Source organism: Bradyrhizobium sp. IC3195, assembly GCF_020193585.1.
In the GTDB taxonomy this organism is placed as follows: domain Bacteria; phylum Pseudomonadota; class Alphaproteobacteria; order Rhizobiales; family Xanthobacteraceae; genus Bradyrhizobium; species Bradyrhizobium yuanmingense.
The window spans coordinates 57672-173014 of record NZ_JADYVG010000010.1 but is presented as its reverse complement, the minus strand read 5'-3'; the positions used below and the strand labels follow the sequence as shown (position 1 = coordinate 173014).

Annotated in this window: 97 protein-coding genes, 2 tRNA genes and 1 pseudogene (1 of these 100 only partly in view); 39 read left to right on the top strand and 61 right to left on the bottom strand. The window is 64.8% G+C overall.

Annotated elements, in window-relative coordinates:
* Positions 1-427: 427 nt before the first annotated feature.
* A complete protein-coding gene (locus tag I6F09_RS20760) occupies positions 428-1354 on the top strand; it encodes a septal ring lytic transglycosylase RlpA family protein (RefSeq protein ID WP_225188910.1) in 927 nt (308 codons plus the stop codon).
* Here I6F09_RS20760 and I6F09_RS20755 read toward each other — a convergent pair.
* Positions 1348-2304 (bottom strand): alpha/beta hydrolase, encoded by a 957-nt coding sequence (locus I6F09_RS20755; protein ID WP_225188909.1) that lies wholly within the window; start codon positions 2302-2304, stop codon positions 1348-1350. The genes I6F09_RS20760 and I6F09_RS20755 overlap by 7 nt on opposite strands.
* A gap of 154 nt (positions 2305-2458) precedes the next feature.
* Here I6F09_RS20755 and I6F09_RS20750 point away from each other — a divergent pair, with 154 nt between their 5' ends.
* The 9 genes from I6F09_RS20750 to I6F09_RS20710 all read left to right on the top strand — a co-directional run bounded on the left by I6F09_RS20750 (position 2459) and on the right by I6F09_RS20710 (position 12191).
* Positions 2459-3721, top strand: a complete 1263-nt coding sequence (locus I6F09_RS20750; protein ID WP_225188908.1) for a D-alanyl-D-alanine carboxypeptidase family protein — start codon at positions 2459-2461, stop codon at positions 3719-3721.
* Between the two features lie 2 nt (positions 3722-3723).
* On the top strand, positions 3724-4410 hold the full coding sequence (gene tmk, locus I6F09_RS20745) for a dTMP kinase (protein ID WP_225188907.1): 687 nt from the start codon (positions 3724-3726) through the stop codon (positions 4408-4410).
* Positions 4407-5453, top strand: a complete 1047-nt coding sequence (locus tag I6F09_RS20740) for a DNA polymerase III subunit delta' (RefSeq protein ID WP_035999222.1) — start codon at positions 4407-4409, stop codon at positions 5451-5453. Before tmk ends, I6F09_RS20740 begins: the two co-directional genes overlap by 4 nt.
* 108 nt (positions 5454-5561) lie before the next feature.
* Positions 5562-7505, top strand: coding sequence for a methionine--tRNA ligase (gene metG / locus I6F09_RS20735; RefSeq protein WP_225188906.1), 1944 nt, complete (start codon positions 5562-5564; stop codon positions 7503-7505).
* A gap of 13 nt (positions 7506-7518) precedes the next feature.
* Positions 7519-8295 (top strand): TatD family hydrolase, encoded by a 777-nt coding sequence (locus I6F09_RS20730; RefSeq protein ID WP_225188905.1) that lies wholly within the window; start codon positions 7519-7521, stop codon positions 8293-8295.
* A gap of 13 nt (positions 8296-8308) precedes the next feature.
* On the top strand, positions 8309-9106 hold the full coding sequence (locus tag I6F09_RS20725) for an MBL fold metallo-hydrolase (protein WP_035999229.1): 798 nt from the start codon (positions 8309-8311) through the stop codon (positions 9104-9106).
* 158 nt (positions 9107-9264) lie between these two features.
* Entirely contained in the window at positions 9265-9858 is a 594-nt protein-coding gene (locus I6F09_RS20720; RefSeq protein WP_036031428.1) for a TRAP transporter small permease, read from the top strand.
* Positions 9859-9860: 2 nt separating this feature from the next.
* Positions 9861-11174, top strand: coding sequence for a TRAP transporter large permease subunit (locus I6F09_RS20715; RefSeq protein ID WP_035999234.1), 1314 nt, complete (start codon positions 9861-9863; stop codon positions 11172-11174).
* A gap of 39 nt (positions 11175-11213) precedes the next feature.
* A complete protein-coding gene (locus tag I6F09_RS20710) occupies positions 11214-12191 on the top strand; it encodes a TRAP transporter substrate-binding protein (protein ID WP_057029200.1) in 978 nt (325 codons plus the stop codon).
* A 54-nt stretch (positions 12192-12245) separates the two neighbouring features.
* Here the strand turns inward: I6F09_RS20710 and I6F09_RS20705 are convergent, their stop codons facing one another.
* The 3 genes from I6F09_RS20705 to I6F09_RS20695 are packed head-to-tail and all read right to left on the bottom strand — an operon-like array spanning position 12246 to position 16868.
* Complete coding sequence (locus I6F09_RS20705) at positions 12246-13895, bottom strand: acyl-CoA synthetase (RefSeq protein WP_225140887.1); 1650 nt, start codon at positions 13893-13895, stop codon at positions 12246-12248.
* 21 nt (positions 13896-13916) lie between these two features.
* The gene (locus I6F09_RS20700) at positions 13917-15806 is read right to left on the bottom strand and encodes a TRAP transporter large permease subunit (protein ID WP_225171110.1); all 1890 of its coding nucleotides are present in this window, start codon (positions 15804-15806) and stop codon (positions 13917-13919) included.
* Positions 15807-15836: 30 nt separating this feature from the next.
* Complete coding sequence (locus I6F09_RS20695; RefSeq protein ID WP_225125382.1) at positions 15837-16868, bottom strand: TRAP transporter substrate-binding protein; 1032 nt, start codon at positions 16866-16868, stop codon at positions 15837-15839.
* A gap of 510 nt (positions 16869-17378) precedes the next feature.
* Here I6F09_RS20695 and I6F09_RS20690 point away from each other — a divergent pair.
* Positions 17379-17624: pseudogene (locus I6F09_RS20690) on the top strand (acyl-CoA dehydrogenase family protein); the annotation flags it as partial.
* 257 nt (positions 17625-17881) lie between these two features.
* Entirely contained in the window at positions 17882-21958 is a 4077-nt protein-coding gene (locus I6F09_RS20685) for a Dyp-type peroxidase domain-containing protein (RefSeq protein WP_225188904.1), read from the top strand.
* 27 nt (positions 21959-21985) lie between these two features.
* Here I6F09_RS20685 and I6F09_RS20680 read toward each other — a convergent pair whose 3' ends face one another.
* The 4 genes from I6F09_RS20680 to I6F09_RS20665 all read right to left on the bottom strand — a co-directional run bounded on the left by I6F09_RS20680 (position 21986) and on the right by I6F09_RS20665 (position 28672).
* Positions 21986-25075, bottom strand: a complete 3090-nt coding sequence (locus I6F09_RS20680; protein WP_225188948.1) for an adenylate/guanylate cyclase domain-containing protein — start codon at positions 25073-25075, stop codon at positions 21986-21988.
* A gap of 302 nt (positions 25076-25377) precedes the next feature.
* The gene (locus I6F09_RS20675; RefSeq protein ID WP_225188903.1) at positions 25378-26205 is read right to left on the bottom strand and encodes a hypothetical protein; all 828 of its coding nucleotides are present in this window, start codon (positions 26203-26205) and stop codon (positions 25378-25380) included.
* 87 nt (positions 26206-26292) lie between these two features.
* Positions 26293-27585, bottom strand: a complete 1293-nt coding sequence (fsrB, locus tag I6F09_RS20670; protein ID WP_225188902.1) for a siderophore utilization protein FsrB — start codon at positions 27583-27585, stop codon at positions 26293-26295.
* A 211-nt stretch (positions 27586-27796) separates the two neighbouring features.
* The gene (locus tag I6F09_RS20665) at positions 27797-28672 is read right to left on the bottom strand and encodes a helix-turn-helix domain-containing protein (RefSeq protein WP_225188901.1); all 876 of its coding nucleotides are present in this window, start codon (positions 28670-28672) and stop codon (positions 27797-27799) included.
* Between the two features lie 255 nt (positions 28673-28927).
* Between I6F09_RS20665 and I6F09_RS20660 the strand changes: the two genes are divergently transcribed.
* From I6F09_RS20660 to I6F09_RS20640, 5 genes are all read left to right on the top strand, one after another.
* On the top strand, positions 28928-30142 hold the full coding sequence (locus I6F09_RS20660; protein WP_225137276.1) for an amino acid ABC transporter substrate-binding protein: 1215 nt from the start codon (positions 28928-28930) through the stop codon (positions 30140-30142).
* 64 nt (positions 30143-30206) lie between these two features.
* Complete coding sequence (locus I6F09_RS20655) at positions 30207-31082, top strand: branched-chain amino acid ABC transporter permease (RefSeq protein ID WP_225125393.1); 876 nt, start codon at positions 30207-30209, stop codon at positions 31080-31082.
* On the top strand, positions 31079-32749 hold the full coding sequence (locus I6F09_RS20650) for a branched-chain amino acid ABC transporter ATP-binding protein/permease (protein WP_225188900.1): 1671 nt from the start codon (positions 31079-31081) through the stop codon (positions 32747-32749). The genes I6F09_RS20655 and I6F09_RS20650 overlap by 4 nt, the downstream gene beginning before the upstream one ends.
* Positions 32742-33473, top strand: coding sequence for an ABC transporter ATP-binding protein (locus tag I6F09_RS20645; protein WP_036028046.1), 732 nt, complete (start codon positions 32742-32744; stop codon positions 33471-33473). The genes I6F09_RS20650 and I6F09_RS20645 overlap by 8 nt, the downstream gene beginning before the upstream one ends.
* 35 nt (positions 33474-33508) lie before the next feature.
* On the top strand, positions 33509-34960 hold the full coding sequence (locus tag I6F09_RS20640) for an aldehyde dehydrogenase (RefSeq protein ID WP_225188899.1): 1452 nt from the start codon (positions 33509-33511) through the stop codon (positions 34958-34960).
* Between the two features lie 51 nt (positions 34961-35011).
* On the opposite strand, the gene I6F09_RS20635 is transcribed toward I6F09_RS20640, so the two are convergent.
* The 3 genes from I6F09_RS20635 to I6F09_RS20625 form a co-directional block, all read right to left on the bottom strand.
* Complete coding sequence (locus tag I6F09_RS20635; RefSeq protein ID WP_225188898.1) at positions 35012-37252, bottom strand: TonB-dependent siderophore receptor; 2241 nt, start codon at positions 37250-37252, stop codon at positions 35012-35014.
* Positions 37253-37579: 327 nt separating this feature from the next.
* Complete coding sequence (locus tag I6F09_RS20630; RefSeq protein ID WP_225188897.1) at positions 37580-39568, bottom strand: primary-amine oxidase; 1989 nt, start codon at positions 39566-39568, stop codon at positions 37580-37582.
* A gap of 15 nt (positions 39569-39583) precedes the next feature.
* Positions 39584-40774 carry a serine hydrolase gene (locus tag I6F09_RS20625; RefSeq protein ID WP_036028042.1) on the bottom strand — a complete coding sequence of 397 codons (1191 nt, stop codon included), beginning with the start codon at positions 40772-40774 and terminating at the stop codon, positions 39584-39586.
* 183 nt (positions 40775-40957) lie between these two features.
* Between I6F09_RS20625 and I6F09_RS20620 the strand changes: the two genes are divergently transcribed.
* Positions 40958-41947, top strand: a complete 990-nt coding sequence (locus tag I6F09_RS20620; RefSeq protein WP_225188896.1) for a helix-turn-helix domain-containing protein — start codon at positions 40958-40960, stop codon at positions 41945-41947.
* Between the two features lie 6 nt (positions 41948-41953).
* Here I6F09_RS20620 and I6F09_RS20615 read toward each other — a convergent pair whose 3' ends face one another.
* The 3 genes from I6F09_RS20615 to I6F09_RS20605 all read right to left on the bottom strand — a co-directional run bounded on the left by I6F09_RS20615 (position 41954) and on the right by I6F09_RS20605 (position 44780).
* Positions 41954-42619 (bottom strand): methionine ABC transporter permease, encoded by a 666-nt coding sequence (locus tag I6F09_RS20615; RefSeq protein WP_057029183.1) that lies wholly within the window; start codon positions 42617-42619, stop codon positions 41954-41956.
* On the bottom strand, positions 42609-43748 hold the full coding sequence (locus tag I6F09_RS20610; protein ID WP_225188895.1) for a methionine ABC transporter ATP-binding protein: 1140 nt from the start codon (positions 43746-43748) through the stop codon (positions 42609-42611). The genes I6F09_RS20615 and I6F09_RS20610 overlap by 11 nt, the downstream gene beginning before the upstream one ends.
* A 225-nt stretch (positions 43749-43973) precedes the next feature.
* The gene (locus I6F09_RS20605) at positions 43974-44780 is read right to left on the bottom strand and encodes an enoyl-CoA hydratase/isomerase family protein (RefSeq protein WP_225188894.1); all 807 of its coding nucleotides are present in this window, start codon (positions 44778-44780) and stop codon (positions 43974-43976) included.
* Between the two features lie 118 nt (positions 44781-44898).
* Here I6F09_RS20605 and nthA point away from each other — a divergent pair, with 118 nt between their 5' ends.
* From nthA to I6F09_RS20590, 3 genes are read left to right on the top strand one after another with little or no spacing between them, the layout of a single operon-like run.
* On the top strand, positions 44899-45531 hold the full coding sequence (gene nthA, locus I6F09_RS20600) for a nitrile hydratase subunit alpha (RefSeq protein WP_035999337.1): 633 nt from the start codon (positions 44899-44901) through the stop codon (positions 45529-45531).
* A complete protein-coding gene (gene nthB / locus I6F09_RS20595) occupies positions 45528-46187 on the top strand; it encodes a nitrile hydratase subunit beta (protein ID WP_057029182.1) in 660 nt (219 codons plus the stop codon). Before nthA ends, nthB begins: the two co-directional genes overlap by 4 nt.
* On the top strand, positions 46187-46564 hold the full coding sequence (locus I6F09_RS20590) for a nitrile hydratase accessory protein (protein ID WP_036028031.1): 378 nt from the start codon (positions 46187-46189) through the stop codon (positions 46562-46564). The genes nthB and I6F09_RS20590 overlap by 1 nt, the downstream gene beginning before the upstream one ends.
* Before the next feature lie 110 nt (positions 46565-46674).
* Here I6F09_RS20590 and queC read toward each other — a convergent pair whose 3' ends face one another.
* On the bottom strand, positions 46675-47388 hold the full coding sequence (gene queC / locus I6F09_RS20585; protein WP_036028030.1) for a 7-cyano-7-deazaguanine synthase QueC: 714 nt from the start codon (positions 47386-47388) through the stop codon (positions 46675-46677).
* Positions 47389-47515: 127 nt separating this feature from the next.
* Here queC and mazG point away from each other — a divergent pair, with 127 nt between their 5' ends.
* Positions 47516-48361 carry a nucleoside triphosphate pyrophosphohydrolase gene (mazG, locus tag I6F09_RS20580; protein WP_225188893.1) on the top strand — a complete coding sequence of 282 codons (846 nt, stop codon included), beginning with the start codon at positions 47516-47518 and terminating at the stop codon, positions 48359-48361.
* 18 nt (positions 48362-48379) lie between these two features.
* On the opposite strand, the gene hflX is transcribed toward mazG, so the two are convergent.
* The 4 genes from hflX to I6F09_RS20560 all read right to left on the bottom strand — a co-directional run bounded on the left by hflX (position 48380) and on the right by I6F09_RS20560 (position 54068).
* Positions 48380-49762, bottom strand: coding sequence for a GTPase HflX (gene hflX, locus I6F09_RS20575; RefSeq protein ID WP_225188892.1), 1383 nt, complete (start codon positions 49760-49762; stop codon positions 48380-48382).
* Between the two features lie 11 nt (positions 49763-49773).
* Entirely contained in the window at positions 49774-50022 is a 249-nt protein-coding gene (gene hfq, locus I6F09_RS20570) for an RNA chaperone Hfq (protein WP_007591126.1), read from the bottom strand.
* A 249-nt stretch (positions 50023-50271) separates the two neighbouring features.
* Complete coding sequence (locus I6F09_RS20565) at positions 50272-51642, bottom strand: sigma-54 dependent transcriptional regulator (protein WP_036039494.1); 1371 nt, start codon at positions 51640-51642, stop codon at positions 50272-50274.
* Between the two features lie 17 nt (positions 51643-51659).
* Positions 51660-54068 (bottom strand): PAS domain-containing sensor histidine kinase, encoded by a 2409-nt coding sequence (locus tag I6F09_RS20560; protein WP_225188891.1) that lies wholly within the window; start codon positions 54066-54068, stop codon positions 51660-51662.
* Positions 54069-54241: 173 nt separating this feature from the next.
* Here I6F09_RS20560 and I6F09_RS20555 point away from each other — a divergent pair, with 173 nt between their 5' ends.
* The gene (locus I6F09_RS20555) at positions 54242-54388 is read left to right on the top strand and encodes a hypothetical protein (RefSeq protein ID WP_167361662.1); all 147 of its coding nucleotides are present in this window, start codon (positions 54242-54244) and stop codon (positions 54386-54388) included.
* A 189-nt stretch (positions 54389-54577) separates the two neighbouring features.
* On the opposite strand, the gene ntrC is transcribed toward I6F09_RS20555, so the two are convergent.
* From ntrC to dusB, 3 genes are read right to left on the bottom strand one after another with little or no spacing between them, the layout of a single operon-like run.
* Positions 54578-56020 (bottom strand): nitrogen regulation protein NR(I), encoded by a 1443-nt coding sequence (gene ntrC / locus I6F09_RS20550; protein WP_035999368.1) that lies wholly within the window; start codon positions 56018-56020, stop codon positions 54578-54580.
* Between the two features lie 9 nt (positions 56021-56029).
* Positions 56030-57205 (bottom strand): nitrogen regulation protein NR(II), encoded by a 1176-nt coding sequence (locus I6F09_RS20545; RefSeq protein ID WP_035999469.1) that lies wholly within the window; start codon positions 57203-57205, stop codon positions 56030-56032.
* Positions 57202-58203 carry a tRNA dihydrouridine synthase DusB gene (gene dusB / locus I6F09_RS20540; RefSeq protein ID WP_085968735.1) on the bottom strand — a complete coding sequence of 334 codons (1002 nt, stop codon included), beginning with the start codon at positions 58201-58203 and terminating at the stop codon, positions 57202-57204. The genes I6F09_RS20545 and dusB overlap by 4 nt, the downstream gene beginning before the upstream one ends.
* A gap of 277 nt (positions 58204-58480) precedes the next feature.
* Here dusB and I6F09_RS20535 point away from each other — a divergent pair, with 277 nt between their 5' ends.
* Positions 58481-59662: a bifunctional 2-C-methyl-D-erythritol 4-phosphate cytidylyltransferase/2-C-methyl-D-erythritol 2,4-cyclodiphosphate synthase gene (locus I6F09_RS20535; protein ID WP_035999374.1), complete on the top strand. Its 1182-nt coding sequence runs from the start codon at positions 58481-58483 to the stop codon at positions 59660-59662.
* Between the two features lie 3 nt (positions 59663-59665).
* Positions 59666-60274: a CinA family protein gene (locus I6F09_RS20530; RefSeq protein WP_035999375.1), complete on the top strand. Its 609-nt coding sequence runs from the start codon at positions 59666-59668 to the stop codon at positions 60272-60274.
* A gap of 6 nt (positions 60275-60280) precedes the next feature.
* Here I6F09_RS20530 and I6F09_RS20525 read toward each other — a convergent pair whose 3' ends face one another.
* From I6F09_RS20525 to lipA, 3 genes are all read right to left on the bottom strand, one after another.
* Positions 60281-61063, bottom strand: a complete 783-nt coding sequence (locus tag I6F09_RS20525; RefSeq protein WP_225112864.1) for a mechanosensitive ion channel domain-containing protein — start codon at positions 61061-61063, stop codon at positions 60281-60283.
* Positions 61064-61219: 156 nt separating this feature from the next.
* The gene (locus tag I6F09_RS20520; protein ID WP_027542754.1) at positions 61220-61690 is read right to left on the bottom strand and encodes a type II toxin-antitoxin system RatA family toxin; all 471 of its coding nucleotides are present in this window, start codon (positions 61688-61690) and stop codon (positions 61220-61222) included.
* 6 nt (positions 61691-61696) lie between these two features.
* Positions 61697-62653, bottom strand: coding sequence for a lipoyl synthase (lipA, locus tag I6F09_RS20515; protein ID WP_109143787.1), 957 nt, complete (start codon positions 62651-62653; stop codon positions 61697-61699).
* 130 nt (positions 62654-62783) lie between these two features.
* On the opposite strand from lipA, the gene I6F09_RS20510 reads away from it, so the two are divergent.
* Entirely contained in the window at positions 62784-63386 is a 603-nt protein-coding gene (locus I6F09_RS20510; RefSeq protein ID WP_036028025.1) for a DNA-3-methyladenine glycosylase, read from the top strand.
* Positions 63387-63478: 92 nt separating this feature from the next.
* Here I6F09_RS20510 and I6F09_RS20505 read toward each other — a convergent pair whose 3' ends face one another.
* The 5 genes from I6F09_RS20505 to I6F09_RS20485 form a co-directional block, all read right to left on the bottom strand.
* The gene (locus I6F09_RS20505; RefSeq protein WP_225188890.1) at positions 63479-66355 is read right to left on the bottom strand and encodes a valine--tRNA ligase; all 2877 of its coding nucleotides are present in this window, start codon (positions 66353-66355) and stop codon (positions 63479-63481) included.
* A 151-nt stretch (positions 66356-66506) separates the two neighbouring features.
* Positions 66507-67271 carry a DUF2497 domain-containing protein gene (locus I6F09_RS20500; protein WP_057029343.1) on the bottom strand — a complete coding sequence of 255 codons (765 nt, stop codon included), beginning with the start codon at positions 67269-67271 and terminating at the stop codon, positions 66507-66509.
* Positions 67272-67573: 302 nt separating this feature from the next.
* Positions 67574-68959 (bottom strand): TolC family outer membrane protein, encoded by a 1386-nt coding sequence (locus I6F09_RS20495; RefSeq protein ID WP_035999388.1) that lies wholly within the window; start codon positions 68957-68959, stop codon positions 67574-67576.
* Between the two features lie 204 nt (positions 68960-69163).
* Complete coding sequence (locus tag I6F09_RS20490) at positions 69164-69826, bottom strand: protein-L-isoaspartate O-methyltransferase (protein ID WP_036028010.1); 663 nt, start codon at positions 69824-69826, stop codon at positions 69164-69166.
* Positions 69827-69967: 141 nt separating this feature from the next.
* Positions 69968-70150 carry a hypothetical protein gene (locus tag I6F09_RS20485; protein WP_225141940.1) on the bottom strand — a complete coding sequence of 61 codons (183 nt, stop codon included), beginning with the start codon at positions 70148-70150 and terminating at the stop codon, positions 69968-69970.
* Between the two features lie 456 nt (positions 70151-70606).
* On the opposite strand from I6F09_RS20485, the gene I6F09_RS20480 reads away from it, so the two are divergent.
* From I6F09_RS20480 to I6F09_RS20470, 3 genes are read left to right on the top strand one after another with little or no spacing between them, the layout of a single operon-like run.
* Positions 70607-71254 carry a CoA transferase subunit A gene (locus I6F09_RS20480; protein WP_035999395.1) on the top strand — a complete coding sequence of 216 codons (648 nt, stop codon included), beginning with the start codon at positions 70607-70609 and terminating at the stop codon, positions 71252-71254.
* A 4-nt stretch (positions 71255-71258) separates the two neighbouring features.
* The gene (locus I6F09_RS20475; protein WP_035999398.1) at positions 71259-71909 is read left to right on the top strand and encodes a 3-oxoacid CoA-transferase subunit B; all 651 of its coding nucleotides are present in this window, start codon (positions 71259-71261) and stop codon (positions 71907-71909) included.
* A gap of 11 nt (positions 71910-71920) precedes the next feature.
* Positions 71921-72379: a MaoC family dehydratase gene (locus tag I6F09_RS20470; protein WP_036039469.1), complete on the top strand. Its 459-nt coding sequence runs from the start codon at positions 71921-71923 to the stop codon at positions 72377-72379.
* A gap of 195 nt (positions 72380-72574) precedes the next feature.
* Here I6F09_RS20470 and I6F09_RS20465 read toward each other — a convergent pair whose 3' ends face one another.
* Both I6F09_RS20465 and I6F09_RS20460 read right to left on the bottom strand, forming a co-directional pair.
* Complete coding sequence (locus tag I6F09_RS20465; protein WP_109143791.1) at positions 72575-73459, bottom strand: alpha/beta hydrolase; 885 nt, start codon at positions 73457-73459, stop codon at positions 72575-72577.
* A 9-nt stretch (positions 73460-73468) separates the two neighbouring features.
* Complete coding sequence (locus I6F09_RS20460; RefSeq protein WP_225188889.1) at positions 73469-75976, bottom strand: alpha/beta hydrolase; 2508 nt, start codon at positions 75974-75976, stop codon at positions 73469-73471.
* 132 nt (positions 75977-76108) lie between these two features.
* Here I6F09_RS20460 and I6F09_RS20455 point away from each other — a divergent pair, with 132 nt between their 5' ends.
* Positions 76109-77035, top strand: a complete 927-nt coding sequence (locus I6F09_RS20455; protein ID WP_225112858.1) for an alpha/beta hydrolase — start codon at positions 76109-76111, stop codon at positions 77033-77035.
* Positions 77032-77631: a hypothetical protein gene (locus I6F09_RS20450; protein ID WP_225140824.1), complete on the top strand. Its 600-nt coding sequence runs from the start codon at positions 77032-77034 to the stop codon at positions 77629-77631. Before I6F09_RS20455 ends, I6F09_RS20450 begins: the two co-directional genes overlap by 4 nt.
* An 18-nt stretch (positions 77632-77649) precedes the next feature.
* Here I6F09_RS20450 and fabI read toward each other — a convergent pair whose 3' ends face one another.
* From fabI to I6F09_RS20430, 4 genes are read right to left on the bottom strand one after another with little or no spacing between them, the layout of a single operon-like run.
* Positions 77650-78438: an enoyl-ACP reductase FabI gene (fabI, locus tag I6F09_RS20445; protein ID WP_025035483.1), complete on the bottom strand. Its 789-nt coding sequence runs from the start codon at positions 78436-78438 to the stop codon at positions 77650-77652.
* Positions 78435-79649 carry an acetate/propionate family kinase gene (locus I6F09_RS20440; RefSeq protein WP_225188888.1) on the bottom strand — a complete coding sequence of 405 codons (1215 nt, stop codon included), beginning with the start codon at positions 79647-79649 and terminating at the stop codon, positions 78435-78437. The genes fabI and I6F09_RS20440 overlap by 4 nt, the downstream gene beginning before the upstream one ends.
* A gap of 5 nt (positions 79650-79654) precedes the next feature.
* Positions 79655-80617, bottom strand: coding sequence for a phosphate acetyltransferase (locus tag I6F09_RS20435; RefSeq protein WP_036028001.1), 963 nt, complete (start codon positions 80615-80617; stop codon positions 79655-79657).
* Positions 80618-80646: 29 nt separating this feature from the next.
* The gene (locus I6F09_RS20430) at positions 80647-82875 is read right to left on the bottom strand and encodes a DUF3141 domain-containing protein (protein WP_225188887.1); all 2229 of its coding nucleotides are present in this window, start codon (positions 82873-82875) and stop codon (positions 80647-80649) included.
* A gap of 153 nt (positions 82876-83028) precedes the next feature.
* Here I6F09_RS20430 and I6F09_RS20425 point away from each other — a divergent pair, with 153 nt between their 5' ends.
* A complete protein-coding gene (locus tag I6F09_RS20425) occupies positions 83029-83547 on the top strand; it encodes a GNAT family N-acetyltransferase (RefSeq protein ID WP_225188886.1) in 519 nt (172 codons plus the stop codon).
* A gap of 21 nt (positions 83548-83568) precedes the next feature.
* Here I6F09_RS20425 and I6F09_RS20420 read toward each other — a convergent pair whose 3' ends face one another.
* The 7 genes from I6F09_RS20420 to I6F09_RS20390 all read right to left on the bottom strand — a co-directional run bounded on the left by I6F09_RS20420 (position 83569) and on the right by I6F09_RS20390 (position 91025).
* Complete coding sequence (locus I6F09_RS20420) at positions 83569-84003, bottom strand: hypothetical protein (protein WP_306469113.1); 435 nt, start codon at positions 84001-84003, stop codon at positions 83569-83571.
* 7 nt (positions 84004-84010) lie between these two features.
* On the bottom strand, positions 84011-84928 hold the full coding sequence (locus I6F09_RS20415; RefSeq protein WP_225112851.1) for a DUF2950 domain-containing protein: 918 nt from the start codon (positions 84926-84928) through the stop codon (positions 84011-84013).
* Positions 84925-86622: a DUF3300 domain-containing protein gene (locus I6F09_RS20410; RefSeq protein WP_225188885.1), complete on the bottom strand. Its 1698-nt coding sequence runs from the start codon at positions 86620-86622 to the stop codon at positions 84925-84927. Before I6F09_RS20410 ends, I6F09_RS20415 begins: the two co-directional genes overlap by 4 nt.
* Positions 86623-86734: 112 nt before the next feature.
* A complete protein-coding gene (locus tag I6F09_RS20405) occupies positions 86735-87226 on the bottom strand; it encodes an ABC transporter substrate binding protein (RefSeq protein WP_225188884.1) in 492 nt (163 codons plus the stop codon).
* 34 nt (positions 87227-87260) lie between these two features.
* Entirely contained in the window at positions 87261-89153 is a 1893-nt protein-coding gene (locus tag I6F09_RS20400) for a HAMP domain-containing sensor histidine kinase (protein WP_225188883.1), read from the bottom strand.
* A gap of 218 nt (positions 89154-89371) precedes the next feature.
* Positions 89372-90607, bottom strand: coding sequence for an HlyD family secretion protein (locus tag I6F09_RS20395; RefSeq protein ID WP_036027994.1), 1236 nt, complete (start codon positions 90605-90607; stop codon positions 89372-89374).
* On the bottom strand, positions 90600-91025 hold the full coding sequence (locus tag I6F09_RS20390; protein ID WP_035999432.1) for a hypothetical protein: 426 nt from the start codon (positions 91023-91025) through the stop codon (positions 90600-90602). Before I6F09_RS20390 ends, I6F09_RS20395 begins: the two co-directional genes overlap by 8 nt.
* 164 nt (positions 91026-91189) lie before the next feature.
* Between I6F09_RS20390 and I6F09_RS20385 the strand changes: the two genes are divergently transcribed.
* Positions 91190-91642, top strand: a complete 453-nt coding sequence (locus I6F09_RS20385; RefSeq protein WP_035999435.1) for a hypothetical protein — start codon at positions 91190-91192, stop codon at positions 91640-91642.
* A gap of 17 nt (positions 91643-91659) precedes the next feature.
* Positions 91660-92460, top strand: a complete 801-nt coding sequence (gene ppk2 / locus I6F09_RS20380; protein WP_109143802.1) for a polyphosphate kinase 2 — start codon at positions 91660-91662, stop codon at positions 92458-92460.
* A gap of 163 nt (positions 92461-92623) precedes the next feature.
* On the opposite strand, the gene I6F09_RS20375 is transcribed toward ppk2, so the two are convergent.
* The 4 genes from I6F09_RS20375 to I6F09_RS20360 form a co-directional block, all read right to left on the bottom strand.
* A complete protein-coding gene (locus tag I6F09_RS20375; RefSeq protein ID WP_035999439.1) occupies positions 92624-93064 on the bottom strand; it encodes a hypothetical protein in 441 nt (146 codons plus the stop codon).
* Positions 93065-93079: 15 nt separating this feature from the next.
* A complete protein-coding gene (locus I6F09_RS20370; protein WP_035999441.1) occupies positions 93080-94780 on the bottom strand; it encodes a transporter in 1701 nt (566 codons plus the stop codon).
* 17 nt (positions 94781-94797) lie between these two features.
* On the bottom strand, positions 94798-97551 hold the full coding sequence (locus I6F09_RS20365; protein WP_225188882.1) for a decarboxylase: 2754 nt from the start codon (positions 97549-97551) through the stop codon (positions 94798-94800).
* A 173-nt stretch (positions 97552-97724) separates the two neighbouring features.
* Positions 97725-98405, bottom strand: coding sequence for a YoaK family protein (locus I6F09_RS20360; RefSeq protein ID WP_225188947.1), 681 nt, complete (start codon positions 98403-98405; stop codon positions 97725-97727).
* Between the two features lie 132 nt (positions 98406-98537).
* Between I6F09_RS20360 and I6F09_RS20355 the strand changes: the two genes are divergently transcribed.
* From I6F09_RS20355 to I6F09_RS20345, 3 genes are read left to right on the top strand one after another with little or no spacing between them, the layout of a single operon-like run.
* Positions 98538-100226: a transporter gene (locus I6F09_RS20355; protein ID WP_225188881.1), complete on the top strand. Its 1689-nt coding sequence runs from the start codon at positions 98538-98540 to the stop codon at positions 100224-100226.
* A gap of 11 nt (positions 100227-100237) precedes the next feature.
* Positions 100238-101122 carry a dienelactone hydrolase family protein gene (locus I6F09_RS20350; protein ID WP_225156083.1) on the top strand — a complete coding sequence of 295 codons (885 nt, stop codon included), beginning with the start codon at positions 100238-100240 and terminating at the stop codon, positions 101120-101122.
* A gap of 23 nt (positions 101123-101145) precedes the next feature.
* Positions 101146-101730, top strand: a complete 585-nt coding sequence (locus I6F09_RS20345; protein ID WP_035999448.1) for an invasion associated locus B family protein — start codon at positions 101146-101148, stop codon at positions 101728-101730.
* 14 nt (positions 101731-101744) lie between these two features.
* Here the strand turns inward: I6F09_RS20345 and I6F09_RS20340 are convergent, their stop codons facing one another.
* Both I6F09_RS20340 and I6F09_RS20335 read right to left on the bottom strand, forming a co-directional pair.
* Positions 101745-102113 carry a response regulator gene (locus tag I6F09_RS20340; RefSeq protein WP_225188880.1) on the bottom strand — a complete coding sequence of 123 codons (369 nt, stop codon included), beginning with the start codon at positions 102111-102113 and terminating at the stop codon, positions 101745-101747.
* Positions 102114-102284: 171 nt separating this feature from the next.
* Positions 102285-102908, bottom strand: coding sequence for a response regulator (locus I6F09_RS20335; protein ID WP_036039437.1), 624 nt, complete (start codon positions 102906-102908; stop codon positions 102285-102287).
* Between the two features lie 304 nt (positions 102909-103212).
* On the opposite strand from I6F09_RS20335, the gene I6F09_RS20330 reads away from it, so the two are divergent.
* On the top strand, positions 103213-103896 hold the full coding sequence (locus I6F09_RS20330; RefSeq protein ID WP_225147942.1) for a helix-turn-helix domain-containing protein: 684 nt from the start codon (positions 103213-103215) through the stop codon (positions 103894-103896).
* 49 nt (positions 103897-103945) lie between these two features.
* On the opposite strand, the gene I6F09_RS20325 is transcribed toward I6F09_RS20330, so the two are convergent.
* The 8 genes from I6F09_RS20325 to I6F09_RS20290 form a co-directional block, all read right to left on the bottom strand.
* Positions 103946-104401, bottom strand: a complete 456-nt coding sequence (locus tag I6F09_RS20325; protein ID WP_035999460.1) for a potassium channel family protein — start codon at positions 104399-104401, stop codon at positions 103946-103948.
* A gap of 26 nt (positions 104402-104427) precedes the next feature.
* On the bottom strand, positions 104428-105504 hold the full coding sequence (locus I6F09_RS20320; RefSeq protein ID WP_225188879.1) for an AI-2E family transporter: 1077 nt from the start codon (positions 105502-105504) through the stop codon (positions 104428-104430).
* Between the two features lie 714 nt (positions 105505-106218).
* A tRNA-Asn gene (locus I6F09_RS20315) sits at positions 106219-106293 on the bottom strand.
* 137 nt (positions 106294-106430) lie between these two features.
* On the bottom strand, positions 106431-106799 hold the full coding sequence (locus I6F09_RS20310; protein WP_036027987.1) for a hypothetical protein: 369 nt from the start codon (positions 106797-106799) through the stop codon (positions 106431-106433).
* 207 nt (positions 106800-107006) lie between these two features.
* Positions 107007-108701, bottom strand: coding sequence for a flotillin domain-containing protein (locus I6F09_RS20305; protein WP_225147940.1), 1695 nt, complete (start codon positions 108699-108701; stop codon positions 107007-107009).
* A gap of 23 nt (positions 108702-108724) precedes the next feature.
* Entirely contained in the window at positions 108725-109384 is a 660-nt protein-coding gene (locus tag I6F09_RS20300; protein ID WP_225188878.1) for an OB-fold-containig protein, read from the bottom strand.
* A gap of 10 nt (positions 109385-109394) precedes the next feature.
* Positions 109395-110558, bottom strand: coding sequence for a PspA/IM30 family protein (locus tag I6F09_RS20295; RefSeq protein ID WP_225188877.1), 1164 nt, complete (start codon positions 110556-110558; stop codon positions 109395-109397).
* 436 nt (positions 110559-110994) lie between these two features.
* A complete protein-coding gene (locus I6F09_RS20290) occupies positions 110995-111255 on the bottom strand; it encodes a hypothetical protein (protein WP_025036239.1) in 261 nt (86 codons plus the stop codon).
* 265 nt (positions 111256-111520) lie between these two features.
* Here I6F09_RS20290 and I6F09_RS20285 point away from each other — a divergent pair, with 265 nt between their 5' ends.
* Positions 111521-111730 (top strand): hypothetical protein, encoded by a 210-nt coding sequence (locus tag I6F09_RS20285; RefSeq protein WP_225125451.1) that lies wholly within the window; start codon positions 111521-111523, stop codon positions 111728-111730.
* 79 nt (positions 111731-111809) lie between these two features.
* Here the strand turns inward: I6F09_RS20285 and I6F09_RS20280 are convergent, their stop codons facing one another.
* From I6F09_RS20280 to I6F09_RS20265, 4 genes are all read right to left on the bottom strand, one after another.
* Positions 111810-111953, bottom strand: a complete 144-nt coding sequence (locus I6F09_RS20280) for a hypothetical protein (protein ID WP_225125453.1) — start codon at positions 111951-111953, stop codon at positions 111810-111812.
* Between the two features lie 174 nt (positions 111954-112127).
* Positions 112128-112201 (bottom strand) — tRNA-Cys (locus tag I6F09_RS20275).
* An 84-nt stretch (positions 112202-112285) separates the two neighbouring features.
* A complete protein-coding gene (locus tag I6F09_RS20270) occupies positions 112286-113026 on the bottom strand; it encodes a tRNA-uridine aminocarboxypropyltransferase (protein WP_035999526.1) in 741 nt (246 codons plus the stop codon).
* A gap of 36 nt (positions 113027-113062) precedes the next feature.
* Positions 113063-115343, bottom strand: the 3' portion of a protein-coding gene (locus I6F09_RS20265) for an efflux RND transporter permease subunit (RefSeq protein ID WP_225188876.1). The gene runs 821 nt beyond the window's last position; only the last 2281 of its 3102 coding nucleotides appear in the window; its start codon lies beyond the right edge, outside the window — the gene reads right to left on this strand; its stop codon occupies positions 113063-113065.

The following is a 115343-nucleotide window of genomic DNA, read 5'->3' as shown; positions in this document are numbered from 1 at the left end:
CCCTCGAACGCATGGGCCAGGAAGATCCCCGCGCTTACCAGACCCATCAGTGCCGAAACCGTCTCGATCATCGTTAAATTCCAAATCCCGCCCTCGCATCCGAGAGAACGCGGGCGGCCTTGCACAGTCAAAAGAATTTCGGTGAGCGGCGCGACAATGGGGGTGGAGTGAGGATTTGGCGCAACAGACTGTCCGGCACTGGCACAGTGCGGGGGCCATCGCCCCGTAGAACAACGGAAAAATGCGAACCTCTCGTTTACCATCCCGGCGTGATCGCCATGGGCTCCCCATTTCCGCCGCGTTCGGGTTGCGTTATCGTTACCGCTTCCGAGACGGTGGTGGGCCGCCTCGGATGAGATGACCGGACAGCGCTCCCCGTAGCCAAAGCGGGTTGGGTACGCCTCCGGCGAAGTGGTATTTGGGGCGCATGGGGATCCATCGGTCAGATTCGGTTTTGCGAGCCGCGCGCGGTGTTGCGGCGGTCGCGACCTGCCTTGCGCTCGCCAACTGCGCTTCCTCGAACAAGTTCGCCAGCCGCGTCGACCCGAAATACGGCGTGTCCTCGAGCCCGCGGGTGGTGGCCTTCGGCGATCCGGTCCCGAAGGGTGGCGGCACCTACCGCGTCGGCAAGCCCTATGTCGTGGCGGGCCGGACTTACGTGCCGGAGGAGGACGCCAACTACCGAGCTGAGGGCATGGCCTCCTGGTACGGCGACAGTTTCCACGGCCGCCTGACCGCCAATGGCGAAGTGTTCGATATGACCTCGCTGACCGCGGCGCATCCGACCCTGCCGATGCCGTCTTATGCGCGGGTGACCAACGTCTCGAACGGCAAGTCGCTGATCGTCCGCGTCAATGACCGCGGGCCCTATCACGGCAACCGCCTCATCGATGTCTCGAACAAGGCCGCCGAACTCCTTGAATTCAAAGGGAACGGCGTTGCCAAGGTCCGGGTCGAATATGTCGGCCGCGCGCCGCTCGAAGGCTCCGACGACCGTCAGCTTCTGGCGACCCTGCGGACCGGCGTTCCGGCGCCGTCGCCCTCGATGGTCCGGGTCGCCTCGGCCAAGCCGTTTGTGCCGGAGCTGCCGTCCTCGGCCCGCGGTGCCATTCGCGGCGAGGTCCCGATGCCGGAGGGGCGGCCGTACAATCTCGGCAGCACCTCGGCCGATATGGCTTCGCTCAATGCCACCTCGGAAATGTCAGCCTCGGGCCGCAGCCGGGGCCGGGCGCTCCAGAACGCCCGCGCGGTGTCCTATGACGAGGACGGCCGCTACGCCGCCGACAGCGCGGCCGCCTCGACCGACGGCGCCGCCGAGGCCCGCAGCATCCTGAGCGGCCGCGGCCTCTACTGAGCTGCGCTCTCCGTCAAGAACGTGACGAGCGCCGCATTCACCTCTTCGGGCCGCTCCTGCTGCACCCAATGGCCGGCGCCCTCGATGATCAGCTTGCGCTTCAGATTGGGCAGCACGCGCTCGAGCTCGTTGACGCGCTTGGCCCCGATCAGGCCGGTGATGACGGCGTCCTTCGAGCCTGCGATGAAGAGGGAAGGCTGGTGAATCTGCGCGTCCTGCCAGGGCGCGGTCAGCTCCCAATTGCGGTCGATGTTGCGATACCAGTTCAGCCCGCCGCGGAAGCCGGACTTGCGGAAGGCCTCGGTGAAATAGGCCAGGTCTGCCTCGCTGAGCCAGCCAGGCAGCGGCTCGTCGGCGCCCGCGTGGCCGAGAAAGCCCTTGCCCTCCTGCACGAACATGGCCGCGGTGGGATCGGCGAGGCCCCGCCCGCCGAGGACGATGCGCATGGTGCGTGCGACGTCACGCTCGAGCTCGGCCTCGGCGACGCCGGGCGTCTGGAAATACTGCCAGTAGAAATTGGTGACGCCGCCCTGGCGCAGCAGGTCGAGCGGCTTGCCGCGGCCCCGGAACGGCGGCGGCACGCTCAGGCCCGCGACCGCCGTGAAGATGTCCGGCCGGAACAGCGCCGCGTGCCAGGCGACCGGTGCACCCCAATCATGGCCGACCACCATCGCCTTGGTCTCGCCGAGGGCCTGGACCAGGCCGACCACGTCGCCGACAGTGTCGAAGATCGAGTAGGCGTTCATATCGAGTGGTGCCGCGCTCTGGCCATAGCCGCGCATGTCGGGGGCGACGACGTGAAACCCGGCTTCGGCGAGCGGCAGGATCTGGTGGCGCCAGGAATAGGACAGCTCCGGCCAGCCATGGCACAGCACGACCAGCGGTCCCTGTCCGGCTTCGCGGACGAACAGCTCGACCCCGTTGGACTTGATCATGCGGGTTGAGGGCATTCGCTTTTCCGCCTTGTTTCAGGGGTTTGGTCGAAAAACATGAGGCGTCACGATAGGGGCGCAGCGAGAATCGTGCAATCTCGGCGACAAGCGTCCAACCGCGTGTTGTTCGCATCTGTTCCACCTGTTAGAACGCCTCTCTCAGGGCTTCGCCATGGCACTTCGTCTTCCTTTGCTTCGTCGCAACCGGCTCACCGCCGGAACGCTGGCACGCGGGCTGATCGCGACGGTTTTGGCAGCGGCCATCGGCTGGGGCGGGGCGCTCCTTGCGGCCAACCAGAGCGTCCAGGGCGGCAAGAAAGCGGAAGATGCCGGCTTCGACGGCGATGCCCCGACCGCGATCCTGATCGAAGCCTCCTCGGGCAGCGTGCTGTTCGAGAAGAACGCCGACGAGCTGCGCGCGCCCTCGAGCATGATGAAGCTGATGACCGCGGAGGTCGTCTTCAATGCCATCAAGAAGGGCGACATCAAGCTGAACGACGAGTATCGGATCAGCGAGAATGCCTGGCGCAGAGGCGGGGCCCCCTCGGGCGGCTCGACCATGTTCGCCGCCATCAACAGCAAGGTCTCTGTCGACGATCTCCTGCGCGGCGCGATCATCCAGAGCGGCAACGACGCCTGCATCGCGCTGGCCGAAGCCATGGCGGGCAATGAGCGGATCTTTGCCGCGGACTTCATGACCAAGCGCGCCCGCGAGCTTAGCATGACCAGGTCGACCTTCGCCAATTCCAGCGGTCTGCCCGATCCCGGCAACAAGATGACGGTGCGCGAGCTCGGCATGCTTGCCCGGCACATCATCCTGGACTTCCCCGAATTCTACAAACTGTTCGGCGAGAAGGAGTTCACCTGGAACAAGATCCGCCAGCAAAACCGCAACCCGCTGCTCAATTCGATGGAAGGCGCTGACGGCCTGAAGACCGGCTACACCAAGGAAGGCGGCTACGGCATGGTCGGCTCCGCCGTGCAGAACGGCACGCGGCTGATCGTCGTCGTCAACGGACTTGACGATCCCGAGGACCGCGCCACGGAAGCCAAGAAGATGCTGGAATGGGGTTTTCGCAATTTCGAGACCCGCACCCTGATCGCAGCCGAGCAGCCGGTCGGCTACGCCAAGGTGTTCGGCGGCGAGAGCCGGTCGGTCAAGCTCATCGCCAAGACCCCTGTGAAGGTGATGGTGCACAAGAACGGCAGCGACAAGCTGATCGCGCGCATCGTCTATAGTGGCCCGGTGCGCGCGCCGATCGAGGCCGGCCAGCGGGTCGGCGTGGTCAGGGTCTGGCGCAGCGGCAACATCGCGGTCGAGACGCCGGTCTACGCCGCGGAGGCGATCGGCACCGGCTCGACCATGCGCCGCGCGATCGACGGCGCCAGCGAGCTCGTGATCGGCATGTTCCGCGCAGGCGCCGAGAAGCTCTGATCATGAGTGAGAGCGCTGCACAGCGGCCGTCCGGACGGGGACGCTTCATCACCTTTGAAGGCGGCGAGGGCACGGGCAAGTCGACCCAGATCAAGAAGCTCGCCGACCGCCTCAAGGCGGCAAAGCTGCGCATCCGCGTGACGCGGGAGCCGGGCGGCTCGCCGGGCGCTGAAATCATGCGTCATCTGGTGCTGTCGGGCATGGGCAAGCTGCTCGGCCCCGAGGCCGAGACGCTGCTGTTTGCCGCCGCGCGCGATGACCATGTCCGCACCGTGATCCAGCCGGCGCTGAGCCAGGGCGTGTGGGTGCTGTGCGACCGCTTCGCGGACTCGACACGGGCGTATCAGGGCAGCCTCGGCCAGGTGCCCGATGGCCTGATCAACGCGATGCAAAGGGTGACGATCGGCGACCTCAAGCCGGACCTCACCATCATCCTCGATTTGCCGGTCGAGATCGGCCTGCAACGCGCCGCCGCGCGCCGCGGTAGCGGCACGCCTGACCGGTTCGAGGCCGAGAATCTCAGCTTCCACCAGGGCCTTCGCGAAGCCTATCGCAAGATCGCGGCGGAGGATCCCGCGCGCTGCGTGCTGATCGACGCCAATTCCGATCCGGACACGGTCGCCGCGCGCGTCTGGACGGCGCTGCGCGAGCGCCTGCTGCCAACGCCTGCGTCAGTGGTGTCGGTATGAGCCCGCGTCAGGCCGAGCGCGAAACCGCCATACCGCATCCGCGCGAGACGTCGCAGCTGTTCGGCCATCGCGAGGCGGAGGCCGCGCTGCTTGATGCCTATCGCAGCGGACGCATTCCGCATGCCTGGCTGATCGGCGGGCCACAGGGGATCGGCAAGGCGACGCTGGCCTATCGCATGGCGCGCTTCGTGCTCGCCCATGCGCAGCCGCTGGCGCCGGCCGTGCAGCGCGCCGAAAGCCTTGCGATCGATCACGACGACGCCGTGGCGCGGCAGGTGGCGGCCGGCTCGCATGGCGGCCTGCTGACGCTCGAGCGCACCGCCAACGAGCGCGGCGTGATGCGCACCGTGATCACCGTGGACGAGACGCGCGAGACGATCGGTTTTTTCGGCTCGACCGCCGCGGCCGAAGGCTGGCGCGTCTGCATCGTCGACACCGTCGACGAGCTCAATCCGAACGCGGCCAACGCGCTTCTGAAGATCTTGGAGGAGCCGCCGCAGCAATCGCTGTTCCTGCTGGTGAGCCACGCGCCCGCGCGGGTGCTCGCCACGATCCAGTCGCGCTGCCGCAAGCTGCGCCTGCGGCCGCTCACCACGAACGATGTGATCGGCGCCGCAGCTTCGGCGGCTGAGCTCGATCCGAACGATGCCGCGCTGCGCGAGGCGGCCGAGGCCTCCGAGGGCAGCGTCGCACGGACGCTGACGTTGCTCGGTGGCGAGGCCCTGAAGCTTCAGCAGCGCACGGCGGCGCTGCTCGCGCGCCTGCCGCAGGTCGATCCGCGCGAATTGCACACGCTCGGCGATTCGCTCGGCACCAGCGACCGCGTGGCGCTTGCGGCCTTCATCGACGGCATCGACCGCTGGATTGCGGAGCGCCTGCATGCGGATGAGGCCAATGCCAACCAGAACCTGCCGCGCCTTGCGCGGCTAGCTGAGGTATGGGAAAAGATCGTCCGCGCCGCGCGCGACACCGAAACCTACAATCTGGAGCGAAAGCCCTTGGTTTTCTCGGTGTTCGGCTGGCTGGCGGACGCAACGCGCTAAAGCATGATCCGGAAAAGTGCGCAGCGGTTTTCCGAAAGATCATGCGCAAAACAATAACGGAACGCCGAGCCGTTTCCAAAATTCGAGAAGCCGGTAAAGGAATTCGTGGTGGCAACGCGAGCTAAGAAATCCGTCAAACGCAAGAGCGGCAAGAAGGCTGCGAAGAAGGCCGTCAAGAAAGCCGCGAAAAAGGCCAAGGCGCGCGCGGCCAAAGCTGCCAAGAAGGTCAAGAAGACCAAGAAGGCTGCCGTCAGGAAGAGCGTGAAGAAGGGCGCCGCAAAGAAGGCCGCGAAGAAGCAGGTCGTCGCCAAGAAGGCGGTGAAGAAGGCTGCCAAAAAGCCGGCCAAGGCTCCGGCGAAGAAGGTCGCGAAAAAGGCGGCTGCGCCTGCCGTGACCGCCGCACCGACTCCCGTCGCGCCTGTGAAGCCAACGGCGCCGAAGTCCAAGGCCCCGCGCGCGCCGAAGCCCGTCGCTTCTCCGCACGCTGCCGCGCCTGCGGTGGCCGCCGCGCGCGACAACGTGTTCTACATCACGACTGCGATCGCCTATCCCAACGGCAGCCCGCATATCGGTCATGCCTATGAGGCGATCGCGACCGACGCGCTGGCGCGCTTTGCGCGGCTCGACGGCAAGGATGTGTTCTTTTTGACCGGCACCGACGAGCACGGCCAGAAGATGATTCAGACGGCGGCGAGCGAAGGCATGTCCACCGCCGCGCTCGCGATGCGCAATGCCGGCCGCTTCAGAGAGATGGACGAGCGCCTGGACGTGTCGTTCGACCGCTTCATCCGCACCACCGAGGAGCAGCATCACCGCTCCAGCCAGGAGATCTGGCGCCGCATGGAAGCGAACGGCGACATCTACGCTGACACCTATTCGGGCTGGTACTCGGTCCGTGACGAGGCCTATTACGCCGAGGACGAGACGCGTGTGAACGACGATGGCGTGCGCTTGGGGCCGCAGGGCACGCCGGTGGAATGGGTGGAGGAGAAGAGCTATTTCTTCCGCTTGTCGGAGTACCAGGACAAGCTGCTCAAGCTCTATGCGGATCAGCCCGATTTCGTCGGGCCGGACTCGCGCAAGAACGAGGTGGTGAGCTTCGTCAAGGGCGGCCTGCGCGATCTCTCGATCTCGCGCACCACGTTCGATTGGGGCGTGAAGGTGCCCGGCGACGAAGAGCACGTGATGTATGTCTGGGTCGATGCGTTGACCAACTACATCACCGGCGTCGGTTTCCCCGATGAGAGCGACAAGAACTGGCGCTATTGGCCGGCCGACGTGCACGTCATCGGCAAGGACATCATCCGCTTCCATGCGGTGTATTGGCCGGCCTTCCTTTTGTCGGCGGGCATCCCGCTGCCGAAACGGGTCTATGCCCACGGCTTCCTGTTCAACAGGGGCGAGAAGATGTCGAAGTCGGTCGGCAACACTGTCGATCCCTTCAACCTCGCCGACCAGTACGGCGTCGACCAGTTGCGCTACTTCTTCTTGCGCGAGGTGCCGTTCGGCCAGGACGGCAACTACAATCACGAGGCGATTGTCGCGCGCATCAACGCCGATCTCGCCAACGATCTCGGCAATCTCGCGCAGCGCTCGCTGTCGATGATCGCAAAACAGCTCGGCGGCGTGCTGCCCGAGCCCGGCGAGTTCAGCGACAACGACAAGGCGATCCTGGCGATGGCCGACGGCATGATCGCTGCCTCGCGTGAAGCCATGGCGACGCAGCAGATTCATCAATGGCTCAACGCCGTCTGGGCCGTGGTCGCGGAGGCCAACCGCTATTTTGCGGGTGAAGCGCCGTGGGCGCTCGCCAAGACGGATCCGGCCAGGCAGAAGACGGTGCTCTACGTCACCGCCGAAGTCGTGCGTCAGATTGCGATCCTGGCTCAGCCCGCGATGCCGACCGCCTCCGGCAAGCTGCTCGACAGCCTCGGCATCCCCGAAGCCGAGCGCAATTTTGACATGCTCGGCGGCGCCAAGCGCATCGCGCCCGGTTCGACGCTGCCGGCGCCGATGCCGGCGTTCCCGCGCTACGTCGAGCCGGCGGCCTGAAGGCGTTCGCACGATGCTGGTCGACAGTCATTGCCATCTGGATTTTCCGGACTTTGCGGAAGATCTCGACGGTATCGTGTCGCGGGCGCGAGCCGCCGGGATCGCCCGCATGGTCACGATCTCGACGCGGGTCCGGCGGCTGCAGGACCTGCTCGCCATCGCGGAGCGCTATGACGACGTCTATTGCTCGGTCGGCACCCATCCGCATCATGCGGACGAGGAGGACGGCATCGCGCCGGATGAGCTGATTGCGCTGACCCAGCATCCCAAGGTCGTCGCGCTCGGCGAGGCCGGGCTCGATTATTTCTACGACAACGGCTCGCCGGAGGCGCAGGCGAGGGGCTTTCGCGCCCACATCGCCGCCGCCCGCACCACCGGCCTGCCGCTGGTGATCCATACCCGCGAGGCCGACGAGGACTGCGCGCGCATCCTAGAAGAGGAGGCCGCAAAGGGATCGTTTCGCGCCGTCCTGCATTGTTACACGGGCGGGCGCGAGCTGGCACTGAAGGCGGTGTCGCTCGGGCTCTATATCGGCTTCACGGGAATCCTGACCTTCAAGAAATCGGAGACCTTACGCGCGATCGCAGCCGAACTGCCGCCCGATCGTATCCTGGTCGAAACAGACTCGCCTTATCTTGCGCCCGGCAAATTTCGGGGCAAGCGCAACGAGCCGTCCTACGTGGTCGAGGTCGCAAAGGTGCTCGCCGAGACGCGCGGCGTGTCGCTCGACGAGATCTCGCGCCAGACCAGCGAAAACTTCTTCCGCCTGTTCTCGAAGGTGAAAGCTTGAGACTGGGAGCCACATGACGCTGACGCTGACGATCCTGGGCTGCGGCTCCTCCGCCGGCGTGCCGCGCCCGGCGCTCGGCTGGGGCGCCTGTGATCCCAACAATCCCAAGAACCGCCGTCGCCGCTGCTCGCTGCTGGTCGAACGGACGTCCGAGCATGGCACGACACGCATCGTGATCGACACCTCGCCGGACCTGCGCGAACAATTGCTCTCGACCAATGTCGACCACATCGACGCGGTGTTCCTGACGCACGAACATGCCGACCAGACCCACGGCATGGATGATCTGCGCTCGGTCGTCATGCACATGCGCCGGCGCATTCCAACCTATTTCAACCAGTCGACCGCCAAGGACATCCTGTCGCGGTTCTCCTATTGCTTCATCTCGCCCGAGGGCAGCGATTATCCGCCGATCCTGACGCGGCATTCGATCGAGGCGGGAGAAAGCCAGACCATTCTGGGGAAGGGCGGCGCGGTGACGATGACCGCCTTTCTGGTGCAGCACGGCAACATCCCCGCGCTCGGCTACCGCATCGGGGATGCGGCCTACACGCCTGATCTCAATGATATCCCGCGCGAGAGCTGGGAGGCGCTGGAAAATCTCGATCTCTGGATCGTCGACGGCCTGCGTTACACCGGCCATGTCAGCCATTTCAGCATCAACGACGCGCTGTCCTGGATCGAGCGCTTCAAGCCGAAGCGCGCGGTCATCACCAACATGACCGCCGACGTCGATTATGAGGTTATCCGGCAGTCGCTGCCCCCTGGCGTGGTGCCGGCCTATGACGGGCTGCGGCTCGAGACGCACTAAACCCGCGGTGGAAATTCTCCTGCCAGCCGGCATAGACCTTGCTTGCACCGGCCCCATCATGTTGATCTAACGTCTGAAAGACAGGCGTTGGGCAGGGCGATATTCAAACAGGACCGGCAGTCGGATGCTATCGGTCCGTCGAGTCGCCTCGTGTGAGGATGGGGATCGCGTTGGCAGAGGACGAAGTAGCGACTCAGGGACCGGTACGACGCGCGCTGGACCTCCTCTATCTCGGCGCGGGCTATGCCGCGGGCGTCTTCCTGGTCGCGATCTTCGCAATCATGATGGTGATGTCGGTCGGGCGCCAGTTTGCGCTCAACATTCCCGCCGGCGATGATTTTGCGTCCTGGTGCATGGCGGCGATGGCGTTCCTCGGCCTCGCTCACACCTTCAAGCGCGGAGAGATGATCCGCGTCGGCCTGTTGCTCGAGCGCTTGCACGGGCGGACCAAGCAGATCGCGGAGGTCGTGGCGCTCGGCATTGCCGCTGCCTTCATTCTCTACTTCACCCGTCATGCTGTGCAGATGACCTACGATTCCTGGCGCTTCAACGACGTGGCGCAGGGCGTGGTCGCGCTTCCGCTCTGGATTCCCCAGCTCGGCTTCGCCGGCGGCCTCGTGATCCTCTCGATCGCGCTGATCGACGAGATGGTCAACGTCATCGGCGGCAACCGTCCGAGCTACGAGAAGGGCTCGCCCGACGAAACTCCGGAAGAGTTCGTCGAACGCATCTCGCAGGGCGGTGGGGGCTGACCATGGCCAGTCTCGGCATGATCGAGCTGTCGTTCGTCCTGCTCGGCGTCATGATCCTGCTGCTGGGAAGCGGCGTCTGGATCGCGGTCTCGCTCGGGCTGGTCGGCTTCGTGGCGATGGCGCTCACCACGAGCCTGCCGCTCGGCACCGTGCTTGCGACCACCACCTGGAGCGCGAGCTCATCCTGGACGCTGGCGGCCCTGCCGTTGTTCATCTGGATGGGAGAGATTCTCTTCCGCACCAAATTGTCGGAGGAAATGTTCCGCGGCCTGTCGCCCTGGGTGCAGTGGCTGCCCGGACGGCTGACACATGTGAACGTGATCGGCTGCGGCATCTTCGCGGCGGTGTCGGGTTCGTCGGCGGCGACCTGCGCGACGATCGGCAAGATCGCGCTGCCGGAGCTCGACAAGCGCGGCTATGACAAGGGCCTGAGCCTCGGATCGCTGGCGGGCTCGGGCACGCTCGGCCTGCTGATCCCGCCGTCGATTCCGATGGTGGTCTATGCCGTCACGGCGAACGTCTCCGTGCTTCAAGTGTTTCTCGGCGGCTTCCTGCCGGGATTGCTCGTGATCGCGCTCTATTCCGGCTACATCATCATCTGGTCGCTGCTCAACCCGACAAAGGTTCCGCCGCGCGATCCGCCGATGCCGCTCCGGCAGAAGCTGCGCGAGTCCGCCAAGCTCGCGCCCTGCCTGCTGCTGATCCTGGCGGTGTTCCTGTCGCTCGTTCTCGGCTTTGCGACGGCGACGGAGTGCGCGGCCTGGGGCGTTTCCGGCGCGCTGCTGCTGGCTTGGTGGAGCGGCACGCTCACGCGCAAGAACTTCCTCGAGAGCATCATGAGCGCGACGCGCCTGACCTGCATGATCATGCTGATCCTGGCAGGCGCGGCCTACACCACGGCGGCGATGGCCTATACGGGGATTCCGGCCGCGCTCGCCACCTGGGTCCAGGGCCAGCAGCTCACGCCGAGCATGCTGGCGCTGTATCTGAGCATCATGTACATCATCCTGGGTTGCCTGATCGACGGCATCTCGATGATCGTTCTGACCGCTGTCATCGTGCTGCCCATGGTCAGGCAGGCCGGCCTCGACCTGGTCTGGTTCGGCGTCTATCTGATCATCCACGTCGAAATGGCGCAGATCACGCCGCCGGTGGGGTTCAACCTGTTCGTGCTCCAGAACATGAGCGGCCGCGATACGTTCACGGTCGCGCGGGCGGCCTTCCCGTTCTTTGTGCTATTGCTCGCTGCGGTCTTCATCATCACGGAGTATCCGCAGATCGTGACGTTCCTGCCGAAGCTCGCTTTCCCAGACTGAGCGTACCCGTTCTCTAGATCGACTGTGAGGAGAAGTCCGATGATGTCTCGTTTATTCCACGCATCCTTGATTGCCGGCGTTGTGCTGGCCGCGACACCTGCCTTGGCTCAGAGCAAATGGAATCTGCCGGCAGCGTATCCTGCGGACAATCCGCACTCCGAAAACCTGGTCGCGTTCGCCAAGGACGTCGAAGCCGCCACCTCGGGCAAGCTCCAGATCACGGTTCATCCGGGCGCCTCGCTGTTCAAGGCGCCCGACATCAAGCGCGCCGTGGTGACCGGGCAGGCGCAGATGGGTGAGGTGCTGCTGTCGATCCACGAGAACGAAGACCCGATCTTCGGCGTCGACGTCGTGCCGTTCCTCGCGACCAGCTTCCCCGAGGCGACGAAGCTGTATCAGGCCTCCAAGCCTGCGATCGCCAAGAAGCTCGACGCGCAAGGTCTCAAGCTGCTGTTCGTGGTGCCGTGGGCACCGCAGGGCGTCTACGTCAACAAGCCGCTGGCCACGATCGAGGACATGAAGGGTCTGAAGTGGCGCGCCTACAATGTCGGGACCGCGCGGATCGGCGAACTGGTCGGCGCGCAATCGGTCACGATCCAGGCTGCGGAACTGCCACAGGCGTTGGCGACCGGCGTGGTGAACTCCTTCATGTCGTCGGGCGGCACCGGCTACGATTCGAAGGCGTGGGAGTCGCTCAAATACTTCTATGACGTGCAGGCCTGGATTCCGAAGAACTACACTTTCGTCAACAAGGCTGCGTTCGAGGCGCTCGACAAGCCGACCCAGGAGGCCATCCTGAAGGCCGCCGCCACCGCGGAGACGCGCGGCTGGAAGGCTTGGGAAGAGAAGGCCAATTGGTACCTCGGTCAGCTCAAGGCCAAAGGCATGACTGTCGAGCCGCCGAGCCCGGCACTGAAGGCCGGCTTCCAGAAGATCGGCGACCAGCTCACGGCCGACTGGCTCAAGAAGGCAGGGGCCGACGGTCAGGCGGTGCTCGACGCCTACAAGAAGATGTGAGGATGAGAGAGCTTCCGCCCGCCGCAGGCGGGCGGAAGCTTCTTTGGCCGCTGGTCAGGCCGAGATCGCCTTCACCGAGCCGACTTCGTTGCGCAGCAGGAACTTTTGGATCTTGCCCGTGGACGTCTTCGGGATCGGCCCGAACACGACCGCCTTCGGCGTCTTGAAGCCGGACATCTGGCTGCGGCAGAAGGCGATGATATCCGCCTCGCTGGCACTGGCGCCCTCTTTCAGTTCGACGAAGGCGCAGGGCACTTCACCCCATTTCGGATCGGGCTTTGCCACCACGGCCGCGAACAGCACGGCCGGGTGCTTGTAGAGGATGTCCTCGACCTCGACCGAGGAAATGTTCTCGCCCCCGGAGATGATGATGTCCTTGGAGCGATCCTTGATGATGACGTAGCCGTGCTCGTCGAGCACGCCGAGATCGCCGGTGTGGAACCAGCCGCCTTCGAAAGCTTCCCTGGTCGCCTTCTCGTTCTTCAGGTAGCCCTTCATCACGATGTTGCCGCGGAACATGACCTCGCCGATGGTCTCGCCGTCGCGCGGCACCTGCTGCATCGTTTGCGGGTTGATCACGGTGACGCTTTCCTGCAGCGGGTAGGGCACGCCCTGCCGGCGCTTCATGCGCGCGCGCTCGGCGGCGGGCAGGTCATCCCAGCCCGGCTGCTCGGCGCAGACGGAGGCGGGGCCGTAGACCTCGGTCAGGCCGTAAACATGCGTCAGCTTGATGCCGATGCTTTCGGCGCCTTCCAGCACCGCGACCGGCGGCGCGGCGCCCGCGATCAGGCCGACGACGCGGCGGGCCGCATCGCCCTTTGGTGCATCGGGCGCGTTGATCAGCGTGTTGTAGACGATCGGCGCGCCGCACATATGGGTGACGCCGTGTTGCTTGATCAGCTCGAAGATCCTGGTCGGCTCGACCTTGCGCAGGCAGACATTGATGCCGGCGGCCGCCGCAATGGTCCAGGGAAAGCACCAGCCGTTGCAGTGGAACATCGGCAGCGTCCAGAGATAGACCGGATGCTGGCCGAGATTGCCGGCGAGGATGTTGCTGACGGCGTTCAGATAGGCGCCGCGATGATGGGTGACGACGCCCTTGGGATTGCCCGTCGTGCCCGAGGTGTAGCTCAGCGCAATCGCGTCCCATTCATCGCTCGGCGTGATCGGCGCGAAGCTTGGATCGCCTTCGGCGACGGCTGCCTCGTATTCGATCTCGCCGATGCGCGTGCCGCCCTTGAACGATGCGTCGTCGACGTCGACCACCAGCGGCTTGGGGCCGGTCATCTGCGCCAGGGCCGCAGTGATGACGCCTGAAAACTCTGGATCGACCAGGATGATTTTCGCGCCGCCATGATCGAGCTGGAACGCGATCGAAGGCGCATCGAGGCGGATGTTGAGCGCGTTGAGCACGGCGCCGGTCATGGGCACCGCGAAGTGCGCCTCGTTCATCGCGGGAATGTTCGGCAGCATCGCCGCGACGGTGTCGCCGACGCCGATGCCCTTGCTCGAAAGCCACGAGGCGAACCGCCGGCAGCGCTCATAGGTCTGAGCCCAGGTGAAGCTGCGGCCTTCATAGACCGTGCTGACGTGATCGGGATAGACCGCGGCGCTGCGCGCGAGGAAGCTCAGCGGGCTCAGCGGCACATAATTGGCTTGCGTCTTGTCGAGGCCGATATTGTACGGGTTCTGTCGCTCGCTCATCGACACCCTCCTTAAACCGCATCAAAGAAATCCGATCGAGATCCAGGGGAAGATCGCGACGATGATCAATCCCACCAGCAGCGCCAGCAGATAGCCCCAGATCGGCCTGATGCCTTCGGCCGGATCGACGCGCCCGATGGCGCAGGCGGCATAATAGCCGACGCCGAAGGGCGGGGCGAATAGCCCGATACCCATGGCGAGAATGATCACCATGGCGTAGTGCACCTCGTGCACGCCGACGGCGCGGGCGATCGGAAACAGCAGCGGTCCGAACAGCACGATCGCCGGGATACCCTCCAGCACGCTGCCGAGGATGGTGAAGGCCAGGATCGACACGGCGATGAAGGTCGCAGCCCCGCCCGGCAATCCCGTCATGGCCGCAGCCAGCGAGCGCGAGAAGCCGGATTGGGTCAGGCCCCAGGCCATGCCGGTTGCGGTGCCGATGATCAGGAGGATCGCACCCGACAGCGCGGCGGTCTCGACGAGCATCGGAAACAGCCGTCGCCAGTCGAAGCGGCGGTAGATCAGGAGGCCGACGAGGGCGCCATAGACGATGCCGATGGTGGAGACTTCAGTCGCGGTCGCAATGCCCTCGACCACGGCATAGCGGATCACGAAAGGCAGCGCGAGCGCGGGCAGGGCGACGACGAAGGTCTTGCCGATCTCGGATGCCGTCGCGCGGCGGACGTGGCCCATGTCCTCGTGGCGGTAGCGCCACCACACCAGCATGCAGAGCGTGACGGCGAGCACGACGCCGGGCAGGAGGCCGCCGGTGAAGAGGGCGGCGATCGAGACGCCCGTGACCGAGCCGATCGTGATCAGCACGAGGCTGGGCGGGATGGTCTCGGTCTGGGCGCCGGTGGCCGCCAGCAGCGCGACGAGATCGCCGGGCTTGGCGCCGCGCTCTTTCATCTCCGGGAACAGCACGGGCGCGACTGCCGCCATGTCGGCCGCCTTGGCGCCAGAGATGCCGGAGACGAGGTACATCGCGCCGACGAGCACGTAATGCAGGCCGCCCCTGATATGGCCAAGCAGGCTTGCCAGGAACGCCACCATGGCCCGCGCCATGCCGGTCATCTCGATCAGCAACCCCAGAAACACGAACAGCGGCACGGAAAGCAGGATGAGGTGGCTCATGCCCTCGTCCATGCGCCCGACCAGCACCATGACCGGCGTGCTCGTGGTCAGCGCGAGATAGCCGTAGATCGCAAGACCAAAGCCGAACGCAATGGGAACCCCGGCAAACACGCAGAAGCCGGCGACGCCGACGAAGAAGATGATGAGGTTGAGATTGCCGAGCGGCCGCAGCAATGGCTCGGCCAGCCAGAACAGGCCGATCACGACCGCAACCGACAGCACGGCGGCCGCAACCATGCGGTGGTCGGCGGCGCGCGCGAGCCGCAGCAGGGCAAAGGCCGCCATCAGGCCGATGCCGGCCGGCAGCGCGGCGGCGCGCCACATATTGGAGATCTGCAGCGCCGGCGTCGTGATGTAGCTTTCTTCATAGGCGTAGTCGCAGGCCGGCCACACAATCAGGATCAGGAACGCCAGGGCCGCGGAGGTCGCGACCAGATCGAGATAGGCCCGCATCGCCGGCCTGGCGCTGGCGACGACCGCCGTCATGCGCATGTGCTCGGAGCGGCGGAACGCAACCGCCGCGCCCAGCATGGCGAGCCACAGGAACAGGATCGAGGCGAGCTCGTCCGACCAGATCAGCGGCCGGTGCAGGCCATAGCGTGCGACCACGCCGGCAAACAGGATCACGATCTCGGCGACCACCAGGATCGCCGTGGGGATTTCGACGACGAGGCCGAGCACGCGCTCGACTGAGGCCAGCAGCGAAGGTCGGCGAGGGGACTGCAACGTCACCTCGCCCACAGCTTCGGTCATCTCAATCTCGACATGAGCCATCCTGATACCGACCTCGACGGCCCCAATGCGCTACGACAGCTTGCCGACGGCTTTCTCCAGGAGCTCCCAGGCCTGATCGCCATATTTGCCCTTCCACTCGGCGTAGAAGCCGGCGGAGCGCAGCTTGTCGCGGAACGGCGCGATGGGCGGCTGGTTGAAGGTCAGGCCCTTGCCCGCGAGTTCCTGCTGCAGGTTGGCGTTCAGCTTGGCGGTATCCTCACGCTCCCTAACGGCGGCGGCATTGATGTTCCTGGCGACGACGGTGCGCACGTCCTGCGGCAGCTTTTCCCAGGCTCTGCGGTTGGCCAGGAACCAGAAGCCGTCCCACATGTGGTTGGTCAGCGAGCAGTACTTCTGCACCTCGTAGAGCTTGCCGGTCGAGATGATGGCCAGCGGGTTCTCCTGGCCCTCGACGATCTTGGTCTGGAGTGCGGAATAAACCTCGCTGAAATTGATCGAGGCGGGCGCGGCATCGAACGCCTTGAACATCGAGGTCCACAGCGGCGACACCGGCACGCGGATCTTGAAGCCCTTGAGATCGTCAGGCCCGGCGATCGGCCTGGTCGACGACGTGGTCTGGCGGAAGCCGTTGTCCCAGATCTTGTCCATGACCTCGAGGCCGGCCTTCTTGATCTCGCCGCGGACATGGGCGCCGAGATCGCCGTCCATGGCCTTCCAGACCGTGTCGTAGTCCGGGAACGCGAAGCCGATGCCGTTGATGGACGCCGCCGGCACCAGGGTCGACAGGATCAGGCCGGACAGCGTGAAGAACTCGACGCCGCCGGAGCGGATCTGGCTCAGCATGTCGGTGTCGGAGCCGAGCTGATTGTTCGGGAAGATTTGCAGGTCGAACTTGCCGCCTGTCTCGGTCTTGATCGCCGCCGCCATCTCCTTGGCACGGACGTTGAGCGGATGGGTGTCGGGCAGGTTATTGGCGTACTTGTAGGTGAACTCGGCGCTCTGGGCGCGGGCCACATGGGGCGCACCGAGGCCGCCCAGGACCGCGGTCGCGGCGGAAGCCTTGAGAAGCGTGCGTCGGGAATAGCGCGTGGAAAGGACCATGGGTCTGCTTCCTCGGAAGGTTTGTTGTTGTTCTGAGATGCAAACCTATACGGGCGGTCGGCCTTAGGGTCATCTGCGATCTCGCGGATGCCTCGCTTATTGCAGCCGGACAAGGTCACGGCAATATCGGCTTTCGCAGACCTCGACCCGTTTCAAAACCTGAAAAACAACCCCATGCACAGTAGACGTCAAGAGCTAAGACGACGGCCGACGCGCAGACGGAGATACGGGCTTTGGCGAAGGTCGGATGTCAGCAATTCCGCCCAAATGATTGATTTCATTGTACATAAATATATTCCATAATATACCTTATGCGAATTTTGGATGTGCCGGGCACCAGGCCAATGTCCTGCGGCGATTTCGACGATGCTACGTTGATCTGGTTCTGCCGACTGGTACCCCAAGTGATCGGCGGCTTCCTCCTCTGGCAACGTGACGATGCGGCGGCGGCGCGAGCCTACCTCCAAGCTCCGGCGGTCGGCGGAAGCCCAGACGCCGCGATCCACCGGCGAGTGCGCGCGCGCCGGGGACGCGGGTGACTGGAAGCGCCTTAATGTTCTTGCCAGCATGGCCAAGTGTGTGGGCAGCGATATGGCCATGAAGGTCACAACGGATGCGGTGCAGATATTCGGGGGCTATGGCTACACCATGGATTACCCCGTCGAGCGCATGATGCGCGACGCGAAGCTAACCCAGATCTTCGAGGGCACGAACCAAATCCAGCGGGTCGTCATCGCGCGTGAGCTGCTCAGTTAGACAAACGCGGCCCTGGTCCTGAACCGGGCCGCACCTTTCTCGACTTCGCCTCCGCCGCGTCGAGGGTGGTGCGCGAGCCAGTTGTTGCGCAACCTCGCGGAATGAGCCGCGGCGATGCTCACCGTCAGACGTGAATGCGGTGTGGTGTTAATTCACGGCAATGATGCGCGCGATTCGACCACAAATCGGTGAGCACCCTCGTATGGAATCTCAATACCGTGCGAGCTACGTCCCGAGGCCCAGCTCGGCCCGTCGAGATGGCCGAAGCCGATATCGCCCCTTACCGAGCTCAAACCCGAGGTCGCTCAGTCCTGGTGGATTGCGCTGCTCCGGCGAACTTTCCGACCGCTGACCGCAACGGAAAGTTCGGAAAGTGTGGGCCAGTTCATACAATCGAGCGGCCGCGAGCCGCACTATTCGCAAATAGCGTTGCATTGCGAAACACGTTTCGGTTGCCGGGCTCAGGCGCGAAATGGCCTCAAGTCTGCGTGCGACCCGGGGGAGCCAAAAACATGCGTCGTGATTTGACCATCAAGACCGGCAGCATGGCCGGCACGTCCGATTTCAGGGTGATGGCTCCGATCAAGAAGGGGTTCGTGCCGTCCCTGGATGCGACCACGTACAAGACCCGCGTCAAATACGTGCTACGGGCGCTGAATGGCGGACGCGCCAACGCGTATGAATACGAGCTCGCCCGCGTGCTGACCGATTCCGTTGACCGCGTCGGGCGAATCCACTCGGTGGGCATCGCCGTGCTCGAACCCGAGGACGAATCCGTGGACGGCGTGGACTATTTGCTGCTGACCGCCACGTTCGACGGCTCCTGGGAAGCCTATGTCCGCGTCATCTGGCAGAAGGCCGCCCGGCTGCTCGACCTCATCTTCTGCAATACCGATGGTTATGTGCTCGGATACGAGAACACGTACGAAAACTGGGGTATCTGGCTCAAGAGCAAGCAGACCGAAGCCTATTTTCTCTATGCCACCCCCGACCTGACCGTGGATGACACGCGCTTCCTGCGGATGGAGGAGCGGGTCTATCGGCGCGCCTCTGGCGCCGGCGCCGACAAGATCGTCACGCGGATCAGGATTCCCTCGCCGGAAGACATCGCGCGACACTCGATATTCGAGGTCGACGGCCAGGTCGGCGTCGATCCGACCAATGCCGGCTTCAGCAAACCGCTCAGCATCGAAGCCGCCGCCCGGCCTCCGTTTCGCCACGGCATCCGCGCACTGGCGGGCCTCTACCGTCTGGCCGACTTCTATCCGCCGGGGACGCATGACGGGGTGCTTCTGCATCGGGCCGGCCACGAGCTGCTGCCCGAATTCGTCACCATGATCAACGACCCCACCTACGCGGAAGGCGTCAAGCGCGCTCGCCGGCGCTATGATGAGGCCCTGCGCTGGTTGATGACCCCGCCCGATGTGGCGCCGGTACGGCGCAACCTGCCCCTCGCCCCGCCGGCCGAACTGCCGTTGCAGGATCGCGGTAACGTGCAAGGCGGGATCATCACCGCCTACCCCGATTCCGACTACGGCTGCCTGCTGCTGCTGCAATTCGCCAATCCGGCCGCACTGGCCGCGTTTCTCGACGTCCTCGAGGTGACTTCCGAAGCCGACGTTCTGACGCCGGGGCAGATCGTCACTAACATCGCATTCACGGTCGAGGGACTGCGTCAGGCCGGCCTGTCGGACGAAGAGGTGCGCTCTCTGCCGGAAGAGTTCGTGCAGGGCATGGAAAGACGCGCCGGCCTGCTCGGCGACGTGCGCTGGAATCATCCGCAGCGATGGCGCCTTCCCGCCAGCAATTGGGCGCTCGGGACCGACGCGCCGGACCTGCCCGAAGGCGACCCGGCGCCGCGCATCAGCATGAGCTCGGTCCATGCCGTCCTCCAGCTCCGCCTGTTGCTGTCCAAGGACGCGCAGACGACGGCGGATGCGAGACATGCGTTGATGGCCGAAATGAACCGCCTGGTCGGGGTCGATGCGGGTATCAGGCCCCTTTCGATCCAATGGATGCAGCGGCAGCGCGACAAGAGATCCCGCGACATGCAGGACCATTTCGGGTTCGCCGACGGCAGTTCGAACCCGGTGCTGCGTGAGTGCGAGGCCGGCACGTACTATTCCAATCGGGTGCATCTCGGCGAAATTCTGTGCGGCTATCCGAACATCGCCGACGAGACGGCGCCGTTCGACAACGCGACCAATCGTGCTCACGCGATGCTCCGCGACGGCAGCTTCATGGCGCTGCGCAAGCTGCGACAGGACGTCGAGCAGCTCGAGGATGTGCTCGCCCGCGCGACGCGACAGGCAGCCGAGACGGCCGGACCGGACGCACCTGCCCTGACGCGCGAGACGCTGATGGCTAAGATGATGGGACGCTGGCCGACCGGCCATCCCCAGGCCGGGCAACCCCTGACCCCTACTCCGCCCCCTGACAAAGGCCACAACGACTTCAACTACGACGCCGACCCGCAGGCCCAATCGTGTCCGTTTCACGCGCACATACGGCGCGCCAATCCGCGCGTGTCGATCACCAAGGCGGATGCCGGCGCGCGGCCCCCACGTATCGTCAGGCGCGGCATGTCCTACGGGCCGCCCGTCGAGCCGCAAGCCGCCAAATCCGGCCAGCAAGCAGAGCGGGGCCTGGTTTTCATGGCCTACAATGCCAGCCTCGGCGAGCAGTTCGAGGTGGTGCAGAGCTGGCTCTCTGGCGGCAACAGCGCGGGTTCGTCCTCGGGGGTAAGCGATCCTTTCCTCGGCCTCGCCGAGCCTGGCCGGCTCCGGCATTTCCGTTTCGAGCATGAAGGCCAAACCATTCGCGTCGCGCTCGACGGCTCGGACCGGCTCCACGACGAACCTCGTCCGTTCGTTCGTCTGGAATGGGGAGCATATTTCTTTGCGCCATCGAAGAAGGCGCTTGCCGATCTAAAGCAATGGGCGGCGAGCCGGGGGTATAAACCGGCCGTGACATGGTGCGCGGATCGGGGAGAAAAGGAGATCGCGCGTCTGCGCCTGATCGAGCGCCGGCACGGCGAAGCCGCGGCGATGGCCGCGTGGAAGACCGCGCTCGAAGATCCGGATTCAGCCTCGCATTTCGTCAACGCCTCGATCTGGGCTGCGATCCGCGAGCGCCACGGCGGCGCGCTCCGCACGCCCTTCGGGGTCCTGGTGGCCGACCGCGACATGGTCTCCCGGGTGTTCGCCGATTCCGACACCAAGCTGACCATCACCGGCTATCTTCCCCGCATGCTGCGGTCGTTCGGCATCCTCTATCTTGGCCGCGACGCCGGGCAGCCCGACCAGGTCTACGAGCAGGAATCCGAGGCGTGCAACGCCGCGATCATGGCGCTCGACCAGCCCGCCGCATTCGAGCTGGCGCGCGCGGTCACGCAGAAGTTTCTGGGCTTGATGGTCAAGCAGACGATCGACTTTGCCGCAGGCGACGGCGAAGCGAGCTGGGAATTGACCGTCGACGTGCACGAATTGGTGGATCCGCTGCTCGCCGCCTTCTGCGAAGCGTGGTTCGGGTTGAGCGAAGACGGGGGGCACTTCCGCCGCGTCGGCTATCGTTGGGATTGGACGCCGGGCGAGCCGCCCGGTTATCCCGGCCATTTCCTCTCCCCTTCGCGCTATATCTTCCAGCCTCATCCGAACGCGACAGTGGAGGCGATCGGCGCAGCACATGGCGACGCTGCGCGCCGTGCGATGGAAGGTTTCCTGACGCAGTTCGGGCCGACAAACGGTCCGGTGACGAAGGCGGTTTACAACTCGCCGCGGGGCACCGGCGACATTCCGTTCGTGGCGCGCACGGTCGCAGGCGCCATGATGGGATTCATTCCGACCGTCGACGGCAACCTGCGGCGGATACTCAACGAATGGCTGCGCGAAGGAACGCTATGGGCGTTGCGCGCTCGCTACGCCGGCACGAAGGCAAAGAACTACATGGACACCCTCAACCGGCTAAGAGACGACTTCATCCCCGCGATGCAACTTCGCGCGGTGCCCGAATTGATCTGGCGGACAGCCGTCGTTTCGCAAAGCATCGGAGGGGTCGAGGTGAGGCCTGGCGACGTCATCGTCGCCGGCGCAGTCTCCGCCACCCAGCAAAGTCTCGCCGAAGGTCGCCAGGACATCTACCACGCCTTCGGCGGCAACCGCAGGGTCCCGGGGCATCCCACGCATTCATGTCCCGGAGCAGACCCGGCACTGGCGGTGATGCTGGGTTTCTTCAGCGCACTGGTGGAGACGGAGCTGCCCTTGCGGACCGGCCCCATTCCAATGAGCCTGACGATGGACGGAAGAGTTCCCGCACCGAGCCCACCTCCACCCTAGAGCCGTGTAAGGAAAGGTGCGCAGGGGTTAGACGGCACAATGCCGAGCGAGCTGATCGTTGGCGTAGCCGACGGGTATGCCAATGACGAGCCTGATCGTCTCCTCCGCATGCCAGTGCATGCCGAGCGCGCGCAGCTTCTCGGCGGCTTCCATCATGGTCTGGCGGGCCGCCTCGCCCCGGCCCTGCCCTGCGAGAAGCTCGCCGCGCAGGGCCAGGTTCAGGGCCGCATCGCGCAGCGAACCACGCCAGCCTGCGGAAGTTTCAGCCCGTCGCAACCAGCGCTCGCTAAGGCCGAGATCCTGGCGCAGGGCTGCGAGCTTCGCCAGCGAGCGGCATGCCGCCGCCTCGCCCAGTCGCTCGCCTTCGCGTGCGCGGCGCAGGACATGGGCGGCATACCGCCGCGCCGTCTCGACATCGCCTTCGGCGGTCGCCGCCTCGACGAGCCAGCTATATTGAACCGACGTGTAGAATTGAAAATTGCGCCGCTCCATCCATTCGGCGGCGTTCCGCAACTGCAGCAAGCCATCGGCGTCGCCGGTCGCCGACCAGCGGGCAAATCCCGAGGCTGCCCGGCAATCCGCCAGAAGCAGCAGGCTGCGCGTGTTCTCGGCGATGCGCGCCCCTTCCACGGCAAGCTGCTCCGCCTCCTGCCAGCGGCCCTGCCAGATCAGCGCGACGGCAATCCAGTTGCGCACGGAGTTGACGACCGGGTGGGTCGAGCCTCCGACCAGAGCCATGCCTTCACCGAAACAGGCGTGGGCGCCCTCGAAATCGCCGCGATCCGCGAGGATGCCGCCCTTGCATGCCAGCGCATAAGCCGCCCCGAAGGATATCGCACCATGACGCCGGCTGCGTTGCTGCTTGGTCGAAATGGCGGCGTCGATCAAGGCGATGGCTTCGTCGTACTGACAGCTTGCAGCCAGAATCTGCCCGAGCGTCGCTTCGATCTGGGCGATCAGGCGACGATCTTCGAGCTTGCGTGCCAATTCCAGTGCCGTCCGCGTGTGCGTCACGGCCTCGCGGAAGCGGCCGAACCCGTAGCACATCCAGCCGAGCCATTCGTAGGCGCTGGCCATCGCGGCGGTCTCGCCGAGGGAGGACGCGATCGCGACCGCGCGTTCGAACACGGAGGTATCGTCGGTCAGCGACAGCGGGTCGAAGATGTTGGCCATACCCAGCTTGTTGGCCAGCAAGCACCAGCGCAGCGATTGTTCGCGCGAGCGATCGGGCACGCGATCCAGCGCCTGCATCGCGACCTGGTACTGCGCACTGGCACGATCGAGCGCAAATGCAGCCATGGCCTTGTCGCCGGCACGTTCAGCATAATGGGCTGCGCTTTCCCAATGACCTGCGCCTTGCGAATGGTAGGCCAGAGCTTCCATCGCATCCTCGCGATCAGCCTGCTCGGACCGCGCCAGCAGGGTGTCTTCGATCCGCTTGTGCAATGCCTGACGCTCGTGCAGGCCAATGGTGTCGTAGACCGCATCGCGCGTGATGCCGTGCTTGAAGCGAAGGACGCCGCCCGCTGGATCCGCAAAGAGAAAGTCCGCATCCGCCAATGCCCGCACGATGGCCGGGTCGGGTTCGCTGCCGCACGCCGAAACCAGCAACCCGTGCGGCACGGTGTTGCCGATAACGGCCGCGGCGCGCACCACCTTCGCCTCATCGGGCGGCAGGCGTGCCAGGCGCGAAGCGACCAGGGTTGCGATCCAGCCCTGTTTGCTGCGCGCTTCGAACGAGGCAGGATCGTTGGCGGCGATGGAATGGCAGAGCTCTTCGATGAACAACGGCACCCCGCCCGCATAGGCATGGATGCGGGCTACGAGGAAGGGATCGGCCTGCGGGACCCAGCGTCGTACGGCAAAGTCGGTTTCCGGCCCCTGAAACGGTTCGAGAAACAGGTGCGGCGCGCCGGAAATCCATTCGGTGCCGTCCTCGCGCGGCCGGCTGGCGAGGATGACGCGAGGTCCGTTGGGCAATTCCAGCAAAGCCTGCAGCAATTGGCGGCTCGCGTCATCAGACCATTGCCAGTCGTCGATCACCAGCACCAGCGGGCCATGTGCCGACAGTCCGGTGAAGAACCCGAGCAGATCGCCGACGACGCCATCGACGGTGATGCGGCCGCCACGCGCATCGGCGCCGGCCGACGCCAGTGCCAGGATCGATTCTGCATTCGGACCGAGCTGGGCCGCCCATGGCTCCAGAGCCGCGCGCGCCGTCTCCTTTGCCTCGACGAGGGAGGCGTCCGCTCGAATTCCCAGCGCAGCGCGCAGCATTTGCAGGAATGGTTGCAGAACCTCGGCACCGACGTAACTCTCGCAACTGCCTCGCAGCAGCCTGATGCGCTCGGTGCCGACGTTCCCCAGCACCTCTTCCAGAAGGCGCGTCTTGCCGAGTCCGGGCCCGCCGACGACCACCGCGCAGCGTTGCGCCTGCGCAGGTGCTTCGCTCAGAAAGCGTGTCAGGAAGCCGAATATCTCGTTGCGGCCGATGAAGGGTGTCAGGCCGCGGCGCGAGGTTGCTTCGAAGCGTCGGGTCGCCGTGCTTCGACCCAACACCAGCCTCGCCTGCGGCATTCCCGAAGCCGCCGGGAGGTGGGCGGCGAGCTCGAAGAAGTTGGCATGCGGCCCAAGGGCATCGAGGCTGGCCAGGATCTGATCCGGACCGGCGTGGCGCGACAGGTGCGCTGCCGTGTTCACGACATCGCCGATCAGGTCATACCGGCCGGACTCGATGTCGCCTTGGGTCAGGAGCACGGTGCCGGCATGGATACCCGAATGCATTCGAAGCGGCATCAGCGCCGGCGATACGCCATCGTGGCGCAGCTCTCCGACCCATTCGTGAATATCGAGTGCTGCTTCCGCAGCACGACGACCGTCATCTTCGCCGGATTGGGGATAGCCGAAAATGGCGAGCGCACCGTCTCCCTGCGTTCGGATGATGCGACCACCGTGCTTCGCCACCGCGCGATGCCAGATCTGCCGCAACTGGCTGAGGAGTTCGGAAAGGTGCTCGGACTCGACATCCCGGCCCAGGGCGGTTGATCCGACAAGGTCGGAGAACAGCACCGTCAATCGATGACGTTCGCCTCTGGGGTCGCGGGTCTGCGTAATCATCGTCAATCGCAGCCAACTCGTTGACGAACCGCAAGAACGGTCTCCAGCGGGTGCCAGACCGGATGCAGCAAGTATCGCAAAAGGCCATAGTAACTCGCCCAACCCGCAAGTGGAAGCTCGCGGGGATTGCATCCGCCGAATATGGCGATCAGGACGACCGCATTGGCCTAACCTATTAAAAAACCTCATGTCTTCCGTTTGCCGACGGCGCGGCGCCGCCTCGCCTGCGCAGGCCAAGGCGTGGTTCAAAGCCGGTGGTTCACAGCCGGAGGATCACGGCGGAGAATATCGAGCTGGCATTCCTAGGGAAGCGGCAGCCGGTCCAGCTGGCTCTGCGCCGTCTTGACGGCGGCCGCATACCAGCTCTGGCTCGGGGCTTCCTTGGCGAAGCACGCCGTGAAGGCGGTCATTGCCTTGTCCTCGCGGGCCATCTCGCCGCGCGGGTCTTTCTTGTCGACGGGCTTTGCCATCATCTGCTTCCAGACCTTCTCGCAGGTCGGGATCGGGGCGGTCTTCACGGCCTCCCGTGCCGCGAGGAAATAGACCTTGTCGCCCTGGATCGCGACGACATCGATTTCGTCCGGCGGGCCTTTGAGGCCGCCATTGCCGCGCACGCCGAGCACAGCGGCTGCCACGCTCGCCTTGACCGGCTTGGTGATCGGCAGCTCTGCGTAGATCGCAAAGGCGGCGTCCTGGATGGCGTAATAATAGAAGCGGTCGGATTTCGACGCGGCGCCGCTCTCCTGAGGCATGCCGTCCTCGCGATGCTCGCCAAGCCAGTGCTTGAGCAGCCCGGTCGTGGTCACCACAGCCTGCATCTTGTCGCCTTCGGATGCGAAGCTCAGCCCGTCGAGATGGCCGAAGCCGATGTCGTCCTTGAACAGCGTATCGACGTTCGACTTGCCCTCGGCCGGGAGTCCCTTGATCGCGACCGGACCGACCAGGCCGCGCAGCACGCCGGCCAGCTCCTTCAGGGCCGCATCGTGCTGCTTGTAGATCTCGTCGCTCTCCTTGGCATTCGAGAATTTTGCGATGTAGCGGTCGCGCAGGTCGAGATAATGCTGCTCGGGCGCGGCCGCCCCGGCGGGCGCGGCCAGGACGAGCACGCAGAGCAAGGCAAGCAATCTCATTGCAATTCCGGAAGACTGGAGAGCGATCTCCCATCTTTGTGCCGAAGCCGCGTGCCAAGGTTCATCCATTGGCGGAACGCGGGTGCCCTACTCTGCCGGCGTCAGTTGCTCCCGGTTCAGCCGCACGGCCGCCGTCTCCCGCACGCGAACGCGGGCGCGGCGCTTGCGCCACCAGATCACGACGCCGGTGACAGAGAGCGCGGCGACCACGAGGCCCATCACCGAGATCAGGATACGCCCGAACAGTCCGACGATGCGGCCCGAATGCAGCGGAAACTGCGCCTGCACGAAGATGTCGGCGGCGGTGCCGACCCAGGGCAGCCGCTCGCCAATGGGGCGGCCGTCCTCGCTGTCGTAATAGAGCTGCGCCGGGCCGACGCCGCCGGCACCGTGATCGTCGCCGGGATGGAAGAACGCGGCGGCGTAGACGCCATGGGCCGGGCCGTAGCTGAGCGCGCCGACCGGGGTGGTCCAGCCTCGCGCCTTGCCGTCGGCGGCCGCGCGGGCAGCAATCTCGGCGAACGTCATCTTGGGCTCGATCGGATTATCGAGATCGCGATAGGGCCGCTGCTCATAGGGTGTCGGGGTGTAATTCGACACCATCTTCATCAGCGGCGAGAACACCTCGAAGTAGAGGTTCAGCGAAAACGCGGTGAAGGCGATGATGAACAGTACGCCCCACGTCCACAGGCTGAATGCGCGGTGGATATCGAAATTGATCCGGTAGGCGCTGCCCGAGGTCTTGATGGTCCAGGCCGGCGCCCAGCGCGCCCAGAAGCCGCGCTCGAGCTGGCGCGCGACCTCAGGCGCCCGCGCGGCCTTGGCGCGCCGGCGCGAGGGCAGCGTCAGGTAGAAGCCGACGAAGCAATCGATGGTCCAGATGATGGCGATGATGCCGAGCACGCGCATGCCCCAGCGGTCGCTGCCCCAGAATTCCGGGATGTGCATCGTGTAGTGCAGCTTGTACAGAAACGAGACGAAATTCTCGCGCGTGACGGGCCAGACCGCGCCCCAATAGCGCCGGCCGAGCTCCGCACCCGTGTTGGGATCAAGGAAGACCTGGTTGTAGTCGAGCGGGTAACGCTTGCCGGTCGCGGGATCGATCCGCGGCATGACGAAGAACCACAGCGAGTGCCCCTCCTCCGGCGTCATGAAGAGATAGACGACGCGCGCACGCGGATCGCGCTGCTCGATCATCTTGGCAAGCTCGATCGAGGGTATGGCCGGGCCTTTGGTCGAGACGTCGAACAGGTGGCTGTTGAGGATGTCGTCGAGCTCGTGGTCCCAGGAGATGATCGCGCCGGTGATGCCGGAGAAGAACAGGAAGGCGGCCGTCAGCAGTCCCGCCCAGCGATGCAGTTTGCCGAATATCGCTCTCATCGCTCAGATCTCATTCCCACTGGACCCGGCCCCTCATTTGCCGGACCGCTTTCGATAGGACTCGCCGCCGGCAGTTCAGCCGGTGGGCCTTCGGCCTAACGCAGGGACCGTTGCAGTGCGAGAGGTCCGACATTAGAATCTATCGAGACTGGCCAATAAGCTGCGCGACAAAGCGTCCATGCGTGATCGGCTGTCCGTGCAGCCGCGTGCGTTACGGCCAATCGGCAAAATTCAGCGTCGGTCTCGATCGCCCCGCTCTCGCGCGTGCCGCAACGCGCCGACGCCATACGCCCGGTGCCTCGCCGGTGTGCTTGCGAAAAAAGCGGCTGAAATAGGCGGTGTCCGTGAAGCCCAGCGCGAATGCGATCTGCTTGACGGCGATGGTTCCCGCCTCCAGCCGGGCCGCCGCTTCCCTGACGAGGCGTTGCTGGATCAGCTCGCTCGGCGAGCGCTTCAGCTCGCGGCTGCACAGCGCGTGCAGGCGATCCGGCGTGGTGCCGAGTAGCCTGGCGTAATCGCTGACGCGCAGGTGCTGTTGATAGCGCTCCTCGAGCAGCCTGCGGAACCGGCTCAGGATCTCGGTGCTGCTGCTCTCCTCATTGCGATTGCCGTCGCCGGCGAAGAGGCGCCAGAATCGCAGCACGCACAGCGTCAGCTCCGCCGACATGATCGACGCTGCACCGCTGCGTGCGGGCGAGGCGATCTCGCCGGCGATCGCCGCGATCGAACGCGCGATCGTGGCCGCGAGATCGGCCTCGACCTGCAACGCCAGGATGCCGCCTGCGCCCTCGAGCGCGAGATAGGCCGCCTCCGCCGACGGCGGGAGATAGCGATGCCATGTGCCGGCGCGCAATTGCAGCAGCTGCGCCGTCGTGCCTGCCGACACCTCCAGATGGTCGGCGGATCCCGCCGGGAGCCAGACCAGCGCGGATCCGACCGTCCGCATGGTCCTGCCGGCCTGACCGATCTCAGCGGTCCCGCCGCCGGGAAGGCAGAGCAGATGAATGAACGGACGGGCCGCTTTCGAGGTCAGCGTCCATCGCCGCGCGACGTAGTGCGCCGCGATCAGCTCGGCGCCCACAGGCACAGCCCCACTCGGGGCGGTTGCCGGTGCCGGATCTGGGCCCGCGACGCCTCGACGCACTTGGCCACCGAGACCAGAACCGTCCAATCTTTCACCGGATTTGTCCATTGTGCGAGCAAAGCTTGGGATGCTTGCTAGGTCAAGTCCCGGTGGCGGCCGGCTCAATGATGCCGCCCTAGAGAAAGTTGGGATCAAGAGGAAACGACCACTCACTGCGATGCCGACCATCGCTTGAGTGCAACAGGAGGGAGACACGATATGTTTTCAGCGAACCGTCGAACGTTGCTGCGCGTCGTTGGCCTTGCGGCTCTGGCCGGAACGCTGGGGACGTCCTCGGCCGATGCGCAGGAGAAGATCCGGATCGGCTACGCCATTTCCAAGACCGGTCCCTATGCCGGCGGCGCCGGCATCACCACCCTGCCCAATTATGAGCTGTGGGTGAAGGACGTGAATGCCGCCGGCGGCATCAAGCTCGGCGACAAGAAGCTGCCGATCGAGGTGGTCGAATATGATGACCGCAGCAGCTCGGAAGAAGCCGTCAAGGCGATCGAGCGCCTCGCCAACCAGGACAAGGTCGATTTCATTCTTTCGCCGTGGGGCACGGGCCTCAACCTCGCGGTCGGCCCGACTCTGAACCGTCTGGGCTACCCTCACCTCGCGGTCACGTCGGTGACCGACAAGGCGCCGGAGCTTGCCAAGCGCTGGTCGAACGCGACGTTCTGGCTCGGGACGTCAGCGCAGATATCCGAGGGGCTCGCCGACCTGCTCGGCAAGCTGAAGAGCGAAGGCAAGATCGGGGCGAACATCGCGATGGTCAGCATCGCCGACCAGTTCGGCATCGAGCTGTCCGCTGCGGGCCGCGAGGCCTTCAAGAAGCACGGCTTCAAGCTCGGCTATGACAAGACCTATCCGATGGGAACGCAGGATCTCCAGCCTCTGTTGAAGGATGCGATCGCCTCGAACCCGGATGCGTTCGTCGCCTTCAGCTATCCGCCGGATACGATCGCGCTGACCGAGCAGGCGCAGCTGTTGAAGTTCAACCCGAAGGTTTTCTATGTCGGCGTCGGCACCGCGTTCCCGCTCTACAAGGGCAAGTTCGCCGCCAACAGCGACGGCGTGATGGGCATCGGCGGTTGGAATGCCGAGTCTCCGCAGCTGAAGGAGTATCTGGCGCGCCACAAGGCCACGACCGGCAAGGAGCCCGATCGCTGGGCGAGCTCGATCACCTATGCGAGCCTGCAGGTGCTCCAGCAGGCGATCGAAAAGGTCGGCAAGCTCGATCGCACCGCTGTCGCGGCGGAAATCCGCGCGGGCACGTTCGAGACCATCATCGGCAAGGTCAAGCTGAAGGACGGGCTGCTTCAGGAGGTCTGGAGCGTCGGACAGTGGCAGAACGGCGAGTTCTACGCCCTCGCACCGACCTCGCTGCCGGGCGCGCGTGCCGCGGTCGTGCCCAAGCCGCAGTGGCAGTAAGGCTGGTTGGCAGGCCTTGCGTCGGCGAGGCCTGCCTGCCGTCCGCTCAAGGGGACGCCGTTTCATGTTGCTTGTCGACATCATCCTGCCGGGCCTCGTGCTCGGCGGCATGTACGCGCTGATCGCGCTCGGGCTGACGCTGCAATATGGCGTGGCGCGGATCATGAACCTCTCCTATGGAGAGTCGCTGGTCGCGGCCGCCTTCGGCGCGTTCTCGCTCTACGGCGGCCTTGGGCTGAGCCCGCTCGCGGCGCTGCTGCTGGCGGTCCCGGTCGCGATGGTGCTGAACTGGCTGCTGTATCGCTTGCTGCTGGAACGGCTGATGCGGCGCGGCAAGGACCGGGGCGCGCAGGAGATCGACAGCATCCTCGTCACCTTCGGCGTGCTGTTCGTCATCCAGGGCGCCATGCTGGTCGCCTTTGGCGGCCAGTACTACAGCTATAGCTATCTCTCCATTCCGCTGACGATCATGGGCTCGACGCTTGCTGTCAATCGGCTCGTCGCGCTGCTGTTCGCGGCGCTGGTCGGCGGCGCCGTGTACCTCGCCCTCACCCGCACCCGGATCGGCACTGCGGTACGCGCCATCGCCGTCGATGCCAACGCCGCGCGTCTCGTCGGCATCGACGTCGCGGCCCTGTCGGGGCTGGCGTTTGCCTTCGGCGGCGGCCTCGTCGCCGTCGGCGGTGTGCTGATCAGCATGTTCCTCACCTTCAATGCCGCGATGGGCGTGGTCTTCACGATGAAGGCGCTGGTCGTCGTCATCATGGGCGGTGTCGGCAACGTCATCGGCGCGCTGGTCGCCGGGCTGCTGCTTGGTGTGGTCGAGACCGCGGTGGCACGGCTGGTCGATCCCGGTCTGACGCTGGCTGCGACCTACGCACTGTTTCTCGGCGTGCTCGTGATCAAGCCCACCGGCCTGTTCGGCAGGGCGGCGTCATGACGGGGCCCGTCCGCATTCTGCTGTGGTGCGCCGGCCTCGCCCTCGCCGCATGCCTCGTCACCTATCCGCTCTATGCCAACGGCTATTATCTCGCGCTCGGCATCAGTGTGCTCTATTTCACGATCCTGGCGACCGCGTGGGCGATGTTCTCGGGCCCGACGCGCTACATCTCGCTTGCAACGGTCGCGTTCTTCGGGCTCGGCGCTTACACGGCTGCGGTGCTCGGCGAGACCATGCCCTGGCCGGTCGTGCTGCTGGCCGCAGCCGGCGTGGGCGCACTCACCGCCGCAATCACCGGGCTTTCGACGCTGCGGCTGTCCGGAATCTATTTCGTGATCTTCTCCTTCGGCCTGGCCGAGCTGATCCGGCAGCTCGTAATCTGGTACGAGGTCAACATCCACAAGTCGGTCGGCCGCTATCTCTTCAGTGCGGTGACGCAGGACGTTCTCTACTGGCAGCTGCTGGGCTTGGCCGCGGTCGTCTTCCTGGTCGGCTGGATGCTCGGGCGCTCGCGCTATGGGCTGGCCCTGCGCGCCATCGGCGCCGACGAGACCGCGGCGAGCCATTCCGGCATCGATGCCACGCGGATCAAGCTCGGCGTCTTCATTCTGAGCGCGACCTTCATGGCGGTGACCGGCGCGGTCATGGCGCCACGCTGGACCTATATCGATCCGGCCATTGCGTTCAATCCGACCATCTCGTTCCAGGTCGTGATCATGGCCCTGCTGGGCGGCGCGGGCTCGCTGTTCGGGCCCGTGCTGGGCGTCATTCCCCTGGTCCTGCTGTTCGAGGTGCTGACGGCGACGCTGCCCAACCATTTCAGCATCGTGCTCGGCGTCATCTTCGTGTTCATCGTGATGGTGTTGCCGAACGGCGTGATCGGCCTGTTCGGGGCGGGCCGCTGGCGTGTTCCGGCCGGCGGTCCCGCCGCCGCGCCCGTCCCCACGAGCGATGCACCGCTGCTCGCGGTCGACGGCGTCAGCAAATCGTTCAGCGGACTACGCGCCGTCGACGGTGTCAGCTTCACGGTCACGCCGGGCGAGATCGTCGGCATCATCGGCCCGAACGGATCCGGCAAGACGACGCTGCTGAATACGCTGTCCGGGGCGCTGCGGCCCTCCTCGGGCACGATCCGGCTGGGCGGCATCGTCCTCAACGGTATGCGCGCGCACCAGATCGCGCGCCTTGGCCTTGCGCGCACGTTCCAGCTGGTGCGCGTGATGCCGGACCTGACGGTGGCGGAAAACGTTGCGGCGGCGCAGCTGTTCTCGACGACGAACGGCTCGGGCGCAACGGCAAGCGAGCTGCTGGACCTGGTCGGGCTCGGCAAGCTGCAGGAAACGCCCGCGAGCGAGCTGACCTATATCGACCAGAAGCGGCTCGAGCTTGCCCGCGCGCTGGCGCTGCAGCCGCGCCTCGTGCTGCTCGACGAATGGCTGGCGGGCCTCAACCCGAGCGAGCTCGAGACCGGCATCGCGCTGATCGCGAAATTGCGCGATCGCGGCCTCACCATCATCATGGTCGAGCATGTCATGGATGCGATTCGAGCGCTGTGCAGCCATTGCATCGTCATGAATGCCGGCAGCGTGATCGCGCGCGGCGCGCCGGAGGCCGTGTTGTCCGATCCAAAAGTCGTTGCAGCCTATCTCGGAGGCGACGATGCTTGAGGTCGCCGCCCTCTCCCATTTCTATGGCAAGCACCAGGCTCTCGCCGACATTGCGCTCGCTATTGGGCAAGGCGAGATCGTCGCGATCCTCGGCGCCAACGGCGCCGGCAAGTCCACCCTGCTCAAGAGCATCGCCGGGCTGGTCAAACCTGCCCCCGGCGCAACGATCCGGTTCGAGGGACATCACATTGGCGAGCTGCCCGCCCACCTGATCGTGGAGCGCGGCATCGCGCTGGTGCCCGAAGGCCGCGGCGTATTCGGCGATTTGACGGTTGCCGAGAATCTGCAGCTCGGCGCCTACCCCGCCCGCGCCCGCGCAGGCGAGGCAGACCGGCTCGCGAGGATCCTGCGACTGTTCCCGCGCCTTGCCGAGCGTATGGCCCAGGCCGTTCGCACCATGAGCGGCGGCGAGCAGCAGATGGTGGCGATCGGCCGGGCGCTGATGTCGAACCCGCTGCTGCTCCTGCTCGATGAGCCTTCGCTCGGCCTGTCGCCCCTGCTCAGCCGCGAAGTGTTCCGTGCACTGGCGGAGATCCGTAGCAGCGGCCTCAGCGTGTTGCTGGTCGAGCAGAATGCGCGGGCGAGCCTCGACATCGCCGACCGTGTCTACCTGATCGAGTCCGGCCGCAACGCCGGCAGCGGGCCGGCCAGTGCGATGAAGAACGATCCGGAGGTCCAGCGCGCCTATCTCGGCAAGGCCCGCGCTGCCCCGTCCCCACCATAATCGCTCAATCCCGCCTGCAACCCTTGGAGTGCATCATGAACGCGATCGACCTTCTCATCGGCGGCAAAGACCAGTCGGCCACCAATCAGCGTACCTTCCAGCGCCACAACCCGATCTCCGGCGACGTCGCGACGATCGTGGCGGCGGCCTCGATCGACGACGCGATGCGGGCCGCGGACGCTGCGGCCGCCGCGTTCCCGGCCTGGTCACAGCTCGGCCCGTCGGAGCGCCGCAAGCGGCTCAATGCGGCCGCCGACATCCTCGCGCGCCGTGCCGCGGAGTTCACCGCGCTGATGGTCGCCGAAACCGGCGCCACCGCGGGCTGGGCCGGATTCAACGTGCACCTGGCCGAAGGCATGCTGCGCGAAGCCGCGGCCATGACGACGCAGATATCCGGCGAAGTCATACCGACCGACAAGCCCGACAACCTCGCCATGGCGTTTCGCCAGCCGGTCGGCGTGGTGCTCGGCATCGCGCCCTGGAACGCTCCCGTGATCCTCGGCGTGCGATCGGTCGCGATGCCGCTCGCCTGCGGCAATACCGTGGTGCTGAAGGCGTCCGAGATGAGCCCGGGCGTGCATCGGCTGATCGGAAGCTGCCTGGCGGAGGCCGGCCTCGGTGACGGCGTCTTCAATGTCGTGACCAACGCGCCGGAGGATGCGCAGGCGGTGGTCGAGGCGCTGATCGCCCATCCTGCGATCCGCCGCGTCAACTTCACCGGCTCGACCCGCGTCGGCCGCCTCATCGCACTGGCATGTGCAAAGCACCTGAAGCGCGCGCTGCTGGAACTTGGCGGCAAGGCCCCGCTCGTCATCCTCGACGATGCCGACCTCGACGCCGCCGTGAATGCGGCAGCGTTCGGCGCCTTCATGAACCAGGGGCAGATCTGCATGTCGACCGAGCGGATCGTGGTCGACGACAAAGTGGCGGACGCCTTCATCGCCAAGTTCGCCGCCAAGGCCAGGAGCCTTCCCTTCGGCGATCCCCGCAAGGGCAATGTCGTGCTTGGCTCGCTGGTCAGTGACGCCGCCTGCGAGCGCGTCCGGGGCCTGATCGACGATGCCGTCGCCAAGGGCGCCGTGCTCGCTGCCGGCGGTCACGGCAGCGGCACCATCATGCCCGCCACCATCGTCGATCATGTCACGCCGGCGATGCGGATCTATGGCGAGGAGAGCTTTGGTCCGGTCGTGACCGTGGTGCGCGTGAGCGGGATCGACGAGGCCGTGCGTGTGGCCAACGACACCGAATACGGCCTCTCCTCGGCCGTGTTCGGCCGCGACATCGCCCGTGCGCTCGCCGTTGCCAGGCGGATCGAGGCGGGCATCTGCCACGTCAACGCCCCGACCGTGCATGACGAGCCTCAGATGCCGTTTGGCGGGACCAAGGCGTCAGGCTATGGCCGCTTCGGCGGCAAGGCCGCAATCGACGAGTTCACCGAACTGCGCTGGATCACCGTGCAGACCGGGCCCCGGCACTATCCGTTCTGATCGGCGGGATGCAGGTCCGGTCTCCAAGGCCGGACCGTCCTCGCATTGTGCTCACCAGCGGTAGGTCAGCCTGGCGATGGCTTTCCGCCCTTCCGCGTAGAAGCAGCCCGACATGCTGTAACATGAGGCGACATAGCGGGTGTCGGCGAGATTGGTGACGTTCAGCGCCAGGCGCCAATTGTCCCTGTTGTAGGCCAGCAGCGCGTCGAGAACGGTCGACGATCCCACCTTGAACGTGTTGGCCTCGTCGCCCCAGGTCGCGCCGACATAGCGGATGCCGCCGCCGAACTGCAGGCCGGCGAGCGGCCCGTTCTGCAGCGTATAGTCGCTCCACAGCGAAGCGCGGTTGAGCGGCACCGTAGTTGGCGCCTTGCCGACATTCACCGGATCCTGCGTGACCATGGCGTCGACATAGGCATAGGCGGCGCGCAGGTTCCAGCCATCGGCGAGCGAACTCGTGCCTTCGAGCTCGATGCCGCGCGACTTCACCTGCCCGATCTGTTCGTAAAAGGTGGCCGCGGGCACGTACACAGCGACGTTATCGCGCGTCAGGTCGAAGGCGGCGAAGGTGAACAGCGCGTTCCAGCCGATCGGCTGATACTTGACGCCGACCTCGTATTGGACGCCGGTCTCGGGATTGAGCATTTGTCCGCCAAACCCGGTCGCGAGCAGCGGCAGGAACGATTCCGAGTAGCTGAAATAGGGCGCGATGCCGCTATCGAAATTGTACATCACGGCGGCTCGGCCGGTGAAGGCCGAGGCGTCCTTCGCGGCCGTGGTATTGGCGATACCGTTATCGACCTGCGTGGTCACGAAATCCTGACGGCCGCCGAGCTGGAACGAGAGCCGGCCGAGCTTGATCTGATCCTGCGCATAGACGCCGACCTGGGACTGCTTGACGCCGGTGTTGTCGTACATGGCGCCGATGGCGTAGTCGTAGCTGTAGTTCGGGTTGAAGACGTTGATCTCGGGGGACGAGGTCGTGACGCCGAAGGCGGTGTCGCGGAAGGAGGTGTTGCGATAGTCGACGCCAACCAGCGTGGTGTGGCTGAGAATGCCGGTGGTGAACTTGCCCTGGAGCTGGTTGTCCACGGCGAATGAGTTGATGTAGGAGTTGCTGTAGCTACCATAGCGCGCGAGCTGCCCTGCGGCTTCGTTGGTATAGCCGCCGCCGTAAAACACCTTCTCCTCGTTGTGCTGATAGGCGTAGCGCAGATTTTGCCGGAACGTGACGTTGTCGGTGAAATTGTGCGCGAGCTGGTAGCCGACGGTTGCGATCTCGGTGTTGAATGCGTCGAAGCCCGGCACGCCCGCGAAGAACGAGACCGGGATGGTGCGGCCGTTGTTCGGCCAAACCGTGCCCGAGGCCGGCAGGAACTGAAGGCCCCACCCTGCCCGGTCCCGCTGATAGTTGGCGAGCAGGGTGATGGTGGTGTCCTCGTTCGGCTTGAAGGTGACGGCGGGCGCGATGAAGACGCGATTGTCCTTGCTGAAGTCGACCTGGGTCTCGCCGTCGCGCACGACGCCGGTCAGGCGCCACAGCACCGTGCCTTCCTTGTTGGCGGCGCCGCCCATGTCGAACTGGCCCTGATAGCGGTTGAAGCTGCCACCCGAGATCGAGACCTCGCCGAACTGCTGCGCCGTCGGCAGCTTGGTCACGTAGTTGAGAACGCCGCCTGTGCCGCTGCCGCCATACATCGCGGAGGACGGACCCTTGAGCACCTCGATACGCTCGGCCCCATAGGGCTCGAGGCCATTGAAGTGCACGTAGTTGCTGGAGGGAATCCGCAAGCCGTCGACGAAGAGGCCCGGCATCGTCATGTCGAAGCCGCGGATCTGGAGGCCGCCGAAGCGGGTGTCCGAGCCGCCATTGACGTCGCCGCTGACGCCGGCGGTGTAGCGCAAGGCCTCGCCGATCGAGACCGCGCCCTGGTTTCTGATCTGGTCGGTGGTGATGACCGACACCGACTGCGGCGTTTCGATCAAGGGCGTATCGGTCTTGGTGGCGGTGCCGCTGCGCGTCGCGACGAAACCGCGTACCGGTCCGTTGGCGCGTTCGCTCGTGGCACCGTTCGATGCTGCCGACTGAGTGGGCGCGGCCTGCTGCGCCGGGCCCCGACGATTGGCGCGTGCGGTTCGCGCCGCCGCAGCCCGTCGCGACGACGCAATCGCCGCTGGACGGGTGCGCTGCGTCGGCGCTTCGACGGTCACAGAGGGAATCTGCGTCTGGGCTTGGGCAGAGCCGAAGGGCACGGCGAGAGCGAATGTGCTGGCCGCACCGAGGAAGAGCATCTGGATTTGTCGGCGGCGCGTGTTCTTACGCGAAGAAGGTTGGAAATCGGTCACGTCTGTTGAGCCCCACGCACTGCCGGCTTTGCCGGTATCGATCTTGATGGCCCGCCCTAACTCAGGCGGTTTCGGAGTGCGATAGGAACGGCGTTAGAATTTCTCCAGACGTGTGCACAGCACGTGCGACGCATGCGCTCATGCGCGCTGCTTCTTTGGGATTGGAATCCCTCTAAAATGATTCTGTCAGTGTGTTGGGAGCCCGACCGGATGCGACAGCCGCGTCGCGCAATCAGTGTTGCGACCACAGCCAGGGGTGGGAGCGGATGAAGGTCACGTCCGGTCCGCGTGACAACAGGTCGTGCTCTTCTCGCCAGCCAGCACGCTGCGGCTGTTGCGGTCCGGCGGAAGGTCGCCAGCCGCATTCGCCGCAAAGAATCCGGTTGGCTTCAACACGAAGCCGGCATATTCCACCGGCATGATCGGAAAGTCTTCGGGCTTGCAGACATGGGTGTGGCCGAAGGAGTGCCACACCACGATGTCGGCATCCTCGATGTTGCGATTCTGCGCGGCATAGCGCGGCAGGCCGTCGCCGCCGGCGTGAACGTTGGGATAGTCGCCGCTGGCATATTTCTCGGCCGGATCGAATGCAGTTACCCAGACATGCTTGGTGGCGAAGCCGCCGCGCTTGCGCACGTAACTACCCTCCTGGGCCAGCATCAGCGGGCTGGGATTGACGACGAGCTTGTAGGCCGGTGCACCGCCGACCGAGTTGATCTCGTTCGGATTACTGATCTTCCAGAATCGGCCGGTCTCGCCATTGGCGACCGCTGCGGCGTCGCGCTCGCGCGACAGCACGCGCGTGGTGGTGTCGAACACGTTGCCGTGCGGATTGTCGTCGCCCCAGGGCCGCGGCACGAACTCGTGCTCCGTCACCGTGTTACCGCCGCCGTCGAGATCCATATGCAGGCGGACGTTGAAGAAGTGCTGGTGCGTGGGGCCGCCGAGATTATCGTCGACCATGCCGCCCCATCGGTACTTTTCGCCCGGCCGCACCGCGGCGGTCTGGATGATGCCGGTGAGTTTCGTCTCCAGCTGAATCGTGCCGTTCTGATAGAGATACCAGTAGAAGCCGTAATCGTAATTGCCGACGGTGGCGAAGAACGAGATCACGAGCCGTCGGGATCTCCGCACCTCGAAAAGGCCGTTGCGAAACTCGTAGTGCTTCCAGGCAATCCCGTAATCCTCCTCATGCATGCAGATCGCGTTCTGCATGACGAAGGGCTCGCCCTTGTTGTCGGCGGCAGGCACGTCGAAATAGTGGATGTTGCCGAGGCAGTCGCAGCCCAGCTCCAGCGCGTTGGCGAGCATGCCGAGCCCGTATTCGCCGGCATCGAAAGCCGACTTCCAGAAATGGTTGGCGGTCGGATCGGCATAAGGCACCACCATCTCGGTGACGCTGGCGCGGTGGATCAGCGACCGCTTACGCGCGCCGTCCTGGTAGGCGAGCTGATGCAGCACGAGGCCCTCGCGCGGCGTGAAGCCGACTCGGAAGCTCCATTTCTGCCAGTCGACTTTCCAGCCGTCGACCTTGAAGCTCGGCCCTTCCGGCTGCTCGATATGCAGCGGCTTGATGTCGGTGCGCGGGTTTGGCACCTCATGCGCGCCGTAGTTCCGTTTCTTGCGCGGAATCGGCACGATCGGATCTTCATCCGTGAGCTCGATGATCTTGCCCCCGATGAGGTCGACCACAGCGACAACGCCCTCGATCGGATGGGCGTAGCCGTTGTCCTGGAGGTGCTCGCGAAAATAGCTGACGGCCCGCACGATGCGGGCGCCGCGCTCGAACGCTTTGTCGAAGAATCCGGAGGAGAACGGGTCGACCTGAACCAGCTCGATGTCCTTGTCGGTCAGCCCGCGCCGAACCATCGCCGCCCGCCAAGCGGGATCGGCCTTCACCACGGCATCGCACTTGAAGAACTCTTCCAGCATCACCGGCGGCTGCCCATAGGGCGCCTCGCGATTCGGCACGACCTTGCGGCCGACGATCTCGCCGCGGCCGAGGTCGACGATATGCTCGATCGCCTCGCCCGTGGCGACGTCGAGCGTCAACGCGAAGGCACGGCGTCCCACCTCGCCTGAAGCCAGCTCCTGCTTGGTCGGCTCCTCCAGCCGCACCGTCGGGAAACGGCAGTTCGCCGCTGAGGCGGCCGCCGCCCGCACCAAAGCGCAAGCCGCGGTGATCTCGTCGGCCGTCAGCGGATCGAGCGGATGCGGTGTCGCGGTCTGCGCTTGCGGTTGGGCTTTGGCGGTTTCAAGCATGAGGACGTCCAAATATCAGGCGAGATGTGCGGTGATGGCGCGGAAGGCAGCAAACCAGCGCTGGTCGATCGACACGTCCATCGCCTTGGGCTGTGTTGCGAGCTTGACGATGACGGTGTCGGAGTCGAGGTCGACATAGAGGTGCTGGCCGTGAATGCCGATCGCGGTGAGCGCGTTGCGCGAAGGATCGATGGTGAACCATTTGCTGCGGTAGCGCGCGCCCGGGAAGAACTCGGCGAGGTCGCCATCGGCCCACGCCTTGGGATCACCGTTCTCGCGGATATCGTCGATCCACCAGCCCGGCACCACCTGCCGGCCCTCGACGACGCCGCGGCAGCGGATCATCTCCCCGAAGCGGACGAGATCGCGCGCGGTGACCGAGATGCCGCCGGCAATGCGGCCCATGCCGTGGCTATCGAGTGTGAGAGAGCCGTCCTCCTCCGCGCCCAGGGGCTGCCAGAGAAACTCGGAGAGAATAAGATGGTAGGGCATCCCGCAGGCGCGTTCATACACCCAGCCGAGCACCTCGGTATTGGGCGAGACGTAGTGGAACACCTTGCCGTGCGGTTTGCCGCTGCCGCGCAGCGTCGTCAGATAAGCGCGCTGATGGCTGGGCTCGACGTCCGGCGGCGGCACGTCCCAACCCGAGGAGAACCGATAGCGCGCGAGGTCGCCGGCGGGGTCCTCGTAATCCTCCTCGAACTTGATGGCGACGGCCATGTCGAGCAGGTTGCGGACGGTGCAGCCGGCGTAGGCCGATGTCTCCAGCTCCGGCACGTAGCGCAGCACCCTCGCCTCCGGATCGACCAGGCCGCGCGCGGCCAGCACGCCGCCGAGCGTGCCAGCGATCGCCTTGCTGATCGAGCAGATCAGATGCGGCGTGGTCGCGCTCATGCCGTCCCCGTACCATTCATGGATCAGCGTGCCCTGATGCATCACGAGGAGCGTGTCGGCAAAGGTTTCGCGCAGCGCGCATTCGATCGTGGTCGCTTTGCCATCAGGCCCGGTGAAGCCGAGCTTTGCCAGTTCGCGCGGGGCGCTTCTCATTGGCGTCGGCCGGGCGGAGCGGCGAATCTCTGCGGTCGGCAGCACTTCGCGGGTGTGGGTAAAACCCCAGCGGATCGCGGGAAAGCTGCGCCAATTGGCGCGCGTCACCTGAGCCTCGGGTACGGGCGGGCTGCCGCGCATGACATCGGTCGGTCGCATCTCGATCCCTCCGCGAAGCGCCGTCCCGGCAGCGATGTCGGAACGGCAGGACGGAAGCCTGCACCGCGGCGCTGTCAGGCGTTATCGAGATCCAGCAATATTTTGCTGGACAGCGTCTCTGGCCGTGCCAGTCTGGCGTGGTTCCTGCTCGCTGCTCGGCTCAAGGATTTTCGACGTACTGCCATGGCCTTAACGGCAAATCTTCCGATTCAGGACTCGGCTGCGGGCCTGCTCCAGGCGAACAGCACGGATGTCGATGAGCATTGCGCAAGCCTCGGCCGCTGGCGGCTGAGCTACGATCAGATCAGCGCCGGCGCGTTCCGGGGCAGTTTCACGCAACTCTCCTTGCCGCGGCTGGAGGTGTTCTGCGAGATCACCAGCCAGCAGGTCCGCCAATATGGCCAGCTTGGCGCCGACAGTTTTGGCATCGGCCTGCCCTGGCACGGCGATGGCGAGCTCAGCTTCAACGGGACCGGTGCCAGCGGCGCCCGCGTCCTCGCCAGCATCGACGCCGAGATCGACATGTGTACCCCGAAGGCCTTCGAGCTGCGCGGCGTCGTTGCCAGCACGGTGTTGATCGCAGAGCTCGCCGCCCGGCTCGACATCGAGCTGCCGCGCACCGCCTGGCACCGGCTGCAGGTGATCGAAATGGCGGAAGCGCCGGTCGCGCGGCTGCGGGCGCATCTGGCCGCCATTCAAGCGACGATCACGACCGCTCCGGCAACGTTCAACGATCCGGCGGCGAGGCAGGCCCTGGAAGACGCCCTCCTCGTCGAAATCATGGACATGCTGCCGACCGCACGTCCGAGCGATCCCGGCCGCAGCGCGGCGGCTCGGAAGCGAACCGTGGATCGTGCCCGCGAGCTGATGCATGACAGGGGCCATCGCTCGCTCTCGCTGCTGGAGGTCTGCAAGGCCGTCGGCGCCAGCCCGCGCAAGCTCGGCTATTGCTTCCAGGAGGTTTTGGGCACGAGCCCGATGCACTATTGGCGCGCGATGCGACTGAACCGTGTGCGGCGCGATCTCAAGGGCGCCGGCGGCAACGAGACCTCGGTCTACGACGTCGCGGTGCAGCACGGATTCTGGCACTTCAGCCAGTTCTCGCTCGACTACAAGCGTCACTTCGGCGAGCTGCCCTCGCAGACGCTGCGTCGCGCGAGGTGTGCCGCCTGATCGGATTCAGCGATGCCGCAGCCGGCGGTTGACCCGGCGCGCCAGGTAATCGCCGGCGCTCTGGACTATCTGCACCAGTGCGATCAGCACGACCACGACGGCCAGCATCATCTCCGGCATGAAGCGCTGGTAGCCGTAGCGGATGCCGAGATCGCCAAGGCCGCCGCCGCCGACTGCGCCGACCATCGCGGAATAGCCGAGCAGGCTGACCACCGCGAGCGTCAGCGCCAGCAGCAGGCCGGGCAGCGCCTCCGGGATCAGGACCTTGAGCACGATCTGAAGGGGCGAAGCGCCGAACGAGGACGCAGTCTCGATCAGGCCGCCGTCGACCTCGCGGATCGCAGCCTCGACGAGGCGCGCGATGAACGGCGTCGAGGCGATGGTCAGCGGCACGATAGCGGCGGTCGAGCCGATCGAGGTGCCGGCAACGAGGCGCGTGAACGGGATGATGGCGACGACGAGGATGATGAAGGGCGTCGAGCGCGTCGCATTGACGACGATGCCGAGCACGCGATTGACGATGGGCGCCGCGAACAGCTCGCCTTTGCGGCTGGTGGCCAGGAACACGCCGAGCGGCAGGCCGAACGCGGTGCCGAGCAGCGCCGCGATGCCGACCATGTACAGGCTTTCGAAGGTAGCCTGGACGATCAGGTTGATGAGTTCAGGCGACATAGCCGAGACGCTCCGCCGAGAATTGATATCGAGAGAGCCAGGCGAGCGTCCGCGTCACCGCGTCCTCGCCGCCGGGAATTCCGAGCGTCAGCGAGCCGACATGCTGGCCGCCAATCTCGTCGATGCGCGCCGACAGCAGCGACACGTCGAGGGCTAGCTCACGCGCGAGGCGGGCCACCACGGTATCGCCGGCCCCTGCCCCGTGCACCTGGATCCGGATCACGGCCTGCCCGCCGGCAGGCTGCGTCGAAACGATTCGGCTCGCCAGCGAGACCGGCAGGCTGTCGCCGATCACCTCGGCCAGGAAGGACTGCGTGATCGGATGTTTTGGATGCGTGAAGATGTCGGCGACGTGGCCACTCTCGACGACGCGGCCGGCGTCCAATACCACCACCTCCTTGGCGAGCTGGCGCACCACGGACATCTCATGCGTGATCAGCACGATGGTCACGCCGAGCTCGCGGTTGATGTTCGCAAGCAGATCGAGGATCGCGCGCGTGGTCTGCGGATCGAGTGCCGAGGTCGCCTCGTCCGACAGCAGCACGCTCGGCCGCGTCGCCAGCGCGCGGGCGATGCCGACGCGCTGCTTCTGGCCGCCGGACAGTTCGGAAGGATAGCGGTCGTGCTTGTCGGCGATGCCGACCAGCGCGAGCAGCTCGGCGACGCGGGCCTTGATGTCGGTCTTGGTCCAACCGGCGATCTCCAGCGGCAGCGCGATGTTGTCGGCCGCGGTGCGCGAGGACAGCAGGTTGAAATGCTGGAAGATCATGCCGATCGAGCGCTGCGCCAGCCGCAGCTCGCGGCCGGCCAAGGCCGAGATATCGCGGCCGTCGACGATCACACGGCCCGTGGTCGGCTTCTCCAGGCCGTTGATGAGCCGGACCAGGCTCGACTTGCCGGCGCCAGAGCGGCCGATCACGCCGGTGATGGAGCCGCGCGGAATGGCGAAGTCGATGTCTTGCAGCGCGTTGACGCCGGGCTTGCCGCGATAGGCCGGATAGGTCTTCGAAATGCCGGTGAAACGAACCATCGCGTCCGGCTCGGCCGGAGCGGGTAAAATCGCTTCGAGCGTTTCGATCGGTCGTCCGATCGCGAGCGATTGGTGGGCGTTCATGGAGGCGGCCTTCATGCGCAATAGCTCGGTCACCCAGATGCCCAAAGCACACGGGAACCGGTCGCGTCTGCGACGGGGTGAGAATGGCGACGAGGGCTCAATCGAGCGCGCTGCACCGCAGCACGCACCTTCGCTCTTTCTGGTCTTCCTTGCAATCTCAGATATTTGGGAGGACTTGGACGAAGTTTTCCCGATCGCCTCCTGGCGGAGAAGATTATCCGCCGACTATCGGCGCTGTGATCACCAACCCCGGAACCGCGGCTTGCGGCGCGTCAGGAACGCCTCGACGCCCTCCTTGTGGTCCTCGCTGAGGCTGGCGAGCGCGAACTGATCGACATCCATGTGGCTCGCAAGGTCGTCCAGCGCATGCGCGAGCCGGTTGACGGTCAGCTTGGTCATGGCGACGGACAGCGGCGGCTGCGCGGCAACCTTGCGGGCAAGCTCCATGGCGGCATCGAGCGCATGGCCGGGATCCGCCACCTGCTCGACGAGCCCCCATTCATAGGCCTCGTCCGCGCTGATACGCTGGTCGGCCAGGATCACCGCCTGCTTGGTGCGGGCCGGCCCGATCAGATGCAGCATGCGCGGGATGCTCTGCCAACTCATGTTCATGCCGAGCCCGATCTCGGGCACGCGCAGATGCGCATCGCGCCCCATCACCCGGAAATCGAGCGCCACCGCGAGGGCAACGCCGCCGCCGACGCAAAAGCCTTCGATCGCGGCGATGGTGATCTGCTCCATCTCTTGCCAGGCGTGCGTCAGGCGCGGCCCGAGCTTGAGGTGCCGCCGCAGCGCGCCGAGGTCCATCTCCTTGCGCGAGCGTCCCTCGGCGTCCTTGAGATCGAAGCCGGCGCTGAAGGCGCCCGAGCTGCCGGTCAGCACAACGACCGAGGTCGCTGCATCGTCCTCGAAGCTGCGCGCGGCCGCCGTGAGCTGGCGCAGCGCCTCCGGCGAGAGCGCGTTGATGCCGTCGCCGCGGTCGAAGCGCACGACCGCGATCCGCCCCTCCGGCCCGAGACCCTTCTCGATCTTCACGTAGTCGGTCACCATCATCTCCACGATGTTTGCGGGATGCTAGCGCACAACTGCCCTCACGCATACGTGCCAGGACTGCACTGCAACGAGCCCTCGACAGCCCCTAGCCATTGCGCCTATCTTCCGCCGCATGAGCCAAGATCACGACCATCATCACCACGATCACGATCATTCCGAGCTGTCCGAGACCGAGCTGCGCGTGCGCGCGCTCGAGACGATCCTGACCGAAAAAGGCTATGTCGAGCCGGCTGCGCTCGATGCCATCATCCAGGCCTATGAGACCAAGATCGGTCCGCACAATGGCGCGCGCGTGGTCGCCAAGGCCTGGACCGATCCGGCGTTCAAGACCGCGCTGCTGCAGGACGGCTCCAAGGCGATCGGCACGCTCGGCCATGTCAGCCGCGTCGGCGATCATCTCGTCGTGGTCGAGAACACGCCCGAGCGGCACAACATGGTCGTGTGCACACTGTGCTCCTGCTACCCCTGGGAAATGCTCGGGCTGCCGCCGGTCTGGTACAAGGCCGCGCCCTACCGCTCCCGCGCGGTGAAGGATCCGCGCGGCGTGCTCGCCGATTTCGGGGTCGCGCTGCCGAAGGATACGGAGATCCGGGTGTGGGATTCCACCGCCGAGACGCGCTTCCTGGTGCTGCCGATGCGGCCCGCAGGCACGGAGGGCTGGAGCGAAGAGCAGCTTGCCGAGCTCGTGACGCGCGATTCCATGATCGGCACCGGTTTCCCCAAAACGCCGGGAGCACCGTCGTGAACGGCGTGCACGACATGGGCGGCATGGACGGGTTCGGCAAGGTCGAGCCTGAGCCGAACGAGCCGATGTTCCACGAGGAATGGGAGTCGCGCGTGCTGGCCATGGTGCGCGCGATGGGCGCGGCCGGCGCCTTCAACATCGACACCTCGCGCTTCTATCGCGAGACCTTGCCGCCGCACGTGTATCTGTCGAGCTCCTATTACAAGAAATGGTTTCTCGGGCTCGAGGAGATGCTGATCGACAAGGGCTATCTCACCCGCGAGGAGGTCGCTGCCGGCCATGCGATGCAGCCTGCAAAGGCGCTCAAGCACGGCAAGTTCGACCGCGCCAATGTCGAGCGCGTGATGGTGCGCGGCAAGTTCGGCCGCCCTGCCCCGGCTCCGGCGAAATTCAACATCGGCGATCGCGTCCGCGCCAGGAATATTCATCCAGCCACGCACACGCGGCTGCCGCGCTATGTCCGTGGCCATGTCGGCGTGGTCGAGCTGAACCACGGCTGCCACGTGTTTCCTGACACGGCGGCGATGGAGCGCGGCGAGAACCCGCAATGGCTCTATACCGTGGTGTTCGAGGGCCGCGACCTCTGGGGCGAGGACGGCGATCCCACGCTGAAGGTCTCGATCGACGCATTCGAGCCCTATCTGGATCCGGCGTGATGAGCAGCGCGCTTGCGGCCGCCGCGACGGCGGCGATCCCGAGCATTCCGTGCGACGACGACGGCCCGGTGTTCCGAGCGCCCTGGGAGGCGCATGCCTTCGCGATGGCCTTGAGCCTGCACGAGCGCGGCGTATTCACCTGGCCGGAATGGGCCGCAGCACTCGCAGACGAGATCAAGCGCGCCCAGGCCGCCGGCGACCCTGATACCGGCGAGACCTACTATCTGCACTGGCTCGCCACGCTGGAGGGCCTCGTGGCGCGTAAGGGAGTCGCCTCGATGGAGACGCTGCACCGCTATCGGAATGCGTGGGACCACGCCGCGGATCGCACGCCACACGGCAAGCCGATCGAGCTCAGGCCAGAGGATTTTGGCTAGCTGATTGCTCCGTCGTCATTGCGAGCGCAGCGAAGCAATCCAGAATCCCTCCGCGGTGGCAGTCTCGATTTCTTCGTCGCAAGGGCTGCTGGCAATGACGACAGAGCGAGCTACCGTCCCGCCACGTACTCGTTCCACCCCTTCGCCCGCAAACTGCAGGCCGGGCACTCGCCGCAGCCGTAGCCCCAATCGTGCCGTGCGCCGCGTTCGCCGAGATAGCAGGTGTGCGACTGCTCGCGGATGAGATCGACCAGCCCGGCGCCGCCGAGGTCATGGGCGAGCTTCCAGGTCGCGGCCTTGTCGATCCACATCAAGGGCGTGTGCAGCTCGAACTGCCTGGCCATGCCGAGCGACAGCGCGGCCTGCATGGCGCGGACGGTCTCGTCACGGCAATCGGGATAGCCGGAATAATCGGTCTCGCACATGCCGCCGACGATGTGGCTGATGCCGCGCCGGTAGGCCAGCGCCGCGGCGAAGGTCAGGAACACGAGGTTGCGGCCCGGCACGAAGGTGTTCGGCAGACCGTCCGCACCCATCGCGATCGCAACGTCGCGGGTCAGCGCCGTCTCGGACACCGCCGCCAGCGTCGGGATCGACAGCGTGTGGCTCTCGCCGAGCCTTGCGGCCCAATCGGCGCGCAGGCCCTTGATGCCGTCGAGCAGGCGGTCGCGGCAGGCAAGCTCGATGGCGTGGCGCTGGCCGTAGTCGAACCCCAGCGTCTCCACACGCGCGAAGCGGCTCAGCGCCCAGGCGAGGCAGGTGGTGGAATCCTGGCCGCCGGAGAACAGCACCAGCGCGGTTTGTGAGGAAAATGCATCACTCATGGCCCGCGCTTTAGCATCGCACGACTTGCCCGCCAATCGGTGGAAATCGGCCAGTTCCGCCGCCTTGCGCTGGGATCGGGGGCCCGCTTTTGGCATAAGGCTCTGTATCCCAGGAGACTGCCCGGCAATGACCCCTTCCCGCGACATTTCCCGCCTGATCGAGATCATGGCGGCGCTGCGCACGCCGGTGACCGGCTGCCCCTGGGACCTCGAGCAGGATTTTTTGACGATCGCGCCCTACACGATCGAGGAAGCCTATGAGGTGGTCGACGCCATCACCCGCGGCGATCTCGACGATCTCAGAGAGGAGCTTGGCGATCTCCTGCTCCAGGTGGTGTTCCACGCCCAGATGGCTTCTGAGCAGAACGCGTTCAATTTTGGTGACGTGGTCCTGGCCATCACCCGCAAGATGATCCGCCGCCATCCCCACGTCTTCGCCGACAAGGACGGCAATCTCGCCTCCTCCCATGTCAAGGAAGTCTGGGACCGCATCAAAGCGGAGGAGAAAGCCGAACGCGCCGCGCGCCGGCCGCCGGAGGAGGCGCCGACGCACAAGTCGCTGCTCTCGGGCGTGAAGGCCGGCCAGCCCGCTTTGACCCGCGCGATGGAGCTGCAGCGCAAGGCCTCCACCGTCGGCTTCGACTGGAACGACCCGCGCGCGGTGCTGCACAAGATCCGCGAGGAGGTCGACGAGATCGAGGCGGCATTGGACCGCAACGACAAGCAGGAGATTGCGGAAGAGACCGGCGACCTGATGTTCGCCCTCGTCAACCTCGCCCGCCATGTCGATGCCGATCCGGAGGCTGCGCTCCGCGCGACGAATGCAAAATTCGAGCGGCGCTTTGCCTATATCGAGCGGGCACTGGAGGCGCAGGGCCGGACGCTCGAGCAGGCCTCGCTGGCGGAGATGGACGCGCTGTGGAATGCAGCGAAAGTGGAGACGAAGGTGACTTCGGAGACGCGAACCGCGTAGTCCAGATGCGCGCCGGCCTCACGCCGGCAGATGTGGCACGGCGTCGAACCTGTTCACCACGATGTCCCGCTTGGTCTCGTCCACCCGCACGGTCATGTCGAAGCGGCCGTCGTGGAGCTCCTTCGACAGCACCTCGGCGTTGCGATGCAGCCAGCTGATGCCGGCGCCGTCGGCGGCGTCGATGGAGAGATCGAGCGTGGTCCGTTTCGCCGCGAGCCGCTGCTCGATCGCGGCGAGCAGAGCATCGACGCCCTCGCCCGACACGGCTGAGACCAGCATCGCCGGATGATCCTCCGGCCTGCGCGCGGCGATGTTGAGCAGCTCTTCGCGTTGCTCGGGGTCGAAACGATCGATCTTGTTCCAGACCTCGATGATGCGGCCGGAATCGTCCGGGTTGATGCCGAGCTGGCGCAGCACCGCATCGACGTCGCTCTGCTGCGCTTCGGCGTCTTCATGCGAGATGTCGCGGACATGCAGGATGACATCGGCTTCCAGCACCTCCTCCAGCGTGGCGCGGAAGGCGGCGACGAGCTGCGTCGGCAGGTTGGAGATGAAGCCGACGGTATCCGAGAGCATCGCCTTGCCGCCATGCGGCAGGTTGAGCGCCCGCAAGGTGGGATCGAGCGTCGCAAACAGCATGTCGGCCGCCTGCACGTCGGCGCGGGTCAGGCGATTGAACAGCGTCGACTTGCCGGCATTGGTGTAGCCGACCAGCGCGACGACACGATACGGCACGCGTTGACGGCCGGCGCGATGCAGACGCCGCGTCGCCTGCACCTTTTTCAGCTCGCTCTCCAGCTTGGAGATGCGCTCCTGGATCAGGCGGCGGTCGGCCTCGATCTGCGTCTCGCCGGGGCCGCCCATGAAGCCGAAACCGCCGCGCTGGCGTTCGAGATGGGTCCAGGAGCGCACCAGGCGCGAACGCTGGTAGTTGAGATGCGCAAGCTCGACCTGCAGCGAGCCTTCCCGGGTCTTGGCGCGGCGGCCGAAGATTTCGAGAATGAGCCCGGTGCGGTCGAGCACCTTGGCATGCCATTCCTTTTCGAGATTGCGCTGCTGGATCGGCGACAATGCGCAATCCATCACCACGAGCTCGACCTCGAGGTTCTTGATCAGCCCGGCGATCTCCTCGACCTTGCCCTTGCCGATATAGGTCGCAGGCCGGATCTGGGAGACCGGCGCGACGATGGCGTCGGCAATGACGAGATCAATCGCCCGCGCGAGGCCCGCGGCTTCATCGAGCCGGGCCTCGGTATCGCGCAAGGCATGAGTCACCGATTGCACGTCGGCGCTGCCCGCGCGCACGCGCAAGTAGGGGCCGATGACAAGCACCCGCCCCGTCTGCGTAGCCCCTGCCGACCGCGGACGGTCGGCATCCCCGTCGAAATTCCGGGGTTCCAATCAGGTCACTCTCAAGCCGGCTGGTCCTCGCCGCCTTCGAACAACTGAATCGGAGCGCCCGGCATGATGGTCGAGATCGCATGCTTGTAGACCAGCTGCGAATGACCGTCGCGCCGAAGCAGCAAACAGAAATTGTCGAACCAGGTCACGATGCCCTGGAGCTTCACTCCGTTGACCAGAAAGATCGTCAGTGGCGTCTTGGTTTTGCGAACGTGATTAAGGAAGGTGTCCTGTAGGTTTTGTGCGCGGTCTGCCGCCATTGTTTTTTTCTCGCTTTGAGTTTCTTTTTATTGCGCCGAATGCGGCCCTCTTTGTGGAGTTCGGGGCCTCCTCCGGTTGCCGTCCTTCATGAGATCCCCCTCGGAAGGAACAGCGGTTCGATTAGAGGACAGGTCGGGATATTAGGCAAGCCGCTTGAAGCGGCAGGCGTGGCCCTATTGCCCCGAAAAATTACGGAAATCGATGATTTTCTTTGCCTATTCCCGAGATGCCGGCGCAGCGTCGCAGCATTAGCCGACGCCGAGCGCTTTCAACTTCCGGTGCAAGGCCGAGCGTTCCATGCCAACGAACTCGGCCGTTCGAGAAATATTTCCTGAGAAACGGCTGATCTGTGCAATCAAATAGTCGCGCTCGAACACCTCGCGTGCTTCGCGCAGCGGCAGGCCCATGATGTGCTCGCCATTGTTGCTGGTCGGCATCGCCGGCACCATCGAGCCGACATCCTGCGGCAGCATGTCGGCGGTGATGATGACTTCCGGCCCGCCGGCGGCCAGAATCATGACTCTTTCAACGTTGTTGCGGAGCTGGCGCACATTGCCGGGCCAGACATGCGATTGCAGCACCGCCATCGCGTCCTGACCGATCTGGCGCTTGGGCAGGCCGCTGCCGGCCGAGATCTGCTCCATGAAATAGTCGATCAGTTCCGGAATGTCCTCGCGCCGCTCCGACAGTGCGGGCACGCGGATCGGCACCACCGAGAGCCGGTGGTAGAGGTCCTCGCGGAAACGGCCGGCTGCGATCTCCTCCTCGAGATTGCGTGCGGTCGATGAGATGATGCGCACGTCGACCTGCACCTTGGCGGTGCCGCCGACGCGCTGGAACGACTGCTCCACCAGCACGCGCAGGATCTTGTTCTGGGTCTCGCGCGGCATGTCCGCGATCTCGTCGATGAACAGCGTGCCGCCATGCGCCTCTTCGAGCGCGCCGGGCTTGCGCGGCTGCTCGCCATTGGACTGCTCGACGCCAAACAGCTCATGCTCCATTCGCTCGGGCGTGATCGCGGCGGCGTTGATGACGACGAACGGACCGTCGGCGCGGCCCGAAGCGGTATGCAGCGTGCGCGCGGTCAGCTCCTTGCCGGCGCCGGCGGGGCCGACGATCAGGATGCGGCTGTTGGCCTTGGCCGCCCGCTCGATGGTCTGGCGCAGCTGGTTCATGCTGGGCGAGCGGCCGACGAGCTGGCTGGCGCTCGGGGCGAGCTGCTTCAGCTCCTTGACCTCGCGCTTCAGCCGCGAGTTCTCCAGCGCTCTGGTCGCGACCAGGATGAGGCGGTCGGCCTTGAACGGCTTCTCGATGAAGTCGTAGGCGCCGCGCTTGATCGCGGCGACCGCGGTCTCGATGTTGCCGTGGCCGGAGATCATCACGACGGGCAGATCGGCATTGTCCTTCTTGACCTGCTCCAGGAGCTGCAGGCCGTCGAGCTTGGAGCCTTGCAGCCAGATGTCGAGAAACACCAGATGCGGCCTGCGATTGGCGATCTCGGCGAGCGCCGTGTCGCTGTCACGCGCGGTCCTGGTGACGAACCCCTCGTCTTCGAGAATGCCTGCAACGAGATCGCGAATATCGGCTTCGTCATCGACAATCAGAATTTCACTTGCCATGGATCGCGCCTGTCTTGTCAGCTGCCTGTTGAGGCTTCGATTTTGGTTGAATCATTGGTCTTTTCAGCCGGCTCTTTGGTTCCGGCGGCCGGCTCTTTTGTTGCCTGGGTCGCGACGGATTCCGTCGCCGTTTGCGTGATGTCGGGCTTGGAGGTTGTCCCAGTCGCACCGTTGACCGTCGGCACTTGCTCTGTTGTCGCGGACTTCGCGGGTTGCCCCGACACGGCAAAGCGCATGCGCATCCAGGCGCCGCGCTGGCCTGGGCGGAAGTCGGAGGCGTCCTTCAGCTCGATCCGCCCGCCATGGTCTTCCAGCACGCGCCCGACGATCGCAAGCCCCAGCCCGGTGCCCTTGGCACGCGTGGTAACGTAGGGCTCGAGCAGACGCGAGCGCGCGACCTTGGGCAGGCCGATGCCGTTGTCGATGACGTCGATCAGCACGTCGTCGCCCTCGCGCGACACCACGACGTCGATACGCCCCTTGCCGAGCTCCTCGGGCGGGACCTGCTCGATCGCCTCGGTGGCGTTCTTGACGATGTTGGTGACCGCCTGCGAGATCAGGCGCCGATCGAACTGGGCGCGCAGCGGATCCTGCCTGAACTCGGCCTCGATGTCGATTTCGGGATGGGCGACCTTCATCAGGAACACGGCCTGGCGCACCGTGTCGGCGACGTCCTCGCCTTCCATCACGGGCTTCGGCATCCGCGCAAAGCGCGAGAACTCGTCGACCATGCGCCTGATGTCGTCGACCTGGCGGACGATGGTATCGGTGCACTGGTCGAAGATCTGCTTGTCCTTGGTCTCGGTGATGTCCTTGCCGAACTTGCGGCGGATGCGCTCGGCCGAGAGCTGGATCGGCGTCAGCGGGTTCTTGATCTCATGCGCAATGCGGCGCGCCACGTCGCCCCAGGCCGAGGTACGCTGCGCCGAGACCAGCTCGGTGATGTCGTCGAGCGTGATGATATAGCTGTCGTGCGGCTGGTTCTTCTCGGCGCTGACGCGGACCGACAGGTTGCGCTCGGTGCCGTCACGGGTGATCGTGATCTGGCCCTGCACCAGGCGCTGGGTCCCTTCCCGCGCCGTCTTCATCATCTCGTCGAGCTCGGGCAGCACGTCGGAGAGCGGATGGCCGAGCGTCTCGGCTTCGGAGTGCCCGATCAGTTTCTCTGCGGAGCGGTTGAGGATGCCGACGCTGCCGGACGCGTCGACGCCGATGATGCCGGCGCTCGCGGACGACAGCACCGCCTCGATGAAGCGGCGGCGGCTGTCGATGAGATCGCTGGCATTGACCAGCTCGTCGCGCTGGCTGCGCAATTCCTGCGTCATCTTGTTGAAGGTCTCGCCCAGCTGGGCGAGGTCGCCCTCCGACTGGTGCACCGGCACCTGGACGTGCAGGTCGCCGGTCGAAACTGTATGTGCCGCGTTCATCAGCCGCCGGATCGGCGAGACCAGCGAGTTGGCGAAGTTGAGACCGATCAGCACCGAAGCCATGAGGATGGTCAGCGCGATCACCGCGAACATCAGCGCGAAGGCGACCTGGATACCGAGCCGGCGCGATTCGATCTGGGCGTATTCGGCGACGCTGACCTCGGTCTGCTTGAGCTGATTGACGACATTCGGATCAAGCGGCCTGGCGACATAGAGAAAGGTGTCGTTGAAGGCGCGCAGGCGGATCACCGCAGCAACGAAGCTCGCATCGGGAAGGACCGCGATCTCGGGCTCGTTCTCGTTGACGTTGCTGAGAAAGTCCGGCGCGGGCGGCGAATAAGCGAGCCGCATGCCGGTGTCGGCGGACTCCAGGATGTTGGTGTTCTTGTCAATGATCATCGCGCCCGGCAGGTTGCGCGACGCGGCGCTCGCCGTCAGCATCTCGCGGAACGAGCGGCGGTCCTGGTCGTAGAGCGGCCGGGCATGGGCGATGTCGTTGGCCATGCCGAGAATGTCGCCGCGGATCAGCTGCGCATGGTCCTGCATGTAGGCCCGCGCGATCGTCAGCGAGTTCTGGATCACCTCCTTGGTCGGCCCGGAGAACAGCCGGTCGAGGCCGCGCTCGATGGTGACGTTGGCGACGACGGCGACCAGCACCGCCGGCAGCACCGCCACGATCGAGAACAGGCTGACGATCTGGACGTGGAGACGCGCCGCCGCCCTGCCCCGCCGCCGCGCCAGGATCAGCTGCCAGAGTTCCCGGACAATGATCCCGACCAGCAGCAGGATCGTGGCGGCATTGATCAGATAGAATGTGCGGACCACCCCGGGCGTCGGCTCGATCGTGCTCAGACCCGTCAGGACCAGGAAGGTCAGGAAGGCCGACAGCAGCGCCAGCGCGACGGCAAAGGGCGCCAGCCAGCGTCGCACCGACCAGCGCCGGGGCTCTTCCGCTGGGGCCGTGTCAAAGTGTGCGGCCGAGGTATCTGCGCTGGTCATTCCGGCAATGATGCTGAAAACGGGTCCGCGGACGCGCGGATACTGATGTATTCGTACCACATTGTTGCCGAATTGCGACAATTCCGCGGCGTGTTCGCCCTGGCGGACTCGCGCAATCCACAGGCACATGCCGCCTGGGCGGAACGGATTCCCGCCGTCCCGGCTTAATCCGCATGGATAGGATCTTTCTCGCGACGATGGTTTCGGCCGTTCTGCTGCTGATCGTGGCCGCCGACCTCCTGGTCAACGGCCTCGGCCTTCAGCAGCCGCCGCTGAATGTCGCGAGCGTGGTGCCAGCCTCCGGCGGACTGGTCAGATAGGCGCAATGGCCGCGCTGCGGCCGACGACCAATTTGAATGTGCGGGCGGAACATTAGAGTCCCGTCAGGACTTGTGCTCACCGCGTCAGCCACAACGGCCAGCGCGATCCGGACAGGCTCAGCTCTGCCTTGGTAGGGGGAGCTGAGCCACCGGTCCGCGCTAGCGCGTTTGGCGTTCGTCGCAAGAAAGTCAGCCCCCGCTCCGATACACCTGGATGTCGAGGTCCCGGATCTTCTTCCGCAGCGTGTTGCGGTTGAGGCCGAGCAGGTCCGCAGCGCGGATCTGGTTGCCACGGGTGGCGGCGAGCGCGGCCGTGAGCAGCGGCACCTCGATCTCCTTGAGGATGCGGTGATAGAGGCCTGGCGGCGGCACGCCGTTCGGGAAGCCCTGGAAGTGCGAGGACAGATACGCCTCCACGGCGCCGCCGAGATTGTCGACCCCCTGCTGGACCGCAGCCCCCGGGCTGACCGAGGGCGGCGCGAGTTCGCCGTCGATGACGGAGGACGTGATCACGTCCTGCGGATAGAGCGCGGCGAGCCGCCGGGCGAGGTTTTCCAACTCGCGCACGTTGCCGGGCCAGCGGTGCTGCTTCAGCCGCTCCAGCGCCAGCGTGTCGAGCTTCTTCGGCGGCAGACCGTCCTTCTCGGCCAGCGTGAAGAAGTGCCGCACGAGATCCGGCAGGTCCTCGATGCGCTCGCGCAAGGGCGGCAGCCGCAGCGGGACGACGTTGAGGCGGAAGAACAGGTCTTCGCGGAACAGGCCCTGTTGGATCAGCACGCGCAGGTCCTTGTTGGACGCCGCGACGATGCGCACGTCGGTCTTGATCGGGGTACGGCCGCCGACGGTGGTGTATTCGCCCTGCTGCAGCACGCGCAGCAGGCGGGTCTGCGCCTCCATCGGCATGTCGCCGATCTCGTCGAGGAACAGCGTGCCGCCCTCGGCCTGCTCGAACCGGCCGGAGGCGCGGGTGTTGGCGCCGGTAAAGGCACCGCGCTCGTGGCCGAACAATTCGGACTCGATGAGATCGCGCGGGATCGCCGCCATGTTGACCGCGACAAAGGGGCCGTTGCGGCGCTTGCCGTAATCGTGCAGCGCTCGCGCCACCAGTTCCTTGCCGGTTCCGGACTCACCCGTGATCATCACGGTGAGATCGGTCTGCATCAAGCGCGCCAGTACGCGGTAGATTTCCTGCATCGCCGGCGAGCGGCCGACCAGCGGGATCGCCTCCATCTCGGCGTCCTCGTCCGGCGACGAGGTCCGCTCCTTCGGCTCGGCGAGCGCGCGGCCGACGATGGCGATCAGTTCCTTCAGGTCGAAGGGCTTTGGCAGATATTCGTAAGCCCCGCGCTCGGAGGCGCGGATCGCCGTCATGAAGGTGTTCTGCGCGCTCATGACGATGACGGGCAGGTTCGGCCGCATCTTCTTGATCCGCGGCAACAGGTCGAAGGCGTTTTCGTCCGGCATCACCACATCGGTGATGACGAGATCGCCCTCGCCCTGGCTGACCCAACGCCACAGCGTTGCGGCATTGCCGGTCAGCCGCACTTCGTAACCGGCGCGGGACAGTGCCTGATTAAGAACGGTGCGGATGGCGGTATCGTCATCGGCTACGAGAATGCTACCTGCGGGCATCGTTGATCCTCATTTTGCCCCCTGTGACGCAGGCGACGACTTCCCGGCAGAGCCGTCGCGACTGCTTTGATCGGCGTGTTTGACCGATGTGGAATACATCGGCATCAGCACGCGGAAGGTGGTCTTGCGCGGCTGAGATTCGCATTCGATGATGCCCCCGTGATCGCCGACGATCTTGGCGACCAGCGCAAGGCCGAGACCCGAGCCGGTCTGCTTGGTGGTCACGAAGGGATCGAACAGGTTGGGCAGAAGATCGTCGGGCACGCCGGGTCCGTTGTCCTTCACGCAGAATTCGAGCGGAAGGGATACCCGCGATTTTTGACCGGGGACTGACAGGCGCACACCGGGTCGGAACGCGGTGGTGAGCTGGATCTCGGCATCGGGCACGTCGATCAGCGCTTCGGCGGCGTTCTTCACGAGATTGAGGAACACCTGGATCAGCTGGTCCTGGTTCGCCAGCACCGGCGGCAGCGAGGGATCGTAATCCTCGACGAAGCGGATGTTGCGGGCAAAGCCCGACTGCGCCAGCCGCTTGACGTGATCGAGCACCGAATGGATGTTGACGGGGCCGCGCACCACGGGGCGCTCGTCGCCGAACACCTCCATGCGGTCGACCAGCGTCACGATGCGGTCGGCCTCGTCGCAGATCAGCCGCGTCAGCATGCGGTCCTCGGACGAGGCCTGCTGCTCGAGCAGCTGCGCTGCGCCGCGAATGCCCGAAAGCGGATTCTTGATTTCATGCGCGAGCATTGCTGCTAGCGCTATCACCGAGCGCGCTGCGCTGCGATGGGTGAGCTGCCGATCCATCTTGTCGGCGATGGTGCGCTCCTGCAGCATCACGACGATATGGCCGGGCCGCTCGGTGAGTGGAGCCACGTGCAGGTCGACCTGGCGGTCGCCGCCCATGCGCGGCGTGCCGAGATCGACCTTGTATTCGTTGACCGGCGCGTTCGAGGAGCGCACTTGGTCGATCAGCGCCAGCAACGGGCTGCCGAACGGCACCAGCTCCTTTAGCGACTGCCGCTTCAGGAATTGCGTGGAGATCTCGAAGAAGGCCTCGGTGGCGATGTTGGCGGCGACGATCTTGCCGTCGGGCCCGATCATGAGCACGGGGTTGGGCAAAGCATCCAGGATTGCGTCGCTGTCGGACTGAAGCGGCCGACGATGTTCAGCGGCTGAACTCATGCAGCAGCGCTCCATGCGAAGTCGTCGAAGGCGTCTTGCAGTGCATCGTGAACGAGGCGCGGATCCTCCGAGACCAGGATCTTCTGCCGCCAGGATTTCAGCTTCTCGGCCGGCGCACGGCTCGCCTGCGCTGCGACGTCGAGCGCCCAGCCCAGATGCTTGCGGGCGTGCCTCAGTCCGATGCGCAGGCCATAGAGCGCACAAACGCCGTCATAGAGCGTGCGGACATAATGCAGCTGCGTCTGGAGCGAGGGCACGGCTTCCTCGGCCCCGCCGTTCAGACGGCGGCCGATCTGGCCCGGCAGCCAGGGCTGGCCCTGCGCGCCGCGGCCGATCATCACGGCGTCGGCGCCCGAGGCGTCCAATGCCGCCAGCGCCTTCTCGTAGGAGGTGATGTCGCCGTTGACGACGAGCGGAAGGGAGGTGGCCTCGCGCACGGCGCGGATCGCATCCCAATCGGCCTCGCCCTTGTAGAACTGGCAGCGGGTGCGGCCGTGCACGGTGACGAGCTTGATTCCGGCGGCCTCGGCACGTCGCGCCAGCTCCGGCGCGTTGCGGCTGCGGTCGTCCCAACCGAGGCGCATCTTCAGCGTCACCGGCACCTTCACCGCCGCGATCGTCGCTTCGATCAGGCTGACGGCATGGTCGAGGTCGCGCATCAAGGCCGAGCCGGACTGGCCGCCGGTGACGTGTCGGGCGGGACAGCCCATGTTGATGTCGATGATATCGGCGCCTTCCGCTTCGGCGATCCGGGCGCCTTCGGCCATCCAATGCATCTCGCAGCCGGCGAGCTGGACCACATGCGGGCCGATGCCAGTGGCTTCGCAGCGCAACCGGGACATCCGGTGGCCATTGGCGAGCTCATCGCTCGCGGTCATTTCAGACACAACGAGACCAGCCCCAAGCTCGGCGGCCAGCCGGCGGACGGGCGAGTCAGTCACACCCGACATCGGCGCCAGGAAGACCGGGGTGGCGACTTCAATATCGCCTATTTTCAACGGCTTAGAGCCTGATACTGCCGAGCCGGTCACAGGGGTCCCGTTGACTGGGCAGGGCCTCATCGCGCCTGCCATGATCTATCTTGCGCACAATTCTTGTGCAGTCAAGCGTCATGCCTACAGTTTAGACAGTTCTGTAGATCTTTCAAGTGCAGTGCAGCAAAATGCTGTTTCCCACAATCCGGGGAAACCCCCTTTTTTTGCGGGCCTGCCGTGCTAGAGGCATGCCGGCAAATCACCCCCTGCTCTTTCATTAGCAATTGAGTATTTGAGTCCTATGGCGAAATCACAGCGCACCGCGGTCGTCCTCGTCGCAGCCGGGCGTGGACTGCGCGCCGGCGCCGGCGGGCCGAAGCAATATCGCGAGATCGGCGGCGTGCCCGTGATCCGCCGCGCCATGGAAGCCTTCAGCGGTCACACTGAGGTGTTCGCGGTGCAGCCGGTGGTGAACCCCGACGACAGCGCCATGTTCACCGCAGCGGTCGCAGGGCTCAGGCACGAGCCACCGACCAATGGCGGCGCGACGCGGCAGGCTTCGGTGCTCGCCGGCCTCGAAGCGCTGGCCAAGCACAATCCGGACATCGTGCTGATCCACGACGCCGCGCGCCCCTTCGTCTCGGAAGGCGTGATCTCGCGCGCGATCGAGGCGGCGAGCCGCACCGGCGCTGCGATCCCCACCGTTGCCGTCACCGACACCATCAAGGTCACCGGCGAAAGCGGCAACGTCGAGGCCACGCCGGAGCGCGCTTCCTTGCGGATCGCACAGACGCCGCAATCCTTTCGTTTCGACGTCATCCTCGAGGCGCATCGTCGTGCGGCAAGGGATGGACGCTCGGATTTCACCGACGATGCCGCGATTGCCGAATGGGCGGGATTGACGGTTGCAACCTTTGAAGGCGATGTTGCCAACATGAAGCTCACAACTCCCGAGGATTTCGTGCGCGAGGAAGCGCGCCTGGCCGCCCAGCTCGGCGACATCAGGACCGGCACCGGCTACGACGTGCACGCCTTCGGCGAAGGCGACCATGTCATGATCTGCGGCGTGCGCGTGCCGCACACCAAGGGTTTCCTGGCTCATTCCGACGGCGATGTCGGCCTGCATGCGCTGGTCGACGCCATTCTCGGCGCTCTCGCCGACGGCGACATCGGCTCGCACTTCCCGCCGAGCGATGCGAAGTGGAAGGGCGCCTCCTCCGACCAGTTCCTGAAATATGCCATCGAGCGCGTCGCAGCGCGCGGCGGCCGCGTCGCCAACCTCGAGGTGACGCTGATCTGCGAGCGGCCGAAGATCGGCCCGTTGCGCGACACCATGCGCGCGCGCATCGCCGAGATCTCCGGCGTCGACATCTCGCGCATCGCAGTGAAGGCGACCACCAGCGAGCGGCTCGGCTTCACCGGCCGCGAGGAAGGCATCGCGGCGACCGCGAGCGCCACCATCCGCCTTCCCTGGGGCGTCTAGGCCATGGGCGGCAGCGACGCACGCGCCCTCTCCCGCTCGCTGCTCGATCTGTGCCGGATGCGCAAGCTGACGATCGCGACCGCTGAATCCTGCACCGGCGGCCTGGTTGCGGGCGCACTGACCGACATTCCCGGCTCGTCCGACGTCATCGACCGCGGCTTCGTCACCTATTCCAACGAGGCCAAGCGCGCGATGCTTGGCGTCGAGGCGAGCACGCTGGCCAATTTCGGTGCCGTAAGCAAGGAGACCGCGACCGCAATGGCAATCGGTGCGCTTGAGCGCGCCGATGTCGATCTCGCGGTCGCCATCACCGGCATCGCCGGCCCGGGCGGCGCCACGCCCGGCAAGCCGGTCGGTCTCGTGCACTTCGCCGCCGCCGCGCGCGACGGCCGCATCATCCACCGCGAGCACCGCTTCGGCGCCATCGGCCGCAGCGCGGTGCGCGCCCGTTCCGTTGTAGAGGCTTTGCGCATGCTGATGGATCTGGCCCGGGGCCCGCAAGTCGCGGCCAAGCCGCAGCGCACCGCCGCCAGCCGCCTGCGCCCGCGTGTGACGCGCTCACCGCGCCGGCATGTGGTGAAACGCAGGCCGCCACGTCCGCCGCGGGGATAAATCGTCTCAGGCGGCCGTGGCAAGCAGCGCGCTCGCATGATCGAGCACGCACTGCTTGACCGCGCCAGCTTCAGACGGTTTCGCCTTGGCGCTAACCGTCAATTCCAGGATCGGCGCGGCGGGATTGGCGACATCGAGGACCTTGCTGACGGAGACGGCAGGTTGCGCCTGATCGTCGATGCGGGAATCCTTGCGAAGCTCCTTCAGGATGCGATCGGCCAGCGCCGGAGCGGCGCCGGCGGGGACCGGAAACGTCACCTTGATCTCGCCCGTGCCAGGATAGGCGCTGTGGTTGATGATGGCCGCGCCCCAGACCTGTCCGTTCGGCAACAGGATCTGCGTGTTGTCGGGCGCGACTAGCTCGGTCATGAACAGCGACAGCGACCTCACCTTGCCCGCCTTGCCGGCGACCTCGACATCATCGCCGATGTGAAATGGCCGGAACAAGAGCAGCATCACGCCGGCGGCGAGATTGGACAGCGTGCCCTGCAAGGCAAGACCAATGGCGAGCGAGGTCGCACCCAGCACGGCAACGAGGCTCGCCGTCTGGATGCCGAACAGCTGCAGCACGGCGATGCCGACGACCGCGAGCACGCCATAGCGCGCAAGGCTGCCCACGAACAGCGTCACCAGCGGGTCGACGCGATGCGTCACGCTGAGAACGCGCGTGACGAAGCGCTGCATCGCGCCGGACAGATACCAGCCGACCGCGAGCAGCAGGACCGCGTAGATCGCGTTCAGGCCATACAGGACAAGCGATGCTTTCAACGTGTCGAAGTTGATGGTCATGGCGGCTCCAACCCGGTCAGTCGGTTGAGAACGCGCCGCGATACGAAATGATCCCGGTGGATGCTGATGGGGAACACGGAGCGATGTTGGATTGGGAGGGCACGCCCGCCGCTCCATTGTCATTGCGAGCGGTGGAGAGAGCAGTGCTGATCGCGACTACGTCGACGCCAGCTTCGGCCGGCCGTAGATCGCGTCCGCCCGTTTCTCGAACGCGGTCGAGAACCGCGCGAAGGCGGCATCGAACATCGAGCCCATCAGCATCGCCAGCATGCGGCTCTTGAATTCGTAGGCGAGGAAGAAGCCGACGTCGCAGACGCCCTCGCCCTTGGGCTCGAACGTCCAACGGTTTTCCAGATTCCTGAACGGACCTTGCAGATATTCGACCAGGATCTTCAGATTGGCGCGGTCGAGCGTCACGCGGCTGGTGAAGGATTCCTTGACCAGCTTGAACGACACCGTCATGTCGGCGACCAGCACCTCGGTGCCGTCGGGTTTCGCCATGCGCTGGCGCACCTTCAGCGCGCTGCACAGCGGCACGAATTCCGGGTAGCGCTCGACATCGGCGACCAGATCAAACATCTCGGACGCGCTGTGGTTGACACGGTGCTTGCTCGAAACTCGATGCATGGTACGTCAGCGGGCGTGAGCTGCCCGCGCAGCCTTCAGTCTCGCGAAATCCTCGCCGGCATGATGCGACGAGCGGGTGAGCGGGCTTGCCGACACCATCAGGAAGCCCTTGGTGTAGGCGATCTTTTCGTAGGACGAGAACTCGTCCGGCGGCACGTAGCGCATCACCGCGTGATGCTTGCGGGTCGGCTGCAGATATTGCCCGATGGTCAGGAAGTCGACGTCGGCCGAGCGCAGATCGTCCATCACCTGCTGCACCTCGTGGCGCTCTTCGCCGAGGCCGACCATGATGCCGGACTTGGTGAAGATGGTGGGATCGAGCTCCTTGACCCGCTGCAGCAGCCGGATCGAATGGAAGTAGCGCGCGCCGGGCCGGACCGTGAGATAACGCGACGGCACCGTCTCGAGATTGTGGTTGAAGACATCGGGCTTCGCCGCGACGACGATTTCGAGCGCCCCCTCCTTGCGCAGGAAGTCGGGCGTCAGGATCTCGATCGTCGTCGAGGGACACGCGGCCCTGATCGCGCGGATAGTCCGAGCGAAATGCTCGGCACCGCCGTCAGTGAGGTCGTCGCGGTCGACCGAGGTGATGACGACGTGGGCGAGGCCCAGCTTCGCCACGGCCTCGGCGACGTTCTGCGGCTCGGCCGCATCCAGTGCATTCGGCAAGCCGGTCTTGACGTTGCAGAAGGCGCAGGCCCGGGTGCAGGTGTCACCCATGATCATGAAGGTCGCGTGCTTCTTGTCCCAGCACTCGCCGATGTTCGGGCAGCCCGCTTCCTCGCACACCGTATGCAGGCCGTTGGCGCGCACGATGTTGCGGGTATCGGCATAGCCGCGGGTGTTCGGCGCGCGCACGCGGATCCAGTCCGGCTTCGGCGGCGAAGCGGAATCGGGCCGATTCACCTTTTCGGGGTGGCGCGGGCGCAGCGGGTTCGAGATGGTATCGACAATAACGACCATGGGGTGTCCGGTCTGTTCAGGTCCTACCTAGTCGGTCTGGCCTGGCATCGCAACCCGGCTCGCCCCGCTTCAGGGAACATGGCAGATATGGGCAATATCTTGCTCTGTTCTCAGGCGATTCTCACCTCGAATGGCTCCAATCTCGAACGCTTCACCACCGCGGCTCGGCAAGCCCCTGAAGCGCGCCTTCTTCGGACGCAGCGTCCATGAGGTCGCGCCCGACCTGATCGGCGCCACCATGCTCGTCGACGGCGTCGGCGGGATCATCGTCGAGGTCGAGGCCTATCACCATACCGACCCGGCGGCGCACTCCTATCGCGGGCCGACGCAGCGGAACCAGGTCATGTTTGGCCCACCTGGCTTTGCCTATGTCTACCGCTCCTACGGCATTCATTGGTGCGTCAACTTCGTCTGCGAGGAGGAAGGCTCGGCCAGCGCCGTGTTGATCCGTGCGCTGGAGCCGACGCATGGCCTGGCTGCGATGCGCCGACGCCGGCATCTGCAGGAGGTGCGTGCGCTGTGCTCGGGCCCTGGCAAGCTGACCGAGGCGCTCGGCATCACCATCGCGCACAACGCCCTGCCGCTGGACCGGCCTCCCATCGCGCTGCATGCGCGAACCGAGGATGTCGAGGTCGCAACCGGCATCCGCATCGGCATCACCAAGGCGGTCGAGCTGCCCTGGCGCTACGGCGTCAGGGGCTCGAAGTTTTTGAGCAAGCCGTTTCCGAAATAGGCCTAAAGCGCGATGAATCATCATCGCGCTTTAGGTTATTGTTTGAGCATGATCTTTCCGGAAAACCGCTGCACACTTTTCCGGATCATGCTCTAAGACGCCTGCTTCAGCCGCTCCATCGCCTCGAGCAGCTTGGCCTTGCGCGCCAGCGCCGCCTCGCGCTTTTCGCGCTCCTCCTCGACGACCTCCTCGGCCGCGTTGGCGACGAACTTCTCGTTCGCCAGCTTCGACTCGGCGCGCTTGATGTCGGCCTCGGCCTTGGCGATCTCCTTGTCGAGACGCGTGCGCTCGGCGGCGACGTCGATCACGCCCTTGAGCGGCAGCGCGGCGACCTCGCCGCGCACCAGCAGTTGGACAGCGCCGTCAGGCGCGCGGTCGGCGAACGAGATGTCCGACAGCCGCGCCATACGCTTGATGACATCGGTCCAGCGCGGCGCGCGCTCCTTGGTTTCGGCCGAAGCGCCTGCGAGCACCAGCGCCGTCAGCGTTGCCGGCGCGATATTCATCTCGGCTCGCACCGAGCGGATCTGCGTGACGAGGTCGATGACCCAGCCGATCTCGGCTTCGGCAGCCGGATCGGTGAAGTCGGCATGATCGAAGATCGGCAGCACCCAGGCCGGCGAGACCAGCGCATCGGTCGGTCCCGTGGTCGCCGCAAGCATCGCGAGCTGCTCCGGCGTCGGCTCGACCGGCTTCAGCGGCCACGGCGCCAATGCGAGCAGGCCGTCGCGTTTTGCCGTCACCTCCCACAGCTCTTCGGTGATGAAGGGCATGAAGGGATGCAGCAGCTTCAGGATCTCGTCGCGCGCCCAAGCGACCATGGCGCGGGTCTCGTCCTTGGCAGGGTTGTCCGGACCGAGCAGCACGGGCTTGGCGAGCTCGACATACCAGTCGCAATAGACGTTCCAGACGAAGCGATAGATGCTGCCGGCTGCATCGTTGAAGCGATAAGCTTCGATCGCCTCGGTCACCTCGCGCGTGGTGTGGGCGGTCTCATGCGCGATCCACCGGTTCAGCGTCTCCTTTGCCTTCGCCGGCTCGAAACCATCAGGCACGGCGCAGTGGTTCATCTCCGCGAACCGGCACGCGTTCCAGAGCTTGGTCGCGAAATTGCGGTAGCCTTCGACGCGGCTGGTGGCGAGCTTGATGTCGCGCCCCTGCGCCGCCATCGCGGCCAGGGTGAAGCGCAGCGCGTCGGCGCCGTATTCGTCGATCAGGTGGAGGGGATCGATGACGTTGCCCTTCGACTTCGACATCTTGGCGCCCTTCTCGTCGCGGACGAGGGCGTGGATGTAGATGGTCGAGAACGGTACTTCCTTCATGAAGTGCAGGCCCATCATCATCATGCGGGCGACCCAGAAGAAGATGATGTCGAAGCCGGTCACCAGCGCATTGGTCGGATAATAGCGCTGCACCTCGGGCGTCTCGTCGGGCCAGCCGAGCGTCGAGAACGGCCACAGCGCCGAGGAGAACCAGGTGTCGAGCACGTCCTCATCGCGCGTGATGAAGCCTTCCCGCTTGTTGCGGTCGAGCGCCATCTCGCGGCCCTGCTCGGGCGTAATGACCTCCTGCTCGACGTAATAGCCGAGCGCGTGGCTGATGGCCTCCTCCTCGGTCTCGGCGACGAACACCTTGCCGTCAGGGCCGTACCAGGCCGGAATCTGATGGCCCCACCAGAGCTGACGCGAGATGCACCAGGGCTGGATGTTCTCCATCCACTCGTAATAGGTCTTTTCCCAGTTCTTCGGCACGAACGTCGTTTCGCCCGAACGCACCGCCGCGATCGCAGGTCTCGCCAGCGTCTTGGCGTCGACGTACCACTGGTCGGTCAGGTAGGGCTCGATCACGCTGTTGGAACGATCGCCGTGCGGCACCATGTGGGTGTGCGGCTCGATCCGTTCGACGAAGCCGAACGATTCCAGCCGCTCGACGATGCGCTTGCGCGCAGCGAAGCGGTCGACCTTGTGGAATTCCTCGGCGAATTGCGCAGCGCCTTCGGGCAGGTCGCGCAGATAATCCTCGTTGTCGAGGAGATCGAGACAGCCTTCCCTGTCGAGCACGCTGATCCGGCGCAGCCCGTGGCGATTGCCGACCTCGAAATCGTTGAAGTCGTGCGCCGGCGTCACCTTCACAGCGCCCGATCCCTTCTCGGGATCGGAATACTCGTCGGCGACGATTTTGATCTTGCGGCCGACCAGCGGCAGGACGACGTTCTTGCCGATCAGCTGCTGGTAGCGATCATCCTCCGGATGCACGGCCACGCCGGTATCGCCGAGCATGGTCTCGGGTCGCGTGGTGGCGACCACGATGAAGCTCGAGGGATCCTCGGGGTTGAACGTCTTGCCCTCGATCGGATAGCGCAGATACCAGAGGTGGCCCTTCACTTCCGTCTGCTGCACTTCGAGATCGGAGATCGCGGTGAGCAGCTTGGTGTCCCAGTTCACCAGCCGCTTGTCCTTGTAGATCAGGCCCTCACGGTGCAGCTCGACGAAGACCTTGACGACGGCCTTCGACAGGCCCTCGTCCATGGTGAAGCGCTCGCGCGACCAGTCGCAGGACGCACCGAGGCGCTTGAGCTGGTTGATGATGGTGTCGCCACTCTCGGCCTTCCACTGCCAGACCCGCTCCAGAAACTTCTCGCGGCCCATCTCGCGGCGACCGGGCTGCTGGCGCTCCATCAGCTGCCGCTCGACCACCATCTGGGTGGCGATGCCGGCATGGTCGGTGCCGGGCTGCCACAGCACGTCGCGGCCCCGCATGCGCTCGAACCGGCAAAGGATGTCCTGCAGCGTGTTGTTGAGGGCGTGACCCATGTGCAGCGAGCCCGTCACGTTCGGCGGCGGGATCACGATGGTGAAGGGCACGGCATCACGGCGGTCGGGCCGGCCAGCCTTGAACGCAAGGCTGTCCTCCCACACCACGGACATGCGGGTTTCGATATCGGCGGGCTGGTAATTTTTCTCGATCATGGGGCTGCTAGAAAGCCGCGCGAGGGGGCCAAGTCAACGAAAAGTCAACGAAAACGTCAGGGAAAACGAGGCGGCAACAGCGCTTTCCAGCCCGGTCCGGCGCCCGAATATGACGCCCAAGCCGGGCTTTATGAGGGCCCTTCGGCCGCCCTCAGCGGCCGCCGCGCGAGACCCGCTCGATTTCGGCCTTCACGATGCGTTCAACCAGGCCGGGCAGGTTGTCGTCGAGCCAGGACTTCAGCATCGGCCGCAGCATCTCCTTGACCAGGTCCTCCAGCGTCCGCGCATTGCTGCTGAGCACCGTATGGGCCAGGGAGTTGAAGGCGGATTCGACCGCGGAGACCGTCGATTGCGCGAGGATCGGCTGCTGCGGGGGCAGCGGCGGCGCGTCGAAGTCCACCGGCGCGTAGGACGGCGGCGGGGCGGGACGCGGCGGCTCGGCGAATTCGAGATCGTCGCGTGGCTCGACCTTGCGGAAGGTCGGCGGCGGCGGAGGTGGCGTCGGGTCCATCGCCATGTCGTCGGTCAGTTCGAGCACGTCGGGCTCAGGCTCGGGCTCTGGCTCGGGCGCGCGGACCTCCGGCGTAGGTGTGGCCGCATCGAGACCCGCCAGCAACGCGTCGATATCGTCCTGGCTGTTGGATGCGTCCGCCGCGGGCGCCGGCGCAGGTGGCGGCGCCGGCTTTGCAGCCGGCGGCGGTGCCGGCTTCTCGGCGGCGGGTTTAGGCGGAGCGACCTTGGATGGCGGAATGTCGTTCATCGCCTGCGGCTTCGGCGGCGCGGCGGGCGCAGCAGCCTTCTCGGGCTTGGCGGCCTCAGCCGGCGGGGGCTTTGCCTCGTCGTCGGCAATGATGCGCCGGATCGAGGCCAGAATCTCCTCCATCGAGGGTTCTGTGACCTTTGCAGGCTGCGTCATCTCCGACTCCACATCATCAACGCCCTCGCATGCGTTGTTTTACACCAAGCACGGCAGGATTGGCCGGTTCCGCAACGATGGGTCCGCCATTTTCGTCGCCGCAGCCCGACTTGTCCCCAGATCACGGCTCGACGCGCAGCGGTGCGCCCCTGCCCCGGCGTCGAAGCGTTACGCACACGACATCAACGCGGGCGAATCGACCCGCATCATCTTGGCAAGGCTATGTCAGGGATTTTGACGATTGCAAGCAAAGCACCGGTCGACCTCGGCTATTGGCGAGATCGACCGGATGATTACGGGAATCAGCGGCCGTCAGGCGTGCGCACACCCGCCCAGCTGTCCCGCACCTGATGATAGTGAACGCTGGGGTCGTAGGTCGTAGTCGCAAGGCCGAGGACCTGCGGCGATAGACGCCCGACCGCCGCGAGGACGTTATACGATGCGACCACGCGATCGTGCTGCGCGGTCACCAACGCAACGCGCGCGTTCACCAGCGCCTGCTGCGCATTGAGCACGTCCAGCGTGGTGCGCTGGCCGGCCTTGGCCTCCTCGCGGACGCCGTTCAGGGCGATCTCGGACGCCGTCACCTGCGCCTGAGCCGACTGCACCTGCGCCTTGGTGGCCTGCAGCGAGCCCCACCATTGCACAATGGTCGCGCGGGTCTGGTCGCGAGTCGTTTCGAGGTTGAGCCGCTGCTGCGCCAGGTTCTCCTTGGACTGGCGGATCAGCGAATATTCACCACCGCCATTATAGATCGGCACGGTGAGCTGCGCGATCGCCGATGCGGTGTACGAACGCATCTGAATCAAGGATTGTTCGTCGGCCCGCTGGGCCGTTGCCTGAACCGAAAGTGTCGGCAGCAACGCTCCTTCATTGATCTTGACCTGCAGATAATTGACGTCGATGCCGTACATGGCGGCCGTCACGTTGGGGTGCTCGATCAGGCCGAGCTCGATGGCGGAAGCCAGCGTCTGAGGCAGAAACCGATCGACAGGCGAGCCGGGCGCAAGATTCGTGGGCTCGTTGCCGATGATGCGACGGTAGTTCGCGCGGGTCGTCGTCAGATTCGCTTCAGCGGTGAGCGCCTGGGTCCTCCCGGCCGCCAGTTGCGCTTCCGATTGGGCGACGTCGGTGCGGGTCACTTCGCCGACATTGAAGCGGTCGCGGGTCTGCTTCAGTGTCTGCTCGAGGACGCGCACGTTGCTGCGCTGGACTTCGAGCGTGGCGGCATCCCGCAGATAGTCCATGTAGGTCGTCGCGGCGCTCAGCAGTACGCTCTGATCCATACCGCGCAGCGCTTCACGCGTACCGGACACCTGGCTCTCCGCCGCGCGGGTCCGGTTGGCGGTCTGGTTGCCATTGTAGAGCGTCTGTGTCGCCGTCACGCCAATGCTGCGAGGCACCCTCGTTCCGTAGACTGAGTTGGTCCCCGGGGCACTCTGCAAATCTTGATATGAATAGCCACCGGTCGCTGTCAGATTGACCCTCGGGCGATAGCCCGACAAAGCCTGAGGCACGCCCTCGTCAGTCGAGCGCACCTGGGCACGCTGTGCGTTGAGCTGCGGGTTGTTCTGATAGGCGCGCACCAGCGCGCCCTCGATCGTATCCGCCAAGGCAGGTGTCGGCCCGGCAAGCGCCAGCAGCAGGACCGAAACCGCAGCTCCGGTGAAGAGCTTCACCCCATGCATCCGTGAAATTCCGTTCGTTCTAGCGCCCTGCTCGTGCCCGCGAGCCGGGGTACCGTACCAATGGAGTCGTTGCCCCGCCGCAACATAGGACGCGGTCAAGCGCGACGGAACTACCTGGGGGTGGTTCTCAGTGGAAACTCTTCGCGTGCAGCATCCCGGCCACACTTCTGATTCAGAACGGGATTTGGGGCGGCTTTGGGGCCGTCAGAAGACAAAGGCAGCCGCCCGTTCCAGCCCGGGAAGCACCGGGGCGGCGGCGTCGAACAGGGTCCGATGACCGAATTCGCCGTGGGTACGGGTCACGATCGTGGCGCGCGGCGGCCTCGATTCGGCCGACACCCCCACCAGGCGCCCACCCTCCTTCAGCTGCCCGAGCAGCGCTTCCGGCATCACCTCGGCCGCGCCGTTGAGGAGAATCACATCATAGGGGGCAGCAGCAGGGTCCCCCTCGGTGCAGGCCGCCGCCTTGCAGGCGACATTGGCAAGCCCCTGGGCGGCGAAGGCGTCGCTGGCCTTGGCCGCCAAAGCCGAATCGCACTCGGTCGCCGTGACCTGACGCGCGAGCTTGGCGGCCAGTGCGGCGAGATAGCCGGTGGCGCAGCCGACGACCAGCACGTTGTCATCCGCGCCGATCTCGGCGGCCTGGAGCAGCTTGCCGGTCAGCGCCGGCTTGATCAGGAACCGCTTGGCGGCGCCTTCGCTGACGTCGAGGTCGAGATCGAGGTAAGCCAGCGCCTGCCGGCCGGCCGGCACGAAGGCCTCGCGCGGCACCGTGAGCATGGCATCGAGAACACGACGGTCGGTGACGTCATTGGTGCGCACCTGGCCATCGACCATTTTTTGGCGCGCGGTCGAAAAACCGGACATTTGCGGACCCTGCAATGCGGACGATGCCGCGGAGAAAAATCGCGGCATCTTTTGGAGCATGCTCGGTCAAAACGCAACATAGCGGTTGGCGATGCGCGTTTCGCCCTCCGCAACCTCTCCTGATGGAGGGCCGGGCCGGCCCTATTCGATGGCGACTGCCAGGCGGCCAATGAGGCCAGCGACCTCGTCAAGCCGCGCCGAATCCGGCGCCTCGACTGCGCGCGCGAGACAAGCGAGGCATTCATCGTCGCTGAGCTCGGGGATGCCGGCCGGCAGAATCGAGGGGGCCAAATCAGAACGGTCGACCTTGTTGATGTCTGGCATGGGAATCAGCTCCGCGAGTGTCCGGCAGATCCACGCTCGACGTAAATTGAGTCGTTTTGGCGCCGTCCGAATGGCGGGACCTCGCCGACGCACAGGTGTTCGAGCGCGATTCCGTGCTGCACCCCGGTGCTTCGCTCTAGATTTCAGGCAAGGCACATAGCAGGCCGCATTAGGATGCAAGCGCAAGCTTTTGAATTTAGTAAGATTCGGCTCTCCGGACTGGATCCGGTTTTGTTACGGAAGCGTCGGTTTCTCTTGAGCCCTTTAGCGCGCCTCAGCGTCCAGGTTCCCAAATCATTCCCAAGGCCTACCATGCGTTCACGTTGGACAGGGCGCGCTGACGGCGCGCAACGATCCGGGCGCCTTGACCCAGATCAAGGGAGCCCGTCGCCCGCCCGCCAACATCCACACATTACCGCCCTTCAGCCCATCGTCGGGCGACCGGGAGTTTCGATCATGAAGGCTGTTTCCGTCGAAGAAGCCGTTGCGATGATCCCGGCGGGCGCCAGCGTCATGGTTGGCGGCTTCATGGGAGTTGGAACGCCGGAGCGGCTGCTCGACGAAGTCGTGCGCCAGAGGAAGACGGGTCTGACCCTGATCTCGAATGACGCGGCCACGCCCGGCAAGGGCGTCGGCAAGCTGTTCGATCAGGCACTGGTGTCGAAGCTGACGGCAACGCATATCGGTCTCAATCCGAAGGCGCAGCAGCAGATGCTGGCGAACCAGATCGCGGTCGACCTCGTGCCGCAAGGCACCTTCGTCGAACGCATCCGCGCCGGCGGGTGCGGTCTCGGCGGGGTGCTGACGCCGACCGGGGTCGGAACGCTGGTGGCCGAAGGCAAGCGCCAGATCGAAGTCGACGGCAAGCCGTTCCTGCTGGAAACGGCGCTGCGGGCGCAATTCGCATTGGTGCACGCCTTCCTGGCCGACTACCTCGGCAACCTCGCCTACGCCCTCACCTCGCGCAATTTCAACCCGGTCATGGCGATGGCAGCCGACACCGTCATCGTGACGGCGGAGCATATCGTCCCGGTCGGCGTGATCGCGCCCGATCACGTCGTCACCCCCGCGCCGCTCGTCGACTATCTCATCACCAACGGGTGACATCATGGATCCCCAGATCATCATCGCCCGGCGTGTCGCCAAGGAGCTGAGGAGCGGCAATCTCGTCAATCTCGGCATCGGCATTCCGACCCTGGTCGCCAATTATGTGCCGTCGGACCTGAAGGTCTTCTTCCAGTCCGAGAACGGATTGATCGGCACCGGGCCGATTCCCGAGCAGGGGATGGCGCATCCGACGCTCACCGATGCCGGCGGACGCCCGATCAGCGCGCTGCCGGGCGCCTCCACCTTCGACAGCGCGATGTCGTTCGGCCTGATCCGCGGCGGCCACGTCGATGTCACCGTGCTCGGCGGTCTCCAGGTCGATGCGCATGGCCATCTCGCGAACTGGATGATCCCGGGCAAGATGGTCCCGGGCATGGGCGGCGCAATGGACCTCGTCACCGGCGCCAAGCGCGTGATCGTCGCCATGCAGCACGCGGCCAAGGGCAAGTCGAAGATCGTGGTGAAATGCTCGCTGCCGCTGACCTCGGCACGCCCCGTCAACCTTGTCGTGACCGACATGGCCGTGATCGGTTTTCCCGACGGCAAGGCGACGTTGCTGGAAACAGCACCCGGCATCAGCGTCGGCGAGGTCATGGCCTTGACGGAGGCCGAGCTCGCCATTCCCGACAATGTTCCGGAAATGAAGCTCTGAACAGGTCAACCATGCGAATATTCAGCGACTTCAACGAGATCAAATCCGCAATCGGCACCGAGATCGGCGCCAGCGACTGGATCGAGATCACGCAGGACCGCATCAACCAGTTCGCCGAGGCGACCTGCGACGAGCAGTGGATCCATGTCGACCAGGAGCGCGCCAAGCAGGAGATGCCGGGCGGCAAGACCATCGCCCATGGCCTGCTCTCGCTTGCCCTTGCCCCGCTGTTCATCCGCTCGGTCATCGGCCTGAAGGGGCTGCGCAACACGCTGAATTACGGTGCTGACCGCATCCGATATCTCGCGCCGGTTCCGGCCGGCTCGAAGCTGCGCGGCCGGGTCACGATCGCGGAAGCGGAGGACGTGCCGCCGGACGGGCTGCGCGTCAACTACCACCTCGTGATCGAGATCGAGGGCGGCAAAAGGCCGGCCTGTGTCGCCGAATTGATCGCTCTGCACTATCGCTGAGTCAAAGAGTCGAAAAACAACCCCATGCACAGTAGACATGGGGCTGATTTGACGGATGTTTCCTGTTCGCCCGGAACCGGTTGCTCCGTCGGGCAAAACACTGGCAATATGTCACCATCGATCATGGGACCCGGACTGCTCAGCGCGTCAATCGACGATGTGGTGCCGCCGTCGACGTCGAGGCCCCGCCGGGGATCAGCTTGGCGCCGTGGATGGTGACGCGGCACGTCCTCCGAACCAGGCGCCGAAATAGCCTGCATAAAGTGCCGGCGATTCGAGGTTCATCGAATGCCCTACGCCTGGCACGATGACCAGCCGGCAATCCGGCATCGCTTCGGCCATAGCACGGAGATCGGCCGGCGCGATCCAACCGTCCCGCTCGCCCCACAACACGAGGTGCGGATGCCGGATCTCGGACATACGGCGCTCCAGCTCACGGCTCTCCTTCTCCCGCGTCAGGTTCACCGGCGTGCCGATCCAGATCCCCTCCGATACGCCGAAGGTCTGCTCGATGATCCGATCGAACAGCGTCTGGATCTCTCCCAGCCCCTCGCGAAAGCGAGGGACCATGTTCGGCCCCATGCTCTCCGGGACGAACAGCGAAGAAGCGGCTGTAGCCATCACGGACCGCGTCAGCTCCTTGCTCGACATCATGGCCCTGAATAATCCGATCTGATCGGCATCGAAGGCCATGCCGAGCGGCGTTACCGGATCGAGCGCGAACACACGGCCGAAGCGCTGCGGCTGCTCGAGCAGCATTCTGGCGGCGATGATGCCGCCGGTGGAATGTGTCGCGAGATGGCAATAGCCGATCCCGAGCGTATCGAGCGCCGCCAGCATGTCCTCGGCGTGCTGCCGCATGGAGTAGTTGGAATAGTCGGCCGACGGCTTCGGCCGGTCGCTGTCGCCACAGCCGCGCCAATCGATTGCAACCACACGGAGCCCGATCGGAAACAATGGCGCGGCGAGCTCGATCCAGTCCTTGCTGGCGAGATTTCCGTGGATGAAGACGACGGTGACGTCGCCTCCTCCCCACTCCCGCCAGCCGAGTCGGAGTTCGCCCGCCTGCACCCTTGGCATCGCCGGGCCCTACTTGTTGAGGCCAGCCGTCGGAGCCGCTCCAGGCGGTGTCGGCGCCACTGGCAAGGCAGAGACGACGGCGCCCTTGATCATGCGATCGGTTCCGAGCGGCGATGATGTGTCCACCTCCCCGTTGGTCACGAAATCCACGACATCGGCAGCGTATTCCACTGGATTGTCGGTGTGGATGAAGTGTCCGGTCTCCGGATAGATCTTGAGCATCGGCCGGTTGCCGGCATTGGTCATACGCGTCATGAACGGCGTGATGACGTCGCGGCCGAGGTCCGTCAGGCCGTTGAACGCAGGCGTCGGAATGAACGGCTCCTTGTCGCCGAACGCCAGGAAGATCGGCGCTTTGATCTGGGTGACCCGCTCATAGAGGTTCTTCGGGTCATCCTGCTGGAGCTCAGCACCGATCGTGTAGATGTCGAAGATGAAGACGTTGCACCACTGATCGAGCTCCTTCGGGTTGCCCTTGGTAAGCCCGGCGCGTTGCTCGGTATGGAAACGGGCATATTCGCTGTCGTTGAAGAAGTATCCGCTCTTCGCAGCCGATACCACGCCGGTGTCCGGATCACGTTTCTTGAAGTAGAAGAAGTCGCGGACGTTCTGCTCGCTCCGCGCCTTTTCCGCAGCGAGAATACCGGTCTGGTCCCAGACCTGCTTCCACTTGTCGAAGTCTCGGCCGAGACCGTCGGCGAACAGAGGCGCCTTCTTGTCCTTGGCAATGGTGATCTCGCGCGGATATTCCTCGAGGCCGGACGGCGCCTCCAAGGCGAGGCCCTGCACCGCATCAGGCCAGGTCAGGGCGTAGCCCACGACGAACTGGCCGCCGAGCGAGTGGCCGAGATAGTACGCCTTCTTGACTCCGAGCTGGTTGACCACGAGGTCGTAGATCACCTCGCGCATGTCCTGCATGGTGCGAGCGGGATTCTTGTCGAGATTGCCGGGCCCCGACATGCCGTAATGCGGTAGGTCCGGCACGATCACGCGCAGGCCGCTGCGCAGCGCATACTGCATGATGTTGCCGTAATGGCCGCCGAACGCGCCCTTGCCGTGGATGATGACGAGCACCTTCGGATCCTTGTCGGTGCCGGCATACTCGTCCATGTAGCCGATTTCCCAGGAGTTGCCGCTCTTGTCCTTGGCACTGCCGAATTTGACCGGATAGGGATAGGTCACGTAGGCCTTCCAGAACGACTTCTTGGGATCGATCGTCTGGGCGACGCCGGGCACGCGGTAATTCTTGTCGAAGAATTTCTGGGCGCGATCGAGGGCCGCCACGTCATCCATGAAGGCGACGAACTTCGGATCGTTCTTGCGCTGGTTGATGATCGGGAACACGCCGTAGTGCGCGACGGGGCTCTCCTGTGCGATAAGATCAGCGCCGGGCACGCGATCGACAGCCTTCTGCGCCAGCTTGAAGTTGAGCCAGAGGTCGTTGGTGATGTGCATCACCAGCGTGCGAGCCTGAATGCGACCGAGATAGGGATTGACGTTATGGGTCTCGCCGACCCGATTGCGCCAGACGAGGTCGACGGCGTCGTAGAGCTTGGCGCGATTAATGACGTTGAGGCCGGCCTTCTCGTTCGGCGGATCCCAATAGAAGATCTCGGGCTGTACCGCCGCCCAGTTCTGGGTCGTGCGGAAGGAAAAGTCATAACCCGTCATGCCAAGGATCGACCAGCCGAAGGCCACGCCCGGCACCGGATGCTTTTCCTTCGGGAGCTTGTAATAGTCGCCCTCGGTCGCCTGCCAGACCGGATCGCCCTGGATCGCGGCTGTCATCATCTGGAAAGTCCAGTTGCCGACCGGGTCGTCGCCATCCGATTGCGTGGTGCCGCCGATCGGCATCAGGGCGCTGACATATTCCGGATGCATCACGCCCCAGACGTAGGTCTGCGTGCCACCCATGGAGACGCCGGTCACCAGCGCGACGCGCGCGACCTTCAGCTCGTCGCGCAGCAGGCGGTAGTTCGCCTGCACCATGTCGTAGTAGCTGTATTGCGGAAACTTGATGCCTAGGCCGTCGGATGGCTTGCTCGCGCCCCAAGTGCCGAGCGGATCGACCATGATGACATAGTAACGATCCGTATCGATCGGCCGGCCCGGACCAATGATGGGTACGCCACCCGACAACGCCGCACCCTTGACCCACTGTTCGTACATGTCGGTGGAATCGCCGGAATAATAGGAGTTGATCACGATGGCATTGGTGATCTCGCCCGCCCCGTTGCGCCTTGCGTTGCCGACGGCGATGTAAGCCGTGCGCAGCTTGCCGGCCCCGAGCGATTCCAGCGTGACGCCGCCCTCGCCGCCGTTCTCCCATTTGGAAGGGTCGGTCAGGTCGTACTTGCCGCCCAGGCGGAAGTTGGCGATCTCGTAGGTCTTCTTCAGCCCGTCATGCTGCACCTGCGACGAACGGCGCGTGAAAGGCTGTGCGGTTGCGATCGCCGTTCCGAGCAGCAGCACGATCAGGCTCAACAGGCAACGATTCAACGCATCTCGTCCGGCCATGATGCGATCCTCCCTGGAAGATTTTCCTGAAACGCTAGGCAGGGCGGCCGGGGAAGGTTTGATCTAGCTCAATGGAATCCGCTCGGAGGAATCGAGCATCGCGGGCATCAAAAGACCGGCGGTACCCTCGCGATGCCCTTCCTCAGCCACGGCTCATATCGGATCCGCTATGAGCTCGACGGGCCGGCGGGCGCACCGGCCTATGTTCTCGTGAACGGGCTGACGCAATATTCCGAGCTGTGGAGCGCCTATCGCGAGGCCTTGTCGGCGCGAGGCTTTCGCGTTGCGACCTTCGATCTTCTCGGCCAGGGCGCCTCCGACAAGCCGAGGCTCTTCATCAGCCAGGACGATCAAGTCGCTGCACTGCGCCTCCTCATCGACGAACTCGGGGACGGTCCGATCTTTCTGAGCGGGATCAGCTTTGGCGGCCTGATCGCGCTGCGATATGCGATCGAGCATGGCAAGCGGCTGGCCGGGCTGGTGCCGATGAGCTGCTTTGCGGAGCTGTCGCCGCAACTCTTGCTGCTTGGCAATGCGCTGCGGACCGGCCTGATCCTCGGTGGCACGAGTTACCTCCAGGATCTCCTGTTGCCCATGAACCTCTCGGACCAATGGCTGAAGCCACTGCTGGACAAGCTCGAGAGCGTGAAGCGGCAAGGTTGGCTGGTCAACGACGTCTACGCGCTGCAAAACCTGATGGAATCTTTCCTCGACTTCCAGCCGCTCACGCCGCGCCTGTCCGCGATCGCCGTTCCGACCATGATTCTCAACGGCGAGTTCGATTTCCTGACGCCGCGGGCTCTCCACGAAACATTGCGTGTCGAGATTCAGAACAGCTCATTGGTGATCATCCCCAGGGCCTATCACGCCTTCACGCTGGAGAAAGGGGCACTGACCGCCGATCTGCTGGCGCGCTTTGCCGAAGACGTGCTGGCCGGCCGCTGGCAGGGCAATCAAGCGGTCTGGGTGGCGCCGGACCAGCCCGGCGGCGAGCTCACGCCGTTTCCTGCCGGCTACGATCATCTGCGTGCCATCCCGGTCAAGCGAGCGCTGCCATGAGCGGCTTCCTCGGTCCCGTCGCGCCGGACGGTCGCATTCCACCGAACCAGCAGACGAAGGTCGCAGCATTCCTGATTTCGGCCCACGGCGCCCTGGCTCGGCAATTCGCTTTCATGCTGCCCGCGAGGCTCGACGCGGCATGGCAGACCGAATTGAATGCTCAATTTTATCGCGAGACCGAGATCGTCTCGCTGCTGCTGCGCGCCACGTCCTGGGTGCTGGATCCTTCCCTGGGTTACATGCTCGCCTCCTGGGAGTCCGCCTGGCTGCCTGCACCGGTCGAAGGGATCGCAGACCCTCGCCTTGCCCAAATGATTCACCTCGCAGCGCTTGCCCACGCCGTGCATGCCGGCATACGGCCGGCTGCGATCCTACCGATCGAGGCCAATGCGCAGGATCCTTTTGTTATGGCGCTACGCCGGATCGAATTTGAGAGTGGCCGGCTGTTGCAGGCGCAGATTCTGTTTCTGAAGAGCACAGACCTTGCGCCGCATCGCGACGCGGTCAGTGCGGCGCTCGCGCAGCGTCACGCCGACGTCCGCAAGCTCTGGCGCGAATTACTCGAGTGCATCGGCATCGGCGTACCGCCGGCATGACAACGCGCGATTGCGCGCTCAATCGATGATGTGATAGCCGCCGTCGATATAGAGCACTCCACCGGTGATCAGCTTAGCGCCGTCGAGCGCCAGGAACGCGGTGGCGTTGCCGACATCGTCGATGCTGACGAGGCTGCGCGAGGGCGCCTTGGATTGCGCCTTGTCCATTAGCTCATCGAACTCCGGAATGCCCGAGGCCGCGCGGGTGGCGAGCGGCCCTGGCGAGATCGCGTGCACGCGGATGCCCTTCGGACCGAGCTCGGCAGCGGCATAGCGGACCGCGGCTTCGAGCGCCGCCTTGGCAACGCCCATGATGTTATAGTTCTCCACCACCATCTGGCTGCCGTAATAGGTCATGGTGAACATCGTGCCGCCGTTCTTCATCAGGGGTTCGGCGAGATGTGCCATCCGCAGGAACGACCAGCAGGAGACGTCCATGGTCTTCAGAAAGCCGTCGCGGCCGACGTCGACGACGCGGCCGTGCAATGCTTCCTTCGGCGAAAAGGCGATGGAATGAAGCAGGAAATCGAGCTGCCCCCACTCCGACTTGATCCGCTCGAATACCGCTTCAGTCTGGCCTTCGACCATGACGTCGAGCGGCAGGAAGATCGGTGCTTCCAGGGCCTGCGCCAACGGCTCGACGTGCTTCTTGGCGCGGTCGTTCAGATAGGTGACGGCGAGATCGGCTCCGAGCGCGCGAAACGCCCTGGCGCAGCCCCAGGCGATCGATTGGTCATTGGCGATGCCGACGACGAGGCCCTTCTTCCCCTTTAGTGCGACCTTGCTGTCCGGAAATACTGGAATCATGACACCCTCTCTTTTCTGGGGCTGGGCGATTGGCCGTTCATCAACAGCGTCAGCGTGTGCTGCGCAATCATGAGCTCCTCGTCCGTCGGGACGACGTAGACCGGAACGAGACTCGTCTTTGCCGATATCAGCCGCGAATGGCGCGTGTTCTCGGCCGGGTCGAGTGCCACGCCAAGCCAGCCGAGCTGCTCCGCCACACGCGCGCGGATGCCGCTCGAGTTCTCGCCGATGCCGGCGGTGAAGACGAAGGCATCGATCCCCTGCAACGCCGCCGCCAGCATTCCGGCGTTGAGGCCGATGCGATAGACGAAATAGTCCACCGCCAGCTTCGCTTGCGGATCCGTGCTCGCCTCCAGCTCGCGCATGTCGTTGCTGAGCCCGGAAAGCCCCTTCAATCCGCAATCGCGATAGAGAAAATCCTGCACCTTCGATGGCGTCATCCCCTTCTCGGACAATAGGTACAGCACGACGCCCGGATCGAGCTGGCCCGGGCGCGTGCCCATCGGCAGCCCATCGAGCGCGGTGAATCCCATCGTGCTCTCGACGCTCAGCCCATTCTTCATCGCGCACATCGACGCGCCACTGCCGAGATGGGCGACAATCACCCGGCGCTTTGCGACCTCTGGCGCAATCTGGGGCAAGGTCCTGGAGATGTACTCATAGGAGAGCCCGTGAAAGCCGTAGCGTCGCACACCTTCGGCGTGAAGCTGGTAGGGGATGGCGTAATGATCGGCCAGCGGACCATGCGTGCGGTGAAACGCGGTGTCGAAGCACGCGACCTGGGGTATCGTCGGGAAATTGGCCAGGATCGAGCGGATCGGCGCCAGATTGTGCGGCTGATGCAGTGGCGCTAACGTGACGAAGCGTTCTAGCCGTGCCACCACGCCATGATCGACGAGAATTGGCCGCTCATGATCCGGCCCGCCATGGACGACGCGATGCCCGACCGCCAATGGATGGATGCGCGCCTCGTTCCGCAGCCATTCCCCCGCGACTTGCATCGCCGCCGGCACGTCCGGAATGGCCTCGATCGGATAGGCCCGGTCCGCCATGGGATCATTGCCTGCCCTGCTCGCCCGCAACCGCGGACGGCTGCCGATGCCGTCCACCTGCCCCTTGATCAGGCGGCGCAGAACGCCCTCACCCTCGACCGCAAAGACCTGGAACTTGACGCTCGAGGAGCCGGCGTTGACGACGAGTATGCTGTCCATGGCGGTCACGCCGCGACTGTCGGCGCCTTCTGGCGCCGCGCGTGAGCATAAAGTGCAGCAACCGCGCAGGACGCCATCCGCGCTCTTGGGCTGTCCGCACGCGAGGTCAGGACGACGGGGACGCGCGCGCCGAGCACAATGCCGGCGCCGTCGGCCTTGGCGAAATAGGCGAGGTTCTTGGCCAGCATGTTGCCCGCTTCGAGATCGGGCACGACCAGGATCTGAGCGCGGCCGGCCACCTCGGACTTGATGCCCTTGATCCGTGCGGATTCGAGGTCGATCGCGTTGTCGAACGCGAGCGGCCCGTCGAGCACGCCGCCCGTGATCTGGCCGCGATCCGCCATTTTGCAGAGCGCCGCGGCCTCGATCGTGGATGGAATCTTCGATGTGACGGTTTCGACCGCGGAAAGGATGGCCACCCGCGGCGACTTGCCGAAGCCCGCCTGATTGTAGAGATCGATCGCGTTCTGAATGATGTCCCGCTTGGCGTCCAGATCGGGGAAGATGTTGATTGCGGCGTCAGTGACGAAGATCGTCTCGGCGTAGGCCGGCACATCCATGACGAAAACGTGGCTGATGCGCCGATCGGTGCGCAATCCCCCGACTTTGGCCGTGACGGCTCGCATCAGCTCGTCGGTGTGAAGGCTGCCCTTCATGAGCAGTTCGCCGCGCGCGGCATGGATCAATTCGACACCCCTCGCCGCGGCTTCGTCGCTGTGCGCGGCATCCACGATCTCATAACCCGAGATGTCCAGGCCGAACGTGCCAGCCGTATCCCGGATCTTCCGCTCCGGTCCGACCAGAAGCGGCCGGATGATGCCGGCAGACGCGCTGTCGACGGCGCCGCGCAAGGATGTCTCATCGCAGGGATGCACCACGACGGTCGGCGTCGGCGGGATTGCCCTGGCCGCCGCGATCAGGCGATCATACTTGCTGGGAGACTGCGTGGCCGTCGCATCTGCTGACATGATGTCGCTCCCGATCCTTGCAACTCGCGTTACGACGCCTTCGCCTTGGGATCGAAAGGGGCAACGTTCGACGCCCTTTCGGCACCTTCCGCGGTGTCGAGGCCAAACAGGCGGGCGATCTGCCGCAGCCGGTTGGCGCGCTCGCCGGTGACATCCGCACTGGCCGACAGCACCTGCTCAATCGCCTCGAATGCTGCGCGGCGAACGTTCATGTCGTCAGGCAGCAATTTCGGGATTGCAGCGAGCGCCCCTTCCCGGTCGAGCAGCAGCATGAAGAACTGCTCGCGTACCAGCATCTTGAACTCGGCAAGAGACATGCGTGCGCCGCCATGATCCCGGCGGACCCGGCGCAGAGCCTCGATGCTGCGTTCGTCCACCATCCCCCGTGCCGAGCCGACATAGAGCAAAGCGCGTAACGCCGCTTCACGGAGGCCGCCCTCACCGATCCGCGACTTCAGCTCGGCAATGCGCTTCTCGAGCATGGTGCGATGCTCGGCGGACATCTCACGCCGACGCGACGGCGTGGACGTCGGATCGATCCCGACCGCCGCCTGGAGGGCCGGGGATCCGTAGACGCTGAGGAACATCGCTTCGCTGAGCGCCTCCTGTGAATCGCGCCAGCTGTCGAGGGCGTGAACGACCTGCTTCGAGATCTGCTCCTGGAACGCCAGGAACGGATTGTCCGCAGCGACCGGCTTGCGCTTCTCGGCGGCCTTCTCGGCCAATGATTTCACCGTCGCCATGAAAGGATTCTGGCTGCTGAACAGCTCGTATTGCAGCCGCAGCGGATGCATGTTGTGAGCCCATTCGGCCATCTGTGGCGTCACCATGCGCTTGAGCCATGGCTGGACGAACTTCTGGTAGGCCGCCAGGTTGATTTCCGAGATTCGTTTGGCGGTGGCAAAGCGTCGCTCGTCCTCAGGCGAATTGCCGCCCATGGCGCGGATGTCGTCGAGCGTCCGCGCCTCGCAGCGCATCACCCACTGGCCGACGACCAGATCCGAACTTGCGGTTTCCTCATCCTTCGCTTCGAATGTCGCTTCATAGAGGCCGGGCGGCAGAACGTCGATGAGGTCGATGTTGCTGGAAAATTCCGCGTGCTCCTTCTTGGCAACGCCGCCGGAGACGAAGATGCCGAGATGGCCGATGTTCTGGTGCACGGTGTAGACGATGGTCTGGCCATAGGCCCTGATCTCATCGACATCGGCATAGCAATCGAGGATCCAATGCAGCGCCTGCTGCGGCGGCGTGATGTTGTCGCCCTCCGAGCAGAACACCACGATCGGGGATCTGATGTTGCGAAGGTCGACCTTCCGGCCATCGGACATTTCGATGTTGCCGGCCGCGAGGTTGTTGCCGACGAACAGCTCATCGACGATGAATTGGATCTCCTCGGCGTTCAGGTTGACGTGGCCGCCCCACCAACGCTCGAATTCGAGATAACGATCCGCCTCGGTGTCGACCTTGGAATAGACGTTGTATTGCTTGGTCCAGAGCGTATTCGACGGGTTCTGGTTCTCGAAGTTCTGCACCAGCCAAGCACCATCGAACTTGCCGGCGCCGAGATCGGAGGTCAGTGCCGTCAACCAGCTTCCGCCCAAGAGCCCGCCCGAGTAGCGCATCGGATATTTTCCATGCACACCGGCCCAATAGGCCAGCGGCGCGCCGGCGATGATCAGCGGGCCGAATAGCTCGGGACGTAGCGAGGCCAGGATCATGACGGCCCATCCGGCCTGACAATTGCCGATCACGCAGGGCTTGCCGTCGGCATCCGGGTGAAGGCTCATGACCTTTTCGATGAAGATGGCTTCGGCACGCGCGATGCGCTCGATGGTCTGACCGGGCATCGGGTCCGGCAGGAATCCGATGAAGTAGCAGGGATGGCCTGCTTTCATCGCCACCCCGATCTCGCTGTCGGCCTTGAAGCCGCCGATGCCGGGGCCGTGGCCCGCACGCGGATCGACCACGACGAACGGCCGCCGGTTCATGTCGATCTCGACGTTGGCGGGCGGAACGATGCGCACCAGCGCGTAATTGACGGGTTCGGCGAGCTGGCGCCCGTCGATGATCAACTCCGCCGCATATTGCAGAACATGCGGGGCGGTTTGCGCGAGGTGCTCCCTGTACTGGTCCCCGCGCCGGCGCATGATATCCAGGAACAGGATACTGCGCTGTCCCGCATCGACGAGGTATTCGACTGCCGAGGCGACCAGCCCCGACATGGGACCGCCCGGAATTTGCATTTTGTGCATGGACATGTTCTCGACCTCTCCGTCGCCTCGGCCAATTGACGGCTTGGAGCGAGGACGAACGTTGATCTAGGTCAAGATGATCTGCACGCTTGGGAGGCGTTTATCCCGCATACTGAGGCATGAGAGGCGGCTGGACCGCTTTGGACGAGCGACATCGGCATGTCACAAGCTGCAACTTATAGCGTGCAAACCGTCCTGAAGGACTGCACTCCGACCGAGATCCGCGCGCTTCGCGCCAGCGACGAGGCGGACATGCTCGCCGCCGTCGCGCGTACCGGACCGCAGTCGCTGCAGAACCGGTTCTTCGTTTTGAAACGGCATTTCTCGGAGAAGGAGCGTGCCTTCTTCATGGACGTGGATTTCAGCAATCACGTTGCGCTGGCCGCTCTCGCCGAGGAACAGGGTCGATACGCCATTATCGGGGGCGGCCGGTACGTCATCGTCGAGCCCGGTCGGGCCGAGATGGCCTTCGTCGTGGTGGATGCCTGGCAAGGTCGCGGGGTGGGCTCCTTATTGCTGAGGCACCTGACAGAGATCGCGCGCGAACAAGGCGTAAGAGAGCTCACAGCCGAGGTTCTGTCCGACAACATGCCGATGCGCAGCGTGTTCGCGAAGGCGGGCTTCAAGCTCGCGCGGAGTGACGATCCGAGAACGGTGCACCTGTCGCTCACGCTTTGATCCGCGCGCCCGGCTTGAGCCTCACCTCAAAGCGATCGTGATCCGACTGATGTTGGCCGCCAGCTCGAGCCCCGCCTTCGGGCCTTGCAGCACCATCGTGACGCCCTTTTCGTTGCGGAGGTGCACACCGTTGGCACCGCCGACCAGCGCAAAGCCGCCGCCGACGGAGCTGTAGTTGCCGGCAAAATCTCTGACCTCCCTAATGCCGGATGCCCAGCCGTCGAGGCGACCGACACTTGCACCGACCGTGATGCCCAAGCTCACGCCGCTGACGCTGAAGGGATAGGTCTTGCCCCGGTACGTCAACACGCCGCTGCCGGCGCCACCGCCGGCCAGGAGGCCCGCCTTGACGATCTTCACTCTGACCTGACCGGTGGCCTGCGCGAAGGACGGCGCCGCCGGCAGGGTCAGCCCGAGCGCGAGCAGGAGCAGCGCGACCAGGCGAAATGCGCGCATGCGCGGCTCAGGGTTTTGCGGCATCGACTTTCTTCCAGGTTTCATCGGGATTGAACAACGTGGTGCGCTGGGCGATGAACTCGGTGCGCTTGCCGAGATCCTTCTGGTAGACGACGCCGTCATGATTGACCAGGAAGGTCATGACGCCCGAATTGCCGTATTCCGCGGGCCAGGCGATCAGGGCGAAGCCGCCGATCATCTTGCCCTTGACGACGTAGTTGAGCGCACCGCCGCGCGCATCCCGCCCCTGCGCTTTGAGAATCCGGAAGTAATAGCCGTGATAGGGCGTCGGCCCGACATCACCGCCGCGATAGCCCTCCTTCGTTGCTTCGGCCGCGAGCGCGCCGAGCGGGCTCGGGTCGCTGTCGTCGCGCCAGAACAGGCCGTCCTTCTTGCCGGGCGAGGAGGAGATGCGCTGCGCGTAGACGCCGACGCCCTCGCCGCGGTCCTTTTCCGCATATTCGTTTTGCGCGTCGACGAAGGCGAGCGCGGTCTGGATCGCGTCGAGCTCGTTGCGGCCGATGCGACGGCGCAGCACCTCAATGCGTCCCTCGTCGGTGTCGAACGCCCAACCCGTCCTGGTGTTGACCAGCGGAATTGGAAACGGAAAATCGTCCGGCCCGAGCATCAAGGTGGCGGTCTTGTTGCCCTCCGCCTTGATGCCGTGCTTGGCGTCGTACATCGCGGTGAAGCGCGCTCGAATGTCGTTGTCGGCAACCTCGTCGCCGGACGACACGATGTCCTCTGCATTCCTGCCGAGCACTTTCAAGATGTCTTTCGGGCCGCTCTTGACCGCGGCGGCAAGCGCAGACGCGGCCTCTTCCGGTGTCTTGTAGGATTCCTGCGCGAGAGAGGCCGATCCGAGCAGCGCGAGCGCGAGGACGCCGGGTATCAGCGCACGGCTAAACGATTTCATGCCGGTCATGGCATCACCTCCGCAGGAATTTTCGCGCCGCCGGCGAGCCAGTCGCGATAGGTGCGGAACGCCAGCCCGAGTTTTTCGTAATGGACGCGCAGATAGCCGTCGCTGCCGCGGGTCACGGCAGCGGGCATCGCCTGCTCGACCTCCTGCGCCATCACGCCGACATAAGCCTTGTCGCTGCCGATATAGCTGAAGCGATAATAGCCAAGGCCGTTCGGAAGGTGCCCGAGCAGGACGATGTCATGCTTGAGCGCGATATCCGAGCGCCGGCCGCCGCCGCCACCGCCACGGAAGCCGCCTCCGCCGCCGCCGCGCATCGCCATTCCGCCACCGCCGCCGCGGCCGGCAAAGCTTGGTCCGCCGCCGCCACCGCGCGGCATGCTCGCCATGCTGGCGCGGCCGCGTGCGGATGCTGCGGCCGCCGAGCGGCCGGAGGAGACGTTCATGGCACCGCCGCGATTGCCGCCGCCGCGATTGGCCGAACCGCCGCCGGCGCGGTTCGCAGCCTTGGCGCGATCGCCGCCGCCCTTGGTCGCGCCCTTGGCACGATCACCGGCACCGGCACGATCTCCGCCGCCGGGCCGGTCGCGCGTCCCTGCGCTGGGGCGATCGCCCGCGCCCGGACGGTCGCCGCGATTGCCGGCGCGATCACCTGCGCGATCCCCTGCGCGATCTCCTGCGCGATCTCCTGGACCGCCGCGATCACCCGCACGATCTCCCGCCCGGTCCCCGGCACCCTGGTCGGGGCGCAGCACCTGGTTGCCGTCGCGGCCGCGGAAATCCATCCGGTCCGACACGCCGGCCTTCAGATTGTTGTTGCCGAAGCGCTGCTGAACATTGCTGTTGTTGTAGCGCACACCGCCGCGATGCGCCGGATTGTGCTGCCAGCCATTGCCGATATTCGTGGTGCGATGGTTGACATAGACGTTGCGGTTGCCCCAGTTGCAGCCGCCGCCCCAGTAATTGCCCCAGCGTCCGATCGCCCAGGCCGTGCCGAACGCGATGCCAGCCGCGACCACGCCGGCGCCGATATAAGACGGGTAGCCCCAATAATAGGGCGGATACTCCGCATAGGGCCAGCTGCCGTAGACCGTCGCCGGGTCGTAATACGGCACGTACATCGCCGCGGGATCGGCCTGCTGGATCACGACGACCTGCTTGCCTTCCTGAGACTGGACGCTGACCTTCTGCTGCTTGGTCGTCACCAGCTTCTTGTTGTCATAGGCCTTGTTGCGCAGACGCTGGATCGCGTCCATTACGTCGGGCTGCTGGGCGAGGAAGGCATCGCCCAGCTTCTTGGTCCAGTCGAGCTGCTCGCTCATCATCGCGAGGACATCGGCGGTGCTGGCCAGCGCCTTGACGCTGTCGTCCCAGCCCTGCTTTTCCACTTCCGTCTTCAGCGCATCGCCCTTCAGGCTCTTGCGCTCCTTCAGCCAGCGGTCGGCCTGCACCACCTCCAGCGGATAGGTCGAGGCGGCCAGTACATTGGCGAGCAACTCGTCCGGATAAAGCGCGATCGGCGCGACGAGGGCCTCGAGTTGCTCGGGCTTCAGGAGCTCGGCCGCCGGTGCGGGCGGGCTGGCAGGCTGCGCCTGCGGCGCCGGGGCTGCAGGCGTCGTTGGGGTCTGCGCCATTGCGGCGACCGAAGTTGCCATCAACAGCGCCAGCGCCATCAGGGTCTTGCCGCAACGAAACATCACATCCTCCCTCGGACTTCAGTGCGGGAGGATCAAGCCGGGGCGCAAGCATTTGTTGATCGAGATCAACGAAACGAGGCAGTCGGGGCTGCTGCAGCGCAAGATCGAATAATCATTCGATCAGCTCGGCATCCAGCAGAAGCCGGTTCGGCACCGTCAGGCCGAGGGCCCTGGCCGTCTTCATGTTGATGACGAGCTCGAACCTGGTGGCAAATTGCACCGGGAGAGTGCTGATATCGGCACCGCGCAGGAGACGGTCGACATAGCCGGCGCCATCACGAAATTGCTGGGTCAGATCTGCACCATATGACATCAGCCCGCCATTCGACGCGTAGAAACGGACTGCGAAGATGGCGGGCACGCGCCGCTGCGCCAGCAATGCAATGGCCATCGTGCTGTGGGTTCCGAAGAAGCCGCCATCCGGCAGCACGACGAGGCCGCCGCCTGTGCGCGCCGCCGTCTCGATCGCTGCCGCGATCCCCGGACCGCTGCGAACGCTCGCACCGGCGATCTTGAGGCCGAGACGGCTTTCCATCTGGTGCGCCGCTTGAACATAGAACGGTCCGTAGGGTGCCGATTCCGGATTGAACAGCAGGGCCGCCAATCTGGCCCGGCCGGCCGGAAATCTGACCGCCCGCTCAGCGAGCGGTCGGAAGCCTGATCGTGAACAGTGCGCCGCCCGCAGGCTGGTTCGCAGCAGCGATCGTGCCGTGATGGGCGTCGACGATGGTTCTGGCGATCGCAAGGCCCATGCCCATGCCGTGCGGTTTGGTCGTGAAGAACGGATCAAACAGGCTTGCGAGATCGGAGGCGGGTATTCCGGGCCCGGTGTCGGCGATCCTGATTTCGGCCTGATTGCCGGCAAGCTGGGTCGCGACGCTGACCTCCCGCTTTCCGGCCTCCGCATCGGAAATCGCATCCATCGCGTTGATGATCAGGTTGAGAATGACCTGCTGAAGCTGGACCGGATCTCCCTTGACGTGAAGGCCGGCCAGGGCCGGCAAATAGCTCAACGTGATCCGGCGTCCCTGAGCGAGGGCCTTCACCAGATCGATTGCTTCGCGCACTGTATCGTTGAGCTCGATGTGCTTGACCTCAAACGGGGTCTTTTTCAGAACGCTGCGCAGCCTACGGATCACCTCGCTCGCCCGTTGGTCGTCCCTTCTGATGTCGGCGAGGATCTGCTGAATCTCGACAAGGTCGGGCTGAGCGGCCCTGAGCATGAGCTCTGCAGTCTCCGCATTGGTCAGAATCGATCCGAGTGGCTGGTTCAGTTCATGTGCGATCGATGTGGTCAGCTCGCCAACGGCCGAGTAGCGGTTGACGTGGGCGAGTTCCGCCAGCCGCTGACGCGATTCGACTTCGGCGACGCGGCGCCGGCGACGCTCGTGCAGGAGCCCGCTGATGAGTCCGGTCTGGACCAGGAACACAGCCGAGATCATCAGCATCTGCCATTGATAGCGCTGCCAGATACTCGGCTCGCGAAACAGGATGGTGCTTCCCTTGGGCAGGCGACTCTCGCTGATGCCCCAGCGCTGCAGCTCGCGCCAGTCGTAACGCGGCGCGGCGAAGGCGATCGGCTCATAATTGATGCTCGCCGGTTTCGCGCCGCCAAGAATGCCGATCGCGGCGCTGACGGTCCGCGACGTCGTTTCCCCGATCAAGTGCATCGGTCCCCCGACCGTGCTCTCGCCGAAGAACGGCTCCTGGTAGGAGAAGATCGGGGCGTTGGCGACGGCATGCAGGCTGCGCAGCGCCCAGTCGCTCTCATAGACCACTCCGGCCGCATCGACGGACATCAGCCCCCAGAACAGCGCGGTGTGAGACGGGAGCTTCGATGAGCGCTTCAGGATCTCCTCGAAGGACAAATCCGAGTACCAGACGAGCTCTATCCGGTCGGCAAAAGATTTCAGCTCCCGCTTCAGCTCCTCCGTCCAAAACCTCTCGAGCGGCGAAGCTCCGACCACGATCGCAACCGATTTTGTATCGGGCAGGACCTGAAGAATGTTGTCGAAGGCCGCGACAAAATCGTTGCGGACGGCCACCACGACATCGTTGTCGCAGAGGTCGGTGCGATTAATCAGCCGATGCTCGACCGCGGAGAGGATCAACGGTGCATCGGGGAACAGCCTGGCGCGATATTTCTGCGCAAAGCGGGCGGCAGGCGCGCCGATGCTCAAGACGATGTCCGGCACCGCACCTTGGTACAGCGAGTGTAGATATTCGACGAACGGCGCCTCGGGACCAGGGTTGTTGAAGCGCGCGGTGAGCAGCGCGTGCTCCTGGATATCGAGCGGCCAGGGCGATTGCCGCTCGAGCTCGGACTTGATGTCGCGCGCATATTCGCTCCACGGCCGGAACTCGCGGCCGAAGGAATGCAGCAACAGCACGCGTTTGAGCTCGCCGCGCCGGCTCCGCTCGACCGCACCGGCTTGCCCGGCCGAGAGGCACTCGGCCACGAGCAGGCCGAAACAGAGGAGCGCAGCCGCGAGCCGTGGCTTCAGCCAGTCTATGCACGCGCCCCCGCTCATGCTGCACCCTCACAGCTTACGGCAGCTGCTTTCCAGGCAATAATAGCTGGAATCGCACCATACGGACAGCCCCCGAGGCAGGCCTCAGCAGCGCGTGACGACGCGGCCATAGGCGCCCACGACTTGCGCGCAGGACGGCGCATAATAGGCGCCGGCGGCCGAAATGGCAGGCGAGGACGACTTTCGGAGACCACGTCTCGTCCGTCCTCTTCTCTCGTTCAATGCCCGCCGCTCAGCACGAGCGTCTGGATCGGCAGCAACAGCGCCTGGATCCGCAGCAGCAGCGCGTGCACGAGGCCGACGCCGTCGACGACGTGCAGCGCGATCTTCCGGCTGGTCGAGGTGTCCTTGGCCGAAATCTCCTCGTGATTGCTGGTGTAGGCGTTGACGATGCAGCTCGAGCCCGGCGTGACACCGTCGAGACCGCCCTTGTAGAGCGGCTCCAGGAAAACCAGGATCGTGCCGGGACGGACGGCATTCTGCGGGTCGATGAGCTGCTCTCCGGTGCGAAACTGCCCGGCCGCGATGTAGTCCTGCACCGTCGTGATCACCATGGGGATGATGACCCAGGGTTTGGATATGCAGGTCGCTTCCGCCACCATGCCGGTCTTCATGACCTGCGCCTCGATCTGGCCGAAACCGGCCTGGAGCGCCTTGCGGCCCGCGCCCTCCGGAACGAGAACACCGGCCGGACGCATCAGCTGGTTGACGACATCGCCGGGGCGAACCAGGAACTGCTCGACGCGCCCGTCGACGCCGGCGCGTACGAAAGTCTTGTCGAGATCGACCTGCGCCTGGTCGAGCGCGGCTTCGGCGCTGGCCTTCTGGGCCGGCAGCAGAGCCGAGACCTGCAAGGACACTGACTGCTTCGCCGCCGTCGCGGCGTCGATGCCGGACTGTCGCTGATCGACCAGCACCTGGAGCTTGTCGATGTCACGCTGTGGAACGATGCCGGGATTGCGGCGCTGGAGCTCGGTCTTGACCTCGAGCTCGTCTTTGGCCTGCTGGTAGTTGGCCCTCGCTTCGCCGAGCTGCGCCTCGGCCTTGACCACGTCGGCCTGCGCCGTCTGCATGGCGGCATCGACTTCTGCCACCTTCCGCTTGGCGGTCTCGACCGCAGCCTTTTGCTTCGAGCTATCGAGCGTGAACAGCACATCGCCCTGTTTGACGGGCGCGGTGAAGCCGACTTTGACCTCGGCAACACGGCCCGAGCCTTCGGGCAGAATTGGCACGGTGCGGAAGTACAGCGTCGCCGACGATGTCGCCGGATGGAAGTAGAAGATCATGGTGATGAGCGACACCGTCAGCATCAGGCAGGCGGTGATGCCCCAGCGCAGCTCGTACCAGACCGAGAAGAAGGTGATTTCCTTCCCGAAGCGCTTGCCCTGGGCGTAGCGGCGGTACAGGTAGTCCGGAAGGATCGTGACGAGGGAGCAGATCAGCAGCTCAAGCATGACTGCGCTCCTTCTCCTTGGCGGGTCCCGGCTTGTCCGCGGGGGGCGGTGCGACGGCCGCCTCAGCCTGGACTTCCTCCGCATCGGAGGCCGGCGTCGCGTCGGCGATCTTCTCGACGGACCCGGCAATGCTGCGCAGCGGCGTGCCGAAATCCGGAAGATCGATCATTGCGAGGAGCAGTCCGGCGATCCAGAAGATGTGCATGTGCGTGAACAGCGAGATCAGGCCGAGCACGGCGACTAACTCGAACTGCAGTTTATGCGTTTTGTGCGCCATCCGCTCGGGCAGGCTGTGCAGTTTCCAGTAGAGCGTGCCGACCCAGAGCACGGCCCCGATCAGGAATACGCCCATCACCACCATCAGCGTATCGGTCCCGCTCCCCGGTGCGAGATAAAACGGCAGATGATGCGGTGCCATCGGATGAAGCTGCTCGCTCAAACGTCTCTCCCGGTCAAAACGTCCATGGGCGGCACTGTGTTCGGGTATGTTCGCGTTTGTTTGATTTGAGTCAAGGGAACACGTCAGGGCCAACCCTAGCGTCAGCCGCATGCTGATTGGACAACCATCAGGAGCCGCCCGCCATGCCCGGCCTAGACGATCTCATCCCCAGCGCAGCCCAGATTCGTAAGGAAGCCGCTCTCAAGGAAGCCGAAAAGGCGGAGGAATATGTGCGCCTTGCCGCCGCGGCCGAGGCGGAGAAGCGCGCCTTGATCGAGCGCTTGAGCAAGCCCTCGGGCAAGACCGAGGAGGAGAAGATCAAGCTCGCCTCGACCGTGATCCAGCGCGCGGTGCGCAACGGCCTCACGGAAGTGCTGGTCTATCGCTTCCCCAACTCGCTCTGCACGGACAAGGGCCGCGCCATCAATCAGATGGAGAAGGGCTGGGAGAACACCCTGACCGGAATTCCCAAGGAGATCTTCCAGCTCTGGACCGATTACCTGAAACCGCGCGGCTATCGCATCGCCTATCAGATCATCGATTTTCCGGGCGGCGTGCCCGGCGACATCGGCGTGACCATTTCCTGGGACGATTAGCAACAGGTGGGATCGGCATGGCGAAGGACGGCCCTGCGGAGCGGATGAAGCGGAAGGATTACGAGAAGGAGCTCGAGAAGCTCCAGGTCGAGCTGTGCCATCTCCAGGACTACGTGCGGGAAAACAAGCTCCGGGTCATCGTCCTGTTCGAGGGTCGGGACGCCGCCGGCAAGGGCGGCACGATTAAGGCGATCACCGAGAAGGTCAGCCCGCGCGTGTTCCGGGTCGTCGCCCTGCCCGCGCCGTCCGACCGCGAGAAGACACAATTGTTCTTCCAGCGCTACATGGAGCGATTTCCGGCCGGCGGCGAGATCGTGATCTTCGACCGGAGCTGGTACAACCGCGCCGGTGTCGAGTACGTCATGGGCTTCTGCACCCCCGCCGAGCACGAGCGTTTCCTCAACCTGTGCCCGCAGATGGAGAAATACGTCATCGACGGCGGCATCATCCTGATCAAGATCTGGCTCGAGGTCGGCATGGACGAGCAGGAGCGCCGTTTCAAGGCCCGCATCGACGACCCGGTCCGACAGTGGAAGCTCAGTCCGATGGACCTGGAATCCTTCCGTCGCTGGTACGATTATTCGCGCGCGCGCGACCTGATGCTGAAGAAGACCAGCACGAAGGATGCGCCCTGGAACATCGTCCGCTCTGACGACAAACGAAGGGCGCGGCTCAACTGCATCGCGCACCTTCTCGGCGCCATCCCCTTCAAGCGCATCAAGAAGGACAAGATCAAACTGCCGAAGCGCTCCGACAAGGGACGCTACAACGACCAGGCCAGCCTCAAGAAAATGAGTTTCGTCGCGCAGCGCTATTGAGCAGCGTCAGGCCGCTAAAGCGCGATGCGATTGGAATGAATCGTCATCGCGCTTTAGGTTGTTGTTTGAGCATGTTCTATTCGGAAAACCGCTACACACTTTTCCGGATCATGCCCTAGGGGCCCGACGCTGCCGTCGATCGCTCAATGGCCATACGACCCCTTCAACTCGATTTCAGGCGGATCGTGACGCCACCGACTGCAGCCGATACTTCCGCGCCGACCCGCGGGCCGCTGAGCTGGAGGATCACGCCATTGCTGTTTTGCAACTGAACGGCGCCGGCACCTGCGGCGATTGCCCCACCCGCTCCGCCCACGGCATAAGAGCCTTCGATCGACGCCGGCCCCTTTAGATTGAGCGCGCGGCCGACGAACTTCGTGGTCGACGCTCCGATGGTGAGGCCCACGCTCATGCCAGACACCGTGAATGGGTATTTCTTGCCCCGGTAGACCAGAACGCCCTCACCGCCACCGGCGCCGACGATGAAGCCACCCTTGGTGAAGACGACCGCGACCTGGCCGGTGTCGGCACGCGCGGACGTGCTAAAGCCGGCAACAGCGGCGAGCGAAGCGACCAGGACGGCGCCGAAGGACAGTTTTCTCATGACGTTTTCTTCCCCTTATTGAGCCAGGATCATCGCGAAGTAGCCGAAGATGGTGAGAAGGATGCCCGAGACGGCATAGCCGACCGGGAATCCGATCCAGGGCACGGAGCTCTGGATCTCGACCGCGGCCTCGCGGCACGGGCCGGAATGCGACCGCGCGCCGGCAACGCCGCCCATCAGCACCGCCGGATTGATCTTGAAGACGTGGAAGCCGATCGCCCAGACGATGAACGGCGGGATCGTGCACGCGATGAAGCCGACGATGAAGATCTTGAGCGCGAGCGCGCCGGTGAGCTGAGCCAACAGGCCGGCGCCGGCATTGACCCCGACGATCGCGACGAACACAACGAGGCCGAGATCCTCGAGCACGTTTCGCGCCGCGTTCGGCGTATTGCCGAAGAAGCGCAGCCGCGACACGACCGAGGACACGATCACGCCGGACAGCAACAGCCCGCCGGCATTGCCGAGACCGACCTTGGCACCGAAGGCGGGGAATTCGATCATGCCGATGAGGAAGCCGATGATCATGCCGACCGACAGGGTCAGCAAGTCGGTCGAGGTGTTGGCGCGCGCGATGCGGCCCCACATCTCGCCGAGCTCGTTGACCGCCGACTTCAGGCCGACCACCGAGACGATGTCCATGCGCTCCAGCTTGGTCTTGAGACCGGCCGGGATCTGCACCCCGCCCCGCTCGACCTTGGTCACCTGCAGCTGGCCGGCGATGGCCGTGTCGCGGAAGGACTCGAAGGTCCGCCCGACGACGTCCTTGTTGAAGACGACGATTTCCGCCTGGTCCATGGGTATACCGAGCGTCTTGGCATCGGCGACCTCCGGGCCAATCAGGCCCATCTTCTCAGTCAGATGCTCGGTCGATCCGCCCAGCGCGACGATATCGCCCTTCTGCAGCACGAGCTCGGGATCAGCCCCCTGCGGCTCACCATTGCGCCCGACATTGACGATACGGTACTCGGGATTGACCGTGCGGAATTTGGCGATGCTCATCCCGATCGTCGCAGGATTCTCCAGCCGGTAGGCCCGCAGACCGAACTGACGGTAGCCGGTCAGGGCGCCGCCTTCGAGATCTTTGACGCCGAACTCCTGCTCATACTTCTTGGCGGCGGCCTTGGCATCGACGCCCCACCAGCGTGGCAGGTATTTGCAGATCAGGATGATGCCGACGGTGCCCCAAATGTAGGTAATACCGTAGGACAAAGCGATCATGCCGGAGGCATCCTCGGGCTTCATCCCGGCAGGCAGTTTCACGACTCCCGACGTGACGGCCTGCTCGGCCGAGCCGATCGCCGCCGACATGGTCTGCGATCCCGCCAGCATTCCGCCAGCCGCACCGGGCGGCAATGCGAAGAGCTTCGCCCCAAGCACGACGAGGGTCAGGCCGATCACACTCGACACCACCGCGAGGAACAAGAATTTGATCCCGTCGCCCCGCAGGCTGTTGACGAAGGACGGACCTACGCGCAGACCGACGCCGTACATGAAGAGATAGTAGAACAGGCTCTTGGCGAAGTTGTTCAACTCCAGCTTCACGCCATAGCTGGATGCCCAGACCGAGATGCCCGCGCCGACCACGATGGCACCGGCGACCATGCCGAGGCCATAACCCTTGATGCTGGCTCGGCCGATATAGACGGCGAGACCGACCACGAAGAACAGCAGCAGATACGGGTACTGCTGCAAGAACTGGAAAAATGCCTGCATGTTCGTCCCCTCCCGACCTATGACGCGGCCTTGAGCTTCGGCTGGGCGCTGGGCTTTGGCCTGCCGAGCTTGGCCAAGGCTTCCGTCCGTACGAGTTTCAGCCCTTCCTTGGCGTCGTAGCCGTGGATCTCCTTCACATCGAGCTTGCGCATGAAGTCGATCGTCTCCTGGGTGATGACCTGACCGGGCACCATGATCGGGAAGCCCGGCGGATACGGGATCACGAAGTTGGCCGAGACGAGCTCGGGCCCGGCCTTCAGCCGCCGGTCGATCTCGGGATCGTTGAGGCGGATGTGCTCGCAGCCGGCGACGTCATAGGCCGCGTAGAAGCCGCTGCGGATGTCGCCCTCGTTGGTCTTGGTGCCAGCATCGCCGCGGAAGCTCGGGTGGAAATGCGAGAAGTTCGGCAGATCGGGCACGTCCTTCATGAGGCTCGTCACCCGTGTCTCGAAGGTCTTTCGCGCATTGGCACCGCCCTGGGCCAGGCCGCGGTCGATCTCGCCCGCGATCTCGGCGAGCACGCGAACGAGATGCGCGACGTCGCTGCGAGTGTTGTTGATGTTGGATTGGACCAGCACCGAGTTGCGGGAGGTCTTGTTGACCTGGATGTTGTACTCGTTGGCGAGAATGCCCTTGAACTGCGTGCCGTCATAGCCGGCCGTGCCGCATACCAGCGTCATGCGGGTCGGGTCGAGGCAGAACTCGTCCTCGTCCAGGCTCTTCAGCGTGTTCGCCCAGTTGACGCCGGGGGCGAGGAAGTCGGTGAAGCCGCTCTGGCGGTACTGCGCCGGCACCATGGCGTCGGCACCGAGGATGCGGAAATATTTCGAGATCAGCGGATTGTTGTTGACCGCCTGGCGGATCGCGAACGCGATCTCGATCGCATTGGCGACGAGGCCATAGCCCTCCAGCTCCATCTGCCGCCGTGAGATGTCAAGGCTCGCGATCAGCTGCTGGTTCGGACTTGTCGAGGCGTGGGTGAACACCGCTTCCTTGAACTGCTGCTCCACGGTGTGGAATTCGACGTCCTTGACCGAGAGCATCGAGCCCTGGCGGATCGCCGACATCGACTTGTGGGTCGAGTTGGTCTGGTAGACGCGCAGCCGGATCTGTCGGGGGTCCGGGATCAGCCGGGTCTTGAGCAGCACCTCGTCGGACGGGTTCTTGCCGAGCTCGGCCTGCTGCTTCTCATAGGCCGCGACCGACTTGGGATCGCGCATCCATGCCTCGATCTCGTGGGCCGCGCCAAGTCCGGTGCGGCGGCGCAGGAATGGCGAGAAACGCGCGAAGCCGAACCAGGCTTCATCCCACAGGAACATCAGATCGGGCTTGATGGCGAGGCATTCCTCCATCACCCGCCGTGTGTTGTAGATATGGCCGTCGAAGGTGCAGTTGGTGAGGTCGACCATCTTGACGCGGTCGAGCCGGCCATCGGCCTTGGCGCCCAGCAGCGCCTGCTTGATGGTCTTCAGCGGCACCGCGCCGTACATCGAATATTCCGTCATCGGGAAGGCTTCGACGTAGAGCGGCTGCGCACCGGCCAGCACCATGCCGTAGTGATGCGACTTGTGGCAATTGCGGTCGACAATCGCGATGTCGCCGGGCGCGAGCAGCGCCTGCACCGCCATCTTGTTGGACGTCGATGTGCCGTTGGTGACAAAGAAGACGCGGTCGGCGCCGAGCGCCCTCGCCGCCTTCTCCTGCGCCTTCTTGATGTTGCCGGTCGGCTCCAGCATGCTGTCGAGACCGCCGGTGGTGGCGCTGCTCTCGGCCAGGAACAGGTTCGGGCCGTAGAACTCGCCCATGTCCCGGATCCAGTCGGACTTGAAGATCGACTTGCCGCGGGCGATCGGCAGCGCGTGGAAGGTGCCGATCGGACGCTGCGCGTATTTCTTGAGATTGTCGAAGAACGGCGTGTCGTAGCGATCTTGGATGCCTTCGAGGATCGATAGGTGGAGTTCCAGCAGCTCTTCAACGGAATAGAAGATGCGGCGGACCACGTCCGCCTCGGGATTGCCGGCGAGCTCCTCCACGTCGCGGTTCGAGATCATGTAAAGGTCGAGCTCGGGCCTGACGCGCTTGATGATCTGGGCGAGCCGCAGCGCCGAAGCGTCGGTTTCGTCGTTGAGACCGGCCGAGGCCATGATCGAGCGCAACACCGGTGCATCGTGCCGCGAACGCAGGCCAAAGCCCTCGTTGATGATGACGGCTCCGATGTTCGGATTGAGCATCGTCGCACAGAAAGCGTCCTCCAGGCTGCCGACGATCACAGGTTCATAGATGAACGCGTCGATCGGGCGCCGCAGCTTGCGCCATTCCGCGGCCAGCGCCGGCCATTGGCTGGAAGATACGCCGGTGACGATCAGGGTTTCGAAATACGGCCTGCGCGCGCTGTGCGCGCCAAAGGCCGGCGGCGCCAGCTCGGGCGCATCGCCGTTGCCGTCGTCCTTGGGGCTCCAGTCACCGGCATGTTGGCGGAAGGATCGGGTCGCCAGTGCCTGGGCAATTCTCGTCGCAAGGGCGAACGATGATGCACCGTCGCCGGCGACTGCTGCTTCCCGCAGCGCCGCCATGAGGTGCGGACCGGGATAGCCGTGAAATTCTTCGATGATCGAAAGATCGGCCAACGCCGCGTCATAGGCTGTGCGATTGCCGACGCGCGCCCAGGTCTTTGCTGCTTCCACAAGGTCGCGCCAGTCGTCTGCCCGCGCGCCCGGGCCGGAAAAGAACTGGTCGATACGCTTCTGTGCGGGCTTGGCGTCTTTGGACATCTCTCTCTCCCGATCCTCTAAAGGTGATGCGGATCGTGGGTGCGGCGCGGCTCGCTCCATTGATCCAAGTCAACGGTCGCGTGCATTCTGCGGGCCGACGCCGTGCCGTTCGCAGCGCAACACGAAAAGATCAGGCCGTTCGTTGTGCGACGCTCACCTGATTATTGGCGCGCTCATCTCCCCTCCTGCGAACGTAGCGCTTCGCAGCGCAGCAGCACGATCAACAGCGCGACGACCGGCAGGCCCAGCGCGAGATCGGGGACGCTCTTGGTTGCAAAGGCTCCGGCGGCGGCACCGACGCCGAACACGACGCACAACGCGATGAAAATGCCCGAGCGGCGCAGCGTTCCGAGTGGTGCGCCGCCTGCTGCGACTGCGAAGACGTTCTCGATGGCCTGACGCATGTTGCTGGTGATCATCACCGTGCTGCACACTGTGCCTTCGACCTTGACGAACATTGCGGCCTGCATCGCTGCCACGGCGGAAATACCGAGCGTTCCAGCCAAATCGGGCAACCTATTGTGCAAGATGCCGATCGCTATCAACAGCAGGATCTCGATCAACGTACTGACCGCGCTGGCCCGCTCGCCCGTTGCGCGGCGCAGCCAGGCTGCGAGCACGATGCCGACCGCGAACGCCAGGATTGGCGGCACGAAGTGCAACGCCTTCGCCCAGTTGCCCGTCATCGCATGAACCCACAGGAAGATCAGGTTGGCGGTCTGGGCATTCGCCAACACGCCGTGGATGATCCAGGTATAGGCGTCGATATAGCCGCCGACAAAGGCGAGCAGCAGGACGATCTCGACTGTCTCGTCGCGGCGGATCGCACCGATTGTGACGTTCAGGGTACTCATGACGGCAATATGGGCTGTCGCGAACATTCCATCGCGTCATAGCCGCCGCCACGTCGCCGCGAAGGCTTGATCTGGATCAAGCAACATCCGGCCGCCGCCAATCAAATCGCGCCAAAGCGCCGGGGGAATGCCATGGAAACCGTCAGGTGGATCATCGCCACCGCACCGGAAATTTTCCTGCTGCTCGCGATCGCGATCGGCACCATCCTCGGCCGCATCAGGATTCGCGGCTTCTCGATCGGAACCACCGCCTGCATCCTGATCGTCGCCGTGCTGATCGGACAGCTCGGGAGCTTCACGTTCCCGCCGATCCTCCGGGCGATCCTGTTCAGCCTGTTCGTCTTTACGATCGGTTACCGTTCTGGACCGGAATTCTTCGCCTCGCTGAGCGTGCGGACCTTGGCACAGGTCGTGCTGGCGTTGGTGATCGGCGCCACGGGGCTCGCGCTGGTGCTCATCTTCGCGCGTGTCTTCACGTTGGATACGGGGACAGCGGCAGGACTGACGGCAGGGGCGCTGACGCAATCCTCGGTGATCGGCACCGCATCCGGCGCGCTGGTGCAGCTCGGCCTGCCGAGCGACGTGCTGAAGCAGCAGGAAGCCAACATCGCGGCGGGCTATGCGGTGACCTACGTGCTCGGCTACATCCTGACGCTCCTGTTCGTGCCATTCGTCGCGCCGCGGCTGATGCGGATCGATCTGAAGGCGGAGGCGAAGAAGCTCGAGGCGGAGCTCGCCGGCGGTACGCCGCCAAAGACGGAAAACCTGTCCTATCGCAAATTCCAGGCCCGCGCCTATCGCGTCTCGGCCGGCGCAGGTCGTACCATCGGTGCCATCGAGGCGGAGATCGGCGGCCGCACGGTCGTAGAGCGGATCGTGCGCAGCGGGGCCGACATCAAGCCGCAGCAGGATACCGTGCTCGAGGCCGGCGACGACATCGTCATCGCCGGTCCGACCGCCGCGATCGTCGCGGCCAAGCCGATCCTCGGGGCCGAGATCGACGCGGGGGAACTGCTGCGCAACCTGCCCGGCAATGTGATCGAAGTGCTCGTTGAAAACCGCCAGCTGCACGGCCGCTCACTGCGCGAAATCGTTGACCGGCTCGGCGACAATGCACGCGGTGTATTCCTGCGTGCGCTGACGCGCATGGGGCGGGAAGTGCCGCTCGGTCCCGATACGCGCGTCTATCTCGGCGACGTCATGACGCTGGTCGGCAGCACCGGCAATATCGCGCGGGCAACGGCGCCAGTGGGACACGCTCTGAATACGAGCGACCGCACGGACATCACCTTTCTCGCTGCGGGCATCGCAGTGGGTCTTCTGGCCGGCCTTGCCAGCTTCAAAATCGGCACTGTCGCATTGACACTCGGTGGCGGCGGCGGCGCGCTGATCGCCGGGCTCGTCTGCGGTTGGTTGCGTTCGCGCAGGCCGGGCATCGGCGCAATGCCGCCCGCGGCGCAGCAGACCCTGAGCGACATCGGCCTCGGCGGCTTCATCGCGGCGATCGGACTCGGCAACGGCCTTGCCGCCTGGTCGGCGATCCAGGCGCACGGTCTGTTGCTGGTCGGCATGGGCATCGTCGTCACGCTGGTCCCGATGACGGTGGGAACGCTGGTTGCCTATTATCTGCTGCGCATGAATCCGGTCGTGACCTGCGGTGCGCTCGCCGGCGCCATGACGGTCGATGCCGCCGTCACCGGCGCCTGCGACATTGCCGAGAGCCAGACGCCGGTGCTCGGCGTCGCCGTCCCCTACGCGGTCGGCAATGTCGTCCTCACGGTGCTCGGCCCGATCGTCGTGGCCGCAACCTATTCAGGTTGAGGGAGGCCCGGATGCGACGCGGACCTGCATTGCTCCATTTTTTCGCGATCACCTTGCTCAGCGTTTTCGTGGCCGGATCGCCCACGCACGCCGCGGACGAGGTCCGCATCCAGGAGGAAATCTGGGCGCTGCCCCTGCCGCTGCCGATGTTCGCCTATCTGGTGCGCCCGGTCGGCGACGGTCCGTTCCCGCTCGTCATCATGAATCACGGTGTCTCGCTCGACGCGACCCAGCGCAGCCTTTTCCCTCTGGTCGAATTTCGCGACGCCGCCAAATGGTTTGCGAGGCGCGGCTATCTCGTGGCGGCCCCGGTGGGCAGCGGTTATGGCGCGCAGGCAATCGACATCCCCGAACGCGGAATGTTCGGCCCGTTCTTCTCGAAAATCGGGAAGTGCGCCAATCCCAATTTCCGTGATGCCGGCCTCGCGGTCGCCCAGGTCGATCTCTGGATCATTGACTATCTGGCCGCCGAGAAGCGGATCATCCCAAAGGACGTGATCGTGGTCGGCCAGTCCGCCGGCGGCTGGGCCTCGATCGCCTTGTCGAGCGTGAACCCGCCACAGGTGAAGGCCATCATCGTCTTTGCCGGAGGCCGCGGCGGACGCGTCGACGGCAAGCCGAACAACAATTGCGCGCCCGACCGACTGGTCGAGGCCACCGCCGATTTCGGCCGCACATCGCGCGTGCCGATGCTGTGGATCTACACCGGGAATGACACGTATTTCGGTCCCGACCTATCGAAGCGCATGCACGCTGCCTTCATCGGCGCCGGCGGCCGGGCCGAATATCACCTGATGCCCCCGTTCGGCAACGAGGGACATTTCCTCCTCGGTTCGCCGGACGCGGTTCCGCTCTGGTCGCCGTTGGTGGCGAAGTTTCTCGACGCGCAGAACTGAGTCCGGATCTCGGAGTTGCAGCGATGGCCCGTGCTTTTGATTGTCTCTCTGGTCTCCTGATGGTTGCAGCCGCCGGAGTCGCGACGGTCTTGGCTGTCGCCTCGCTCAAGGCGGCGCAAGCGGAAAAGTCCTCCGAGGTCGCAACACGCGGCCAGCGCGACGCCAGCGACATCAGCTATGGCAGCTGGCAAAAATTGTGCTTCAAGGCCGGCGGCGCGCCGTCCCTCTGTCGAACCTCGATCACTGGCCGGTTCGCGACCGGGCAAACAGCCGTGCGCATTGATCTGATCGAGCGGGAGGACGCGCCCACCGCCCGCCTGCAACTTTTCGTGCCGGTCGGAATGTACCTGCAGCAAGCACCGAAACTGGCCGTCGACCATGGCGCCGCGTTCCGCATTCCTTATACCTGGTGTCTCACCAATTTATGCGTCGCGGCGGACGTCGTGACGCCAAAAATCATCTCGGAGATGGAAAACGGTCAAACGCTTCTGCTCGAACTCGTCGACTCCAATCTTCTTGCCGTGACGACTTCGATTCCGCTCGCGCAATTCGGTTCCGCCCATAAGGGGGCGCCGACCAGGATACTCGAACAATATGTCGAAGAATGACGGCCGTCGTGGAGCTACAAGACGCGGGCGCGCTGGACCGATTCGATCAAAGACTGCGCCGCAAACGGCTTGATGAGATAGGCGATGCAGCCCGAGGCAATCGCGGCCGAGCGGTTTGCCGGGCTGTCATTGCCGGTGACATAGATCACGGGTGCTTCGATGCCCTTCTCGGTCAGGCTTTGCCGCACCTCGATGCCGGACCTTGCACCCAGATTGATGTCGAGGATGATGCAGATCGCGGTGTGGAACCTGTCATGATCGAGCAAGGCCCCTCCCGTGTCGAACAGGGTTGTGGCGAAGCCGTATCCTCGCAGCAGCCTGTCCATGCTGGTCCGCATGGACGGATCGTCATCGACGACGAAGACGGACTCGCGCAGGAGCAAGGCGATTGCCTTTCCGGAAGACGACAGTGGGATATCGGATACGACAGCTCCGCGCTTTCGCGTGTGCCTATGTGCATTATTGCACATAGCTCGTCGTGCACTGTCAACACGCCCTTGCATTGTCCTTTGGGACAGGCACGTTCGAGGGAACCGCGCGCCTTTTCAGAGCCGTCAGCGTTCGTCCGGATCGAGCATTCCGAGACGCTCTGCGATCGAAACGAGTTCCGCCAGCGAGCGAACCTGCATCTTCTCCATCACTTGATGGCGGTGCGCCTTCACGGTGCGCTCGGTGGTCCCCAGCTCATGCGCGACCTGCTTGTTGATCCTGCCGCGCACGATCAGATCGAACACCTGTCGCTCGCGCTGCGTCAGCGTGGCCAGATGACCACGAAACGCATCCAGCCTGCTGGCCTGGGCGCGCGCCGTCCGCTGACTAGCCAGCGCGCGCTCGATCGCTTCGAGCAATTGTTCGGAGGATATCGGTTTGGTCAGGAAGTCTTCCGCACCTGCCTTGATCGCGCGCACGGTCGTCGGCGTGTCGGCATGACCGGTCAGGAAGACGATGGGCAGCATCGACCCCGCCGCAGCCAACCGCGCCTGCAGGTCGGGACCGCTCAGGCCCGGAATCCGCACGTCGAGCAGGATACATCCCGCCTGCCCGTCATCCGGCGCCGAGTCCAGGAGCTCCAGCGCCGAGGCGTAGGTCGCGACCTCGTATCCCGCGAGCTTTAGCCGGCGCTCGATCGCGGTCCGAAACGACTCGTCGTCGTCAACAACGTGAACAAGGCCTGGCAACTTCCTACCTCTCGCCCAACTTGATCAGGACGCTCGACGTCCTTGTCGTTCTTCAAAGCGATTTTCTCGTTTGAAGGTCGGAATATCTGCTTCGCAATATGTCGCATCTTCCCTGCGGTGGAGGATTCTCATCCAGCGCAGCAATCACCAGTGCTGTCCTTTGGTACACTGAACCTTGGGACAATGGATAAGAATACTTCCTTGGCCGAAAATCAACTTCGGCGGGAGTGGGATAGCGCGGCGCATTTCCGGCAAAGTATTTCGTCTGACAGACCAATTCGGCGGAAAGCTGAGGAGTTGGCCTATGTTCGTTCGCATCACGACGGATTCCACGCTGCGTCCCAATACCCTCCGCGACCTCGGCATGGCATCTCATTCAAATGCCCTGGTCAATTTAAGCGAATTTTCCTACCGAAAAGGCTCCGAGATCTACGGCGAGAAGGAGCCGGCCGAGTATGTCTACCAGGTCAAATCCGGCGCGGTGCGTAGCTACAAGCTGCTGTCGGACGGGCGCAGGCAGATCGGCGCATTTCACCTCGTCGGCGACATTTTCGGGCTCGAGAACGGCAGCGAGCACCGCTTCACGACGGAAGCCATCGTCGACACCACGGTACGGCTGATCAAACGCCAAAGCCTGGAAATCGTGGCCGAGAGCGATGCCATGGTAGCCAGAAACCTGCTCAGCATGACCACGAACAACCTCCAGCATGCTGAAGACCACATGCTGCTGCTCGGCCGCAAGACCTCCCTGGAGCGCGTCGCCGCATTCCTGCTCGAAATGGACAAGCGCCTGACGGCTGCCGGCGTCATGGCGCTTCCGATGTCCCGACGCGACATTGCCGACTATCTCGGCCTGACGCTGGAGACCGTCTCGCGGGCTTTGTCGCGGCTGCATGAACTCGGCGTGCTCGGCTTCATCGGCAACACCCAGCGCCAGATCGTGCTCCTCGACCGGCACCAGCTCGCAGGCCTCGATCTGCAGCCGTGAACCGGCGAAATGCCGGTTCGCGATCCGCGATGGTCGCGGTCGCCGCGGCTCAGGTGCCCGGCAGGTCCGCGCCGGGTTTTTCCGTGAGCCCGAGATGGTCGAGCGTCCTGAGCAAAACCTCGAACAGGATGGCGGCGGACCAGCCGAACAGAAGAACGCCGTTCATGGCGGTCAGCGGGCCAATCAGCCGCCATTCGGGCACCGGCGTGATGTCGCCGTAGCCGAGCGTGGTGTAGTTGACGAACGCGAAGTAGAGCATGTCCGCGTCGGCGGTCGCCGCGTGCACGATATGATAGGTCGCCGCCCACATCAGAATTTCGATCATGTGGGCGATCTTCAACACGACGGCGATCGTGATCATGACGCTCATGAGGTGCAATCGCGGCCGCTTGGTATGGCGCGGGACGGCACTGCGGGCCACCGTGACGGCCACCACCGTCACGAGCGCGTGGATTCCGATATTGATCACGCTGACGAGCGTGCCGACAAGGAATTGGAGCATCATCGGGGTGAAACACACCTCATTTTAGCCTAGGCCAAGCGTGCCTCGATGGTTTCCTTTGCGACAACGGTTTCCTGATCGACCCGCGCTGACGCAGCGCGGTCGATTCCTGTCCATGCGGTCGCGAGCTCCCAGGCCACCGACAGGATGATCGGCCCAATGAACAGTCCGATGATTCCATGCGCGAGCGTACCACCAATGACCCCGATCAGGATGACCAGCGTCGGCGTCGTCAGGCCCCGCCCCATGAGGAGCGGCTTCAGCACGTTGTCGAGCAGACCGACGACGACCAGATAGACAGTCAAGAGCAGGGCGACGGTCACGTCCTTGTCCACCCATATCCAGACCAGCACGGGGAAAAGAACGGGGCCGGCGCCGATTTGGACAATCGACAGCAAGAGCACGACGACCGCGAGCAGTCCCGCGCTTGGGATCTCTGCGAGCTTGAAGCCGATGCCCGCCAGCAAGGCTTGAAGGATAGCGACGCCGATAATGCCCTGCGCGACGGCGCGTATGGTTGCGCCGGCGAGCTCGAGAAAGTGCTCGCTCCGGCCGGGCACGACGCGCAACAGGAAGCCGCGCAGCGCGGCGACGAGCTGCGCGCCGTGCGGGAGCAGAAAGCCCGCGACGATCACCGACAGCAGGAATTGGAGCATGCCAATTCCGGTGTCACCGGCAAACGACAGCATCACTCCGGCGAGCGGTTTCAAGTACGGCGCCACCTCGCGCAGCGCCGCACGGATGTTCGTGTAGGCCTCGTTCCAGATCGCGTAGAGCTGAGGACCGATCAACGGCCAGCTCCTGATCTGCTCCGGTGCGGCCTGGAGCGCGAGATCGCCACTGCCGATCTGGGCCGCAAGGTCCCGGATCCCTTCGACTGCACTGAGGCCGAGCCACGCGGCGGGACCGATGACGATGCCCAGCGTGATCAGGGTGAGAACGGCTGAGGCTGTCCGGGGACGGCCACCGAGGCGTTGGGCGAGCCAGGCGAAGACGGGATGAAATGCCACCGCCAACACGGCGCTCCAGCTCAGGATCGGCACGAAAGGCCGGATCACCAGGAAAGTCCAGAAGATCAGCAGCCCGAGCAAGCCCAGCCGGATCACGACCTGGACAATGTCCTCCGCGGACAGGAGCTGGCGAAGCGTTTTCAAGGGTCGTTGCCTCCAGGCCGACGGACCGCTGCTGAAAAGCTAGCGGGGCGGCCCGCCGAGGAGGCTTGATCCAGATCAAGCCAGGCGATCGGTCACCTAGCGAGATCGGCAACAGGCGCGCAGCCAGTTGCGTCTCGGCGCAGATTGCGCGGTCCACCGCCCGCGAGTGAGAATGCCCCGGTGCTGGACCTGAGCAAGCAGTCGTGAAGTTGACGCCGACGAACGGATTGATCTCGACATAGCTCCGACCGACGGCAAAGCCCATGATCTCGATTGCTGTGCCTGTCTGGAGGCTAATGGCGGGTACGGCCGAGCTATATCGGCCGCTCCGCCCGGCGGCCTGTTCTTTCTGGTCACGACCAAGAAGGCCAGGCTCTGGAGGTATCGGCCGGCTTTCATTCCTTCGATTCGGACTTGGCGCTCAGGACGACCCGATCAGAGAGTGCCTTTTGGAACTTTATTCCAACGCCGTCGCCGGAATTTGGGGGGATCCCGAGAGGCAATTTGGGGGGTACAAGGCCCCTACCCCTCCATATCCCCAGCCGCTCCGGACCACGGCGGAAGTGGCAGAACAGAACGAGACGTTGAAACCCCTGATTTTTCAGTGGCTTACCCCTAGGACTTGCTTAGTTCTGGAGTGTTTCGAGAGGCTTGGCAACAGCCTGATGGCTCCCCGGGCTGGATTCGAACCAGCGACCATCCGATTAACAGTCGGATGCTCTACCGCTGAGCTACCGAGGAAAAGGGCGAACCGTTCGTTCGCGCGCGGCTGCGTATAACAAAGCCGCTTGCGCTTGCAAAGGACGAATTCGTCATCATCCGCAACGCGCTCGGAGGGACCTGGAATGGCCGCTCCTCCGGCCGGGACCGGGCGAGGATTATTCCGCCAGGAACGAGGTGGTCTTGGTGCCGGGGTCGTAGCGCAAGCGGAGCGCGGTGAGCTTGCAGAGATTGACGTTCTTCCACAGCACCGACTCGTCATAGTTCTTCCAGTCGACCCGGATGTTCCAGACGCAGCCTTCATCGTCGTCGTCGAACTCGACATAAGTGCTGGCCTGGTTCTGCAACACCTTGTCGAGCTCGTTCTCCCATTCGTCCAGCCCGTCATCCGGCGCGTTGAAGCCCAGGAACTTGATGGCATAGCCGGTCTCGTTGACGACGGTGACGTTGCGGGCATCGGCCGCAAGCGACGGTGCGGCGGCGATCGAAAGGGCGATCGCGATCAATCCGGACAGAAAATGCTTCATTGTGAAATTCTCCGATCGAAACAGGTCTCGGCGCCCGATGTCGATCGACGCAGGCGCCGTGGCAAACAAAACGTTGCCTCAAGACTCGTCCGGAGCGAGATCGACCGATTCAAGACACGATCGATCCGCGCTCCGGAACGTTCGCGCGACGCGAGACGCGCCCCGCCTGTTTATCGATTCGAATTCTCCGCAGCAATGAACCGGCATTCACAGTTCGGCGGCGTTTGTTTTCTCCGGCAGCGGCGCCGGCACGGCCGCGCCGTTGCTCTTTCCGGTCACGGCGCCGACCAGCGCCTTCACCGGATCCTCGTCCGGCGCAAAGCCGCTCTGGCGCAGGATTTCGTCGATCATCGGACGCAGCGCATGGACCTTGAGCAGCTCGCCGGCCAGACCTTCGCCGAAGCCGACATTACCTCCGCTCGCACCGTTGCCGCCGAACGCGCCGCCGGTGTGCAGGATGCGGACATCCTTGAGATTCGCGATCGGCTTCACCATCTCCGCCAGCGCGGACGGCATGGTCTCGATCCGCTTCTTGGCGATCTCGAAATCGATGACGTTGTTGCCGAGCTTGTTCTGCGCCTCGTTCTTCATGGTGATGACGGCGGCTTCCGCCTCGCCGATGTTGCGGACGCCGACCGCCTTGATCTTGTTGGATTCGGCTTCGGCGGTGGCCAGCGTCTTGACGGCTTCGGCGCGATCGAGCGAGGCCTTCTTCTCGGCCTCGGCCGCGACGATCAGCTCGGTCGATTTGCGTTCGGCCTCGGTGCGTGCGGCCAGCACCTGGGTCAGGCGGGCACGATCGGCGACCTCGATGGCGCGCGCGGTGACGACCTTTTCCTCCGCGGAGACGGCCAGCGCCTCGGCGGTCTTGGCTTCGGCGACGGCTTCCGACGTCTCCTTGCTCTTCGCCGCGATCTGGATCTCGTTCTCCTGCGTCGCGATCTGGATCTCGCGCTGGGCGTCGGTCTTGCGCTTGTTGATCGCCAGCTCCGACTCGATCACCGCGGTTTCCTTGACCTGCTTGGCACCTGCCTCCTTCTCGGCAACCGCACGATCGGTGTCGATGCGAGCGTTCTCTTCGGTCAGGCGTGCGGTCTGCGTCGCGGTTGCTACCTCGGCGCGGGTGCTCGCGGTCTTGTTGGCAATGTCGCGTTCCTGCGACAGCTCGGCTTCCTTCTTAGTCCGCTCGATCCCAAGGGTCTGCTGCCGCGCCTCGAGGTCCTTTTGCGCGATCGCCACCTCGTTATCGCGCACGATGGCGTTGCGATCGCGGCGGCGGGTCTCGGTGACCGTCTTGAGCTGGGTCAGACCCTCGGCGTCGAAGAAGTTCTCCGGGTTGAAGAATTTGACGTCGGTCTGGTCGAGCTTGGTCAGCGACACCGATTCCAGCTCGAGCCCGTTCGACTTCACATCAGACTCGACCGTGGACTGCACGTGCTTGACGAAGTCCGAGCGTTTCTCCTGCAGTTCCAGGATGCTCATGGTCGCAGCGACCGAGCGCAGGCCGTCGACGAATTTCGCCTCGACCTGGTTGCGCAGCGCCTCGGCGTCATTGGTCAATGCGCCGAGCGTCTGGCTCGCGAGCGCGATGCTCTCCTCGTCGGGACGGACGCGGACGTAGAACTCGGCAACGATGTCGACGCGCAGGCGGTCCTTGGTGATGAGGGATTCCCGCTCCTTGCGCTCGACGGTGAGGCGCAACGTCTTCAGATTGACGCTGGCATAGGAGTGGAAGATCGGCAGGATCATGGCGCCGCCGTCGAGCACGACCTTCTTGCCGCCGAGCCCGGTGCGCACGAAGGCCTCGTCGCGGGTGGCGCGCTTGTAGAGGATGGTGAAGACGATCCCCAGGACGACGATCAGCGCGACGCCGATCACGGCCGGGACTGCGATGTCGAACATGGCTTTCTCCGCTGTGGGACTTGCTAATTGCTTAGAGTGGGGTTGGACGGCTTGAGTTCATCGTCGGCCTTCACCGCGACGAAGCGCGTTCCGTCGCGGTCGACCAGGAGGACCATGGTTCCCTGCGGCAAAGGTCCCGATGACGGCGCCGCGACCGCCGAGACGAAATGGCGGTTGCCGTGGATGTCGGCGACGCTGACGCGGCCGGGCGGCCCCTGGTCGAGCGGGCCAACGACGACCTCCCCGATGCGGCCGACCAGATCGCCGAGGCCGACGACGTAGCTTTCGTCCTTGGGAATGACCCGCGCGATGGTCCTGCTGGCGGCGCGCACAAGCGGAACCGACACCACGACGGCCCCGACCGAGGCGACCGTCGCCGGTAAGGGACCCGCAATCATTCGCGCGAGGTCCTGGATCAGGAAGCCGGTGATGGAGAAGGCGCCGAGCAGCAGCAGCAGGAAGATCAAGAGCGGCACGCCGCCGACATTGATCCAGGAGATGGCGTTGAGCACGCCGTTGTCGCTGGGGTGAGCAAAATCGATGTTGGTGCCCAGCATCTCGCTCAAGGAGGCCCCGATCAGCATCGAGATCACCTCGACCGAGCCGACGATGACGATCATGGCCGCCGCAATCGCGAACGGCCTGACCTCAGGCGCCATGACGTGTTCGAGCAGAGCGCTCATGACACCGCACTCAGCCGCCCGACTTCAACCGGGCCAGCCTGGCTGCAATTTCCTTGTCGCGATGGAGCGTACTCAGCTCGTCGATGTCGCTCGAATAAGGAATTCCCGGCGGCACGCCGGTGGCCCGTGCCACTGCCCTGCCCGCCCGCAGCGCCTTCGCGGCAGCGGAGGTGCCGCCGGATTTCCGCGACGACGTCGATGTCTGTGGGCTGGCCTGTGCCTCGCTCTTTTCGAGATCGGCGCGGCGCTGCTCGGCATCCTGGAGCGCCGACAGCACCGCGCGGAGCGATGTGACGCATTGCTCGATCTTCTCGTTGTTCTCGTCGATGGCACGAGAGAGCACCTCGAACTGCGCCTCCAGGTCCATTTGCCGCGCGATGCCGGCGCGGGCGAGATCATCGCGCCCGTCTGCGATCGCGGCCTCGATCTTGGCGGTCAGATCGGTCATCGCCCGCTCGATCTCGCTGCGGCGCGCGTTGAGGCGATATTCCTCGGCCCGGGCAGCGGCGAGCGCATCGCGCGCTTCGGTCTCGGCGCGCTCGATCTCGCGGATGGCCTGTCCGACCACCTTCAGCTTGTTCTTGCCCTCCGCCTGCTCGATCGCATCGTACGCGATCCCGGCAATCAGGCGCCCGACTCGGGACAGGAAATTGTCGGGAGCGGCAGCGATGGTATCCATGGCGTTCTCCTCCTCTGGCAGGCTGTTCGGCGTGACGCCGTAGTGAACTTCGAAACCGTCGTCGGTGCGGATGAGGCGCGCCGGCACGCTCTGTCCCCAACCCTCGGCATAGCCGGCATAGTCGAAGGGCACGCTGAAGCGCCCTTGCACGGTCGCAATCGAAATGGTGGCGGGCCCCTTGATCTTGGCGAGCTTGTCGTCGAGCGGCAGGCGGCGCCCTTGCGCGGCGCGATACTCCGCGCGGTCGCGCAGCCCCAGTGTCACCAGCCGCGAAGGCAGCGCCGTCTGTTTGCGGATGGGCTCATAGGCGTGGGCATGGAGCAGGACCACATTGGAACCCACATTGTGGATCCGCGCCACCTCGTCGAGGATTTCCATCATGCGGTCATAGGCCTGGAATGTCGCCTCGAGGGCGGCCTTGGCGGCCGGGTCAGGGGCAAGCCGGTAACGCAGCGCGGACGGCGCGTATCGGGACGATTGGCTCATGGAAAGCACTAAAGCACCATTTTGGTGCTTTAGGAAGAGGAAGCTTAATCACGTTCCGCTGATCCCTATGCACTCTGTCGGTTAGTCGCGACGATGAGGGCCTGCGTTCAAGGCGGCCGATCATCCCTAGCGGATGGCCGATCAAGATTTGATGCACGCTTCGGTTGAAATTTGAGACGAATGCAGTGGAGTTCCGGTAAGCCGTCATTCTCTCGACGCGCCGTTGCGAGGAGCTCTGGCCGCAGCAGCGATCTGCCAGATCGCTAAATCATCCGGTGCGCTCATTTGACGGAGATATGACTATGCCGACCAAGATCCGACGACGGTACGAAGCATTCACGTCCAGCATCCGCAGCAAATCCACAGCATATCCACAGGGTGCCTGTGACGGATTCGCGAGCCTCTGCGAGGGACTTGCTGCGCACAAGCCCACAAGCCGGGCCGTTTAGCCACCCGCCTGGTCGAACACGGATCGGCAGGCCTCGCTGAGGCTGGCGCGGTTGCGGCGCAGGCAGGCCGTGATGGCGCGGACGTTGGGGATCTCGCCGGCGCAGAGCCGGTAGACGTCGGGCGTACAGGCCCGCCGCTGCTCCGCCGTTCCCTGTGCATGGGCCGCAGAGGCAAACAGCGTCAGGAACAGCCCGACCGTCGAGGCGCCCCGCGCCCGGCTCTTCACGCCCGCAAACCGCAAGAACCTCGCCTTCATGACCAGTCTCCCGCTCTGCACTGCCCGCTCCGGCCTGCATTGGCCGGTACGGTGCAAAAGGGGTTACGAGAAATAAACCGCGGGGAATGTGATCTCCTTCACGCCCGCTGCGCGGCGGCGGGCACATAGGGTTGCCCCGGGGATTTTCAGGAATCGCTAACCATTCGGGTCCCGATCGCCGCATCGTTAAAATGCGAACGATCGGGTCAATCCGGAAACAAACCGGCTTTGCGACATTGCGCCGTCCGCGTTCTGCGAGGGTGTGATGAGCGAAGCCGAATTCAATTTGCTGCTGGATGCTGTCCGGGACGCCATGGTCTTTGAGGATTTCGTGCCCGTGCCGGTGGAGCAATACGTGCCCCGCTCGTGGAGTTTCGACACGACGCCCAAGGCTGCCAATAACAAGGCTGCCAATGACAACGAGGGCGCCTGGCCCCTCCTGCCCTTCCCCGACGACTGGTACGCGGCCTGCTGAGGCCACTTGAAGTGAACCGATGCGTCCGCCTTTCGGGCGGTTCGGCATGACCGAGCGCCGCGGACCGGCGCAGCCCCGATCAAGTCTTGCGTTCCTCGCCCTGCTGCGGCGCCCGGTCGGGTGCAGCCGGCGGGAAGATGCTGTCATAGATCGCGCGCGCCTCAGAAATGAGGCGGGCCCGCTCCAGCTCGGATTTCGGGACAAATCGAACGACGTCGCCCACGTGCTCTCCAGCTCCAGGGTTTGGATGCGTCTTTTCGCAGATGCGAAGTCTATGCCAGAGGACCTGAATCGCACCTTTCCGCCAAGGCCCGGGCAAACCCGGTGGCTCACTGGAGCTGCGGCTCGGCGGAACCGCCTATAAGTCCAAATTTTGCGGAAAATCAGAGACTTGTGATGGAGGCCACGACCAGAATTGAACTGGTGTACACGGTTTTGCAGACCGTTGCGTAACCACTCCGCCACGTGGCCCCGTAAGGGCGGACCAATATAGGGGATCAATGGCTTAGGCAACCCCACGGCCCGCGGGTAGCACAGCGAAATGTCCACCCGAAATCAGGCGCGCTTGCCGCGCCGGAAGTCGCGCCGGCGGCCCTTGGGCGCGGGCTTGGGTGCCAGTTCCGGCATCTCGGCCTGGACCTCGCGGTAGCGAGCCAGCATCCGCTCGAAACTGGCATGAAGCGTCTCGGCGATATCAGGGCGCCGCTCGAGGGCGGCGAGGATCGTCGCGGCGGCTTCGATGGTCGCGAGGCCGTCGCGGCGCGGCTCCTTGCGCAAGCGCCCGTAGCGAGAGGGACGTGCCGGATTGAGGATCACGCGCTGGCATTTCAGCATCCAGGGATTGCGCCACCACAGCGCCTTGGCCTGGCTCCAGGTGCCGTCGAGCAGCACCACGCCTTCGAGCTTGCCGAGGATCGCGCGCTGGTTCTCCGCGACCTCGCCCTTGCGGTTGAGCGCGACGATCTCTCCTTCGGCCTCGAGATCAGCGGCGCGTGCCGAGCCGAGATAGAGCACCGCCCAGTGCGAAGCATTCTCGACCGGCCGTCCCAGCGCCTTGGACAGGCTCGGCCAGGACAGGCCGACCCGCACCGTTGCATCGGCAAAATGCCTGGTCAGCAGCCGCGCAGTGCCGAGCGCCCTGTCCTGCTCCTGCGGATGCTGGAGGATCAGCAGCGAGAGCCGGTTCTCGATCGGCGTGACGCTGTCGCAAATGCAGAGCGGCATCGGCTTCTGGCAATGCGGGCATTCGGGGATCGGCTCGGCCGGCGCGGCGGCGGTCTCAGGCGGCTTGGACATGGGGCCGCTATACGCTTGGAGCGGCTGCTCAACAACCTATTCCGCCGGTGCAGCCAGCGGACGCGGTTCGGAGCGACGACGCAGGCGGTCGATCAGGAGGTAGATTACGGGCGTCGTGTACAGCGTCAGGATCTGCGAGACGAACAGGCCGCCGATGATGGTGATGCCGAGCGGCCGGCGCAGCTCCGTGCCGGGGCCGGTCGCGATCACCAGCGGAATGCCGGCAAACAGCGCCGCCATGGTCGTCATCAGGATCGGGCGGAAGCGCGCCTGGCAGGCCTCGAAGATCGCCTCGGCCGAGGACAGGCCGCGTTGGCGCTCGGCATCGAGCGCGAAGTCCACCATCATGATGCCGTTCTTCTTGACGATGCCGATCAAGAGGATGATGCCGACGAAGGCGATCACCGTCAGCGGCGTGTTGGTGAGCTGCAAGGCGAGCAGCGCACCCAAGCCGGCCGATGGCAGTGTCGAGATGATCGTGAGCGGATGGGCGAGGCTCTCATAGAGCACCCCGAGCACGATATACATCGCGACCAGCGCGCCGAGGATCAGGAGCGGCTGGCGACCGCTGGTCCTGGCGAAATCGCCGGCATTGCCGTCGAAGCTGCCGCGAATGCCTTCGGGCATGTGCAACTCGTCGACCGCGCGCTGGATGTTCTGGGTCGCCGCCTGAAGCGGCACGTCCGGCATCAGGTTGAAGGACACCGTGGTCGATGGGAACGACTGCGAATGATAGACGGCGAGCGCAGCGAGCCCGCGCGTCGCGCGCACCACGGCCGACAGCGGCACCTGCGCATCACCCGCGCCGGCGACGTAGATGCGATCGAGATTGCTGGGATCGACCTGGAACTTCGGATCGATCTCCAGCACGGTCATGTACTGGTTGCGCTGGGTGTAGATGATCGAGATCTGCCGCTGTGCGAAAGCGTTGTTGAGCGCGTTGTCGATGTCCTGGACCTTGACGCCGAGCGCGGACGCCTTCTGGCGGTCGATGGCGAGCGTCAGCTGCAGCCCGCCAGGATCGCGATCGCTGGAGATGTCGGTGATGCCCTCCACGCTCTCCAGGCGCTTGGCCACGATCGGCGCCCATTTCTGCAACAGGCCGAGATCGGTGCTGGTGAGCGTATATTGGTAGTCGGAATCGCTCTGACGCCCGCCGGCCCGCACGTCCTGGGCAGCGAACATGAAGAGGCGGATGCCGGGCACGGGATATAGCGCGCGCCTGAGCCGTTCGATCACGACCTCAGTCGACACGTGGCCACGTTCCTCCGGCGGCTTCAGGCTGATGAACATGGTGCCGCGGTTCGAGGTCGCCGGACCCGGGCCCCCGCTGCCGACCGTCGAGCCGATGCCGGCCACGGCGGGATCCTTCATCACGATCTCGGCGAGCCGCTGCTGCAGGCCGAGCATCGACTGGAACGAGGTGTCCGCCGAGGCGCGCGTCGCGCCGATGATGAAGCCGGAATCGTCCGTGGGGAAGTAGCCTTTGGGGACCTTGATGTAGAGCGTCACCGTGAGCGCGATGGTGGCGAAGAACACCAGCAGCGTCAGCAGCGGGAATTCCAGCACGGTGCGCAGGGTGCGGGCGTAGAACACGATGGTGCGCGACAGCGCGCCTTCGATGATGCGGTCGAACAGCGTTGCCGTGCCGGAGGTGGCCTGCCGGATGTAATGGGCGCAGATCATCGGCGTGACCGTCAGCGACACCAGCGTCGAGACCAGGACGGCGAAGGTCAGCGTCAGTGAAAATTCGCGCAGGAGCCGACCGACGACGCCGTCCATGAAGATCAGCGGGGTGAAGGCCGCGATCAGCGACAGGCTGATCGAGACCACAGTGAAGCCGATCTGCTTGGCGCCCTCCTGCGCCGCCCGGAACGGCCGCATGCCTTGCTCGAGGTTGCGGAACATGTTCTCGATCATGACGATGGCGTCGTCGACGACGAAGCCGACGGAGATGGCGAGCGCCATCAGCGACAGGTTGTCGATGGAGAAGCCCGCGACCCACATGCCGGCGCAAGTCCCGGCGAGTGCCAGCGGCACCGAGATGCCGGCCGCGATGGTCGGCGTCAGCCGCCGCAGGAACACGAACACGACGACCATCACCAGGACGGACGTTGCCAGCAGCGTCCATTGCATGTCCAGCACGCTGGCGCGGATCGTGCCGGTCCGATCGACCAGGGTGGAGATCTCGACCCCGGCCGGAATCCACTGCTTCAACTCGGGGATCAGCGCCTTGACCCGGTCGACGGTGTCGATGACGTTGGCATCGCCCTGCTTGGTGATCTGGATCAGAACCGCCGGTTGCCTGTTGAACCAG

Coding starts and splice junctions, on each gene's coding strand:
- I6F09_RS20760 (WP_225188910.1), top strand. CDS start 428: ATGGGGATCCATCGGTCAGATTCGGTTTTGCGAGCCGCGCGCGGTGTT.
- I6F09_RS20755 (WP_225188909.1), bottom strand. CDS start 2,304: ATGCCCTCAACCCGCATGATCAAGTCCAACGGGGTCGAGCTGTTCGTC.
- I6F09_RS20750 (WP_225188908.1), top strand. CDS start 2,459: ATGGCACTTCGTCTTCCTTTGCTTCGTCGCAACCGGCTCACCGCCGGA.
- tmk (WP_225188907.1), top strand. CDS start 3,724: ATGAGTGAGAGCGCTGCACAGCGGCCGTCCGGACGGGGACGCTTCATC.
- I6F09_RS20740 (WP_035999222.1), top strand. CDS start 4,407: ATGAGCCCGCGTCAGGCCGAGCGCGAAACCGCCATACCGCATCCGCGC.
- I6F09_RS20730 (WP_225188905.1), top strand. CDS start 7,519: ATGCTGGTCGACAGTCATTGCCATCTGGATTTTCCGGACTTTGCGGAA.
- I6F09_RS20725 (WP_035999229.1), top strand. CDS start 8,309: ATGACGCTGACGCTGACGATCCTGGGCTGCGGCTCCTCCGCCGGCGTG.
- I6F09_RS20720 (WP_036031428.1), top strand. CDS start 9,265: ATGGGGATCGCGTTGGCAGAGGACGAAGTAGCGACTCAGGGACCGGTA.
- I6F09_RS20715 (WP_035999234.1), top strand. CDS start 9,861: ATGGCCAGTCTCGGCATGATCGAGCTGTCGTTCGTCCTGCTCGGCGTC.
- I6F09_RS20710 (WP_057029200.1), top strand. CDS start 11,214: ATGATGTCTCGTTTATTCCACGCATCCTTGATTGCCGGCGTTGTGCTG.
- I6F09_RS20705 (WP_225140887.1), bottom strand. CDS start 13,895: ATGAGCGAGCGACAGAACCCGTACAATATCGGCCTCGACAAGACGCAA.
- I6F09_RS20700 (WP_225171110.1), bottom strand. CDS start 15,806: ATGGCTCATGTCGAGATTGAGATGACCGAAGCTGTGGGCGAGGTGACG.
- I6F09_RS20695 (WP_225125382.1), bottom strand. CDS start 16,868: ATGGTCCTTTCCACGCGCTATTCCCGACGCACGCTTCTCAAGGCTTCC.
- I6F09_RS20685 (WP_225188904.1), top strand. CDS start 17,882: ATGGCCGAAGCCGATATCGCCCCTTACCGAGCTCAAACCCGAGGTCGC.
- I6F09_RS20680 (WP_225188948.1), bottom strand. CDS start 25,075: ATGATTACGCAGACCCGCGACCCCAGAGGCGAACGTCATCGATTGACG.
- I6F09_RS20675 (WP_225188903.1), bottom strand. CDS start 26,205: ATGAGATTGCTTGCCTTGCTCTGCGTGCTCGTCCTGGCCGCGCCCGCC.
- fsrB (WP_225188902.1), bottom strand. CDS start 27,585: ATGAGAGCGATATTCGGCAAACTGCATCGCTGGGCGGGACTGCTGACG.
- I6F09_RS20660 (WP_225137276.1), top strand. CDS start 28,928: ATGTTTTCAGCGAACCGTCGAACGTTGCTGCGCGTCGTTGGCCTTGCG.
- I6F09_RS20655 (WP_225125393.1), top strand. CDS start 30,207: ATGTTGCTTGTCGACATCATCCTGCCGGGCCTCGTGCTCGGCGGCATG.
- I6F09_RS20650 (WP_225188900.1), top strand. CDS start 31,079: ATGACGGGGCCCGTCCGCATTCTGCTGTGGTGCGCCGGCCTCGCCCTC.
- I6F09_RS20645 (WP_036028046.1), top strand. CDS start 32,742: ATGCTTGAGGTCGCCGCCCTCTCCCATTTCTATGGCAAGCACCAGGCT.
- I6F09_RS20640 (WP_225188899.1), top strand. CDS start 33,509: ATGAACGCGATCGACCTTCTCATCGGCGGCAAAGACCAGTCGGCCACC.
- I6F09_RS20635 (WP_225188898.1), bottom strand. CDS start 37,252: ATGCTCTTCCTCGGTGCGGCCAGCACATTCGCTCTCGCCGTGCCCTTC.
- I6F09_RS20630 (WP_225188897.1), bottom strand. CDS start 39,568: ATGCTTGAAACCGCCAAAGCCCAACCGCAAGCGCAGACCGCGACACCG.
- I6F09_RS20625 (WP_036028042.1), bottom strand. CDS start 40,774: ATGCGACCGACCGATGTCATGCGCGGCAGCCCGCCCGTACCCGAGGCT.
- I6F09_RS20620 (WP_225188896.1), top strand. CDS start 40,958: ATGGCCTTAACGGCAAATCTTCCGATTCAGGACTCGGCTGCGGGCCTG.
- I6F09_RS20615 (WP_057029183.1), bottom strand. CDS start 42,619: ATGTCGCCTGAACTCATCAACCTGATCGTCCAGGCTACCTTCGAAAGC.
- I6F09_RS20610 (WP_225188895.1), bottom strand. CDS start 43,748: ATGAAGGCCGCCTCCATGAACGCCCACCAATCGCTCGCGATCGGACGA.
- nthA (WP_035999337.1), top strand. CDS start 44,899: ATGAGCCAAGATCACGACCATCATCACCACGATCACGATCATTCCGAG.
- I6F09_RS20590 (WP_036028031.1), top strand. CDS start 46,187: ATGAGCAGCGCGCTTGCGGCCGCCGCGACGGCGGCGATCCCGAGCATT.
- queC (WP_036028030.1), bottom strand. CDS start 47,388: ATGAGTGATGCATTTTCCTCACAAACCGCGCTGGTGCTGTTCTCCGGC.
- mazG (WP_225188893.1), top strand. CDS start 47,516: ATGACCCCTTCCCGCGACATTTCCCGCCTGATCGAGATCATGGCGGCG.
- hfq (WP_007591126.1), bottom strand. CDS start 50,022: ATGGCGGCAGACCGCGCACAAAACCTACAGGACACCTTCCTTAATCAC.
- I6F09_RS20565 (WP_036039494.1), bottom strand. CDS start 51,642: ATGGCAAGTGAAATTCTGATTGTCGATGACGAAGCCGATATTCGCGAT.
- I6F09_RS20560 (WP_225188891.1), bottom strand. CDS start 54,068: ATGACCAGCGCAGATACCTCGGCCGCACACTTTGACACGGCCCCAGCG.
- I6F09_RS20555 (WP_167361662.1), top strand. CDS start 54,242: ATGGATAGGATCTTTCTCGCGACGATGGTTTCGGCCGTTCTGCTGCTG.
- ntrC (WP_035999368.1), bottom strand. CDS start 56,020: ATGCCCGCAGGTAGCATTCTCGTAGCCGATGACGATACCGCCATCCGC.
- I6F09_RS20545 (WP_035999469.1), bottom strand. CDS start 57,205: ATGAGTTCAGCCGCTGAACATCGTCGGCCGCTTCAGTCCGACAGCGAC.
- I6F09_RS20535 (WP_035999374.1), top strand. CDS start 58,481: ATGGCGAAATCACAGCGCACCGCGGTCGTCCTCGTCGCAGCCGGGCGT.
- I6F09_RS20530 (WP_035999375.1), top strand. CDS start 59,666: ATGGGCGGCAGCGACGCACGCGCCCTCTCCCGCTCGCTGCTCGATCTG.
- I6F09_RS20525 (WP_225112864.1), bottom strand. CDS start 61,063: ATGACCATCAACTTCGACACGTTGAAAGCATCGCTTGTCCTGTATGGC.
- I6F09_RS20520 (WP_027542754.1), bottom strand. CDS start 61,690: ATGCATCGAGTTTCGAGCAAGCACCGTGTCAACCACAGCGCGTCCGAG.
- lipA (WP_109143787.1), bottom strand. CDS start 62,653: ATGGTCGTTATTGTCGATACCATCTCGAACCCGCTGCGCCCGCGCCAC.
- I6F09_RS20510 (WP_036028025.1), top strand. CDS start 62,784: ATGGCTCCAATCTCGAACGCTTCACCACCGCGGCTCGGCAAGCCCCTG.
- I6F09_RS20505 (WP_225188890.1), bottom strand. CDS start 66,355: ATGATCGAGAAAAATTACCAGCCCGCCGATATCGAAACCCGCATGTCC.
- I6F09_RS20500 (WP_057029343.1), bottom strand. CDS start 67,271: ATGACGCAGCCTGCAAAGGTCACAGAACCCTCGATGGAGGAGATTCTG.
- I6F09_RS20495 (WP_035999388.1), bottom strand. CDS start 68,959: ATGCATGGGGTGAAGCTCTTCACCGGAGCTGCGGTTTCGGTCCTGCTG.
- I6F09_RS20490 (WP_036028010.1), bottom strand. CDS start 69,826: ATGTCCGGTTTTTCGACCGCGCGCCAAAAAATGGTCGATGGCCAGGTG.
- I6F09_RS20485 (WP_225141940.1), bottom strand. CDS start 70,150: ATGCCAGACATCAACAAGGTCGACCGTTCTGATTTGGCCCCCTCGATT.
- I6F09_RS20480 (WP_035999395.1), top strand. CDS start 70,607: ATGAAGGCTGTTTCCGTCGAAGAAGCCGTTGCGATGATCCCGGCGGGC.
- I6F09_RS20475 (WP_035999398.1), top strand. CDS start 71,259: ATGGATCCCCAGATCATCATCGCCCGGCGTGTCGCCAAGGAGCTGAGG.
- I6F09_RS20470 (WP_036039469.1), top strand. CDS start 71,921: ATGCGAATATTCAGCGACTTCAACGAGATCAAATCCGCAATCGGCACC.
- I6F09_RS20465 (WP_109143791.1), bottom strand. CDS start 73,459: ATGCCAAGGGTGCAGGCGGGCGAACTCCGACTCGGCTGGCGGGAGTGG.
- I6F09_RS20460 (WP_225188889.1), bottom strand. CDS start 75,976: ATGGCCGGACGAGATGCGTTGAATCGTTGCCTGTTGAGCCTGATCGTG.
- I6F09_RS20455 (WP_225112858.1), top strand. CDS start 76,109: ATGCCCTTCCTCAGCCACGGCTCATATCGGATCCGCTATGAGCTCGAC.
- I6F09_RS20450 (WP_225140824.1), top strand. CDS start 77,032: ATGAGCGGCTTCCTCGGTCCCGTCGCGCCGGACGGTCGCATTCCACCG.
- fabI (WP_025035483.1), bottom strand. CDS start 78,438: ATGATTCCAGTATTTCCGGACAGCAAGGTCGCACTAAAGGGGAAGAAG.
- I6F09_RS20440 (WP_225188888.1), bottom strand. CDS start 79,649: ATGGACAGCATACTCGTCGTCAACGCCGGCTCCTCGAGCGTCAAGTTC.
- I6F09_RS20435 (WP_036028001.1), bottom strand. CDS start 80,617: ATGTCAGCAGATGCGACGGCCACGCAGTCTCCCAGCAAGTATGATCGC.
- I6F09_RS20430 (WP_225188887.1), bottom strand. CDS start 82,875: ATGTCCATGCACAAAATGCAAATTCCGGGCGGTCCCATGTCGGGGCTG.
- I6F09_RS20425 (WP_225188886.1), top strand. CDS start 83,029: ATGTCACAAGCTGCAACTTATAGCGTGCAAACCGTCCTGAAGGACTGC.
- I6F09_RS20420 (WP_306469113.1), bottom strand. CDS start 84,003: ATGCGCGCATTTCGCCTGGTCGCGCTGCTCCTGCTCGCGCTCGGGCTG.
- I6F09_RS20415 (WP_225112851.1), bottom strand. CDS start 84,928: ATGACCGGCATGAAATCGTTTAGCCGTGCGCTGATACCCGGCGTCCTC.
- I6F09_RS20410 (WP_225188885.1), bottom strand. CDS start 86,622: ATGTTTCGTTGCGGCAAGACCCTGATGGCGCTGGCGCTGTTGATGGCA.
- I6F09_RS20400 (WP_225188883.1), bottom strand. CDS start 89,153: ATGAGCGGGGGCGCGTGCATAGACTGGCTGAAGCCACGGCTCGCGGCT.
- I6F09_RS20395 (WP_036027994.1), bottom strand. CDS start 90,607: ATGCTTGAGCTGCTGATCTGCTCCCTCGTCACGATCCTTCCGGACTAC.
- I6F09_RS20390 (WP_035999432.1), bottom strand. CDS start 91,025: ATGGCACCGCATCATCTGCCGTTTTATCTCGCACCGGGGAGCGGGACC.
- I6F09_RS20385 (WP_035999435.1), top strand. CDS start 91,190: ATGCCCGGCCTAGACGATCTCATCCCCAGCGCAGCCCAGATTCGTAAG.
- ppk2 (WP_109143802.1), top strand. CDS start 91,660: ATGGCGAAGGACGGCCCTGCGGAGCGGATGAAGCGGAAGGATTACGAG.
- I6F09_RS20375 (WP_035999439.1), bottom strand. CDS start 93,064: ATGAGAAAACTGTCCTTCGGCGCCGTCCTGGTCGCTTCGCTCGCCGCT.
- I6F09_RS20370 (WP_035999441.1), bottom strand. CDS start 94,780: ATGCAGGCATTTTTCCAGTTCTTGCAGCAGTACCCGTATCTGCTGCTG.
- I6F09_RS20365 (WP_225188882.1), bottom strand. CDS start 97,551: ATGTCCAAAGACGCCAAGCCCGCACAGAAGCGTATCGACCAGTTCTTT.
- I6F09_RS20360 (WP_225188947.1), bottom strand. CDS start 98,405: ATGAGTACCCTGAACGTCACAATCGGTGCGATCCGCCGCGACGAGACA.
- I6F09_RS20355 (WP_225188881.1), top strand. CDS start 98,538: ATGGAAACCGTCAGGTGGATCATCGCCACCGCACCGGAAATTTTCCTG.
- I6F09_RS20350 (WP_225156083.1), top strand. CDS start 100,238: ATGCGACGCGGACCTGCATTGCTCCATTTTTTCGCGATCACCTTGCTC.
- I6F09_RS20345 (WP_035999448.1), top strand. CDS start 101,146: ATGGCCCGTGCTTTTGATTGTCTCTCTGGTCTCCTGATGGTTGCAGCC.
- I6F09_RS20330 (WP_225147942.1), top strand. CDS start 103,213: ATGTTCGTTCGCATCACGACGGATTCCACGCTGCGTCCCAATACCCTC.
- I6F09_RS20325 (WP_035999460.1), bottom strand. CDS start 104,401: ATGATGCTCCAATTCCTTGTCGGCACGCTCGTCAGCGTGATCAATATC.
- I6F09_RS20310 (WP_036027987.1), bottom strand. CDS start 106,799: ATGAAGCATTTTCTGTCCGGATTGATCGCGATCGCCCTTTCGATCGCC.
- I6F09_RS20305 (WP_225147940.1), bottom strand. CDS start 108,701: ATGTTCGACATCGCAGTCCCGGCCGTGATCGGCGTCGCGCTGATCGTC.
- I6F09_RS20300 (WP_225188878.1), bottom strand. CDS start 109,384: ATGAGCGCTCTGCTCGAACACGTCATGGCGCCTGAGGTCAGGCCGTTC.
- I6F09_RS20290 (WP_025036239.1), bottom strand. CDS start 111,255: ATGAAGGCGAGGTTCTTGCGGTTTGCGGGCGTGAAGAGCCGGGCGCGG.
- I6F09_RS20285 (WP_225125451.1), top strand. CDS start 111,521: ATGAGCGAAGCCGAATTCAATTTGCTGCTGGATGCTGTCCGGGACGCC.
- I6F09_RS20270 (WP_035999526.1), bottom strand. CDS start 113,026: ATGTCCAAGCCGCCTGAGACCGCCGCCGCGCCGGCCGAGCCGATCCCC.